At 58.3% G+C, this 115,343-nt stretch carries 98 protein-coding genes, 1 other RNA gene, 1 pseudogene and 1 other annotated feature (3 of these 101 only partly in view); of the genes and pseudogenes, 43 read left to right on the top strand and 57 right to left on the bottom strand.

Features of this window, described 5'->3' with window-relative positions:
- Positions 1-54, bottom strand: the start of a protein-coding gene (locus ES815_RS04725) for a LysR substrate-binding domain-containing protein (protein WP_142486839.1). It extends 876 nt beyond the left edge of the window; the window shows 54 of its 930 coding nt (coding positions 1-54); it begins with the start codon at positions 52-54; the stop codon falls past the left edge of the window.
- Positions 55-373: 319 nt separating this feature from the next.
- On the opposite strand from ES815_RS04725, the gene ES815_RS04720 reads away from it, so the two are divergent.
- From ES815_RS04720 to ES815_RS04695, 6 genes are all read left to right on the top strand, one after another.
- A complete protein-coding gene (locus ES815_RS04720) occupies positions 374-979 on the top strand; it encodes an ankyrin repeat domain-containing protein (RefSeq protein ID WP_142486838.1) in 606 nt (201 codons plus the stop codon).
- Between the two features lie 109 nt (positions 980-1,088).
- Entirely contained in the window at positions 1,089-2,630 is a 1,542-nt protein-coding gene (fdrA, locus tag ES815_RS04715; RefSeq protein WP_142486837.1) for an acyl-CoA synthetase FdrA, read from the top strand.
- On the top strand, positions 2,630-4,045 hold the full coding sequence (locus ES815_RS04710) for a DUF1116 domain-containing protein (protein ID WP_185902384.1): 1,416 nt from the start codon (positions 2,630-2,632) through the stop codon (positions 4,043-4,045). The genes fdrA and ES815_RS04710 overlap by 1 nt, the downstream gene beginning before the upstream one ends.
- Positions 4,046-4,056: 11 nt before the next feature.
- On the top strand, positions 4,057-5,610 hold the full coding sequence (locus tag ES815_RS04705; RefSeq protein ID WP_142486835.1) for a xanthine permease: 1,554 nt from the start codon (positions 4,057-4,059) through the stop codon (positions 5,608-5,610).
- Positions 5,607-6,554, top strand: coding sequence for a carbamate kinase family protein (locus tag ES815_RS04700; RefSeq protein ID WP_142486834.1), 948 nt, complete (start codon positions 5,607-5,609; stop codon positions 6,552-6,554). Before ES815_RS04705 ends, ES815_RS04700 begins: the two co-directional genes overlap by 4 nt.
- Before the next feature lie 47 nt (positions 6,555-6,601).
- On the top strand, positions 6,602-7,990 hold the full coding sequence (locus ES815_RS04695) for an amidohydrolase family protein (protein ID WP_142486833.1): 1,389 nt from the start codon (positions 6,602-6,604) through the stop codon (positions 7,988-7,990).
- Between the two features lie 95 nt (positions 7,991-8,085).
- Here ES815_RS04695 and ES815_RS04690 read toward each other — a convergent pair whose 3' ends face one another.
- A complete protein-coding gene (locus ES815_RS04690; protein WP_142486832.1) occupies positions 8,086-8,688 on the bottom strand; it encodes a short chain dehydrogenase in 603 nt (200 codons plus the stop codon).
- Between the two features lie 97 nt (positions 8,689-8,785).
- Between ES815_RS04690 and ES815_RS04685 the strand changes: the two genes are divergently transcribed.
- Positions 8,786-9,667 carry a LysR family transcriptional regulator gene (locus ES815_RS04685; protein ID WP_142486831.1) on the top strand — a complete coding sequence of 294 codons (882 nt, stop codon included), beginning with the start codon at positions 8,786-8,788 and terminating at the stop codon, positions 9,665-9,667.
- A 104-nt stretch (positions 9,668-9,771) separates the two neighbouring features.
- On the opposite strand, the gene ES815_RS04680 is transcribed toward ES815_RS04685, so the two are convergent.
- The 15 genes from ES815_RS04680 to ES815_RS04610 form a co-directional block, all read right to left on the bottom strand.
- A complete protein-coding gene (locus ES815_RS04680) occupies positions 9,772-10,332 on the bottom strand; it encodes an Ail/Lom family outer membrane beta-barrel protein (RefSeq protein ID WP_142486830.1) in 561 nt (186 codons plus the stop codon).
- 214 nt (positions 10,333-10,546) lie between these two features.
- Positions 10,547-10,882 carry a hypothetical protein gene (locus ES815_RS04675; protein ID WP_142486829.1) on the bottom strand — a complete coding sequence of 112 codons (336 nt, stop codon included), beginning with the start codon at positions 10,880-10,882 and terminating at the stop codon, positions 10,547-10,549.
- A 129-nt stretch (positions 10,883-11,011) separates the two neighbouring features.
- Positions 11,012-11,269: a hypothetical protein gene (locus tag ES815_RS04670; RefSeq protein WP_260609658.1), complete on the bottom strand. Its 258-nt coding sequence runs from the start codon at positions 11,267-11,269 to the stop codon at positions 11,012-11,014.
- A 15-nt stretch (positions 11,270-11,284) separates the two neighbouring features.
- Positions 11,285-11,950, bottom strand: a complete 666-nt coding sequence (locus ES815_RS04665) for an SMI1/KNR4 family protein (RefSeq protein WP_221888531.1) — start codon at positions 11,948-11,950, stop codon at positions 11,285-11,287.
- Positions 11,951-12,324: 374 nt separating this feature from the next.
- On the bottom strand, positions 12,325-12,786 hold the full coding sequence (locus tag ES815_RS04655) for a hypothetical protein (RefSeq protein ID WP_142486828.1): 462 nt from the start codon (positions 12,784-12,786) through the stop codon (positions 12,325-12,327).
- A gap of 98 nt (positions 12,787-12,884) precedes the next feature.
- Complete coding sequence (locus tag ES815_RS24120; protein ID WP_409518830.1) at positions 12,885-12,992, bottom strand: hypothetical protein; 108 nt, start codon at positions 12,990-12,992, stop codon at positions 12,885-12,887.
- 186 nt (positions 12,993-13,178) lie between these two features.
- Positions 13,179-13,598, bottom strand: coding sequence for an SMI1/KNR4 family protein (locus tag ES815_RS04650; protein ID WP_142486827.1), 420 nt, complete (start codon positions 13,596-13,598; stop codon positions 13,179-13,181).
- Positions 13,599-13,824: 226 nt separating this feature from the next.
- On the bottom strand, positions 13,825-14,070 hold the full coding sequence (locus ES815_RS04645; protein ID WP_142486826.1) for a hypothetical protein: 246 nt from the start codon (positions 14,068-14,070) through the stop codon (positions 13,825-13,827).
- Positions 14,071-14,168: 98 nt separating this feature from the next.
- Positions 14,169-14,399 (bottom strand): DUF6966 domain-containing protein, encoded by a 231-nt coding sequence (locus tag ES815_RS04640; RefSeq protein ID WP_142486825.1) that lies wholly within the window; start codon positions 14,397-14,399, stop codon positions 14,169-14,171.
- A gap of 124 nt (positions 14,400-14,523) precedes the next feature.
- On the bottom strand, positions 14,524-15,006 hold the full coding sequence (locus ES815_RS04635; RefSeq protein WP_142486824.1) for a hypothetical protein: 483 nt from the start codon (positions 15,004-15,006) through the stop codon (positions 14,524-14,526).
- A gap of 293 nt (positions 15,007-15,299) precedes the next feature.
- Positions 15,300-15,632, bottom strand: coding sequence for an immunity protein YezG family protein (locus tag ES815_RS04630; RefSeq protein WP_142486823.1), 333 nt, complete (start codon positions 15,630-15,632; stop codon positions 15,300-15,302).
- Positions 15,629-24,226 carry a hemagglutinin repeat-containing protein gene (locus ES815_RS04625; protein ID WP_142486822.1) on the bottom strand — a complete coding sequence of 2,866 codons (8,598 nt, stop codon included), beginning with the start codon at positions 24,224-24,226 and terminating at the stop codon, positions 15,629-15,631. Before ES815_RS04625 ends, ES815_RS04630 begins: the two co-directional genes overlap by 4 nt.
- Entirely contained in the window at positions 24,219-24,767 is a 549-nt protein-coding gene (locus ES815_RS04620) for a toxin-activating lysine-acyltransferase (RefSeq protein ID WP_142486821.1), read from the bottom strand. The genes ES815_RS04625 and ES815_RS04620 overlap by 8 nt, the downstream gene beginning before the upstream one ends.
- Positions 24,767-26,389, bottom strand: a complete 1,623-nt coding sequence (locus ES815_RS04615) for a ShlB/FhaC/HecB family hemolysin secretion/activation protein (protein ID WP_185902411.1) — start codon at positions 26,387-26,389, stop codon at positions 24,767-24,769. Before ES815_RS04615 ends, ES815_RS04620 begins: the two co-directional genes overlap by 1 nt.
- A gap of 278 nt (positions 26,390-26,667) precedes the next feature.
- Entirely contained in the window at positions 26,668-27,060 is a 393-nt protein-coding gene (locus ES815_RS04610) for a YdeI family stress tolerance OB fold protein (RefSeq protein ID WP_142486819.1), read from the bottom strand.
- 142 nt (positions 27,061-27,202) lie between these two features.
- Here ES815_RS04610 and ES815_RS04605 point away from each other — a divergent pair, with 142 nt between their 5' ends.
- Genes ES815_RS04605 through ES815_RS04590 form a run of 4 tightly spaced genes read left to right on the top strand, consistent with a single transcriptional unit; the run spans position 27,203 to position 29,694 of the window.
- Complete coding sequence (locus tag ES815_RS04605) at positions 27,203-27,715, top strand: hypothetical protein (protein ID WP_142486818.1); 513 nt, start codon at positions 27,203-27,205, stop codon at positions 27,713-27,715.
- A gap of 9 nt (positions 27,716-27,724) precedes the next feature.
- Entirely contained in the window at positions 27,725-28,177 is a 453-nt protein-coding gene (locus ES815_RS04600; RefSeq protein WP_142486817.1) for a DUF421 domain-containing protein, read from the top strand.
- Complete coding sequence (locus tag ES815_RS04595; protein WP_142486816.1) at positions 28,174-28,698, top strand: 2-oxo-tetronate isomerase; 525 nt, start codon at positions 28,174-28,176, stop codon at positions 28,696-28,698. The genes ES815_RS04600 and ES815_RS04595 overlap by 4 nt, the downstream gene beginning before the upstream one ends.
- A 9-nt stretch (positions 28,699-28,707) precedes the next feature.
- Positions 28,708-29,694 carry an SDR family oxidoreductase gene (locus ES815_RS04590; protein WP_142486815.1) on the top strand — a complete coding sequence of 329 codons (987 nt, stop codon included), beginning with the start codon at positions 28,708-28,710 and terminating at the stop codon, positions 29,692-29,694.
- A gap of 1,196 nt (positions 29,695-30,890) precedes the next feature.
- Here the strand turns inward: ES815_RS04590 and cydB are convergent.
- The 6 genes from cydB to ES815_RS04560 form a co-directional block, all read right to left on the bottom strand.
- Positions 30,891-31,901: a cytochrome d ubiquinol oxidase subunit II gene (gene cydB, locus ES815_RS04585; RefSeq protein WP_142486814.1), complete on the bottom strand. Its 1,011-nt coding sequence runs from the start codon at positions 31,899-31,901 to the stop codon at positions 30,891-30,893.
- Positions 31,901-33,304: a cytochrome ubiquinol oxidase subunit I gene (locus ES815_RS04580; RefSeq protein ID WP_142486813.1), complete on the bottom strand. Its 1,404-nt coding sequence runs from the start codon at positions 33,302-33,304 to the stop codon at positions 31,901-31,903. The genes cydB and ES815_RS04580 overlap by 1 nt, the downstream gene beginning before the upstream one ends.
- Before the next feature lie 75 nt (positions 33,305-33,379).
- Positions 33,380-34,252, bottom strand: coding sequence for a manganese catalase family protein (locus ES815_RS04575; RefSeq protein WP_142486812.1), 873 nt, complete (start codon positions 34,250-34,252; stop codon positions 33,380-33,382).
- Positions 34,253-34,267: 15 nt separating this feature from the next.
- Positions 34,268-34,774 carry a ferritin-like domain-containing protein gene (locus ES815_RS04570; protein ID WP_142486811.1) on the bottom strand — a complete coding sequence of 169 codons (507 nt, stop codon included), beginning with the start codon at positions 34,772-34,774 and terminating at the stop codon, positions 34,268-34,270.
- A gap of 31 nt (positions 34,775-34,805) precedes the next feature.
- Positions 34,806-35,300 (bottom strand): ferritin-like domain-containing protein, encoded by a 495-nt coding sequence (locus ES815_RS04565; protein WP_106994953.1) that lies wholly within the window; start codon positions 35,298-35,300, stop codon positions 34,806-34,808.
- 92 nt (positions 35,301-35,392) lie between these two features.
- Positions 35,393-35,578, bottom strand: a complete 186-nt coding sequence (locus ES815_RS04560; RefSeq protein WP_103180815.1) for a general stress protein — start codon at positions 35,576-35,578, stop codon at positions 35,393-35,395.
- Positions 35,579-36,163: 585 nt separating this feature from the next.
- Here ES815_RS04560 and ES815_RS04555 point away from each other — a divergent pair.
- Positions 36,164-36,682, top strand: a complete 519-nt coding sequence (locus ES815_RS04555) for a hypothetical protein (protein ID WP_142486810.1) — start codon at positions 36,164-36,166, stop codon at positions 36,680-36,682.
- A gap of 64 nt (positions 36,683-36,746) precedes the next feature.
- Here the strand turns inward: ES815_RS04555 and ES815_RS23735 are convergent, their stop codons facing one another.
- The 3 genes and pseudogenes from ES815_RS23735 to ES815_RS04545 all read right to left on the bottom strand — a co-directional run bounded on the left by ES815_RS23735 (position 36,747) and on the right by ES815_RS04545 (position 38,062).
- Positions 36,747-36,920, bottom strand: a complete 174-nt coding sequence (locus ES815_RS23735) for a hypothetical protein (RefSeq protein ID WP_166183533.1) — start codon at positions 36,918-36,920, stop codon at positions 36,747-36,749.
- Positions 36,921-37,000: 80 nt separating this feature from the next.
- Positions 37,001-37,564: a hypothetical protein gene (locus ES815_RS04550; RefSeq protein ID WP_142486809.1), complete on the bottom strand. Its 564-nt coding sequence runs from the start codon at positions 37,562-37,564 to the stop codon at positions 37,001-37,003.
- Positions 37,565-37,625: 61 nt separating this feature from the next.
- Positions 37,626-38,062: pseudogene (locus tag ES815_RS04545) on the bottom strand (hypothetical protein).
- A 448-nt stretch (positions 38,063-38,510) separates the two neighbouring features.
- Between ES815_RS04545 and ES815_RS04540 the strand changes: the two are divergent.
- Together ES815_RS04540 and ES815_RS04535 are read left to right on the top strand one after the other, a co-directional pair.
- Positions 38,511-38,789 (top strand): type II toxin-antitoxin system HicA family toxin, encoded by a 279-nt coding sequence (locus ES815_RS04540; RefSeq protein WP_142486808.1) that lies wholly within the window; start codon positions 38,511-38,513, stop codon positions 38,787-38,789.
- Complete coding sequence (locus tag ES815_RS04535) at positions 38,782-39,132, top strand: type II toxin-antitoxin system HicB family antitoxin (RefSeq protein ID WP_142486807.1); 351 nt, start codon at positions 38,782-38,784, stop codon at positions 39,130-39,132. The genes ES815_RS04540 and ES815_RS04535 overlap by 8 nt, the downstream gene beginning before the upstream one ends.
- Before the next feature lie 75 nt (positions 39,133-39,207).
- Here ES815_RS04535 and ES815_RS04530 read toward each other — a convergent pair whose 3' ends face one another.
- The 3 genes from ES815_RS04530 to ES815_RS04520 all read right to left on the bottom strand — a co-directional run bounded on the left by ES815_RS04530 (position 39,208) and on the right by ES815_RS04520 (position 41,025).
- Positions 39,208-39,552 carry a HigA family addiction module antitoxin gene (locus ES815_RS04530; protein ID WP_142486806.1) on the bottom strand — a complete coding sequence of 115 codons (345 nt, stop codon included), beginning with the start codon at positions 39,550-39,552 and terminating at the stop codon, positions 39,208-39,210.
- A 43-nt stretch (positions 39,553-39,595) separates the two neighbouring features.
- Positions 39,596-39,919: a type II toxin-antitoxin system RelE/ParE family toxin gene (locus ES815_RS04525; RefSeq protein ID WP_142486805.1), complete on the bottom strand. Its 324-nt coding sequence runs from the start codon at positions 39,917-39,919 to the stop codon at positions 39,596-39,598.
- A 212-nt stretch (positions 39,920-40,131) separates the two neighbouring features.
- Positions 40,132-41,025: a PhzF family phenazine biosynthesis protein gene (locus ES815_RS04520; protein ID WP_142486804.1), complete on the bottom strand. Its 894-nt coding sequence runs from the start codon at positions 41,023-41,025 to the stop codon at positions 40,132-40,134.
- A 147-nt stretch (positions 41,026-41,172) separates the two neighbouring features.
- On the opposite strand from ES815_RS04520, the gene ES815_RS04515 reads away from it, so the two are divergent.
- Entirely contained in the window at positions 41,173-41,556 is a 384-nt protein-coding gene (locus ES815_RS04515) for a VOC family protein (RefSeq protein ID WP_142486803.1), read from the top strand.
- A 22-nt stretch (positions 41,557-41,578) separates the two neighbouring features.
- On the opposite strand, the gene ES815_RS04510 is transcribed toward ES815_RS04515, so the two are convergent.
- The 3 genes from ES815_RS04510 to ES815_RS04500 form a co-directional block, all read right to left on the bottom strand.
- Positions 41,579-42,265, bottom strand: coding sequence for an RluA family pseudouridine synthase (locus ES815_RS04510; RefSeq protein WP_142486802.1), 687 nt, complete (start codon positions 42,263-42,265; stop codon positions 41,579-41,581).
- A gap of 143 nt (positions 42,266-42,408) precedes the next feature.
- Positions 42,409-42,885 (bottom strand): DMT family transporter, encoded by a 477-nt coding sequence (locus ES815_RS04505; RefSeq protein ID WP_142486801.1) that lies wholly within the window; start codon positions 42,883-42,885, stop codon positions 42,409-42,411.
- Positions 42,886-42,889: 4 nt separating this feature from the next.
- On the bottom strand, positions 42,890-43,324 hold the full coding sequence (locus ES815_RS04500; protein ID WP_142486800.1) for a DMT family transporter: 435 nt from the start codon (positions 43,322-43,324) through the stop codon (positions 42,890-42,892).
- Positions 43,325-43,424: 100 nt separating this feature from the next.
- Here ES815_RS04500 and ES815_RS04495 point away from each other — a divergent pair, with 100 nt between their 5' ends.
- The 7 genes from ES815_RS04495 to ES815_RS04465 all read left to right on the top strand — a co-directional run bounded on the left by ES815_RS04495 (position 43,425) and on the right by ES815_RS04465 (position 49,572).
- On the top strand, positions 43,425-44,372 hold the full coding sequence (locus tag ES815_RS04495; protein ID WP_142486799.1) for a LysR family transcriptional regulator: 948 nt from the start codon (positions 43,425-43,427) through the stop codon (positions 44,370-44,372).
- A gap of 12 nt (positions 44,373-44,384) precedes the next feature.
- The gene (locus tag ES815_RS04490) at positions 44,385-45,173 is read left to right on the top strand and encodes a phosphotransferase (RefSeq protein WP_142486798.1); all 789 of its coding nucleotides are present in this window, start codon (positions 44,385-44,387) and stop codon (positions 45,171-45,173) included.
- Positions 45,174-45,194: 21 nt separating this feature from the next.
- Complete coding sequence (locus ES815_RS04485) at positions 45,195-45,779, top strand: hypothetical protein (RefSeq protein ID WP_185902383.1); 585 nt, start codon at positions 45,195-45,197, stop codon at positions 45,777-45,779.
- Positions 45,780-45,910: 131 nt separating this feature from the next.
- Positions 45,911-46,120 carry a hypothetical protein gene (locus ES815_RS04480; protein ID WP_142486797.1) on the top strand — a complete coding sequence of 70 codons (210 nt, stop codon included), beginning with the start codon at positions 45,911-45,913 and terminating at the stop codon, positions 46,118-46,120.
- A 184-nt stretch (positions 46,121-46,304) separates the two neighbouring features.
- Positions 46,305-46,670, top strand: coding sequence for a hypothetical protein (locus ES815_RS04475; RefSeq protein ID WP_142486796.1), 366 nt, complete (start codon positions 46,305-46,307; stop codon positions 46,668-46,670).
- A gap of 10 nt (positions 46,671-46,680) precedes the next feature.
- Positions 46,681-48,777 carry a pyrroloquinoline quinone-dependent dehydrogenase gene (locus ES815_RS04470; RefSeq protein WP_142486795.1) on the top strand — a complete coding sequence of 699 codons (2,097 nt, stop codon included), beginning with the start codon at positions 46,681-46,683 and terminating at the stop codon, positions 48,775-48,777.
- 522 nt (positions 48,778-49,299) lie between these two features.
- On the top strand, positions 49,300-49,572 hold the full coding sequence (locus ES815_RS04465; protein ID WP_142486794.1) for a hypothetical protein: 273 nt from the start codon (positions 49,300-49,302) through the stop codon (positions 49,570-49,572).
- Between the two features lie 301 nt (positions 49,573-49,873).
- Here the strand turns inward: ES815_RS04465 and ES815_RS04460 are convergent, their stop codons facing one another.
- The 7 genes from ES815_RS04460 to ES815_RS04430 all read right to left on the bottom strand — a co-directional run bounded on the left by ES815_RS04460 (position 49,874) and on the right by ES815_RS04430 (position 75,932).
- Complete coding sequence (locus ES815_RS04460) at positions 49,874-51,043, bottom strand: HlyD family efflux transporter periplasmic adaptor subunit (protein ID WP_142490014.1); 1,170 nt, start codon at positions 51,041-51,043, stop codon at positions 49,874-49,876.
- A gap of 10 nt (positions 51,044-51,053) precedes the next feature.
- Complete coding sequence (locus ES815_RS04455; protein WP_142486793.1) at positions 51,054-53,246, bottom strand: type I secretion system permease/ATPase; 2,193 nt, start codon at positions 53,244-53,246, stop codon at positions 51,054-51,056.
- Positions 53,243-54,643, bottom strand: coding sequence for a TolC family outer membrane protein (locus ES815_RS04450; protein WP_142486792.1), 1,401 nt, complete (start codon positions 54,641-54,643; stop codon positions 53,243-53,245). Before ES815_RS04450 ends, ES815_RS04455 begins: the two co-directional genes overlap by 4 nt.
- Positions 54,644-54,719: 76 nt before the next feature.
- Positions 54,720-69,293, bottom strand: a complete 14,574-nt coding sequence (locus ES815_RS04445) for a BapA/Bap/LapF family large adhesin (RefSeq protein WP_185902382.1) — start codon at positions 69,291-69,293, stop codon at positions 54,720-54,722.
- Between the two features lie 13 nt (positions 69,294-69,306).
- Complete coding sequence (locus ES815_RS04440; protein WP_142486790.1) at positions 69,307-71,142, bottom strand: Ig-like domain-containing protein; 1,836 nt, start codon at positions 71,140-71,142, stop codon at positions 69,307-69,309.
- An 820-nt stretch (positions 71,143-71,962) separates the two neighbouring features.
- Complete coding sequence (locus tag ES815_RS04435) at positions 71,963-74,758, bottom strand: Ig-like domain-containing protein (RefSeq protein ID WP_142486789.1); 2,796 nt, start codon at positions 74,756-74,758, stop codon at positions 71,963-71,965.
- A gap of 613 nt (positions 74,759-75,371) precedes the next feature.
- Positions 75,372-75,932, bottom strand: coding sequence for a YceI family protein (locus tag ES815_RS04430; protein WP_142486788.1), 561 nt, complete (start codon positions 75,930-75,932; stop codon positions 75,372-75,374).
- Between the two features lie 146 nt (positions 75,933-76,078).
- On the opposite strand from ES815_RS04430, the gene ES815_RS04425 reads away from it, so the two are divergent.
- Positions 76,079-76,489: an ASCH domain-containing protein gene (locus ES815_RS04425; RefSeq protein ID WP_142486787.1), complete on the top strand. Its 411-nt coding sequence runs from the start codon at positions 76,079-76,081 to the stop codon at positions 76,487-76,489.
- 120 nt (positions 76,490-76,609) lie between these two features.
- Here the strand turns inward: ES815_RS04425 and ES815_RS04420 are convergent, their stop codons facing one another.
- The 3 genes from ES815_RS04420 to ES815_RS04410 are packed head-to-tail and all read right to left on the bottom strand — an operon-like array spanning position 76,610 to position 85,183.
- On the bottom strand, positions 76,610-77,944 hold the full coding sequence (locus tag ES815_RS04420; protein WP_142486786.1) for an HlyD family type I secretion periplasmic adaptor subunit: 1,335 nt from the start codon (positions 77,942-77,944) through the stop codon (positions 76,610-76,612).
- The gene (locus tag ES815_RS04415; RefSeq protein ID WP_142486785.1) at positions 77,941-79,707 is read right to left on the bottom strand and encodes a type I secretion system permease/ATPase; all 1,767 of its coding nucleotides are present in this window, start codon (positions 79,705-79,707) and stop codon (positions 77,941-77,943) included. Before ES815_RS04415 ends, ES815_RS04420 begins: the two co-directional genes overlap by 4 nt.
- Before the next feature lie 55 nt (positions 79,708-79,762).
- The gene (locus ES815_RS04410; protein ID WP_142486784.1) at positions 79,763-85,183 is read right to left on the bottom strand and encodes a peroxidase family protein; all 5,421 of its coding nucleotides are present in this window, start codon (positions 85,181-85,183) and stop codon (positions 79,763-79,765) included.
- A gap of 765 nt (positions 85,184-85,948) precedes the next feature.
- On the opposite strand from ES815_RS04410, the gene nanR reads away from it, so the two are divergent.
- From nanR to nanQ, 6 genes are all read left to right on the top strand, one after another.
- Complete coding sequence (nanR, locus tag ES815_RS04405; protein ID WP_142486783.1) at positions 85,949-86,734, top strand: transcriptional regulator NanR; 786 nt, start codon at positions 85,949-85,951, stop codon at positions 86,732-86,734.
- A gap of 127 nt (positions 86,735-86,861) precedes the next feature.
- Positions 86,862-87,761 (top strand): N-acetylneuraminate lyase, encoded by a 900-nt coding sequence (gene nanA, locus ES815_RS04400; protein ID WP_142486782.1) that lies wholly within the window; start codon positions 86,862-86,864, stop codon positions 87,759-87,761.
- Positions 87,762-87,849: 88 nt separating this feature from the next.
- Positions 87,850-89,340, top strand: a complete 1,491-nt coding sequence (locus tag ES815_RS04395; RefSeq protein WP_142486781.1) for an MFS transporter — start codon at positions 87,850-87,852, stop codon at positions 89,338-89,340.
- A 25-nt stretch (positions 89,341-89,365) separates the two neighbouring features.
- A complete protein-coding gene (locus ES815_RS04390; RefSeq protein ID WP_142486780.1) occupies positions 89,366-90,055 on the top strand; it encodes an N-acetylmannosamine-6-phosphate 2-epimerase in 690 nt (229 codons plus the stop codon).
- On the top strand, positions 90,052-90,927 hold the full coding sequence (nanK, locus tag ES815_RS04385; RefSeq protein ID WP_142486779.1) for an N-acetylmannosamine kinase: 876 nt from the start codon (positions 90,052-90,054) through the stop codon (positions 90,925-90,927). The genes ES815_RS04390 and nanK overlap by 4 nt, the downstream gene beginning before the upstream one ends.
- The gene (nanQ, locus tag ES815_RS04380; protein ID WP_142486778.1) at positions 90,924-91,388 is read left to right on the top strand and encodes an N-acetylneuraminate anomerase; all 465 of its coding nucleotides are present in this window, start codon (positions 90,924-90,926) and stop codon (positions 91,386-91,388) included. Before nanK ends, nanQ begins: the two co-directional genes overlap by 4 nt.
- A 49-nt stretch (positions 91,389-91,437) precedes the next feature.
- Here the strand turns inward: nanQ and ES815_RS04375 are convergent, their stop codons facing one another.
- Together ES815_RS04375 and ES815_RS04370 are read right to left on the bottom strand one after the other, a co-directional pair.
- Positions 91,438-92,292, bottom strand: a complete 855-nt coding sequence (locus ES815_RS04375; RefSeq protein ID WP_142486777.1) for a PA4780 family RIO1-like protein kinase — start codon at positions 92,290-92,292, stop codon at positions 91,438-91,440.
- Positions 92,293-92,361: 69 nt separating this feature from the next.
- On the bottom strand, positions 92,362-93,264 hold the full coding sequence (locus ES815_RS04370) for a LysR family transcriptional regulator (RefSeq protein WP_142486776.1): 903 nt from the start codon (positions 93,262-93,264) through the stop codon (positions 92,362-92,364).
- Positions 93,265-93,372: 108 nt separating this feature from the next.
- On the opposite strand from ES815_RS04370, the gene ES815_RS04365 reads away from it, so the two are divergent.
- A complete protein-coding gene (locus tag ES815_RS04365; protein ID WP_142486775.1) occupies positions 93,373-94,374 on the top strand; it encodes a zinc-binding alcohol dehydrogenase family protein in 1,002 nt (333 codons plus the stop codon).
- A gap of 114 nt (positions 94,375-94,488) precedes the next feature.
- Here ES815_RS04365 and ssrA read toward each other — a convergent pair.
- Positions 94,489-94,852, bottom strand: a transfer-messenger RNA (tmRNA) gene (gene ssrA, locus ES815_RS04360).
- A 90-nt stretch (positions 94,853-94,942) separates the two neighbouring features.
- Entirely contained in the window at positions 94,943-95,425 is a 483-nt protein-coding gene (gene smpB, locus ES815_RS04355; protein ID WP_142486774.1) for an SsrA-binding protein SmpB, read from the bottom strand.
- Positions 95,426-95,581: 156 nt separating this feature from the next.
- On the opposite strand from smpB, the gene ES815_RS04350 reads away from it, so the two are divergent.
- The gene (locus ES815_RS04350) at positions 95,582-96,019 is read left to right on the top strand and encodes a type II toxin-antitoxin system RatA family toxin (protein WP_197090537.1); all 438 of its coding nucleotides are present in this window, start codon (positions 95,582-95,584) and stop codon (positions 96,017-96,019) included.
- Positions 96,009-96,296: an RnfH family protein gene (locus ES815_RS04345; protein ID WP_142486772.1), complete on the top strand. Its 288-nt coding sequence runs from the start codon at positions 96,009-96,011 to the stop codon at positions 96,294-96,296. Before ES815_RS04350 ends, ES815_RS04345 begins: the two co-directional genes overlap by 11 nt.
- A gap of 60 nt (positions 96,297-96,356) precedes the next feature.
- On the opposite strand, the gene bamE is transcribed toward ES815_RS04345, so the two are convergent.
- The 3 genes from bamE to nadK all read right to left on the bottom strand — a co-directional run bounded on the left by bamE (position 96,357) and on the right by nadK (position 99,475).
- Complete coding sequence (bamE, locus tag ES815_RS04340) at positions 96,357-96,698, bottom strand: outer membrane protein assembly factor BamE (RefSeq protein WP_039030087.1); 342 nt, start codon at positions 96,696-96,698, stop codon at positions 96,357-96,359.
- Between the two features lie 151 nt (positions 96,699-96,849).
- Positions 96,850-98,511, bottom strand: a complete 1,662-nt coding sequence (gene recN / locus ES815_RS04335; RefSeq protein ID WP_142486771.1) for a DNA repair protein RecN — start codon at positions 98,509-98,511, stop codon at positions 96,850-96,852.
- 85 nt (positions 98,512-98,596) lie between these two features.
- A complete protein-coding gene (nadK, locus tag ES815_RS04330) occupies positions 98,597-99,475 on the bottom strand; it encodes an NAD(+) kinase (RefSeq protein WP_077227861.1) in 879 nt (292 codons plus the stop codon).
- A gap of 121 nt (positions 99,476-99,596) precedes the next feature.
- On the opposite strand from nadK, the gene grpE reads away from it, so the two are divergent.
- Positions 99,597-100,190 (top strand): nucleotide exchange factor GrpE, encoded by a 594-nt coding sequence (gene grpE, locus ES815_RS04325; protein ID WP_142486770.1) that lies wholly within the window; start codon positions 99,597-99,599, stop codon positions 100,188-100,190.
- A gap of 53 nt (positions 100,191-100,243) precedes the next feature.
- Here grpE and ES815_RS04320 read toward each other — a convergent pair whose 3' ends face one another.
- A complete protein-coding gene (locus ES815_RS04320; protein WP_142486769.1) occupies positions 100,244-101,530 on the bottom strand; it encodes an HlyC/CorC family transporter in 1,287 nt (428 codons plus the stop codon).
- Between the two features lie 18 nt (positions 101,531-101,548).
- Positions 101,549-102,340 (bottom strand): inner membrane protein YpjD, encoded by a 792-nt coding sequence (locus ES815_RS04315; RefSeq protein ID WP_142486768.1) that lies wholly within the window; start codon positions 102,338-102,340, stop codon positions 101,549-101,551.
- Positions 102,341-102,506: 166 nt separating this feature from the next.
- Between ES815_RS04315 and ffh the strand changes: the two genes are divergently transcribed.
- The 7 genes from ffh to ES815_RS04280 all read left to right on the top strand — a co-directional run bounded on the left by ffh (position 102,507) and on the right by ES815_RS04280 (position 107,938).
- Complete coding sequence (gene ffh, locus ES815_RS04310; RefSeq protein ID WP_106994995.1) at positions 102,507-103,868, top strand: signal recognition particle protein; 1,362 nt, start codon at positions 102,507-102,509, stop codon at positions 103,866-103,868.
- Between the two features lie 134 nt (positions 103,869-104,002).
- Entirely contained in the window at positions 104,003-104,251 is a 249-nt protein-coding gene (gene rpsP / locus ES815_RS04305) for a 30S ribosomal protein S16 (protein WP_003863133.1), read from the top strand.
- Between the two features lie 15 nt (positions 104,252-104,266).
- Entirely contained in the window at positions 104,267-104,803 is a 537-nt protein-coding gene (gene rimM / locus ES815_RS04300) for a ribosome maturation factor RimM (RefSeq protein WP_370462877.1), read from the top strand.
- Positions 104,804-104,833: 30 nt separating this feature from the next.
- The gene (gene trmD, locus ES815_RS04295; protein WP_142486767.1) at positions 104,834-105,601 is read left to right on the top strand and encodes a tRNA (guanosine(37)-N1)-methyltransferase TrmD; all 768 of its coding nucleotides are present in this window, start codon (positions 104,834-104,836) and stop codon (positions 105,599-105,601) included.
- A gap of 41 nt (positions 105,602-105,642) precedes the next feature.
- On the top strand, positions 105,643-105,990 hold the full coding sequence (gene rplS / locus ES815_RS04290) for a 50S ribosomal protein L19 (RefSeq protein WP_002914145.1): 348 nt from the start codon (positions 105,643-105,645) through the stop codon (positions 105,988-105,990).
- A 105-nt stretch (positions 105,991-106,095) separates the two neighbouring features.
- Positions 106,096-106,509: a DUF2946 domain-containing protein gene (locus ES815_RS04285; RefSeq protein ID WP_142486766.1), complete on the top strand. Its 414-nt coding sequence runs from the start codon at positions 106,096-106,098 to the stop codon at positions 106,507-106,509.
- A 61-nt stretch (positions 106,510-106,570) separates the two neighbouring features.
- Entirely contained in the window at positions 106,571-107,938 is a 1,368-nt protein-coding gene (locus ES815_RS04280; protein WP_142486765.1) for a PepSY domain-containing protein, read from the top strand.
- Between the two features lie 4 nt (positions 107,939-107,942).
- Here the strand turns inward: ES815_RS04280 and ES815_RS04275 are convergent, their stop codons facing one another.
- The 4 genes from ES815_RS04275 to ES815_RS04260 form a co-directional block, all read right to left on the bottom strand.
- Positions 107,943-108,425, bottom strand: coding sequence for an OmpA family protein (locus ES815_RS04275; protein ID WP_142486764.1), 483 nt, complete (start codon positions 108,423-108,425; stop codon positions 107,943-107,945).
- Positions 108,419-109,660: a diguanylate cyclase DgcN gene (gene dgcN, locus ES815_RS04270; protein WP_142486763.1), complete on the bottom strand. Its 1,242-nt coding sequence runs from the start codon at positions 109,658-109,660 to the stop codon at positions 108,419-108,421. Before dgcN ends, ES815_RS04275 begins: the two co-directional genes overlap by 7 nt.
- Positions 109,653-110,138 carry a YfiR family protein gene (locus ES815_RS04265; RefSeq protein ID WP_185902409.1) on the bottom strand — a complete coding sequence of 162 codons (486 nt, stop codon included), beginning with the start codon at positions 110,136-110,138 and terminating at the stop codon, positions 109,653-109,655. The genes dgcN and ES815_RS04265 overlap by 8 nt, the downstream gene beginning before the upstream one ends.
- Before the next feature lie 199 nt (positions 110,139-110,337).
- A complete protein-coding gene (locus ES815_RS04260) occupies positions 110,338-110,712 on the bottom strand; it encodes a DUF2799 domain-containing protein (RefSeq protein WP_142486761.1) in 375 nt (124 codons plus the stop codon).
- A gap of 214 nt (positions 110,713-110,926) precedes the next feature.
- On the opposite strand from ES815_RS04260, the gene aroF reads away from it, so the two are divergent.
- Genes aroF through ES815_RS04245 form a run of 3 tightly spaced genes read left to right on the top strand, consistent with a single transcriptional unit; the run spans position 110,927 to position 114,062 of the window.
- Positions 110,927-111,997, top strand: coding sequence for a 3-deoxy-7-phosphoheptulonate synthase AroF (aroF, locus tag ES815_RS04255; protein WP_142486760.1), 1,071 nt, complete (start codon positions 110,927-110,929; stop codon positions 111,995-111,997).
- A gap of 10 nt (positions 111,998-112,007) precedes the next feature.
- A complete protein-coding gene (tyrA, locus tag ES815_RS04250) occupies positions 112,008-113,129 on the top strand; it encodes a bifunctional chorismate mutase/prephenate dehydrogenase (RefSeq protein ID WP_142486759.1) in 1,122 nt (373 codons plus the stop codon).
- 60 nt (positions 113,130-113,189) lie between these two features.
- Complete coding sequence (locus ES815_RS04245) at positions 113,190-114,062, top strand: SMP-30/gluconolactonase/LRE family protein (RefSeq protein ID WP_142486758.1); 873 nt, start codon at positions 113,190-113,192, stop codon at positions 114,060-114,062.
- On the opposite strand, the gene pheA is transcribed toward ES815_RS04245, so the two are convergent.
- Both pheA and ES815_RS23835 read right to left on the bottom strand, forming a co-directional pair.
- Positions 114,059-115,219 carry a bifunctional chorismate mutase/prephenate dehydratase gene (gene pheA / locus ES815_RS04240; RefSeq protein WP_142486757.1) on the bottom strand — a complete coding sequence of 387 codons (1,161 nt, stop codon included), beginning with the start codon at positions 115,217-115,219 and terminating at the stop codon, positions 114,059-114,061. The genes ES815_RS04245 and pheA overlap by 4 nt on opposite strands.
- 30 nt (positions 115,220-115,249) lie before the next feature.
- Positions 115,250-115,343: a sequence feature (Phe leader region), on the bottom strand (it continues 32 nt past the right edge of the window).
- Positions 115,327-115,343: the 3' end of a hypothetical protein gene (locus tag ES815_RS23835; protein WP_193767862.1), read on the bottom strand. It continues 31 nt past the right edge of the window; 17 of the gene's 48 nt are visible here — the last part of the coding sequence; its start codon lies beyond the right edge, outside the window; it ends in the stop codon at positions 115,327-115,329. (Overlaps the previous feature by 48 nt.)

The following is a 115,343-nucleotide window of genomic DNA, read 5'->3' as shown; positions in this document are numbered from 1 at the left end:
ACGCGCCGCGGTGGTGAAGGCCAGCAGGTTCTCTTCGGTAAAGATGGAATTCATATTATGGCTCCCGGCACCCATCAGTTTTGAACATATTTTAACAAAGTGGTTACAACGCATTTGACGCCGGTCACAGTTCTGCAAATTTGCTGCGAGCCGCACGGCACAAGGGCTGCGTAAACATAAGCAGAATGCAGCTTAGGGGCTTAAAAAGCGGCAAAACATAAGGAAAAGGTTGCACAGACGCACATTTTGACTCCACTGTTAAATTTAACTCAACAATGAACTCGCTGTCGATGAATCATTTTTAAGCGGATTCTTTTCTGACCAGGCCGTTGCTATGCTCAGTCCATCAGAAAGGAAAACCAGGAGTGTGGATATGTCCAGCAATGAGCTTGTTACTGAATTTCTGCTAGCCGCCGAACAGGGAAATGCCGACGCATTAAAAGCCTGTCTGGAAAAAGGGGTGGATATTAACGCCACCAACCGGCAGAAAAGAACCGCCATTATTATTGCCAGCCTGAATAAACATTATCCCTGCGTGGAATTACTGATTGCCGCCGGGGCCAATATCGACCAGCAGGATCAGACCTGTTTCAACCCGTTCCTCATCAGCTGCCTGACCAACGATCTCACCCTGCTGCGCCTGGTGCTGCCGGCCAACCCGGATCTCGACAGGCTGACCCGCTTTGGCGGCGTGGGCATCACCCCGGCCAGCGAGAAGGGGCATCTGGAAGTGGTGCAGGAGCTGCTGACCCACACCGACATCAACGTTAACCACACCAACTTCGTAGGCTGGACGCCGCTGCTCGAAGCCATCGTTCTCAATGATGGCGGTGCCCGCCAGCAGGCGATTGTGAAGCTGCTGCTCGACCACGGCGCCAACCCGCACATGACCGACAAGTACGGCAAATCCCCCCTCGAACTGGCGCGGGAAAAAGGCTTCAACGAGATCGCCGACCTGCTGATCGCCGCCGGCGCGTAATACCCCCGGCCAGCCGTTTCGGGCTGGCCTGAAATTAAAACCGGACCGTTTTTCCATCATGCCTTCGGGCGTGATGTGGCCCCCTTTTGCCCTCATCCAGGAGGACGTAATGCCCACCAAAATCGTAATAAAAAAGAATACTTATTTTGATTCCGTATCGCTGATGTCGGTTTCCACCAAAGCCAATAAATTGCCCGGCGTGGAACAGGCCTTTGTCGCCATGGCCACTGAAATGAATAAAGGCGTATTAAAAAATCTCGGCCTGCTGACGCCGGAATTAGAAGACGCCAAAAACGGCGACCTGATGATCGTCATTAAAGGCGAGGCCGCCAACGACGACACCCTGGCCGCCATCGAAGCCCTGTTCACCCGCAAAGAGAGCGCCGGCAGTCATGAAGCGCGCTACGCCACCCTCGCCAGCGCCAAAACCCATCGCCCGGAGAGCAATCTGGCGGTGATCTCCGTCAACGGCACCTTTGCCGCCCGCGAGGCGCGCCAGGCGCTGGAGAACGGCCTCAACGTGATGCTGTTCTCCGATAACGTCTCGCTCGACGACGAGCTGGCGCTCAAGCAGCTGGCCCACGAGAAAGGGCTGCTGATGATGGGGCCGGACTGCGGCACCGCCATCATTAACGGGGCAGGGCTGTGCTTTGCCAACGCGGTGCGTCGCGGCTCGATCGGTATTGTCGGTGCCTCCGGTACCGGCAGCCAGGAGCTGAGCGCGCGCATCCACGAGTTCGGCGGCGGGATCTCCCAGCTGATCGGCACCGGCGGCCGCGATCTGAGCGAAAAAATCGGCGGGCTGATGATGCTCGACGCCATCGGCATGCTGGAAGCCGACGACGACACCCAGGTCATCGCGCTGATCTCCAAACCGCCCGCGCCTGCGGTGGCCGAGAAAGTGCTGGCCCGCGCCCGCGCCTGCCGTAAACCTGTGGTGGTCTGCTTCCTCGGTCGCAATGAACCGCCGGCCGATGAAGACGGATTACAGTTTGCCCGCGGCACCAAAGAGGCGGCGCTGAAAGCGGTCCTGCTCACCGGGATTAAAAAAGAGTCACTGGATCTGCACCCGCTCAACTGGCCGCTGATCGAAGAGGTGCGCGCCCGTCTGACCCCGCAGCAGAAGTACATTCGCGGCCTGTTCTGCGGCGGCACCCTGTGCGACGAAGCCATGTTCGCCGCGCTGGAAAAATACGACGATGTCTACAGCAACATTCAGCCGGATCCGACCAAACGTCTGGCAGATATCAACGTCAGCCAGGCCCACACCTTCCTCGACTTTGGTGACGACGACTTCACCAACGGCAAACCGCACCCGATGATCGACCCGACCAACCGCATCAGCCGCCTGCTGCAGGAGGCTCGCGATCCGGAAGTGGGGGTGATCGTCATGGACTTCGTTCTCGGGTTTGGATCGCACGAAGATCCGGTGGGGGTGATGATCGAGGCGATCAAGGAGGCGCAGGCGATCGCCAGAGCCGACAACCGTCCGCTGGAGATCCTCGGCTATGTGCTCGGCACCGACCAGGATACCCCGTCTCTCAGCCAGCAGTGCCAGCTGCTGACCGATGCGGGCGTCATCTGGGCCAGCAGCAGTACCAATACCGGATTACTGGCACGTGAATTTGTCTGCAAAGGGGAGAAAGCCTGATGACCACCTTATTTAACCAGCCGCTTAACGTCATTAACGTCGGCATCGCCCTGTTCAGCGACGACCTGAAGAAGCAGCACGTCCCGGTTACCCACCTCGACTGGACCCCGCCGGGGCAGGGCAATATGCAGGTGGTGGAAGCGCTGGATCAGCTGGCGGATAAACCGCTGGCGGAGAAAATTGCCGCTGCCAACAAAATCGCGCTGGAGCGCATTATCCAGTCTCACCCGGTGCTGGTGGGCTACGACCAGGCCATTAACGTGGTGCCGGGGATGACCCGCACCACCATTCTGCACGCCGGTCCGCCGGTGGCCTGGGAAAACATGTGCGGAGCGATGAAAGGGGCCGTTACCGGGGCGCTGGTGTTTGAAGGGCTGGCAACAGATCTCGAGGACGCGGCACGGCTGGCGGCCTCCGGAGAGATCACCTTCTCGCCGTGTCACGAGCACGACTGCGTGGGCTCGATGGCGGGCGTTACCTCCGCGTCGATGTTTATGCACATCGTCGAGAACAAAACCTGGGGCAACCGCGCCTTCACCAACCTCAGCGAGCAGATGGCGAAGATCCTGCGCATGGGTGCCAACGACCAGAGCGTAATCGACCGTCTGAACTGGATGCGCGACGTGCTCGGCCCGATGCTTCGCGATGCCATGAAAATCATCGGCGAAATCGACCTGCGCTTAATGCTGGCTCAGGCCCTGCACATGGGCGACGAGTGCCACAACCGCAACAATGCCGGTACCACGCTGCTGATTCAGGCCCTGACCCCGGGGCTGATCCAGGCGGGCTATCCGGTGGAGCAGCAGCGCCAGGTGTTTGAGTTTGTCGCCAGCAGCGACTACTTCTCCGGCCCGACGTGGATGGCGATGTGCAAAGCCGCGCTGGATGCCGCCCACGGCATCGAGTACAGCACCGTGGTCACCACCATGGCGCGCAACGGCTACGAGTTTGGCCTGCGCGTTTCCGGCCTGCCGGGGCAGTGGTTCACCGGCCCGGCGCAGCAGGTGATTGGCCCGATGTTCGCGGGCTACAAGCCGGAAGACTCCGGGCTGGATATCGGCGACAGCGCCATCACCGAAACCTACGGCATCGGCGGCTTTGCGATGGCGACGGCCCCGGCGATTGTCGCCCTGGTAGGCGGCACGGTGGAGGAAGCTATCGACTTCTCCCGCCAGATGCGCGAGATCACCCTCGGTGAAAACCCGAACGTTACCATTCCGCTGCTGTCGTTCATGGGCATCCCTACCGCCATCGACATTACCCGCGTGGCGGGCAGCGGCATCCTGCCGGTAATCAACACGGCGATTGCCCACAAAGACGCCGGGATCGGCATGATTGGGGCGGGCATCGTTCACCCGCCGTTTAGCTGTTTTGAAAAGGCGCTGTTGACCTTCCGCGATCGCTACTTCTTATAAGGTAAGCATCCATGAAAAGCATGAAACTGGAGTGGAAAAGAGGTGACTGGGCGGCGTACTTCGGGTTGATGACCAACAACCTGACGAACCTGCTGACCATGATGGGGCTGCTCATTTTTGTCGTCGGCATCCCGAAAGAGATTGTTTATGGACGTATTGCGCCGGCCTTCGGGCTGGCGGTACTGGTGGCGAGCGTCTGCTACGCGTGGTTCGGTTTACAGATGGCGCGCCAGACCGGGCGTAACGACGTCACCGCACTGCCGTCGGGGCCGAGCGCCCCGTCGATCTTCACCGTGACCTTCCTGGTGCTGATGCCGGTCTATCAGCAGACCGGCGATGCGGATTTCGCCATCCAGATTGGTCTGGTGTGGTGCTTCGTGGAGGCGATGATCCTCGCGGGCGGTTCCTTCCTCGGCGAAACCATCCGCAAGATGATCCCGCGTACCGTGCTGCTGTCGTGCCTGTCCGGTCTGGGTCTGCTGCTGCTGGCAATGAACCCGATGCTCCAGGCCTTCGAAGCGCCGACGGTCTCCTTCATCGTGCTGCTGCTGATCTTCATCAACTGGTTTGGTAAAAAGCCGATCTTCGCCCGCATCCCGACCGGTCTGCTGCTGCTGATCGCCGGTACCGCGCTGGCGTGGATCTCCGGCCTGCAAAGCCCGGAAGCGATCAAAGCCTCGATGTCCTCCTTCGGTTTCAACCCGCCGGAAGTGCATATCGACAGCTTTATGCAGGGTCTGCCGCACGCGCTGCCGTATCTGGCGTCTGCGGTTCCGCTGGGGCTGGCGAACTACATCTTTGACCTTGAGAACATCGAAAGCGCCCACGCGGCGGGGGATGAGTACCCGACCCGCAAGGTGATGCTGGCTAACGGTCTGGCCTCGATGCTCGGCTGCCTGATGGGCAACCCGTTCCCGGTGACGGTCTACGTCGGCCACGCGGGCTGGAAAGCGATGGGGGCGAGCATCGGCTATACGCTGGCCTCCGGCGTGACCATGTTCATCGTGCCGCTGTTCGGGCTGGGGGCCTTTATGCTCGCCATCATTCCAATGACCGCCATCGTGCCGATTCTGGTCTTTATCGGCGTGGTCACCGCCAACCAGGTGGTGAGGGAAACGCCCAAAGTGGAGGTGCCCGTCATCTTTATCTGCCTGTTCCCGTGGATCGCCAACTGGGCGCTGACCATGATGAACAGCGTGATGGGGGCGGCGGGAACCAACGCGGCGAAAATCGGTACCGACGTGCTGCACAGCAAAGGGATTTACTACGAAGGGCTGATGCACCTCGGCAACGGCGCACCGCTCGCCAGCATGCTGTGGGGCTGTATCGCCATCTTCGCCATCATCAATAAACCGCTGCGCGGTGCGGTCGCTGCCGCCGTCGGGGCGCTGCTGGCCCTGTTCGGGGTGATCCACGCCCCGGTGGTCGGCTTCGCCGAGGGCAGCTCGCTGACCTTCGTGCTGGCCTACCTGATGATGAGCGGCATGTTTGTGGTGAAGCATTTTCTCGATAGCCGCGAAGCCGCGAGCGTTGAACCAGCCCCTGTTGCGAAGGAAAACGTATGAAAGAACTCATGGTCGTCGCCATCGGTGGCAACAGCATTATCAAAGATAACGCCAGCCAGTCGATTGAGCACCAGGCGCAGGCGGTGAAAGCGGTCGCGGACTCGGTGCTGGAGATGCTGGCCTCCGACTATGACATCGTCCTCACCCACGGCAACGGCCCCCAGGTGGGGCTGGATCTGCGCCGGGCGGAGATCGCTCACGAGCGGGAAGGGCTGCCCCTGACCCCGCTGGCGAACTGCGTGGCCGACACTCAGGGCGGGATCGGCTACCTGATCCAGCAGGCGCTGAACAACCGTCTCGCCGCCCGCGGCGAGCAGAAGGCGGTGACGGTGGTGACTCAGGTTGAAGTGGACCAGAACGACCCGGGCTTTACCCATCCCACTAAACCGATTGGCGCTTTCTTCAGCGAGGCCCAGCGTGATGAGCTACAGCGCGCCCATCCCGACTGGCATTTCGTTGAGGATTCTGGCCGCGGATACCGCCGCGTGGTGGCCTCGCCGCAGCCGGTGCGCATCGTCGAAGCCGACGCTATCAAGGCGCTGACGCAAAAAGGCTTCGTGGTGATTGGCGCGGGCGGCGGCGGCATTCCGGTGGTGCGTACCGCACAGGGCGACTACCAGAGCGTGGATGCGGTGATCGACAAAGATCTCTCCACCGCGCTGCTGGCCCGCGAGATCCACGCCAACGTGCTGGTGATCACCACCGGCGTGGAGAAAGTGTGCATCCACTTCGGCAAGCCCAACCAGCAGGCGCTGGAGACGGTGAGCGTGGCGCAGATGACGCGCTACATGGAAGAGGGCCACTTCCCGGCGGGAAGCATGCTGCCAAAAATCGTTGCCAGCCTGGAATTCCTGCACCACGGCGGCACGCGGGTGATCATCACCTCGCCGGACTGCCTGCCTGCGGCGCTGCGTGGCGAGACGGGTACCCATATTGTGGCCTAACCCCGGCGGGCTTCCAGCCCGCCGCGAGACAATACAAGGACAAGACAATGAGTGAGAATAAAAGCCGCCGGGAGTTTCTCAGCCAGAGCGGCAAAATCGCCACCGCTGCCACCGCCTGTGCGCTGTTTGGCGCTACCGGCTCCGTCGCGTATGCTGCTGACACAGCGAAACCGACCTGCGAGACGGGCAAACCGATGAACATCACCGCCACCCACTACTATCTGGATAACGTGCTGCTGGAGGCCGGGTTTAACTTTGACGGCGACGTGGCCGTCAGCACCCGCACCGAGCTGAAAACCCTGGAGATCAAGGACGGCAAAATCGCCGCCCTGCTGGATAACAACCGCCACGCCGACGCCACGCTGCCGCACTACGATGGCGGCGGCAAGCTGCTGCTCCCGGCGATGCGCGACATGCACATCCATCTGGATAAGACCTTTTACGGCGGTCCGTGGCGCTCCCTGAATCGCCCGGCGGGGACCACCATTCAGGACATGATCCGCCTCGAGCAAAAGCTGCTTCCGGAGCTGCAACCTTACACTCAGGAGCGGGCGGAAAAGCTGATCGACCTGATCCAGTCGAAGGGCTCCACCATCGCCCGCAGCCACTGCAACATCGAGCCCACCTCCGGGCTGAAAAACCTTGAGAATTTACAGGCGGTGCTGGCGCGGCGCAAACCTGGATTCGACTGCGAGATTGTCGCTTTCCCGCAGCACGGCCTGTTGCTGTCGAACTCGGAAAAGCTGATGCGTGAGGCGATGCAGGCCGGGGCGCACTATGTCGGCGGCCTGGATCCCACCAGCGTCGACGGCGCGATGGAGAAATCCCTCGACCTGATGTTCCAGATTGCGCTGGATTACGACAAAGGGGTGGATATCCACCTGCACGAAACCAGCCCGGCGGGCGTGGCTGCGGTGAACTACATGGTGCAAACCGTGGAGAAAACGCCGGAGCTGAAGGGCAAACTGACCATCAGCCACGCCTTTGCCCTGGCGACGCTCAGCGAGCAGGAAGTGGATGCCCTGGCCCCGCGCATGGCGGCGCAGCAGATCACCATCGCCTCTACCGTGCCGATCGGCACCCTGCATATGCCGCTCAAGCAGCTGCGCGATAAAGGGGTGTTTGTGATTACCGGCACCGACAGCGTGATCGACCACTGGTCGCCGTATGGCCTGGGGGACATGCTGGAAAAAGCCAATCTGTATGCCCAGCTCTATATCCGCCCGAACGAGCAGACGCTGTCCCGCGCGTTAGGTATTGCTACCGGCGACGTGCTGCCGCTGAACGACAAAGGCGAGCGCGTGTGGCCGAAAGCGCAGGATGCCGCCAGCTTTGTGCTTGTGGACGCCTCCTGCTCCGCCGAAGCGGTGGCGCGCATTTCCCCGCGCACCGCGACCTTCCATAACGGCAACCTGGTGTGGGGGACGGTGGGCTGATGTTGTGCCGGGTGGCGGCTACGCCTTATCCGGCCTGGGGTTCGCGATTTTTGTAGGCCGGGTAAGCGAAGCGCCACCCGGCAATTGCAAACGACTCAATACCCCACCTTATAGACCCGCCCGCTCTGCACCCCTTCCACGCTGCGGCGATAGGCCTGGGCAACGGTGGCGGCGGGCACGCTTTCGAAGCCCGGGAAGAAACCGTCGTAGGCTTCGGCCGATTCGGTAAGCACCGTCGGGCTAATCAGGTTGATCCGAATTCCACGCGGCAATTCGCACGCTGCGGCGCGGACAAAGCCCTCCAGCGCGGCATTGACCGTGGTGGCATTCACCCCCTGGGCAATCGGCTCGTGGGCCACAATGCCGCTGATCAGGGTTATCGACCCGCCTTCATTCAGATAGTGCTGCCCGGTCAGCGCCAGCCGCACCTGGCCCAGCAATTTATCCTGTAGCCCCTGGTTGAACTGGCTGTCGGTCATGGTCGACAGCGGGCCAAAGTGCAGCCCGCCGCTGGCGGAGACAATGGCATCAACCGGGCCGATCTTCTCGAACAGCGCCTGCACGCTGGCCTGCGAGGTGATATCCACCTGATGATCGCCTTTTGTGCGACCCACGCGAATGACTTCATGACGACGACTCAACTCTTCTGTGACTGCCTGACCGACCGTACCGCTGGCACCAATAATGACGATTTTCATAGCCGACTCCTCTGTGTGTGAGCCTTGATTGTTTAACAAACCGAAGAGCGGATAAACTGGGCTAAAGTTAGATCATTATTAACCAGAGGTTTGTAATATGGATAAGCTTCGCGGCATGGAAACCTTTATCGCGGTGGTGGAGAGCGGCAGCTTTACCGGTGCCGCCGCCCGGCTGGAGATGTCGGCGGTGATGGTCGGGAAGTATATCGCCTGGCTGGAGGCGCAGCTCGGCACCCGGCTGCTGGAGCGCAATACCCGCCGCCAGAGCCTGACCGACGCCGGGCGGGTCTGGTTTGAGGAGGCAAAGCGGGTTATCGAGCAGGTCGCCATCGCCGAACGTTCGGTGGAGCGTCTGCGTACCGCACCCGCGGGCACGCTGCGGGTGACCGCGCCCACCTCATTCGGCGGGTGCGTGATTGCCCCGCTGACCGCCACCTTTTTGCAGCGTTTCCCGGAGGTGCGCGTCGAGCTGGATCTTACTAACCGGATGGTCGATCTGGTGGAGGAGGGGGTGGATCTGGCTATCCGCATTGGCGATATCCACACCGGGGATCTGGTGGCGAAATACCTCTGTCCTTACCGGATGGTGATCTGCGCCGCGCCGGACTATTTAGCCCGTCACGGCACGCCGCAAACGCCGGACGATCTGGTGGAGCATCTTTGTCTCTCCCACACCGTCTGGACCGCGCGCAACGAGTGGCGGCTGCCGGGTGTGGAGGGGGAGGTGCGCTGGAAGCGCGATGCGATCTTGCGCTGTAACGACGGGTATGGGCTGCGGATGGCGGCGATTGCCGGGGCGGGATTGCTGTTACAACCGGAGGTGCTGGTGGCGGACGAGCTGGCGAATGGTCGGCTGATACGTGTTTTGGAAAGTTACACGCCACAACCCCGACCGGTGCATCTTTTATGGCGTCAGGATCTGCGGCCGCTGCCGAAGTTAACCCAGTTTATCGCCCATATTATGCAGGCCGGGGAATAGTGCGGTCTGTAATGCCCGGCGGCGCTGCGCTTGCCGGGCCTACAAAACCCTCGGACCGTAGGCCGGGTAAGGCGTAGCCGCCACCCGGCATCAGGGCGCACCAATCAGAAGCTGTAACCCACACCCAGGTTCCAGCCGTTGATCCCGTAGTCATCGCCCAGGTCGGCAGTGGTACCTTCGTAACCGACGTGGATCGCCAGATCAGGCGTTGCGTTGAACTGTACGCCCGCGCCGTAGGCGAAAGAGGTCGATTTCTCATCGATGCCGTTGCGCTCGGTATAGTTGTCGCCGCCGTTCACCCAGGTGGTGTGGCCGTCTGCTTTCACGCGAGCAACGCCGCCCAGCGCATACAGGGAAACGAATTCATTAAGGCGATACGCCGGGCCTGCCATCAGGGAGTAATATTTCACTTCGATGTGATTTTTAATGGAGTCGGAAGCGAGATAATAATGCTCGTCCTGATCGCCGCTCATATAGGTAAATGAACCCACCAGGCTTACCGGGGAATCCCACTCGTAGCGATACTGAACGTTCACGCCGCGGATATTTTTAAAGTCTTCAACGTTACTCTGCGCATAACCCACCGAAACGGTGTGATTATCCGCCAGAGCAGCGCCGCTTGCCAGACTCGCCGCAACGCATACTGCCAGGGTAATTTTTTTCATTTTCCGTAATCCTTGTTGTCATTTTTTATGTGTAATGCCATATATCCCCAGCCATCAGGCTGGAGATATTCCACTGCAAATTAAGGCGATAAAATTGTTGGTTGTTTTGGCAGGCGATGAAATAGGGAATAATCTTAAAGGCCAGAATAGTCCTGGAATTTGCCTCCCCTATATTGGTAGGGTGTTGCGCTTAGTCGTCACATTTTATTGTCTACTAATCGCCGTATTTAAAATCAATCGTGATTCTGAGCGTTTCAACATCGACCGTTATTTCACAGGCGTGCCAGAACGCGGGCTGTTGTGATGAGATGTTATCAACAAAAAATTTCCTCAACTCAACCAGAAGGCCCAGCAAATCAGCATTGGCCTGTGCGCCTGCAGTAAACCAGTTTGTCTCACCTGAGGTGCTGTCCACATAATCAAACTCACATTTGCAGTGGTCATCTTCGGGCGACAGCTCAGCGCGCGCGATGATTTTTGCGGCGTTATCGGGCGCTGCGGCTATTAAGACCGAGCCAATATCATTATAAATAGCCTGGGATTCGCGCATATTTTCTCGCCCTTACTTCGTCATAGTTGAACACTTAATTACATTTTCCAGTGGGGGCTTTGAGCGGCCCGCACTCATCGAAGCCCAGCACCATATATCCTTTATCCTGCATGCAGGCTTCCACTTTTTCTACCCGGGCAAATATTGCTTTGTGGTCTTCCCCGGATAGCTACTGCCTCTGCCCCATGCTGGACTGTCTACATCGATATTTTTATCGACGCCGCAGGCATAAAGATCGGCTTTACGCTGTACCCGATCGGTATGGCCCATTGTTGCGGGCTTCTGGAACGTCCAGGAGTAGGGAAAGGCGGTGTGGTTGGTAGAGTCCATATCGGCCACCACGCAGCCACTCAGTAAAAAAACGATGCCAGGAATAAGACGTCTCATTTGCAATTCCCGGTATTAATCCCTGTCAATTAACCTTAGCTGGATGTTGCTACCATCGGGAACATCTCTTATTTGCAATGCAATATTGGCTCTTGCTTTCATTGCTACTGCCGATTTTTCTAAGTAAAGGTTATCAGGCTCATACTCGCCACCCGCAACAAACGGAATTTTGGGAACCAGGCGATAACCCGCAGGTATTGAACCATACTTTTTCTGCCATGCGTTTGCCAGTGGGTAGCCCGTTAATATCTCATAGTCTTCAAGTATTTGTTTACACCATTCATTGATATCAGGCGCAAGGTAATCAAAAGAGCCTGTCTCTGGATCGAACGTGTATATGCCATCTTGTTTTATACAAAATTGACCGCCAAAAACATCTTCAGCAAAGAAAATGGCGTTATGAGCAAGATCATCGTAACAATCAATCCATAACCTATGGTCATTCCAGTCAATTACGCCGATCTCTTCCCCATCTGTCTCTAAAGGGAAAACATGCAAGGCTGACTCAAAACCATAAAAGCCGTTTCTGTTGTTTAATAAAGCCGTTAAATCATCAATCAGCGGGTAATTATGAAAGCCTGAGGTTAGTTTATGCCCCTTGCATGATGAAATATCACCACTGCAAACGGATAAGAGTTTTTCCAAATACATAGTCATTTTAGTTCTCATATTTAAAGTCAATGTTAATCCTGAGTGTTTCAACGTTTACCGTTACCTCACAGCCCCGCCAGAAGGGCTTTTCGAGTGATTGAACGTTATCAACAAAAAAATTCCTCAGTTCGACCAAAAGATCTAAAAGTCTTGCACTGGCATCTGCTGTATCAGTGACCCAATGCTGGTGACCCTGTTTATCGACATAGTCATAAGTAAACTCACCGCAGTATCAGGCGCGATCGAGAGCAATCCTGAACCAATGTCATTATAAATATCCTGGGATTGACGCATCATTCCTCCTGAAAGATAAATTAACTCAAATGAGGCAATATTTATGCCCGTAATCTCTATACACCAATCCGGGCTAAAGTTTGATAAAAACCGTTACAAATAATGGTTTTTTAATTTTTAATCAACGTTGCGTGACACAGGTGATTATGCTCCGTGTACTGAAGATGTACTGAGTGGTTGCCGTAATCATACTTTGACCAGCCATTGATCCAGCCAAGGAGCATGTCGACTTTACCTTCGCCAGACAAAGTGGGTTTTCCAGACAATTTTGTAATAAATGCCCTGTCCATCCCTCCTTTAATTCCGGGGATAAAATTGCCTGTAAATGGTGAATATCCATCTTCATTGCCAAAGTAAAAATGAATATGATTTAAGCAGCCTTTCCGAAACCCCATCTCGATACCAGACTGATAAAATTTATAGTGCTTCGTTTTTCCATCGGGATCGTTATATTCGCCAGCATCAGCTGATATAACCGGGGATTCACCGATAGCATGACACAGGTTGATAACTTCAACAGAATTTTCCCTTTTACCAAGAACATCTATAAAATGAGCCCATTCCACTGTCATTTTGTAACTCCTGTCTGGTGTGTACTTCTCAACAATAATATAACCTGGTTGTTAAAGAACAAATTCATAGAAACTACTTACAAAAGCGGGATTTTTATTCAGGAAAGAAGGTTAGACAGGTCGCGTCTGAGCTGAGCGAGTTCATCGTTTTCATCCATCAAAACCTTTCCGTTTCTGTACGATACGAGATCGTTCAGAGATCCCATGCCGCCATAGAAACTTAGAAAAATGTATTTTATTTCATCACAGTCGACGCGTTTTTCAGGTAATGTCCAGGGTATGAGGGCAATACCAGGACCCTGGCGTTTTTGGAGCACCGCTTCTACAGGTGTTCCAAAAATCATCTTTTATGGCTACAGGGTTTTCCAGATAAATATTTACCTTGACTTACCTTAGTTGCCATCGATCCAGACATCTTTCACCCAGGCGGCTAAATCAGGCCATTGCTCTTCACTAGCACCATCGCCAGTCCAATATTGGACACGACCTTGTTGGTCTAAACAATAATAACTACCGTTATCTTCACATATGGGCAGCCACGATTCAGGCACGCCAAGTTCTTTCGCATCATTTATAGCCGTTAACAACTCGCCATAGAATTTTTTGTCTTCTGTGACAGATAATAGTTCGATTGTTCCATAATAGATATTGCCAACTTCCTTAAGAAGTTTCTTGTAGTCAGGTGAAAAAGAAAAGCCTGTTTCTCCTTCATATTTAGAAATAATATCATCATCCGGTAAAGGAATATTACTTCTCTCGTTCCCGGACACTACCTTTAACTCTTCAATAACGTCATTCAGGTTATTAGCCATACCGTCACCTGTTAAAATTGTTTGCTCGCTGCTCCCCGGCCCCCAATTTTTCCATCTTGTTATAGAACCAGTAACCCATCATTATTTCCCTTTACCCAGGGATATTTGCTCCCTTTATGGAACACGGCAGTATAGCAGGATAAAGACTACTACCAATATTTAAGCCCGTAATCGCTTTACATCGATCCGGACTAAAATTTGAAAAAAGATTATAAATCAGGACGTTCTAATTTTTAATCAACGTTTCGTGACACAGATGATTATGCTCTGTGTACTGAAGATGCACTGAGTGGTTGCCGTAATCATACTTTGACCATCCATTGATCCATCCAGGGAGCATGTCGACTTTGCCTTCGCCAGCATCAGCTGATATAACCGGGGTTTCACCGATAGCCTGACACAGGTTGATAACTTCAACAGAATTTTCCATTTTACCAAGAACATCTATAAAATGAGCCCATTTCACTGTCATTTTATGACTCCTGTCAGGCGTGTACTTCTCAACAATAATATAACCTGGTTGTTAAAGAATAAATTCATAGAAACTACTTACGAAAGCGGGATTTTTGCTCAGGAAAGAAGGTTAAACAGGTCGCGTCTGAGCTGAGCGAGTTCATCGTTTTCATCCATCAAAACCTTTCCGTTTCTGTACAGTACGAGATCGTTCAGAGAGCCCATGCCACCATAGAAATTTAGAAAAATGTGTTTGGTATCATCAGGATCAAGCTCATATTTTTTAGCCAGTTTAAAAATACTAGCTGACCATTCGGCATAACCACCTAATTCTAATAAAGTAGCCATACATTGCATTTTATCTACGATTAGAGTCGTTTTCTCGATAGTCACTTTACCGTCTTAATCCCCGTATTTTCAGAGCTTTTAAGTTCATAACATAGATACTGCAGATTTTTCCCCCACAATAAAGTCAATTCTGCGTATCGGAAAGTGTTTTAACAAAGTCATTATAGGCTTCATGAAGATGATAAAAATAAGCATCGGGCTCATTTTTAACAACCTCGAATCGTGCTAACAATTTAGTGAATAGCCCTTCGGGAAGGGGATAAGGTGTGGCTTCGTTTTTATCACAACAAAAATAAAAAAACGACTTTTCAAGTTCCGGGATAGAAAGTCTTTCCGCCTGGCTATAAAGATACTGATACGCGAAATTCCATTCACTAGACAGTAGTAAGAAATCAAGTGCGGCTGATTTTAGTTCATCATTGACCTGGGACTGCTGCAAAAAACTCTGGCAATACTTTAGCGCTGTGGGTTGATCATCCACGAGCAGCATGCCCAGATATTCCAGAGCATCATCATTCGGATCGTTAAATGAATTGGATTCGACATAGCCATTTGATTGGTAACAATCTAATCCTGCCCGTAGTTGGTCAAGTGATTTGTTTGTCATTAAAATTAAAGCCTCCTGTCTTCACTATATATAATCGTTTCGTTCCATCTGGCAATATTTTTTCAGGGAGCGGCAAAACTTTTCATCATCCCGGTTGCGCCATCGGGACAGATGGAAGTCTCGCCAGTGAATTCAAGGGAAATAACCATATCAGCGATAACCCGAATCAGACAATCTATGTAAATATCAGATCCTTTCTTCGACTACTTTTAATGAAAAACAAAGGTTTTTATATAAATTTAGTGGTTTGTGAAATGAATGGACAATTTAATCGCCCATTCATTGAAGGTAAATTAATCATTATAGGAGAAGTTAATATTTATTTTCCCTTCAGGTATGTCAATGATTATCTCACAGTTTGTCCATGCAGGCTTACCATTAGTCATATTATTTTGCAGGTGAAAATCCCGCATTCTCACTAACAGCAATCTCAGATCGTAACTGGCTAACTTGTCAGGAACAAACCAGTCTTCATGATCGTCTTGATCAATATAATCATATTCATACTCGCAGGATTCGCCATCCAGCGCTAATTTAGCGCGAGTGATAATCTTCTTAGCATTAGCTGGCCCTGCATCAGACAGTAACTGGCCAATTTTATTATGCAGATCGTCTAGTTCTTTCATTTTATCCCTCCAGGTGAGTTGCTGATATCTTTGATAACAGGACGACCTCCATCAATAGAGTAAATTACGTTAAAGCTGTCAGGGCGGTTATTCGTTCCTGTGTATACCGGCTCGATTTTAACTTGTACTTTTTTACCATTTCTCAGTTCATTAGCCCATAGATTTTCCATCTTTTTCCATTCACGTTTGTTAAGGCTGCCATCCATAGGAACTAGATTGAGCTTCTCACCTGGGCCATTAAAGATACTGGCAATTAAATGACCACCCTCATCACCTTCGAGGCCACATTTACCAGCCTTACATTGTTGATAAGTATTACGATCGCTTTTAGACAAGGAGAGTGTGCTTTCGACGCTCACTGTCCTACCTTGCGCATCTGTTTTAAAGGTATGAGCATCACCAAACTTGTAAACTTCATTTGGTTTTGGATTATTTAGCTCTTTGCTCCAGTTACCTTTACTGCCCGCAACGTAGGTAATCTCATCACTGGCCTGGTTAATCAGCTTAGACGCCGCTTCCAGATCGCCTGCTTTAAGCGCCTTTTCCGCACCCTTAATGGCTTTGCCCGCAACATCCCCTGCGCCAGGAATGATGCCAATCGTTGCAGCCAGATAATCAAGCGCACTGTGCGCTTCCGCAAAGCTCTTAATGTCACCCACGACCGGGACAAAATCTACGCCAAACAACGCCATATCCTTCAGCGCTTCCCGACGCTCGGTATACATTTTAACCGCGCAGGCTTCGGCGCTCATCCCGGCACAGTTTTCGCGCTTATAGCGTTCATTTTCGGCCTTCACCTGCTCTTCGGCCACCTGCGCGGTGGTTTTACCCTCCTGCAGTGCCGCGACGATGTCGCCAACGGAGTTATTCTCAACCGTCGTTTTACCCGCCTGTGCCCCGGTAACAGTGGAAGCTGAGCTGTCGCCCACCAGCCCACCGGATAAGCCTGCCGCCAGCGTCGCCAGCGCAGAAACCGTCTGCTTCTGCGTTTCATCCAGCTTATCGGCAGATTTGCCGTACATCTCGAGGGCAATCATCCCCACCAGCTCGCCCGTGGCGGCTCCGGCGGCACCCGCCAGCGCGTTTTGCCCCTGGGCGGCGGCCAGCGCGGCGTTGACCACCGCGTGGGCGGCAACTTTGCCCTCGTTGCTCAACCCGCTGCGGTGCCCAATGACATACGCCAGGTACGGTGCAGCACCGCCCGCGAGGGCCGCGCTGAGATCGCTCCCGGCCAGCCCCTGAACCGCCGCCGTCGCCGCCTGAATCGCCCGCTGATACTCCCCGCCGGTGCCAAAGCCGGAGGCATTCATCGCATCGTTCCAGGCCGTCTGGTAGATCTGGCCGTTAATATCTTCCAGCGTCGCGGTTTTGCCCGGGTTGGCTTTCTCCCACGCGGCTTTCGCCTCCTGCAGATCCTGCGCGTTGACGTTTTTAAGCTTCTCTTTCGCCGCGTTGGTGGCGCGGATGCTGCCCTCGGTGCGGGCAATATCCGCCACCTGATTACCAATCTCGCCAATCAGCTGCGCCTGCTGGAGTCGCTCCTGCTCTTTCTCTTTGTCGAAGATAGGGGAGAGCGTCTGGTTGGCGTGCTCCACGTCGCGGCTGAGCTGGTTAATATCCTGCACCTGACGAGTCGGGTCGCGGACGATCAGCGTACCGTCCGATACCGCTGCGTGCGTGGTGCTGCTGTCATGTCCGTCGCGGTTGGCGCCCACCAGCAGGCCGTTGGCCATGTTGCCAGCAAACTGGCTGCCGATGCTGCCCCCGGTGCTTATGCCCACGCTCTGGTGTTCCACTTCGAAATCGGCGCGGTTTTCAATATCGCTGAAGCCGATGGTGCCGGTATCGAGACGGTTTTTATCGGCGGTCGCCGTCGAGCCAATCACCGCTCCGTTGAGCTGGGTATGCTCGCCCACGGTCACGTCATAGCCGCCTTTGCCCGCGAAGATCCCGGTCTGCTCCACCACCGAGTCGTAGTTGCTGTGCATCTTGTCGCGGCTGAGGTTGACGCTGGCCGAGCCGGTCATGGTGCCGATACTGAAGCTCCCGCCCGCGCTGGCGTTCTGCTGTTTTGAGTCGTAGCGATCGCTGTCCTGCTCGGAGGTGAGCGTCAGGTTGCGGCCAATGTCCGCTTTCACGGTTTCGCCGCTCACCTGCGCCCCGGTCAGGGTGGCGTCACGTCCGGTCAGGAGATTCACCTGACGGCCCGCATCCACGGTGGTCTCGCTGTGGGTGGTGCCGTTGCCGCTCTCGTTGCCTTTGCCGCGGTTGACGCTGGCGGAGATGTTGATGCCCGCTCCGCCGGAGCCGTATCCGATGCCAACCCCGACGCTGCCGCCCTTGCTCTCGTTTTTACCGTCCAGCAGCTGGGTGTTTTGCGCCGAGCGCAGGTACAGATCGCGGTTGGCGGCAAGCGTGATATCGTTGCCCGCCTTCAGCTGGCTGCCTTCCACGGTCAGATCCCCATCCGCGCCGCGCGCGCCGCTGCCGGTGGCGATCACGCTGAGATCGCGCCCGGCGTTGAGGGTGCTGCCCTGAGCGGTGTTCTGCTCGCTGTACTGGGTCGATTTCGACGACTGGCTGCCGTAAGAGAGGCTAATGCCCACCGTGTTGGTGTTTGATTCGTCTGCGCCCAGCGCCTGGTCCATCCGTGCGGCCTGGGCGGCCTGCACGCCGGAGAGCGCCGCCTTCACGCCCTGCAATGCCTGCAGGCGGCCGCTGCCGGAGGATTTCGCCTGCTGCGAGGCCTCGACGGCGCTGTTCAACGCGCTGCCAACGGTACCGGAGAGCGCCAGCGTCAGCCCGGAGGTTTTCTGCTCCACCTCGTGGGTCTGCTGGCTGCGGTTGTTCACCGCCGTGATGTCAACGTCTTTACCCGTGAGCGCTATGTCCTGACCGGCCACCAGATCGGAGCCGCTCACCGTCAGGCGATCTCCCGCCCGCAGGGTCAGGTCGCCGTCAACGCTGCCGACGGTGCTGCCCGCCTGGGTGGCGTCCGCGCCGGTGTCGGTGGTTTTGATACTCTGGGTGCCGACGCTAAAGCCGATCCCGCCCGAGCTTAACAGCCCCGATTTTTTCTCCTGCTTCTGGTGCAGCTCGGTATTGCGCTCGGCCTGGGTCTCCACGGTCAGGTTGTTGCCTGCCAGCAGGGTGACGTCATTGCTGCCCGCCACGTTGCTGCCGCGCACGGTGAGATCGTTTCCGGCGGTGAGGTTAACGGTGTTGCCGTTCAGCTCGCTGCTCTGCACCGTCTGACGGTCAATCTGGTCGCGGGTGGTGGTGGTGGTTTTCGACAGCCAGCCGTTACCGCCCACCACTTTATGCCGTTCGTCCAGATCCTGAGTGTTTTCGCCTGCCGTCAGGGTCAGGTTATTCCCGGCGCTGACGTTAAGCGCCTCGCCGGCGGAGAGGGCGGCGGCGCGGGCGTTGAGATCGTTCCCGGCGGCAAGGGTGACGTCGCCTTTGCCCGTCACTTCGCTGCCGACGCTGGTTGTCTGCCCCTGTTTCAGGCTGTTGTCGGCGTCCCACACCAGGTTATCGCGGCTGGCGGTTTCCACCGTGTTCAGGGTCATATCCCGCCCGGCCACCAGCTGCGCTTTGCCGTTCTCGCCGCTGGCGATCACCTGCGCCCCGGTCAGGGTCATATCCCGCCCGGACTGCAGGGCCAACTTACCGTCGTCGCCCTGCACGTAAATGCCGGAGACGCTGTCGATGGTGGTGCGGGCGAAGCTGTTCTCGCCGTTAACGCTGTCGGCGCTGGTGGTGGTGCTGATGAGATTGATGTCGCGTCCGGCGCTGGCCAGCACGCTGCCGTCGCCCACGATGGCACCGCCAAGGTTGTTGATATCGGTGCGGGCGTTCAGGTTGACGTCCGCCCCCTGAAGGGTGCCGGTCTGGTTGGTGATGTTGTCGGCATCCAGCTGCAGGACTTTGCGCCCGGCAATCGTCCCGCGGTTAAACAGGTCGCCGTTAAGCTTGATGGAGACATTGTTGCCGGCAATCAGCGCCCCGGAGCCGTCGATATCCCCCTGTTTTACTTTGGCGTAGACCTGCGGCACCAGCACGTTCTCCATCGAGCCGTCCGGCATCTTCACCCGGGTGTTAACCAGCCAGACGATATCCCCGGTCAGGAGCGCCATCTGCTCCGGCGTCAGCGCCACGCCGATCTTCAGGTCGTACTGCTTGCCGAAGGTAATGCCGCGATCCATCAGCGCCTTGTACTGCTCTTCGTCGTTGTTGTAGCCGTCCAGATAGCGCTGGCCGGTAATGCCAATCACCTGCTCGCGGATCAGGCGCTGCTCGTAATAGCCATCCCCCAGCCGTTTCTGCGTGTTGTCGCCATTGGCGGTAAAGGCGTCCTGCATATAGTCGCTGCCGAGCCACTGGCGCTCGTTGGTAAAGCGCGGGTCGGTCTCCACCAGGTACGGCACGTCCGCCGATGGGTTCACCTTGAACAGGCTGTTGTCCGGCAGGGTGGTATTCGGGCCGATAATGCGGATCGCGCCGTCGGCCGGGGTCACTTCAAACTGCTGTCCGGCCGGCGGGGTCACCGGCTCGCCCGGCGAAACGGTCTGCTGCGGCGCGGGTTTCACCCCCGCGGCCAGTCCAATGGTGACGTCCGTTCCCTGCAACACCAGCGGGGTGATGCTGAGGTTGCTCCCCTCAACGCTGCCGTTGCCGATCAGCTGGCCCGGTTTCAGGGCGATATCCTGAATGGTGGTTGGCGGGGTATATGCCGTGCGATCGCGCCCCTGTTCATCATCGCCTTTGTGGCGAATACGGTAGTAGTGGGTGACGGTGCCCTCATCGGTGGTGTAACGCTTGCCGGGCACGTCCTCGTTCTTCACGCTGCCCATCTGGTCAATCGCCAGCGTGCCGCCTGCGATAACCTGGCTCTTGTCGTTAAACAGTTTGTCGCCCGTCATCAGCAGGTTGCCGCCGGCGAGGATCTTCGCCGGGTCGCTCTCTTTAATGCGCGTTTCGTCAATCGTGCGGGTGTAGTCGTACTGGTTGAAATTGTCGTTATTGGCGCCGGTATCTTCTGGCGTATTCAGGTTACGCAGCCCGTCCGAGGAGTTGCCATCCACCCAGACGCCTTTCTCCGTTGAGCTCCAGCGGTTGGTGGAACCGGAGTGCTGATAGTCGGTAAGATCTTCCTGCGACACCCGCACCACCTCGGTGGAGAAGTGGTCGTTGATGTTGTTGATCTGCCCGGCGGCAATCGCCATATCCCCGGCGGACTCAATGGTCGAGCTGTGGTTGTTAAGGGTTCCTGCGCGACCGGTGACGGCGCCGTTGTCGTCCAGCGCCCCGCCAATGGTCATGCTGCCGGCGCTGTAGATCAGGCCGTGGTCGGCGTTATTCAGGGTCTGCACGCCGAGGTTCACGCGCTCGCGCCCGGCCAGCGTCGCCGCGGTGCCGTTTTCGGCGAGGTTGTTGAAGGTATCCACATTTACCCCCACCGCATCGCCGTAGATCCGCCCGGTGCCGGTGTTGGTCAGGGTGTTGGCGTTGATGCGGGTGGCGATCCCGTCGATCAGGCCGGTATTGTGCACCGTGCCGGTGGCCGTCAGGGTGGTGCTGCCGGCGTTGATTTCGCCGCTGGCAAGGTTGGTCAGGTTGACGGTCTGCACGTCGAGGGCGCTGCCCGCCATCAGCTGGCCGCTGTTGGTCAGATCGCCATCGGTGGTGAAGGTCAGGTTGCCGTTGGCGATCGTAGTGCCGGTGTTGTTCACGCTGCCCGTGCTGTGGAGATCCATATCCCCCAGCGACAGTAGCTGGCCGCTGGCATCCAGGAACGCCGCGTCTACGCTCAGGGTTTTACCCGCTTTCAGGGTGCCGCCCGCGTTGACCAGGTTCAGCTCGTTGCCGCTGAGATCCAGCGTGCCGCCGGAGGCCACCGCCCCGGCGCTGTTGTTCAGCACGCCGCCGTTATCAATATTCAGCGTGTCGTTCGCCAGTATACTGCCGCGCTGGTTATCCAGGGCACCGGTGTTCAGCGCCAGGCTCTGGCCCTCCAGCCCCTGATTTTCACCGAGCGTGTCGCGGTTAATAAAGTTCAGGGCATTGAGGGTCACGTTTTTGCCGCTGCGGATCAGCCCCGAGACGTTATCCAGCACGCCCTGGGCGCTGTCGAGGAGCAGATCGCCCACCGACTGGATCTGCCCGCCGCCGTTTTGCAGGTTAGTGGTATGCAGGGCGGTATCGGCCTCGCCAATCACCCGTCCGCCGCTGCGGTTATCCAGGTTCGTGGCCGCGACATCCGCCGCACCGCTGGCCGCCAGGGTGCCCGCCTGGTTATTAATGCGTCCTGCCGAGAGGTTCAGCGCCCCCAGGCTGTTAAGGGTGCCATCGCGGTTATCGAGCGCGCCGGAGGTGACGTTCACGCCATCGCCCTGCAGCACGCCTTTATTATTGATGAGCTGCGTGGTGGTCAGGGAGAGGCTCTCTGACGCCGCCAGCTGCCCGGCGGTATTGTTCAGCGTGTCGCCGCTGAAGGCGAGGCTATTCCCGGAGAAGGTGGTGCCCTGGCTGTTATCCAGCAGGCCGCCGCTCAGGGTCATGGCCCCGACCGATTTCAGCGCGCCGCCGTTATTGCTGAGCGTGTCGAAACCGGCGGTCAACGTGCGGTTCGCGCCGATCTGGCCGTCGCTGTTGTCGATAGCGCCCGCGTTAAGGTTAAAATCGCCGTCGCTCGCCAGGAAGCCGCTCTGGTTGTTCAGCGCGCCGCTCTCAAAACTAAGGGAGCCCTGAGAGAGCAGGGAGCCGGAACGGTTATCAAACGCGCCGCCGTTCAGGGCCAGGGTAGCGCCGTCGGCGACAATCACCCCCTGCTGGTTGTCGAGGCTTCCGGCGCTGATGCGCTGAGTTTTCGCCGCCTCAATGCGCCCTTTGGCGTTATTCACCGCCTGGTGGCTTTGGATCTCGCCGTCGCCCGCAGCGGCAGAGATCAACCCCTGCTGGTTGTTGAGCGCCCCGGTCTCCAGCCGGGTGTTGCCCGCCACCGCCACGATCTGCCCGGCGGTGTTGTCGATTTTGTCAGCCTTGAGTCGCACGCCGTTGGCCGCGCCAATCTGTCCCTGCTGGTTATCTATATTGCCCGGCAGGTCTACCGCCAGTTCGCCGCTGCCGCTGTGGGCGATTTTGCCTTGCTGGTTACTGAGGTCGTGGGCGCTGAGGTTCATCGTCTCCGCGCTCAGCGTCCCCCCGGCGTTGTTGAGCATCTTACCGCTGCGGACGGTCAGTTCACTGGCGCTGACCTTCGCGCTGGCGGTGCTCACATCCCCCGCGCCGCCGTCCAGCAGAACACGTTTAGCCTGGGTCTGGCTGCCGCTGACGTCCACCCCCTGGCCGCGGGCGCTGAGATTACCGCCCGCCAGGGTTTGCCCGTGGGCGCTCAGCTGGCCGCTGGTGCTGATTTCCAGATCCCCCGCGTCGGCGAGCTTGCCGTCGCTCTTCACCCCGGCGGCCAGCACGCTCTGCTGGCTCCCGGTGAGGCTGGCCGCGTTGACCCGGACGTCCCTGGCGGCGGTGATTACGCCGCTGTTGTGAAGCTCGCTGGCGGTTTGCAGGCGGGCGCTGTCGCCCGCGCGCAGGGTGCCGCTGTTCTCGATACGCCCGTCGGCAGAGAGGGTCACGCTGCCCGCCTGAGCGCCGATGGCCCCGGCGTTACGCACCCCGACGCCGGTCTCGGTGCCGACCATGCGGATTTTGCCTGCGTACATGCCGCCGAGGCTGGCCACGTCCACCGCCAGCTGCGGGCGAGTGGCGGGATCGTCGCTGCCTTTTTCGATCGCCTCGTGGGCGGCATCCACCTTGTTGCGCCCGGTGGTGACCTTCAGATCGTTAGCCCACAGCCCGGCGTTAACCTTCACCGAGCGGGCAATAATATCGGTGTAATCCGCGCCGGAGGTGTCCATTCCCGCGCCCTCGACCACCACTTCGCCGCGCTCGACGTTAAAGCCGGTCAGCGCGCCGTCTTTCATCTGCGGCTGGCCGGTGGTGAGGGTGGCGCGGTTGGCGTTAATAAAGCCGCAGCCGCTACAGGTAATGCCCGACGGGTTGGCGATCACCACCTGGGCTTTTTTCCCCGCCACTTCGATCATGCCGTTCAGCTTGCTCGGGTCGCGGGAGCTCACCTCGTTGAGGATCACTTTGGCTTCGCCTTTCGCCAGCCACGGGTTGCCCGCCACCATGCCGCCGATATTGGTCTGCACGTTTTTGTGGGAGTTGTTGAGGATCGCCCCTTTGTTGTCCACGTCAAACTGGGTGTAGTTGTTACGTGACACCCCGGCTGCGGACGGGGTCTGGATATTGACCTGCGGCGTGCCGTTGGCGCTGTTGATGACCGTGGGCTGCTGGTTTTTTGGCGCACCGGCGTCCGCCACGATAGTGGCCTGCGCCGTCTGCACGGCCCCCATCGCCAGCCACAGGCTCAGGCTGATGGCGCTCACCTTGCCGATAAGCTGGCCGTGGGTATGGCCGATGCCGGAAGAACGGGACGAACCGGCGCGGCCGGAGCGGGCGATATCCGCCACCACCATCAGCATGCCGCGCGCTTTGTTAAAGACAATTCGGTACAGGTTCTTATTCATGGTTCGTTCCTTTAAACGCTTCCGGCAGGCTTACGGTGAGCGGGTGATTCTGTTGCCACTCTCTGGCGTGTTGACGGCTGACGTGGCTGCCGTGGAACAGCATCACGCGCTTGCCACGCTGCGCGCCGCGGTGATAAAGCGCGCGGCAGACGTGGTCGGGGAAGATATCGCGGCGCATCAGGTTGTACATCGCGGGGGTATGGCCGAAGGGGGCGATCCAGTCGCAGAACCAGATCCGATCCCCGCTGTCCCAGTCCTCTTCTCTCATCTCGATGGCCGGGCGGGTGAGGTAGCGGGCTTCCGCCTCCTCGTTCAGCCAGGCCCAGCTGAGGAAAAAGATCGGCCGGTCGTTTTCGCTCACCAGCACGTACTGCTGGCGCTTAATGATGGGCAGCAGCAGGGTGGGGAGGGCGTGCAGCGGGGCATCCCGGTGCATCGGGGAGTGCATCCACAGCCAGACGGTGGCCCCCAGCACTTCGGCCTCGCTCTCCTGCCCGCCGAGGATCAGCGGCGCTTTGATATCCAGATGTCCGACGCGCATCACCAGCTCCAGTTCAGGTTAAAGCCGAGCGTGAGATCACTGGTTTCAAAGCCGTCCGGCTTCGAGAACGGCGTTCCGGCGAACAGGTCGTAGCCGGTGTTAAAGGCGTTGCCGCGCAGGCCCGCCACGCCGCCCGCCAGGTGTTTACCCACCTGCAGATCCGAGCTGTAGCCGCCCACTTCGCCGTAGTCGGCACCCAGATAGAACTCCTGATTTGGCAGCGGCGTGCGCCAGGCCAGATCGTTACGCACGTACCAGCCGTGGCTGGCGCTCAGGGTGCGCTCGCCGTCAAAGCCGCGCACCGTCCAGCGGTTGCCGATGGCGAACTGATCCTGCGGCGTCAGCGGCGTGTTGCTGATCTGGCGCAGGTACTGCACGTTGTAGCGGAAGTTCTGCGTGCCGATGGCAAACGGCAGGTCGAGCTGGGCGCTGAGCTGGGTAATTTTGCTCAGGGCAGTAGCATCGCCCCAGTACTCTTCCGGCGCAGGCTGGGCACCAAACCAGCGCGTGCCGCGCTGATAGCTGATGCCTGCATCCAGCGTCGCCTGGCCGATGTAGTGGCGGTGATCCAGCCCGATGCGCCAGCCCGCGGTCTGACGGCGCTGGACGCCCACTTCCGTATCGTCGATAAAGTTGCGGGTCTCCCGCGCCAGCACGTCGTAGCTGAAGGTGGTTTTTTGCGAGCCGCTGCGGTGCAGCACGCGGCTTAGCTGAATGTCGAGGTTTTTGCTTTTACCGCTGTAGCGATAATCCTCGTTCAGGCCGGCGACGGTCTGGTGGTAGTCGTAGTCGCTGCCGGTGATGCCCAGCATCCAGTAGCCAAAGGGCACCGAGTAGTGGGCGGTGTAGTTTTTGCTGCCTTTGCCGCCCTTGTCGTTCAGATCGTGGCTGGCAGAGACATACAGCAGGTCGCTCAGGGAGAAGGGGTTATCCAGCGACAGGGTCACGCCGCCCTGGTAGCGCCCGGTGGTTTCGGTCCCGGCATCGTCCAGCGACAGGCCGATACGCCACATTTTGCTCTGTTTGCGGGCGATCACCACATCGCTCTCGCCCGGGTTTTCCCCCGGCAACAGCTCCATGCTGGCCTCCACCGTCGGCAGACGTTGCAGGTTTTCCAGCCCCTGTTCAATATCGCGCAGATCCAGCAGGTTCCCCTCGTGGGCCGGGAAAGCGCTGTAGAGCTGGATATAGTCGTCGCTCTCTTCGGTCAGCTTCACGTGGCGGATGGTGCCCGGTACGATGGCGAGTTTCAGCGTCCCGCTCTTCAGATCCTGAGACGGGGCCAGCACGCGGGTGGTGATCCAGCCGTGGTCGACGATGCGGTTCTGCATTGTACTCATCAGCAGATTGATCCCTTTGCCGCCCAGACAGCGCCCCTGGGCCTGGTCCGCAATACGCTGGAGCGGTAGCCAGTGGGGCAGGGCCTCCTCGCCGCTCAGCTCGACGCGGTTAATCGGGAAGCAGGGGGATTCCGTCGGAAAAGCAATTTTGCCAAAGCCGGATGAGGGCTCAGAAAGACGCACATCGGGAACGGGCGGGGTTAATTGCTGCTCCAGTGCTCTCTGGCGCTGCTGCTGAATAATAAATTGATTATCCGGCTCTGCCGCCTGGGCAGGGAACATTAAGGACAGGCCAGCGGCTGACGTTATTATCAGGGCGATATTGTGTGGGGCTTTCATCGGCAGATCCGTGCTGTGTAAGCAAAATGAATACAATGTGAATTTGTGTAAAATTGTTTAAGTATTGCGAGGGAAAGGAAAGAGGGATTAATCCTAAAGCCCGGAATTATCCGAGTTTTGGGCTCCTTAATTCTGGTAGGTTAGTATCGGGAAAGAATATATCGGGGCGTTTCACGTGGATGTCGGGAAATATCCACGTGAAACTTAAGTGAAATTACACGCTATTTCTGAATGCGGTCGACGCGAACGACTGGCGGGTTCATCTTTTTATCCAGACTGCCGTTAATGCTGATCATATTGTCAGGCTTGACTTCACGCCCATCAAATACAGCCTGAGGAATAATGGTATCGATTGTGCCGGTTTTATCGCGGAATTTAAATTTATCGCCGCCGGAGCCATCAATTAAATTCCCGCGCAGGGAGATGGTCGCGCCATCGTGCATCTCTTTGGCCTGCTCCACGGTCATGGTTCGGGCATCCTCGGTGCCGCGGTAACCCTCATCCAGCGAATGCGGCGGTGGCGGGGCAGCATCTTTCTTCAGTCCACCATTATCATCGGCATATGCCGCTGAGATTAAAAGACAACACAATAAGGGTGCGACGGTTAATTTCATACTGCCTCCTTGGTTTAACCTGCTTGACAGATTAAGCCTGGTTGCTATTTTTTATTTTGCAAACAGGAACAGTCTTAATCAAATTTATCTTTAAAAATCATCTGGCTGTATAATCTTAATAAACGAAGCGGTGAGGTGATATATGGCGAAAGTAAAAGAAAATTCCCCTCCTTTACCCGGCGTGAAACAAAGCCATGCCGCACTGCAGTTTGAATACGACGCCCACCGCTTCGGTTTCGTTCTGTTATTGCTGATTATTGCCGCTGCGCTGTTGGGGCTTTTTTCGGGCGGTTATTTTAGCGAAGCGACAAAAACCAACGCCGCCAAAAGCGTGCAGGTGGAATACCAGCGTTTTGGTCGTCTGCAATCTCCCCTGGAGCTGAAAATTACCCTGCCGGGGCAAAGTAATGCCCCTGTGACAGTGCGTATTGGCGGGGAATATATGGCGCGAACGCAAACCGATAATATCTGGCCGCAGCCTGACGAAATGCACAGCGAGGGCGGGGAGCTGGTGCTGGTTTATCAGGAGGCGAAACCACGTCAGGATTTTACCGTCTGGCTCTATAGCACGCCGGATCAACCCGGTAAAACCGTCACCACTGTCACGTTAAATAATCAGCCGGGTCTCTCTTTCTGGCAATTTATCTATCCGTAGGGGACCAGTATGGAAATGATACTCAGGGCGGCGGCGATTTATCTGATTTTGCTGGTGGTCTTTAAAATCGCCGGAAGGCGGGCGCTGCTGCAAATGACCAGCTTTGATTTGATCCTGTTATTGATTATTAGTGAGGCCACCCAGCAGGCGCTGCTGGGGGAAGATTTTTCGGTAACCGGGGCCATGCTCACCATTATTACGCTGGTGGTGATTGATATGCTTTTCGGCGTGGCAAAAAAATATATCTCCGGCGCGGAATCGATGCTTGATGGCTCTCCGGTTATTCTGGTAGTTCACGGTGAATTACAGAACGAAAAATTAAAAAAGGTGGATGTCTCCTGCGACGACATTCTGGTGTCGGCTCGACAAAACCACGGAATATATCAGCTGGAAAAAATTAAATACGCAATCCTTGAACGCAATGGGCATATTTCGATTATTCCCGAAGAGAGTGAATCATGAAAGAAAATATCTGGAACCAGGCCAAAACCACCAAGGAACTTACCAGTCAAGTGTCGACGGTGTTAATCGATTTAGGCTGGCTGCTCACCACGGCCGAGTCCTGTACCGGCGGCAATGTGGCCTCTGCGCTCTGTGCAGAAAAGGATACCGCCTCGTTCTTTGGCACCGGCGTGGTGACCTTCAACAATGAAGCCAAGCACAAGGTGCTGGGGGTCAGTAATGCCACCCTGGAAAAGTACACCGCCGTCAGTAGCCAGACGGTGGGCGAGATGGCCGAGGGGGCGTTGAAGCTGGCCGATGCGGATGTCAGCATCGCCATCAGCGGATATGCGGGGCCAGACGGCGGCGAGGATGGCACCCCGGCGGGCACCGTCTGGTTTGGCTGGTGCTTCCGCGGCGAGGTGACCACCGCCGTGCAGCACTTCACCGGCGAGTGTGAAGACGTGATTGAGAAAGCGGTTCGCTACGCGCTTTCTGAACTGTTGCGGCAGATCCCGCACTGGAAAAAGCAGCTGCATTAAGGAGAGGCTATGAGTGTGGTGGTAATTACCGGTGCAACGGCTGGGGTAGGCAAGGCCACGGCGCTGCGTTTTGCAGCGGCAGGCTACGACGTGGGCCTGATCGCCCGCGATGACCACAGCCTGGAAGCCACGCGGGCGGAGGTGGCGAACTATGGCGTCAACTGCCATGCGGTGAGCCTGGATGTGGCCGATGCCGCGGCATTAAGCGGGGCAGCGCAGACGCTGGCCGACCGGCTGGGCGCTATCGACGTGTGGATAAACAACGCCATGTGTACCACCCTGGCACCGTTTTACAGCATCACCGATGATGAATTTCGCCGGGTGACGGAGGTGACCTATCTGGGCTGCGTCAACGGCACCCGGGCCGCGCTGGAGCAGATGATACCCCGCGACAGCGGGGTGATTATCCAGGTCGGTTCCGCGCTGGCCTACCGCTCCATTCCACTGCAATCGGCCTACTGCGGCGCCAAGGCGGCGATCCGCGGCTTTACCGACGCGCTGCGAACCGAGCTGATGCATGAGCGCAGCGGCGTGCATCTGGCGATGGTGCAGATGCCGGGACTCAACACCCCGCAGTTTGACTGGGCGCGGAATAAGTTCGCTTACAGCATGCGCCCGGTGGCGCCGGTATTTCAGCCGGAGGTCGCCGCCGAGGCCATCTTTGGCGTGGTGCAGAGACCGGTGCGCGAGCTGTGGGTGGGGCGCAGCACCATCGGAGCGATTGTTGGCCAGTTCCTGTTCCCCGGTTTTCTCGACCGGATGATGGTGAAAAAAGCCTGGGAAGGGCAGATGGACGAGGCGCTCAACCCACCTGACCGGCGGAACAACCTGACCGAACCGGTCGGCGGCGAACACCGGATACACGGGCGTTTTTCCCCGGAGGCTAAACCCCGCGCTGCGGCGATGACCTCCGGCGTGCCGGGCAAAACCCTGCTCGGCACCGTCGCGCTGGCGGGGCTGCTGCTGATTGGAAAATGCCTCGGACGCCGGAAGTAGTTCGTAGGCCGGGTAAGGCGTAGCCGCCACCCAGCTTTTTATTGCGCACCGGGCCTTATGCGGCAACGCCCGGCGGCGCTGTGCTTGCCGGGCCTACGGCTCGTGCGTGCTGCGGGTGTTGTAGGCCGGGTAAGGCGTAGCCGCCACCCGGCTTTTTTATTGCGCACCGGGCCTTATGCGGTAACGCCCGGCGGCGCTGTGCTTGCCGGGCCTACGGCTCGTGCATGCTGCGGGTGTTGTAGGCCGGGTAAGGCGTAGCCGCCACCCGGCTTTTTATTGCGCACCGGGCCTTATGCGACAACGCCCGGCGGCGCTGTGCTTGCCGGGCCTACGGCTCGTGCATGCGGCGTAGCCGCCACCCGGCTTTTTTATCGCGCAACGGGCCTTATGCGGCAACGCCCGGCGGCGCTGTGCTTGCCGGGCCTACGGATGGTGCATGCTGCGGGTGTGGTAGGCCGGGTAAAGCGTAGCCGCCACCCGGCTTTTTATTGCGCACCGGGCCTTATGCGACAACGCCCGGCGGCGCTGTGCTTGCCGGGTCTACGGCTCGTGCGTGCTGCGGGTGTGGTAGGCCGGGTAGGGCGTAGCCGCCACCCGGCTTTTTATTGCGCACCGGGCCTTATGCGGCAACGCCTGGCGGCGCTGTGTTTGCCGGGCCTACGGATGGTGCATGCTGCGGGTGTGGTAGGCCGGGTAAGGCGTAGCCGCCACCCGGCTTTTTTACTGCGCACCGGGCCTTATGCGGCAACGCCCGGCGGCGCTGTGCTTGCCGGGCCTACGGATTGTGCATGGTGCGGGTGTGTTAGGCCGGGTAAGGCGTAGCCGCCACCCGGCTTTTTATTGCGCACCGTGCCTTATGCGGCAACGCCCGGCGGCGCTGTGCTTGCCGGGCCTACGGCTCGTGCATGCTGCGGGTGTGGCAGGCCGGGTAAGGCGTAGCCGCCACCCGGCTTTTTATCGCGCACCGGGCCTTATGCGACTACGCCCGGCGGCGCTGTGCTTGCCGGGCCTATGGATTGTGCATGCTGCGGGGGTTGAAGGCCGGGTAAGGCGTAGCCGCCACCCGGCTTTTTATCGCGCACCGGGCCTTATGCGACAACGCCCGGCGGCGCTGTGCTTGCCGGGCCTACGGATGGTGCATGCTGCGGGTGTGGTAGGCCGGGTAAGGCGTAGCCGCCACCCGGCGATGTTGCAGCTTAGTGGTAACCCTCGGTATCCGTCACCTTGCCGCGGAACACGTAATAGCTCCAGGCGGTGTAAACCAGAATCAGCGGGATGATCAGCAGCGTGCCCACCAGCATAAACAGCTGGCTGGAAGGCGGGGCGGCCGCGTCCCAGATGGTGATGCGTGGCGGGATAATGTTGGGCCACAGGCTGATACCCAGCCCGCTAAAACCAAGGAAAATCAGCCCGAGGGTGAAAAGGAAAGGCCGGGCGTGGCTGTGCGGGTTGCGGGTGAGCCGCCAGATCCAGATCCCAAATACCGCCACCAGCAGCGGCACCGGCATGAAGTAAAAGAAGTTAGGCAACGAGAACCAGCGTTCGGAAACATACTGCCAGCCGAGGGGCGTCCAGATGCTGACCACCGCCACGACCCCCAGCAGCGCCAGCAGCACATGGCGGGTCAGTTCCCGCATATGACGCTGTAACGCCCCTTCACTTTTCATGATAAGCCAGGTAGTGCCCAGCAGGGTATAAGCCACCATCAGCCCCAGACCGCAGAAGAGGTTGAAGGGCGTCAGCCAGTCCAGCGCGGAACCGGCAAAGCGACGGCCCTCCACGTCAAAACCGTTAATCATCGCCCCCACCACAATGCCCTGGCTGAAGGTCGCCAGCAGCGAACCGCCGGCGAAGGAGTAGTCCCAGAAGGCGCGGTGGGACGGCGTGGCTTTGAAGCGAAATTCAAAGGCCACGCCGCGGAAGATCAGGCCGATCAGCATGGCGGTCAGCGGGATCGTCAGGGCGTCGATAATGACCGCATAGGCCAGCGGGAAGGCGCCGAACAGCCCCGCGCCTCCCAGCACCAGCCAGGTTTCGTTCCCGTCCCACACCGGGGCGACGCTGTTGACCATCACGTCCCGCGCCTGCGGGTCACGCTCAAAGTAGAAGAGCATCCCGATACCTAAATCGAACCCATCCATAATGATGTACATCAGGGTGGCGAAGACGATGATGGCAAACCAGATCACTGAGATATCGACGCCCATTATGGTTTCTCCTCTTCCGGTACCGGTTCAGCCGCTGAGAGCGGACGCGCGGGCCTGCCGTCGGTATTCAACGAGAGATTGTCGGTCGGCTGCGGTCCCTTCTTAATCAACCGCACCAGATAGACATACCCCACGCCAAACACCGAGCAGTAGACAACGATAAACGCCAGCAGGCTGATGCTCATCTGCAGGGTGCTGTGCAGCGACACCGCGTCAATGGTGCGCAGATAGCCATATACCACCCACGGCTGGCGGCCCACCTCGGTAGTGATCCAGCCCGCGAGGATCGCCACCAGACCGGCGGGGCCCATGCTCAGGGCGAACCAGTGGAACGGACGGGAGTGGTACAGGCGGTGTCGGTGGCGCAGCCACAGGCTGATAACGCCCATCAGGATCATCAGCAGCCCGAGGCCCACCATCACGCGGAACGACCAGAAGACGATCAGCGAGTTGGGTCGCTCATCTTTCGGAAAATCTTTCAGCGCCGGAACCTGCTTATCCAGGCTGTGGGTAAGGATCAGGCTACCGAGCGCCGGGATCTCCAGCCCGTATTTGGTGCGTTCCTCTTCCATATCCGGTACGCCAAACAGCAGCAGCGGCGTGGCTTCACCGGGTGGATTTTCCCAGTGGCCTTCAATGGCGGCAATTTTCGCCGGCTGATGTTCCAGGGTGTTCAGGCCGTGCATATCCCCGACAAAGGCCTGAATCGGTGCGACCAGCAGCGCCATCCACAGCGCCATCGAGAACATTTTGCGCACCGCCGGACTGTCGTTGCCGCGCAGCAGATGCCAGGCTCCCGATGCGCCCACAAACAGGGCGCTACTCAGGAAGGCGGCGATGGACATATGGATCAGGCGGTAGGGGAAGGAGGGGTTAAAGATAATGGCGAACCAGTCCTCGGGGATCACCTGGCCGTTCTCGATGCTGAAGCCCTGCGGGGTGTGCATCCAGCTGTTGGAAGCGAGGATCCAGAAGGTGGACATCAGGGTGCCGAGCGCCACCATGCAGGTGGCAAAAAAGTGCAGGCCGGGCCCGACCTTGTTCCAGCCAAACAGCATCACGCCGAGGAAACCCGCTTCGAGGAAGAAGGCGGTTAACACTTCATAGGTGAGCAGCGGGCCGGTGATGCTCCCGGCAAACTGGGAAAAGCCGCTCCAGTTGGTGCCGAACTGGTAGGCCATCACCAGACCGGAGACCACGCCCATGCCGAAGTTAACGGCGAAGATTTTTAACCAGAAGTGATACAGCGAGCGCCAGACGTCATTCTTCGTCTTCAGCCACATGCCCTCGAGCACCACCAGATAGCTGGCGAGGCCGATGGTTAAGGCCGGGAAGATAATGTGAAACGACACTGTGAAGGCGAACTGAAGCCTGGCGAGATGGAATGCATCGAGTTCGAACATCGTACTCTACCCCTGTCAGCGAAATGCCCCGTAAGAAACGGGGCATCGTGGTACAGCATTTACTTCGGCGCGGGGTTACGGTTTTTTCTTACCGGCCCCCAGCTCCGCGCCAGTCAACGGATTGGCCTTCGGATCCGACTCGGTGCGCGATGCCATCGCTTTCAACAGAGCGGCCTGCTCTTTCGAAAGCGAGACCTGAGCGCTCCCGTCGCCACCGTCAACGGCAGGTTGCGGATCGGCAACGTACTCGAAGTTTTCGTCGCTGTTCCAGCTGCCGCGAAGATCGTCACCCTCAGACATATTGTAGTAGGTGGTTGAATATTGTTCGATAGGCGGCAGTTTCCCCGGTGGGAAATTATTGCGAATCGACTGCAGCGCCTTCTCAAACGAGAGCTGGTGCGCGGCTTCACGGGTCATCAGGAACGCGAGGGCATCTTTTACCCCGACATCGTCAGTGACGTTAATCAGGCGTTCATAGATGATCTTGGCGCGCGCTTCCGCTGCGATATTCGAGCGCAGGTCAGCGGTAGGTTCGCCAATGGTGTCGATATAGGCCGCGGTCCAGGGTACGCCGCCGGAGTTGGTCAGCGGTGGCCCACCCCCGTACAGCAGGGAGGTGATATGGCTATCGTTACCATTGGCCGTCAGGGAGCGATAGAGCTCCGCTTCCTGTTCGGTGCCTTCTGCCAGCTCGCCTTTGGCACCTTTATTCAGCATACCGACCAGCGTCCCGATGATTTCAAGGTGGCTCAGCTCTTCGGTAGCGATATCCATCAGCATCTCTCTGCGACCTGCATCGTCATCCCCCAGACCTTGGGTGAAGTAACGGCAGGCGGCAGCCAGCTCGCCCTGAGGGCCGCCGAACTGCTCAAGCAGCAGGTTCGCGAGGCCGGGATTTGGCTCAGCGACGCGAACGGTGTATTGCAACTGTTTTACGTGTCGAAACATAGGCTCACTCCTGGGTTATTTTTTCGCTTCAACGCCTTCGGCGTCAGAGCGCAGGAGGAATTGTTCCGTGGTATCCGGGATATGCTGGATAAGCCAGTCGGCCATGCGCTGCTCTTCCGCGAGGATAGATTCGATGGCAGGGATCGAAGCCACGTCTCCGGCTTTTTTCGCCGCAGCCAGCAGGGAGGTATAGCAGGCGATTTCGAACTGCTCGAAAACGTAGCCGCTAATCGAACCTTTCACGATCTCATCCGATGCGGCCATGCCACCCATCGATTGGCCGAACGCCATCATTTTGCTCATGGAGTCTTTTAAAACCGAGCGGGAAATATCGTTACGATCGAGGATCTCTTCCAGCAGGGTAATCTGGTGCTTGGTTTCAGAAATATGCTGTTCAATTCGGGCGCGTACATCAGGGTAATTATCGATGCGGCTGGCCATTGATTCGAGCATTGATTCGGCTTGCTTTTCCATGGCGTGAGCATCGCGTAGCCAGTCATGGTAGTGTTCTACGTGATTCATATTTTCTTCCTCGGGTTCGGTTAATTCAGGCTTACTTTTCCGCTTTCTGATTAATATTACCGACGGCCAAATCGGTGAGTTTAAGATCGGTGGATTTCTCTTCTTCCAGCGTCTCGGCTAATAATTTTACCGCCTGGGTATAGCCTAATTGCTCGGCCAGGGTGGCGAGCGTGCCATAGCTGGCAATTTCGTAGTGCTCGACTTTTTGCGCCGCCGCGATCAAGGCTGCATCGCGTACTTCATTTTTTTCTGTGCTTTCAAGGACTTCATTGGCTTCTTCAATTAAGCCTTCCATTGCCACGCACTTCATTCTTTTCAGTTTAATATTGGGCGTTTTCTCCACGATCTGATCGATACGCTCAATCTGGCCGTGGGTCTCTTCCAGGTGCGCTTTAAACGCAGCGCTCAGATCCGGGCTGGAGGCTTCGCGGGACAACTTTGCCAGCGCACGGGTTAGCTGTTTTTCTGCACTGTAGGTGTCAGATAGCAAGTGAATAAACACATCTTCTATGCTTTTCATATTCATACGCTTTTCTCCAGTGACATAAAAATTCTGCGAGCCCGCGGACCCGCAGAGTACCGATTAAAGTGAATAACAGGCTTTAATAATGAGATGAATTAAGAGTTGTCAGATTTACGTCCACCACCATGGCTATGCTGACCCCCCTTTTTGCCTGCTTCAGAAGCGCGCTGCGGATCATTTTTGAAATTACCGCCGCTTTGCTGTCCACCTTTTTTCCCTGCTTCAGAAGCCTTTTCACGATCCTGTGCGAAATTACCTGAACCACCACGTTGCTCTGCCATATTATGTTTCCTCATATACATCGTTTATGTCAGTAAGATACGTTTTCATTCGTATCCGTTGTCGTTCAGAATTAAATTTAGCCGCTATTTTTGAAGAGTCAAACGAGAATTTTGGAATAATTTCCAGTCCATCTGATGAGTTGGAGGAAATATCGGTTCGCTTGTTTTTAGAATATTTTCCTTCAAGGTGATGTTATCAAACGACCTTCCGGGATAACGGCTTAACGCGTTTTTCTCTGTCTCGTTGAAACGCGCGATGCCAGGCGTGGCGGGGCTCTTTACTGAAGTTTACAATTAGGGTAAGCGATGCATAGCGCATAAAAAATAAAAATACGTGGGATTAGTCTTAATTGATTTCCTATATTATTCGCAGCGCGGAAGAGTGACTAAAAAATAATCTATCGAAGCGGTTGAGTATATTATGCATGGATTACAGTGATTCATGGAAAATGCTACTTCATAAAGAGTAAACGAAGGGCAGGATTAAATACCCTGATAAAGTATGATGGTGAATCGGGTACGTTGGTCAATACTGAGCCGGAGCGGTGACGCGGTGTCATCCTGCTAGCTGCAACGGTGAGCCATATGATTGATTTCGTTTCGGGTGTCCTGATCCACACTCCCTTCTGGGTCTATCTCATCCTGCTGTTTCTGATAAGCCGGGGCATCAAGGCGCGCAGGCCCGCGACCGTGGCGCTGGAGAAGCTGGCCATCATCCCGGCTATTTTTCTGCTCTGGGATATCTACGATCTGCTGGTTTTCCGCAAGCTGACGCTGGCGACCGGCTCCCTGTGGCTGGTGGGATTACTCAGCGGCGCGGCGATGGGCTACATCCTGATCAAACGCACGGCGGTGGCCCGCGCCGTCGCGCCGCGCAGCATCTATCGTGAGGCGGACTATTCGGCCCTGCCTTTTATGATGCTCGCCTTTGCGGTGAAGTATGTGCTGGGGGTGATGAGCGCCATCGCGCCTGATGTGCTGCTGCGCCCCGGAGTGAGTGCGTTCGCCATCATCACCGGCGGGCTGTTCGCCGGGATATTTGTCGGCAAGTTTGTGCGCTATGTGCGGGTGTATCTGGCGGCGGAGATGCGGGAAGTGGGGTGAGAGGGATCCCCTCTCCCTGGAGGAAGAGGGCTGGGATGAACGTGCCGCGTAGTGGGATACTCCGTTAGCCGACGTTAACGAGTTCAGCTTTCTTTGTTGGCCCAACGAGGTCCATCTCTTTTTCCCGCTGGCCCACTTGTGCAAGTTTGTTGCCGTCAATAGTTGCCCAGAAGTCTGCGGCGCGTTTGGCAGCAGCAGTCGCTTTAACAGAATCGATTTTTTTGTTTTGCTTGATCATAACGTCTCCCGGTTGGTTTTTAACCATTTCATCAGAGTTTACAGCGGTCGCGTTTGCCTGACAAACAGTCGATTTTTATCTCAGTGGATACCCATCACTTTGCGTCGAATCGTTGTCTGAATATCAGCGACTGCAGAGGACATTTTGTTGGGGGCGTAAAACACTTGTGAGAATCCATACGATCGATAGCGTGGTTTCATCTCCTCCAGGGGGTCATGTATCACCACATCATCAAGTTCCATCATGCTGCAAAATGTTGTCGAATAGATCAGAGCAATAATAAAGACGTTACCTGTAAGCGCACTCTTTTTGTGAGCTCTCAGATTTTCCAGCATGCAAATGGCGAACTCCTTCCTGCGAGCATCATATTTGCAAATTATTGCTGCATGCAGGACAGCATAATCATATCCCTTCTTACTTTTTAGGCTGATATCTAAGATACCGTTATCGTTGGCATTTCCACGATAATGCTCTATTGCCCAGCGCCAGTTAAGAACCGCGTTATCGTTCTCATTCCAAAGGTAAGTTTTGTCTTCCTCGCTTAACGAACCTACGATGATGCTATCCCAACCGAAGCTCTGAATGATTTTTTGAGTAGTATGAAGGCAGTGTTCATGTATTTCCTGGAGCGATAAATTGCTCATGTCATCAGCCATCCTTAGCTGTCATCTTCCCCTCACGCTATCGTAAGGGGAAAGATTCACATTAGTTAATCCACTCCACTCCCGCATCGGTTGTCAGCCAGCGTGGCGCCTTCAGGCGATCGGCAAAATAGCCGGTTAACTCTGCCAGCAGATCGCTCATGGTGCGGGCGGTATCCGGTGCCAGCGTATTGCTGATCAACAGCCGGGCGATCGCTTCACAATAACCGCACAGCGCATCGGATTCCGGGGCAAACTCCGGCTGATGCAGGGGCAGGGAATCAACGGTGAGATACGCCTCAAGATCCCGGGGAATGGGCTCATGCAGCGTCGGTTTCAGCAGCGCCAGGCAGGCGGCGAGGCGGCCGCACAGGGCGATTTTCATTGTCGGATCCTCTTCGTACAGCATCGCTTCGCAGAAGCGTTCGCAGTATCGGCCAGTTCGGTGAAGTCGGTATTGTGGTCGAAGGGGGCGGTAATGAGCGGGTTGATAGTAGCCATATTTATGTTCCATTAAGTGGTTTATTTACCGCCACCCGGAAATGCCAATTTCACGGGTGGCAGAACTGAACGGAGTTGGCATTACCGGCCTTAATGGATACCGGCGCGTCTAACGACGCCCCCGTCCAGCCCACCATAGAAGTGTTGCCAGACGCGCGGTGCGTTACAGCCCCGCTCACCATTAAGTTTAACCGGGATGCCAATCCCGACGCCAGATGTTGCTGACGTACCGACACCCTACGCCGCAAATAGCCACTGTTAAAGCAGGGAGATAAGGCAGATTTCATTCCTGCGAGGCGTCTTCAGGAAAAGATGTGAATGCGATGAATTGTTGCAGGATGCGCTTAAGAACGTACGCATTTACCGACCATCATATGACGTCAAAAATTGACGTCATTTTTTATTTTTGCCAGAATGACGTTACGACATGACGTCAAGAGGATTAGGGATGATAAAGGTCAAGGACCTCAACTCCCGGCACCGTAAAACATTGGACGATATTATGACGGTGCCGCCAAAATCAGGGATTAAATGGGATGATGTTATCAGTCTCGTTAAATATCTGGGCGGTAAGATCAAAAATGGTCAAGGATCTCGTCGCCGCTTTGTTTTATTGGGGTCGTTATACTTAACCCATCAACCGCATCCCGGAAATGTAATGGATAAAGGGGCTGTAAATGGGTTACGCGAGTGGTTAGAGAATTCTGTAGGAGTGGAATATGAATAAGGCCAGTAACATCATGATGATTCAGGGGCAACCGGCCATCATCACCTTTGAAGCTGAAATCGGTGCGTTTCGCGGTAAGTTCCTGAATGTCTCTGGTTACTGTGATTTTGTCGCGGACAGTATCGCCGGTCTGCATAAAGAGGGAGAAATCTCTTTGGCAGAATATTTACAGGATTGTCGTGAAGAAGGTATTCAGCCGTTTCGTGAAGAACAACAGGAACGGCTGACTGTTCGGGTATCTGGACGCCTGGGTGCCCGCCTGACGGCAGTTGCTAAACAGCATTCAATCTCTAAAAACCAGTTAATCGTTGAAGTGTTAGAGCGGGAACTGGCGTTGGTCTAACCGCGGCCGAAAAAACGAGTATTCCATTGCGGGCCAATACAGGGCCCGCATTCATAAGTTTATGCTCTCTTAGAATTACGCTACAGACTGCTGCGCTTTCTTCCTCTCAACCATCTCCGCCGCAGTAATGATCTGCTGATGTTCTGCCTGCATGCGCTCGTCGTGCTGAATTTCCCAGATATCCACGTTCAGCTGCAAGTTCAGCCAAAACTCAATGGTGGTATCAAAAGCCCGGGCTAGCCGTACGGCCATGTCCGTGGTCAGTTTTCGGTTGTTATTGACCAGCGCGCTGACGCTGTTTCTGTGCACGTTAAGCATCTCGGCCAGATCGGCAATTTTTAAATGCAGCGGCTCAAGAAACTCGTGAAGCAGAATATCGCCGGGTGTGGTCGGTTTACGGGTGCTGTTTGTGAATGCCATTTTATGACCTGCCTTGTTTAGCGGATGTCCCCATACGCATCGCTCATCGGTGAGCATTGTAGGTATGAGGATCAAGATAAATCCCTTTCGCCTTACCGCCTGACCAGATGAAAATCAGTCGGTATTGCCTGTTCACGCGTATCAAATAACAACCCAGAAGCGGCGAGCTCAACGCTTCAAGCTTGTTGCCGGGTGGGCTACGCAGATCCCGATACGAGGTCGCTGCGTTGATGATGTCGAGTTTTCGCATCAGAGCTGACGCTATCTCTGCCGGGATTTTTCCATGTGGACGTCCATATAGAAAAAAGTCCTCAAGCCAGGTATCGCGAAAGTCAGAGATGCTCCTTAACGTAAGTGGTGTGGTCATTCTCCATCCTGGTGAACGTAGGTCAGTTTAATGCACTTATGCACTGTGCGCAAGTGCGTTTATTTACATATTCTGTAATGGCAAATTAACCTGGAGTTTTAGCGTGGGGAAGCGTAGCGCTGGGGAGAATGTAAGGTTTGCGAGGCGTCTTCAGAAAAGGGGAAGTGCGTAGGCCGGGTAAGGCGTAGCCGCCACCCGGCGATGTTGCAGCGTTAAAGCGTAAACGCCCCTTCCATGGTAATGACACAGCTGCCGCCCACCCGAACCACGGATTTCCCTGACGAGGCGTCATACCCTGAATAAAGTACACTGGCCCGCCCCATATCAACGCCCTGGCTCACCTGCAGGGACAGCGTGGTTTTATCCCGATGCAGCGCCAGCAGGGCGGTTACCGCGGCGGTGGCGCTACCGGTGGCCGGATCTTCCGTCATGCGCGGGGTCAACATCCGCGCCTGCAGATCGCCCACCTCACCGGCATCTTTATCCTGGGTATAAGCATAAACAGAGACCGCGCCATCCAGCGGCAGCACCGCGCGGAACCCCTGTAAATTCGGCACGCAGCGGCGCAGCGCATCCCGGGAGGCGAGTTCCACCACCAGAAACGGCAGGCCAACCGAGGCGACGACAGGGTTATGCACCTCGGTGCGGATATCCTCTGCGGTCAGGGACAGACAGGCGGCGACCTGTTCCGGGCTGACTTCGGAGCGACAGGATAAGGCTTCCGGCGTGACCAGTTCGGCACCGGTCACCGTGCCGTTGTCCTTTAACAGCCTGACGGGAACCAGGCCTGCAATTTCCTCGAAAAGCAGCGTCTCGGGCAGAGACGTCTCGTTCATTGCGGCATAGCTTGCCAGCACAAAAGCCGTGCCGACGTTGGGATGGCCCGCGAACGGAATTTCACGCGAGGGGGTAAAAATCCGCACCCGCGCCGTATGGGCAGCATCGTCCGGCGGAAGCACAAAGGTCGTTTCACTGTAGCCAAACTCAACGGCAATCCGCTGCATCTGCTCGGTGCTCAGATCCTCTGCATCTAAAACCACGGCGACGGGATTGCCCTGAAAGGGGGTATCAGTAAAAACATCAGCCACAACATAACGTCTTTTCATTTACTGTCCTGAATGAAGTGATTAAAAGCAATCCATGGATGGTACTTCCTTAGCGTGCAAATTAACAAAGACACTCACGGGAAAATGAAAAACGTCAGGGCAGATAGACTAAGGCGCATTGACGAACCTTCCACAAGAGAGCGCCGGATGTTCACCCATATGCGAATTGCCAGACCCGTTACCGACCCCGAACGATCGTTTCAGATGTACAGCCAGGGACTGGGCCTGCAAAAGATTGCTGACTTCAAGGATCATCAGGGATTCAGCGGGATTATGGCAGGCAAGGAAGCGTTGCCCTGGCACCTCGAGTTTACGGTGTGTCCCCATCATCCCGTCCAGCCCTCCCATACCGAAGAGGACCTGTTCGTTCTCTATTATCCCGATAAAGCGGAGTGGGAGCAGGCCTGCGGCCGGATGAACGACGCAGGTTTTACTGGCGTGGATTCCTTTAACCCCTACTGGGACGTTAACGGACGGACGTTCGTGGATCACGATGGCTACCGGGTCGTTTTGCAGAACCGGGCATGGTGATTTGACGCAGGGCTTATCACCTTCAGAACGGGCTGGCATGGCGGGCGACGATCGGCTCCCCGCTGACGGGATGGGCAAAATGCAGCTCGCTGGCGTGCAGCATCAGCCGCGGCGTCCGCTCGGTTCCGGGCGGCAGGAGCCCGCCATACAGATCGCAGCCCAGGATCGGGTGGCCCAGCTGCTGGCAGTGAATGCGCAGCTGGTGGGTGCGCCCGGTCTCCGGGGTGAGTTCAACCCGCGTTACCGGCACGTCCCCTTCGTGATAAAAACGCTCCACCACACGATAGCGGGAGCGGGCAGGTTTGCCGTTGATAGCGCAAATCGACATCAGCGGAAACAGCGCCGGATCTTTGGCAATGGGCGCATCTATCACCCCTTCGTCATCGGCCAGATGGCCGCAGAGCAGGGCGGTGTAGATCTTGGTCACGCTGCGCTGGCTGAACTGCTGGCAGAGGGCGGCATTGATCGCCTTGTTACGGGCAATCACCATCAGCCCGGAGGTACCAAAATCCAGGCGATGCACCAGGGTGCAGCCGGGAAAAGTCTGCACCAGCCGGTAGTGCACGGAATCGAGATTTTGCGGATTCTTCCCCGACAGGCTGAGCAGCCCGCTGGGTTTATTGATCAGCACCAGATGATCGTCCTGCCACAGCGTCTCTATCGGGTCGTGGCACGGCGGGGCAATAAAGGTATCGATAATGGCAGACATCAGGCTGACCGGCGGATAAAAGAGGCGAGGATGATAACCAATTTGCCGCGGGCTGGCGAATCGGCTCTATTTGCCGGGTGGCGCTACGCTTACCCGGCCTACAACACCCTCGTAGGCCCGTGCAAGCGCAGCGCCGCCGGGCATTATGTTGCCTGCGCAGGTTCTTCTTTCGTTTCCGGCGTTCTGCTGCTGGAGTAGATAAAGAACAACGCGATCCCCAGACAGACGATGGCCCCCAGACGGCTCATCGAAAAGGGAATAGCCGCATTACCCAGCCAGCCGAAATTGTCGATCAGCATGCTCATGGTCAGCTGACCAAAAATCACCGCCACGGTAGCGACCGCCGTACCGATACGCTGCACGGCCAGCACCATGATCACGATGTACGGCACGCCAAACATTGCGCCCAGCAGCTGCCATTTCGGCACGTCCAGCAGGGTCACGGCCTGTTTCGGTTCAAAGAAGAAGATCAGCAGGGCGGTGATCAGCGCGCCGACGGAAAAGGTCAGGAACGCACTTTTGAAGACGCCCACTTTGCTGCCCAGTTGGCCGTTGATGGCAGCCTGAATGCTCAGCGTCGCACCCCCGATAACTGCCAGAATAATCATGATAAATGTCATACTGTTACCCCTGTGCAACCAGAACCAGCGCGGCGATGATGAACCCCAGCGCGATGATGCGTTTACTGTCAATTTTGCGATGCGGCGTGCCCAGCAGGCCGTAGTGGTCGATGATCAGGCTTTTAAAGACCTGGCCCGCCAGGATGCCAATCATGGTCATGGCGATGCCGATTGCCGGCGTGGCGATGGTCAGAATGATGACGTACACCGGGCCGAGCACCCCGCCCAGCAGCTGCCATGAGGGCTGGGCGAAAAACGACGGACTGTTGCGCGGGCTGAAAAACAGCATCAGCAAAAACGTCAGGGCGGCACCGACGCCAAACACGCTGAACGTTGCCCACAGATCGCCTACCTCACCGCCGAGCGGCCCCAGCAGTCCTGCCTCGACGGACAGCCCCATGCCGCCCGCGATCGTGAATAAAATCAATATCAGTTGCATACCACGCCGTCTCTCCGTTGTTGAGGCCGGGAAGCGTACGCCTGTTTATCCGTGAGAAAAATGCCATAATGCAATAAACACCTGTGCAGGAAATGCATCAATGTACGACGTCGCAAACATCAATATTCGCTGGCTGCAGATCTTCGTTGCGGTCTATGAAACCCAGAATTTTTCGGTGGTGGCGCGTCGGGAGGGGATTTCGGCGTCGCAGGTTTCCCGCGTTATTCATCAGCTGGAAGACGCGCTCGGCCAGCAGCTGTTCTACCGCAATACGCGGGCGATTATCCCGACCGAGAGCGGCCATCTGTTTATTCGTTTTGCCCGCCAGATGCTCGGCAATCTTGACGAGGCGCGCCGGGAGCTGGACGAACGCAAGCGGGAGCCTTCTGGCATTATCCGCATCAACACCCCGGTCTTTTTCGGCCAGCGGCACATCGCCCCCGGCCTTCCCGGCCTGACGGAACGCTATCCCCGGCTCAGCATCGAGCTGACGTTGACCGATGATTATATCGATCCTCACCGGGATGCCGCCGACGTGATCTTTCGCATCGGCGCGCTGACCGACTCCTCTTTTCACGCCCGGGTGCTGGGCCAGCAGTTTTATCACCTCGCCGCCGCTCCGGCGTACCTGCGCAAATACGGCACGCCGAAAACGCCGGACGACATTATGGGGCATAAATGCCTGGTCTACCGCGGCTCGTCCGGCCCCAACCGCTGGCTGCTGCGTCGGCCCGGCGAGGCGTGGATCCACTATCCCGTTACGCCGCTGATGTCCTCCAATAACGCCGAAACCCTGCTTATTGCGGCGCTGGGCGGGATGGGGGTTGTGCTGTTTCCGGACTGGCTGATTGGCGACCGGTTCCACAGCGGTGAGCTGGTGAAGCTGCTGCCGGACCACGAGACCTCCATTAATACCGAGCCCCTCAACATTGCGGCGATCTACCCCCATACGCGCCACCCGCCGCTGAATGTGCGGGCGGTCATTGATTACTACGTGGAAGCGTTTGGGTCGCCGCTTTACTGGCAGTCTGCGGCGAAGGGGGCATAACAGGAATCAAGCATGTCTGAACAGAATTTATCCAGAATGGGTGCGGCGAACGTCACGCTGATCGGCGAGGAAGAGGGCCACCAGGTCATCGAGAAATATCCCGTCAGTGAGGTGGAGTTTGCGTTTTATCACTCCGCTGCGCCGCGGCTCCGCCATGCGGGTATCGCTTCTCCCGCGCTGCTGTTCGCTGATGCCTCCCGGCGTAAAATAAGGCTGGAATATATTCCCCACCCGGTGGATCAGGACGCTGTAGCAGGCGATGAGGTGCTGTCGATGTTGGCCCGCCTGCATGGTCATCCGCCAGATCCTTCATGGACTTATCATCCCCACGGCTGGTCAGCCGCCGCGCTTGAGGCCTCCCTCGCGCTGTTGGTTTTACCAGAAAGGGCTGCACAGCAGATGCGCCGTTTTCATCAGCACAGCGAGGCGCTGTTTCGGCATCCGGGTTTAATTTCCGGCGACAGTAATGCGGGTAACTGGGGCCGAAGAGATAACGGCGAGTGGGTGCTTTTTGACTGGGAACGGTTTGGCACGGGAAGTCCGGCTATCGACCTCGCCCCCCTGATTAAGGGGATGGGCACCCTTCAGGCATTCAATACGCTGGCCGATCGTTATAGTCTTATTGCCTGTTATTCCGACGCGCGTGACTTAGCCAAAGAGATCGCCATAGCGAAAGCCTGGATTGTGACGGAGGTGGTTTTACTGCTGCATGCGCGGCAGAAAAGCGATTTTCAGGCCTACCTCAGCTGGTACAGAGAGCATCTTCCTGGCTGGTTAGCGCGCACCGTCAACATACTCTGAATACCTGCATGGGGAATAGTAATGCGTCAACTGTCTGTCCTGCTCTGTCTGCTGTTACTCACCGGCTGCGTCGTCAGTTCGCCGCAGAAAGCGCAATTTAATGCGGAGTATCCGAACCGCCAGGATATTCGCAGCCACACGGTGTACCGCTTTATGACGAAACCGCTTCAGCCGGGCGGGGGAAAATACTACGGCGCAAACGATCTGGCCGAGACTCTGTATGTCAGAGCCGACAACGCGGCGATGGTGGAGTTACGCTTCAACTATCCTGGCAGATCGCTGCAGGTGAAATCGCTGGATGCGCAAAACAGAACGCTGCGGGAGGAGACCTACGCGCTGCTGGATGAGTCGGCGGCAAAACCGTCCGATGCCGAAAGCCGGTACTTCTTCCTGAGCAAAGAGGGCGTGCTGTTAACGAAGTTTAAAAATTGCACCCCGGATATGAGCGTCGGTTGCCGCTGGCAGGATCGGACGCTGTTTATTACCCGCAGCGGCGATATGGCGGTGCAGTTAGCCAGCGGAACGGCGGGCATGGCGTTTCTGGTGATCCCGTTTTATGGCTCGGAGAAATATCTGGAGATTTTCCCGAAGGTTTCGGGTACGTAGCGCTTGTGCGACAACGCCGGGTGGCGACTACGCCTTGCCCGGCCTACAAAACTCATCAATTGTTATTATTGTTTTTACTCATGGAGCTAATAAGACTGTAACTACGTTCATTATCTTCCAGGGTTACGCACATGTTTGTGTCATGGTGGTTAATTGTTCCTGTCGTTACAGGGGTCGCGATACTCTTCATTATGGTTTCCCGTCTCTCTAATGAAGTGGATAAACTTGAAACGGCGTTAGAAGAGAGCCGGGGACAGCTGAAGTCCCTCGGCCATAACGCTGAGGCGTTCAAACAGGCGAATCGACGCGTGTCTGAAAATTTGCTGCGGGCAAAAAGTTAAACACGGCAGACGGTTCAGCCCCCTTAAATAAATCATCTTCTATACTCTGATACGTTTAGTGGAATATGCCGCTGTTCTTCATACTGCGCTGTTTTTTTAGCGTGTACGAGAATGAAAATAGCTGCAACTGCCCATGAAAACGCCGTTTGAGTGACTTGTTTATTTTATAAGGGGACTTCCTGGTATGTTGCACTCTCAACCCTCCCGCGTCGGCAGCATATTGCTGTTGCTGGCCGCGGTCATTGGCTTCGCGGTGGCGTTATATGCCTGGCTGACACCGCTTACAGGCGTCACCGGCACTATTGGTGCGCTGGGCGTGGCCATCGCCTGCGTATTTCTGGCAATATTGAGCTTTATTTTGCGTGCCGCAACCCGTCGCGGCGGGCGCATTTTCCTGATTATTGTCACCCTCGTGTTCTTGTTTGGGATTGGTTTTGCAGCCGCGCTGCTGCACCAGTACATCATTACGGCAGCTATGGTGGTCGGCCTGATTGGTCTGATTATGCTGAGCAGCAATTCCGTTCGTCACAATCCCCGCGTCAGAGCCTGAGGAGCCACCCGTGCATAACGATAAACACTATTCCGTCTTTAAGGTCAGCATGACAGCGCTGGCACTGCTGGTTACTCCACTCTCGCTGCAGGCGCAGGATAAAGCCGCTGAAGCCTCTCAGGGGACTCAGGAAGAGCTTAATGTGGACGCGGCCGATCAGCAGGCGCCGGGCACCACAAAAACCACTGACGAGGCATCAACCGGTCAGGAAGGCGGAGAGAAAGCCGCGTCGGTCAAGCAACCTGCGTCCCCGCTGGTGCCCTCCGCGGCCACCTGGGACAGTTTCCATGGGCAGCTTAACGCGCAGAAATACAGTCCGCTGACGCAGATTACGGCGGATAACGTCGGTAAATTAACAAAAGTCTGGGAGTTCCATACCGGCGACGTCTCGGATGGCAAAGGCGACACCCCGGCTACCGTCTGGTCCGCCACGCCCATCTTCGCGAATGAGACGCTCTACATCGGCACCCCTTTCGATCGCCTGATTGCGCTGGAACCGGGCACGGGTAAAGAGAAGTGGCACTATGACACCAAATCGTCACGCAAGGCGCTGACCCAGCCGGTGCTGAAAAACCGAGGCGTCTCTTACTGGCAGGCAAAAAATCCGGTCGCCGGAGAGGCGTGTCAGAAGATCGTTTATATGGGCACCGTTGACGGCAAGCTTTTCGCGCTGGATGCCGATTCCGGCAAGCCGTGCAGCAGCTTTGCGGACAATGGCGTGCTGGACATCAATCAGTGGAACACGGTTAATGCCAAGTACCCGCTATCTATCCTGCAGCCGCCGACCGTCGTGGGCGACCATCTGATTGTGGGCTGGGCCGGTAAAGACTGGGCCTATGCCGAAGCGCCTCCGGGCAGCGTATTTTCCATCAATGCCCGCACCGGCGAGCGCGAATGGACCTTTGATGCGATCCCGGCTGAGATCCGCCAACGTACCGGGACGGCCAACGTCTGGACGCACATGTCCGCCGATGAGGCCAACGGCCTGGTCTATCTCCCGGTTTCATCTCCGTCCCCCAACTACTGGGGTGGCAACCGCGTCGATCCTATTCCACTCGGCACCTCTACCACCGCGCTGGACATCAACACCGGTAAAGTCGTCTGGTCTCGTCAGTGGGTGCACCACGACGTGTGGGATTACGATATCAACTCTGCGCCGACGCTGATGGATATCACCGTAAACGGTAAGCAGATCCCGGCGCTGATTCAGGCCACCAAGCAGGGCTTTTTGTTTGTGGTTAACCGTTTGACGGGCGAAGACGTCTGGCCTATCGAAGAGCGTCCGGTACCGCAGGGCGATGGTTCGGTGCAGGGCGAAGTTCTCTCGCCAACGCAACCTTTCCCGACGAAACCTGCGCCGCTGCTCGATCAGTCGAAAAAACCAGAGATCTGGAAGCTGGCGGATGTCGTCGGTGCCGGGCAGTGTACTCGCCTGTGGGACAATCTCACCTATGACGGCATGTACACGCCGCCTGTCACCAAAGGCGAAGGCACGCTCACCTATCCGGACAGCGCCGGCGGCGTGCAGTGGGGCGGGGTGGCGTTCGATCCGCACAAGCAGATTGCTATCGTTAACACTTCCCATATCGTGCAGTACGTGAAGCTCTACAGCCGTGAAGATTACGATAAAGCGGATAAAAGCGCCGGGAATGAGAGCGGTTTTGCGCCTCAGGAAGGGGCACCTTATGGTCTGCGCCTGATGGTGGCGAATAACTGGCTGGGTATGCCGTGCTGGAAGCCGCCGTTTGGTGAAATCGTGGCGCTGGATATGCATACCGGTGATGTGAAGTGGCGTCGTCCTGTTGGCGCATCGCAGCAGTATGGCTTCTTTATGCCGGAAAGCTGGGGTTCACCGACCATTGGCGGCCCGGCGGTGACGGCGGGGGGCGTGATCTTTATCGGTGCCTCGATGGATGCCAAAGTGCGCGCCTACTCGGTGGAGAGCGGTGAAGAGCTGTGGGCCGATCAGGTTGAAGCCCCTGCGGTAGCGAACCCGTCGGTCTATGAGTACAAAGGCCGTCAGTATGTGGCGTTCGTCGCAGGCGGGAATACTATCCTGAAGGATCAGGTGGGCGATCAGGTGGTGGTGTACGCATTGCCTGAATAATGCCGTTCACATACCCCAAGGGCTGAATTATCCCCGGTAATTTTATTGCCTTTAAAGCAATGGAATAACTCACTGATAATAAATGGCCTACAGCGTCGCCCTGGTTCGGCTGAACCTCGCCAAAGCGTTTTCGGAAGGCCGGGGCGAAGCGCAGGGACGCGCCGGGAGGGCATAGCCTGCAGGGATGCAGGCTGGTGAACAGCTTACCGGGGATCCTACGCCCCGGTGGGCGAGGGCATCGACCGTGCAACCCCGAAACTCATCAAAGGTTAACGACCCGATTTGCCGCGTCGCTTTGGCTCTGAACGCTTCACCGCAGAATATCAGCGCTTCGGTACCATATTTGGCAGGTGAACAACGATAGATACTATGAAAGGATAAATATGAAGGTTAGCCTTTATATCCTGGACGCTCAGGGACGCTACTTCACCGGATGGCGTCCTTTTTTTGATTCATAGAATATGCATGAACCTGATAGCGGATTAAGCAAGACTCAATGCTTTCCTCGACATGGAGGCGCGGATGAAAATCTACTGGACGTTAAAAAGCATTCCTGAACTTTCACATCTTACGTTTCAGGAGCGCGGCAAGCGCTGGCGAAGCGCGTATAAACTCATTTTTCGTCACTGGCAAACATGGTGTGGACTGCTGATCTGTGGTTTGTGCGTGGGGGCAGGCACTTCTTATTATGGTACGCCGGGCCTGATAATATCAGGCGGGTTGGGCGGCTTCATATACGGGAATATCGCGGTTTATGTTGCTCGCCGCTATTATCGGGATAAGTTTATCCGCTAATAAGTATGACCCGGCATTCTATCTCCTGCGGCAAACCCATTAATTCTTTCCTCTCTACTTACCTGAAGCTATCCAGCGCAAATGCACCCAGGATTCGCTGCCGTTCGACCCTCGATTTGGCGCAGGACAGGATGTTTTCAAAGCGCTTACGCGACTGATTGAGCACGCAGATCCATCCTGGCGCACATAGCTGATACCGTGAAGCGTTGGACGGTGTTGTTTCAGGCCGGGTGAGGCGCAGCCGCCACCCGGCAATACTTCCCGTTCACACCAGCCCTCTCCCAAAAGGAGAGGGTAAATACTATCTTTCCCTCAGCGCCTCTTTCGCCCGGTTGAACGGCTTAATCATATAATCCATCACCGATTTCTCGCCGGTCTTGATATCCACCGTGGCAATCATCCCCGGCACGATGGAGAAGTGCCTGCCCGCTTTGTTGACCAGGTAATCCTGGCTGGTGCGGATAAACACCCGGTAGTAGAACACTTCCGGTTTGGCCTCATCCTGGATGGTGTCCGGCGAAATGGTCTCCACCACGCCGTCCAGCCCGCCGTAAATGGCGTAGTCGTAGGCGGTGATCTTCACCAGCGCCTTCTGGCCGGGGTGGATAAAGGCGATATCGCGCGGCGACAGGCGAGTCTCAATCAGCAGGTGGTCGTCCACCGGCACAATCTCCATCATCTCGCCGTTCGGCGGGATCACGCCGCCGATGGTGGTCACCTTGATGTTCTTCACGATGCCGCGCACCGGGGAGGTTACCGTCAGGCGGGTGACCGAGTCCTCACGCCCCTTCAGCACCGCAGATACCATATCCACTTCGGCATTGGATTTGGACAGCGCCTCCCGGGCCTGGACGTAATACTGCGAGCGCAGGTCGGTGAGTTTCAGCTCCAGGTCGCTCTTCTGACGCTGCAGGCGCAGGGCTTCGACGTGGCTGGCGGCGCCGGTTTTCACCAGTCGCTGGGTGATGGCGAGTTCCGCGTTAACCAGCTCCAGCGCCTGGCGCAGCTCGCGGCGCGAGTCTTCCAGCTGCTGGCGGCGGGAGTTGTAGAGCCGGGTTTCGGCGGCGATCAGGTCGGTCCATTTCGCCAGCTCGGGTGGGAAAGTGAGCGGCAGATCGTTCACCTCCGCATGCAGACGGGCGCTGGAGGCCAGCGACGCCCGGTAGCGGGCGGCGCTTTCACCGACGTTGGATTCGGAGCGGGTCGGGTCGAGGCGCGCCAGCACCTGGCCGGCCTGCACCTGATCCCCCTCGTGGACCTTCAGCTCGGCGAGGATCCCGCCGTCGAGGGACTGTAACACCTGCTCGCGGGAGCTGGGGATCACCTTCCCGGTGCCGGTGGAGACCTCATCGAGAATGCTGTACCACGCCCACACTCCGGCGACGACAAACAGCAGCAGGCTGAAGATCACAATGCTTCTGGCCCCGGTATAGCCGCTCTCGGAGCCGAGGGCGTTATCCAGGTCGTCCATCGCGGCGGCATCATGCTGATTGATTTTCATTTTTCCACTCCCGGCCATTCGCCTGCTGTTGCTGCTGCATCCGGCTGTTGCTCAGCGCCTGGGCTTTCGGCGCATCCATCACCAGCATTCCCTCTTTCAGCACCACCACGCGCTCCACCAGCTCCAGCATCGGCACCCGGTGGGTGGCGACGATCAGGGTCCGGTTGCCCAGCCACTGGCTCAGGCGCTGGATAAACTCGCGTTCGGTATGCTCATCCAGCGAGGCGGTAGGTTCGTCCAGCAGGACGACGTTGGGATCGCGCAGGAACATACGTGCCAGCAAAATCGACTGGCGCTGGCCGCCGGAGAGCCCGACGCCGTTCTCCATGATCGGATGGTCCAGTCCCTTCGCCAGCTTCTGCACAAAGGTGGCCGCCCCGCACATCTCCAGCACGGCAAAAATCTCTTCGTCGGTGGCGCGCGGCATCCCGAGGGTGATGTTTTCGCGCAGGGTGCCGTAAAACAGCCGCGCGTTCTGGCTCATCAGGCCGACGTTGCGGCGCACGTCCGCCATGTCGAGATGGGGCAGGCTGAGGTTGTCGAGCCGCAGCTCGCCGCCGACCAGATCCATACCGCCCACCATCGCCTGCAGCAGGGTCGATTTGCCCGCGCCGTTACGGCCCAGGATCGCCACGTGCTCGCCGGGTTTGATCTCCAGCCGGTTGATGCGCAGGGCCGGGTTTTGCGCGTCGCCCGCGTAGGCGAACTGCGCCTGATCGAACAGGTAGTGGCCGCGCAGCACGTCCTGGCGGATCGGCGTCTCTTCACGCTGGTTCTCGGTCGGCAGCTGCATGATGTTGTCCAGCCCCTCTTTGGCGGCCTTCACCTGCTGCCAGCGGGCCAGCACACCGCACAGGGTTGCCATCGGGGCGATCATCCGCGAGGCCAGCATCGAGGCAGCCACCACCGCACCGGTGGTCATCTCGCCTTCGATCACCATCGGGGCGCCCACCACAATCACCGCGGTGTAGACCAGGCTCTGAATGGTCATCCCCCAGCTGATCAGGCCCTGGGTCAGCTCGCGGGTCTTCAGGCCCGACTCGGCGGTGATCTGAACGTAGCTGTTCCACTGTTGCAGGAAGCGGTTCTCCGCCTGCATCAGCTTGATGTCCTCCAGCCCCTGCACGCTCTCCACCAGCACGGCGTTGCGCAGGGTCGATTCATGAGCCGCCTGCTTTGCCAGCGCCGCCAGCTTTTTCTGCAGCAGCAGGCCCGGGAGCACCATCAGCACCGCCGCCACCGGGGCGATCCACGCCAGCGACGGGGCGATGATCGCCAGCACCCCCACAAAAAGGAAGAAGAAGGGCAGGTCGACAATGGTTGAGATGGTCGAGGAGGTCACCATCTCGCGGATCTGCTCCAGCTCGCGCAGCTGGGAGATAAAGCTGCCGGTGGAGCGGGGCACCGCGCTGTTGCGCAGGCGCAGGGCATGGCCGAACACCCGGTCCGATACGCGCAGGTCAGCGCGTTTTCCCAGCAGGTCCATAATGTGGCTGCGGGCGAGACGCAGGATAAAGCCGAACAGGGTGGCGATCAGCACCCCGATGGTCAGCACGTACAGGGTAGGGTAGGACTGGGCGGGGATTACCCGGTCATAGACCTGCATCGAGAACAAAATTCCGGCCAGCGACAGCAGGTTGATGAACAGCGCCGCCAGCATCACGTAGGTGTAGGGGCGCAGGTCGCGCATCACCAGGCGGTAGAGCCAGTCCGGGCGGTACTTTGAGATATAGGCATCCACGCGGCTGTCTTTCAACGCCGCCAGCGGGCGCAGGGCCACCACCTGATGAATGGCCGGCAGCAGCTTCGCCAGCGAGATGCGGTTGGTCTGCGCCTTGCCGTCAAAGAAGCAGACGTCGAGCATGTCTTCGCCGTCGAAATGTTCAATCACCCCGATCTTGCCGTCGTTCAGCTCCACCACCACCGGCAGACGCCAGCTGTTGATGGACTCTTCGCCGTTGCTCAGCAGCCGAAAGGAGAGCCCTGCCTCGCGGGCCAGCCCGGTGAGGGCCGGGGTTTTGCTTTTCCCCTGCAGCCAGGGGGCACCGGCCACCAGCGCGCCCGGGGAGCAGGCCACCCGGTAGCGGGTGGCGACATAGCCAAACGCCTGCGCCCAGTGCTCCAGCGCCTCCTGCGTCAGTGGCTCCTCGTGAAGGATATCGTCTCGCGTCATGGCTGGATCTCCACTGACTGAATGGTGTGGTTTTCAAGGTCGAAGGCGTTGCGCATCCGCCCGGTGTTATACAGGCAGTTGATCTGCAGCTGATGCAGCTGTCCGGCGGTTTGCCACTGGGTAAAGCGAGTCTGGAAGACCTCCTGCTCGGCGTTCAGCACGTCCAGCAGCGGGCGGGAGCCGAGATCCAGATACTGCTGCTGATAGAGTTCGCGGGTGCGCTGGCTGAGGGTCTCCTGGCGGGACTGAATTTGCAGGGTGCTCATCAGGCTCATCACCTGGCTTTTGGACTCCAGCAGTTTCTGCCGCACATCCAGCCGGGTGCGCTGCACGTTGGACTGGGCCGCCTCCACCGCGTGGCTGGCGGCGTTGCGCCGGGCGCTCAGGCCGCCGCCCTGGTAGATGGGCATCTCGACGTTGACCGACACGTTGTACTGGGTTTTATCCAGGGTGTCGTGACCGGGGTAGCGATTGTTTATGTAGTGGCGAACCTCCGGCTCCAGCGAGACGGTGGGGGTCATCTGGGCGTTGGCGTAGTCGAGATTCGCCTGGGCCACGTTGGCCTGTGCCCAGGAAGAAAGCACCGCCGGCACCAGCCGGTCATCCGGCTCCTTGATGTCGCAGCTTTGGGCCAGTTTAGCCGGGAAGGCGTTGCTGACCGCGTTGAGGTTGCTCCAGCCGAGGTTGCTCATCAGCGTGGCGCGGGCGCTGTCGAGATTCGCCTGATACTGCATCAGCTGCGAGCGCGCCCCTTCGATACGGGCGTCGGTCTGCACCACGTCGGAGAGCGAGGTGGCCCCTTCGTCATTGCGCTGGCGCGTCAGCGTGCCGATGCTGCTCAGCGCCTCAAGCTGCTCTTCGGCGGTCTCCACCATCTGCTGCCACATCTGCACCTGCACCAGCGCGGTGGCGGTATCCCGGGCGATGGTATCAATGCTCAGCAGCACGTTGGCCTGCTGCTGGACCACGCCCGCGTCTTCGGCCCGCACCTGGCTGGCGACCTTGCCGAAGTCATAGAGCATCTGGGAGAGGGAGAGCACCACGGAGGGGGTAAAACCGGTGTCGCTGGAGTTATTGCTGTAGCCGTTGTTGATGCCGGCGCTGATCTGCGGGTAGTACTTCGATTTGGCGACGTCGACCTGCTGGATCTGTTCGTAGAGTTTGCCCACCGCTTCGCGAATGGTGGGGTGCCAGTTAACGGCGCGTGTCACCGCATCGCCCAGGGTTAAGGTGCCGGGCGCGGCCTGGCTTGTCGGCAGGGCGACCCGTCCATTCAGAGAGGGCAGCTCCTGGTTTTCGCTTAATTGCCCAAAATTAATGACCGCAGGCGAGTCGGCCGCCAGGGCGTGCCCGGACAACAGGCAGCACCCCAGCCACCAGCAAGGTACTTTGTTCATGGCATTATCCCTAAAAAACTGAACAACTTTATAATGTTAAGCCCGGGCGACGTGCGCCCGGGTCTTGTTTTTAGCGCTAACCGGTAATGATATGATTCTGGTTAACCAGCTCCTCATAGGTTGTCTGGACGTTATCCAATGTTACAAGTGTAGTATTGGTGTAAATATTTGCCGCTCCGTCTCGGTCGACGGAGATCACGGTATTGCCATTGCTGTTAGTGACATGCAGATAGTTACCCAGCGTTGCGCTGCTGCCGTTCCAGCCCACCAGCAGATCGCTGATGTCGATCTTGTCTCCCTGCGCCAGGGAGAAGTTGGTCCAGTGGTCGTTGCTGCCGTTGCCCGCCGTACCGTTGCCCGCCGTGTTGTTCAGCACCTCGTAAATCAGCGTGTCGCCATAGGCGCTACCGGTGAAGGTATCGCTATGCTCGGAGCTGACAAACTTCGGTGCCATGTCGATGGTCAGGGTCGCGGTATCGGTGGTGCCGTTATCGCCGGTCAGTTTGTAGGTAAAGGTCTCCTTCGTGGTCATCGAGGCCAGCGAGACGCCGCTGTTCAGGGTGTAGGTGTAATGCCCATCCACCCCGATGTTCAGCACGCCGTAATGCCCCTGAATGTTGGCGGTAGCCGTGGCGGTGGTGTACGGATCCAGCGTGGTGACGGTGCCGGTATAGCTGGTGATGCTCAGACGGCTGTCCACCGAATGGAGCTGATCCAGCACGCCGCCCGAATCCGAGCCGTCAAAGATATTGCCGGTGACGGTGTGACCCGCGGTAGTCAGCTCACTGTTCAGGAACACGGTGGTACCCGTGACGTAAGGGGTGATGGAGATCGCGCCTAACCCCAGCGGGCCCATAGACCCGGTAAAGTTCAGGGTGTAGGTCCCGGCATTCAGATCCAGATCCGGCAGGTTAATGGTGGCTGTGCCCCCCAGCAGCAGGCCACCGTTGAAGGAACCGGTTCTGGTCACTCCTGGCCCGGTAATGGTCCAGTTTACGCTCAGGCCGCCCAGCGACAGCAGGGAGGCGACGTTAAAGTGGAGCACGACGTCGTGCAGGGCGGTGTTGGCCCCCACCACAAATGTCCCGCTGCCCGAACCCGAGGTAGAGGCCAGCAGGGCCGCGTTCCAGTTCGCGCTACCCACCGTATCATCACGATAGGCTGCGACCTGCGAGGTGGTTTCGAAGACCAGCGCATCGCTGACGTCACTGACCGCATCCAGCGCCACCGGCGTTGGGGTGATGTTCAGCGAGGCGGTGTCCTTATCGCCATTCGGTGCCGTCACGGTATAGACGAAGGTGTCCGGCGTGCTGATCAGGTCGGCGCCCACCCCGTTGCGCAGGGTATAGGTGTATTTCCCCTGTGCGTCGATCTCCAGGTCGCCGTACTGCCCTTCGATACGCGTGGTGCCGGTGGCGTTCACGTTAATACCGTTCACCTGGGTGACGAGCGTGCCGGCCGGCACCACGTCACTCTGCAACACGTCGCCGGTCGTGGCGGCGGCGATGCTGGAAACGGCATAAACATGATCTTCCAGGATGTTGATACTGTAGCCGGTCAGCACCGTGATCCCCGCCGCGGTGTTCATCAGGAAGAGATATTCACCGGCCGGCAGGGTCAGCGTCAGCGGTGCCGAGGTGCCGCCCAGCAGCGGCGCCCGCAGCCAGCCTGCCTCGGTGCGCATCCGCTCATAGCTCTGGGTCGCCGGGTTGAACTTGTAGATATACAGGTCAAACACCGAGGCCAGCGCTACCCCACCAACGCTTCCCTGGATGGTCATGGTGCGGGTGGTGCCTTCCTCCACGCTGTACTTCATGGTCTCGCTGCGATCGTCCAGCAGGTTGAGGTTCAGCACGTTACCCAGGTTGACGCCCACCACGGTAAAGCCGCTCTGGCTCGATGGACCGTAGTCGATGGCCTGTACCTGCGTGTTGAAGGTCAGCGAGGCGGTGTCGTCCACCGCCGTGACGCTGTTTCGCACCGTGTTTTCACCGAGGGTGATGATCAGTCGGGCGTCGTCCGTGGCCCCTTTCCCGGCGATGTTGTAGGTGAAGGTATCGGTCCGGCCCAGCACCGTGGCGCGGGTGTCGGTCAGGGTGTAGGTGTAGCTCCCGTCAGCGTGCAGGGTCAGGGTGCCGTACAGCCCGTTGATGGTGGTGCCCGCCGCGCCCGCCGCCACGTTGGTGGTGACGCCGTTAGCGTTGGTGACGCTGGTGACTACCGTGCCGTTCGGGGCGCTGTCGCTGCCGCTTACCGGATCGGTATCGGTGATGACGTTGCCGTTTTGCACCAGGGTACCGGTCAGGGTGCCCGCGGTGGTTTGCGTGACGTCCACATCAAGGCTGGTGTACGACCCGGTCGCCAGCAGGTTGGTGTTGTAGCTCAGGACGCGATACTGCCCGCCCGGCAGGCCGGTCAGGTTCAGGGTCACGCCGCTGGCGCCGAGGGTCAGCAGGTTAGCGAACTGCGGCAGGCCGGTATCCACCTCGGTGGTCCAGGTGGTGCCGTTCCAGCGTTGAACAACGATCTCCAGGGTGTTGAGCAGGGAGAGCACAATACCGGTGGCGCTGGCGTTGATCTCCATATCCGCGCTGCCGCCGGTAGGTACGGTGAAGGTCACCTGGGCGGAGTTATCCCCCAGCAGCGACAGCACGTTGCCGACGCCGCCTACCAGCTGGACGCCATAGTCGCTGTACTGGGCGGTGCTGACGGTGGCGTTGGTGGTCAGGTCCAGCCCCACCACGTTGTCGCTGGCCGACAGCGGCAGGTTTGGCGCAATCACCGCCCCGGTGGCGGAGGTGTTACCCGCCGCATCGGTGGCAGAGAGGGTGATCCGCTCCCCTTCGGACTGCTTGTCGAGGAAGGTGTAGCTCCAGTTGCCCTGGGCGTTGGCGGTGGTGGTCACCACGCTATTATCGCTCAGGAGCAGGGTGATGGTGCTGCCCGCTTCGGCGGTCCCGCTCAGCACGCTGCCGTCGGCGTTAAAGGTCCCCTGCGGCGTGCCCGGGGCGACGGTATCCACCACAATCGAGCTCAGCGGCGTGGCCGGGCTGGTGCCGACCGCGTTGCCCGCGGTGGCGGTAAAGGCGTGATTGCCATTACCCAGCGGCACGGTTGGGGTATACGTCCAGATCCCCGCGCTGTTGGTGGTCACCGTGGCTAACAGCACGTTGTTGTCATACAGGGTGATGGTGGAGAGCGGCTGCGCGGTCCCGGTCAGGGTTGGGGTGGTGTCGTCCGTGACTTGCCCGTTCAGCAGGTTGCCGATGATGCTGCCCGCGTTGTCGTTGACGCTGGTGATGACCGGTGGGTTCGGCACCAGCGAGTACGGCATTCTCAGATCCACCGCCAGACCTGCGTTTCCGGCCCGGTCGGTGGCAAAGACGTGCAGCAGCTCAGCGTTAACCTGCGGCGTGGAGAGCGCAATGCTGAACCTCCCGCTGGCGTCGGCGATGCCGGTACCCAGCACCGTCACGTTGTCGGTGCCGAGAATGGTCACGGTGCTGCCCGCCTCGGCGGTGCCGTTGACCCGGCCGCCGCTCTCGAGCACGGTGAAGGCGCCAGGCGCCCCCGGGGCGACGGTATCCACGGTGACCGACGCGACCGGTGAGGCCGCGCTGAGGTTGCCCGCCGCATCGGTGGCGGTAGCGGTGAAGTTATGCACCCCGTCGGTAAGAACGGTGGTGGTCTGCGGCAGGGTCCACTGACCCTGGGCGTTGGCCGTCACCTGGCCCACGAGGGTGGTACCGTCGTAGATGCGCACCACGGCGTTGGCTTCGGCGGTGCCGTTGAGGGTCAGACGGTTGTCGTTGGTCGGATTGCCGCCGATCACCGGGCCCTGGATCGTGCCGACGTCATCCACCACCGAGGTGATGACCGGCGCGCCCGGAGCGGTGGCATCGAGGTTAAGGTTAAAGGCCGCAGTCGACAGACTGACGTTGCCCACCGCGTCGGTGGCGGTCACCGTCAGGGCGTGCTGACCGTCGGCCAACGGCGTGGTTGGGGTAAAGCTCCAGGCGCTGTTGGCGTCGGCTACCACGCTGCCCAGCAGCAGATTGCCGTCATAGATGTTCACCGTCGAGCCTGCTTCCGCCGTGCCGTTGAGGGTCGGTCTGGCGTCGTTGGTCAGCTGGCCGCTGGTGAGCGACACCACCGTGCCGACATCATCCACCACCGAGACCAGCACCGGTACCGCTGGCGGCAGGGTATCCACCGTCAGGGTGAAGGTGGCGGACGGATCGCTGATGTTGCCTGCCGCATCCGTCGCCACCGCGGTGAAGTTGTGGGTGGCGTTGGTGAGCGGCGTGGTCAGCGGAATCGACCAGTTGCCGCTGCTGTCGGCGGTGGCGGTGCCCAGCAGCGTCTCGCCTTCAAAGATCTGCACCCGGGCATTCGGTTCGCTGGTGCCGGTGAGCACCGGCAGGGTGTCATCGGTGCGCTGACCGCTGGTCAGGGCGCCGGTGAGGGTGCCAGCGTCGTCCTGGGCCAGGGTGATGACCGGGGCGAGCGGTTTGAGGCTATCGACAATCACCGTGAAGCCCGCCGAGACCTCGCTGAGGTTGCCTGCCGCATCGCTGGCGCTGGCGGTGAAGATGTGGCTGCCGTTGCTCAGCGCGTTTTCCGGCGTGAAGCTCCACTCGCCTGTGGCGCTGGCCTGCACGCTGCCGAGGAAGACGCCATTGTCATAGACGGTGACCGTGGCGTTGGCGGCAGCGCTGCCCGACAGCCCTGGCGTGGTGTCGTCGGTGACCTGGCCGGAGACGGTGAGCGGGGTCTGGATCGGGCCCACGTTGTCGGCGGCCGCGAGGATGGTCGGTACGGCTGGTGCCTGGGTATCCACCGTCAGGGTAAAGGCCCCGCTGACAGGGCCGGTATTTCCGGCGAGATCGGTGGCGGTCAGGGTCACGCTGCGCAGCCCGTCCTCAAGGGCGGTTTCCGGCGTGAAGGTCCAGCTGCCCGTGGCGTTGACCACGGCGGTGCCGATCTCCTGTCCGTCAACGAGGATGCGAACCGTGGAGCCTGCTTCGCCGGTGCCGTTAAAGGTTGGACGGTTGTCGTCGGTGACGCCACCGTTGTTCACCGCACCGGTGAGGGTCCCGACATCATCCACCACGCCTGTCAGTACCGGAGCCAGCGGGGCGACGGTATCAACGTTCAGCGAGAAGGCCGGGGAGGTGCCCGAGACGTTACCTGCGGCATCGGTGGCGCTGACGCGCAGTTCGTGCGGCCCCTGGGCCAGATCGCCGGTCGGGGTAAAGCGCCAGTTACCGCTGTCGTCCACCCGCGCGGTGCCGATCTCCTGGCCGTTATCCAGGATATGCACGGTGCTGCCCGCCACGCCGGTGCCGGTCAGTGCCGGACGGGCATCGTTGGTGAGCTGGCCGCTGGTCAGCGGGCCGGTATTGCCCGCCACGTCGTCATTAACGCTGACCAGCACCGGAGTGGCCGGTGGCGTCATGTCGACGGTCAGGGTGTACGCCCCGGAGGCCTGGCTGAGGTTGCCTGCGGTGTCGGTGGCGATGGCGGTAAAGCTGTGTTCGCCCTCTGCCAGTACCACCGTTGGGGTGAAGCTCCAGATCCCGCTGGCGTTGGCCAGCACGGTGCCGAGCAGTCTGCTGCCTTCATAGATGGCGACGCTGCTGCCTGCTTCCGCGCTGCCCGTCAGGGTCGGGGTGTTGTCGTTGGTGACGCCGCCGCTGACCACGTTGCCGGTGACCGGGCCGACGTCATCGTTGGCCCCGGTGATAACCGGCGCAGCGGCCACGGTATCCACCACCAGCGAGAACGGATCCGAGCGCAGGCTTTCGTTGCCGGCCGGATCGGTGGCGCTGAGGGTCAGGGTGTAAGTGCCGTCATCCAGCGCCTGAGGCAGGGTAAAGCTCCAGGCCCCGGTGGCGCTTACCGTGACGCTCCCCAGCAGGGTATCGCCGGAATACACATTAATCACATCCCCCGGCGTTGCCGTGCCGTTCAGCACCGGCTGGCTGTCATTGGTTGGTCTGCCGCTGACCACGGCCCCGGTGACGGTACCCACGTCATCCACCAGGGTGCCAAATACAGGCGCAGCCGGTGGCGTGAGATCGATATTTACCGTCGCCTCTGGCGACTGGCCGCTGGTCTGGCCGTCGACGGTGGCGGTCACGCTGAAGCTGTGGCTGCCTTCCCCGAGGGCGGAGACCGGGAACGACCAGGCGCCGGTGGTGGCATCGGCGGTGACGCTGCCCAGCGCCGTGGTGCTGCCGTCCAGATAAATCGTGACCTGGCTGCCCGGGATCGCCGTACCGGTCAGGGTTGGGGTGGCATCGTTGGAGCTGCCGCCTTTGACGTTAACGCTGCCGCCGGTGCCGTTGTCATCCAGGATGGCGACGATAACCGGCACGTCCGGCAGCGCAGGCGTCGCCGGAACCTCAAAGGTGCTCGGGAGGCTGGTGTTGCCCGCCACGTCGCTGGCGGTCAGGCTGAGGGTCACCTCGCTGCTTTGCGGCGGGGTCAGGGCCACGGAGAACTGCCCCTGGGCGTTGGTGACGCCGGTACCCAGCACCACGTTGTCCGGGCCACGTACTGTGATGAGGGAGCCCGCTTCTGCGGTGCCAATCAGCGGCGTACCGCCGGAGACGATGTCGGTCACCGCTGGCGTACCCGGCGCCTGGGTATCAACGATCAGGTTCACCGGCGCGCTTTGGCTGGTATTGCCCGCGGCATCGTTCGCCACCAGGGTGACGGTGTACGGGCTATCGGACAGCGGCGTACCGCCGGGGATCGGCAGCGTCCACTGTCCCTGGGCGTTGGTCTGTACCTGACCCAGAGACTGGCCGTCGACCAGGACGGTGATGGTGCTCAGCGGCTCGCCGGAGCCGCTCAGGGTCGGGGTGCTGCTGTTGGCGTAGAGCTGGCCTCCGGCCAGGGTGCTGTTAGAGATATCCAGCAGCTGCGGGATCGCTGGCGGCACGGTATCGATGGTGAAGGCAAAGTTACTGCCCGCCTCGCTGACGTTCCCGGCGGCATCCATCGCCGCCACGGTCAGGGTGGTCGCGCCATCCCTCAGTACCGGCGTGGTGATGGTCCAGCTGCCGTTACTGACGAGGCCGCGGCCCACTTCGATGCCATTGCTGTAGAGGATCACGGTGGTGCCGTTCTCCCCGGTGCCGGTGACGGTCGGGGTGGTATCGTTGGTGCTGCCGCCCGCCGCGATGTTGCCGGTGACCGGCCCGACGTTGTCATTCACGCTACTGATAACCGGGATCGCCGGCACGAGGCTGTCGACGGTCACGGTCATGGCGTCCGACACTTCCGAGACGTTGCCCGCGCCGTCGCTGCTGGTCACGATCAGGACGAGGTTATAGGTCCCATTCGGCAGATCCGCTGGCGGCGTCCAGGTCCAGGTCCCGCCAGGCTGAACGGTGGTTTCGCCGATTTGGGTGGTGCCGTCGTAGATGGTAACGATATCCCCTTCATTCCCGGTGCCGCTCAGGGTAGGGGTGGTATCGCGGGTGCTGTCCCCGCCGGTGAGGGCTGTCTCTTCGTCGCCGTCAGGGTTGACGGTGATGTCCGGGATACCCGGTGTGGCAGGAGGAACGTTATCCACCACCAGGTTAAAGGTGCCGGAGGTAGCGGTGTTGCCTGCCGCATCGCTGACCGTCGCGGTCAGGGCGTGCGTGCCGTTACCCAGCGGAGTCGTCAGCTGCACGCTCCATGCCCCCGTCGGGCTGGTGGTGGCGGTGCCGAGCAGGGTGGTGCCTTCATAGAGGCTAATCTGCGCGTTGGCCGGGCCTGTTCCCTGGATCAGCGGCAGGGTTTCGTCTGTCGGCTGGTTGCTGACCACGTCGCCTGTGACGGTGCCGGTGTTGTCCACGGCCAGGGTGATGACCGGGGCGGCCGGCGGTACGGTATTAATGGTGACGTTAAAGGCCGCAGACGGCAGGCCGGTATTACCGGCGGCATCCGTCGCCACCACGGTGATGGCGCGTAGCCCTTCGGCGAGGGCGGTCTCTGGCGTGAAGGTCCACGCGCCACCCGCGCCCACCACGGCGGTGCCCACTTCCACGCCATCCACCCGAATGCTGAGAGTGGCGCCCGCTTCCCCGGTGCCGTTCAGGGTCGGACGGCTGTCGTTGGTGGCGGTGTTGTTAGCGATGGCTACCGGGCTGCCGGAGAGATCGTTGATCGCGTTGACGATCGTCGGGGCGTCCGGGGCGGTGGCATCGACCACGATGCTCCAGCTGTTGGACGCGGCGCTGTTATTGCCTGCGGTGTCCACGGATTGTGCCGTCAGGACGTGGCCGCCGTCAGGCAGGGCGGTGGTGAGCTGGATCTCCCAGGTGCCTTCCGCGCTGACCTGCGTGGTGCCGACCAGATCCGAGCCGCTGTAAAGCTGGATAGTGGCATTGGCAGGGCCGGTGCCGCGGATCAGCGGGGTCGCATCGTTGGTGGTCTGTCCGTCGGTGATGGTGCCGGTGACGGCAGTCACGTTATCCACCACGTCGGTAATGACCGGAACGGCCGGAGGCGTGGTGTCAGGCGCCACGAACTGGCCTTCTGCGCCACTATTCCCGGCGCTGTCGGTAGCGGTGGCCGTCAGCAGTTCGCCGTTCGCTTTCGGCGTGGTGAGGGTAATGGAGAAGCTACCGGTGTCATTGACGACCCCGGTGCCGATCACCGTGTTGCCATCGCGCACGGTGATGGTGCTGCCCGCTTCCCCGCGGCCGGTGAGGGTGTTGCCGTTATTGAGGATAGTGAAGCTGTCCGGGGCTCCCGGGGCGATAGTGTCGACGGTAATCGAGGTCACCGGCGACGCCGCGCTGAGGTTGCCCGCCGCATCGGTGGCGGTAGCGGTGAAGTTATGCTCCCCGTCTTCGAGGGCGATGCTGGTTTGATCCAGCGTCCACTGGCCCTCGGCGTTAGCGGTTGTCTCGCCCACCAGGGTCTCGCCGTCGTAGATGCGAACAGTTGCGCCTGCTTCGGCGGTGCCGTTGAGGGTTGGACGGGTGTCGTTGGTCGGGTTGCCGTTGAGCACTGGCCCCTGCACCGAACCGGTGTCATCCACCACCGAGGTGATGGCTGGCGCGACCGGGGCGGTGGCATCGACGTTGATCACGAAACCGCTGGTTGCCGGGCTGACGTTGCCCGCCGCGTCGGTAGTGGTCACCGTCAGGGTATGTTCCCCGTCGGCCAGCGGGCTCTGCGGGGTAAAGGTCCAGGCGTTGTTCGCCCCGACGGTGGCGCTGCCCAGCAGGGTAGTGCCGTCGTACACGTTCACCGTGGTGCCCGCTTCCGCCGTGCCGCTGAGGGTCGGCCTGGCGTCGTTGGTCAGCTGGCCGCTGGTGAGGGCCACTTCGGTGCCGACATCGTCAAGAACCGAGACCAGCACCGGGGCGACAGGTACCAGCGTATCCACCGTCAGGGTGAAGGTGGCGGACGGATCGCTGGCGTTGCCTGCGGCATCGATCGCCACGGCCGTGAAGCTGTGTAGGGCATCGCTGAGCTGCGTGTCCAGCTCGATCGACCAGTTACCGTTGCTGTCTGCCTGGCCTTCGCCAAGCAGGGTCTCACCTTCAAAAATCCGCACAAGGGCGTTCGGTTCGCTGGTGCCGGTGAGCACCGGCTGCGGGTCGTTGGTGGTGCGGCCGCTGGTGAGCGGGCCGGTCACCGGGCCGACGTCGTCAATCGCCAGGGCGATCGTTGGCGGGGTTGGTTTCAGGGTATCGACGATCAGGGTGAAGCCCGGCGAGGTTTCGCTGAGGTTGCCCGCCGCATCACGGGCGGTGGTGGTGAAGGTGTGGCTGCCGCCGGTCAGGGCGTTGTCCGGCGTCCAGCTCCAGCTGCCGGTTTCGGTGGCCTGTACGGTGCCGACGAGGGCTCCGTTGTCGTAAATCGCCACCCTGGCGTTGGCTTCGGCCTGGCCGGTCAGCGTTGGCGTAGCGTCATCGGTAGCCTGGCCGGAGGTGGTGATCGGATCCTGAAGGGGGCCCACGTTATCACTGATGGCGGTCAGCGTTGGTGCCGCCGGGGCCAGGGTATCCACCGTCAGGATAAACGGATCGCTGGCAGGCCCGGTGTTCCCGGCGGTGTCGGTGGCGGTAAAGCGGATGCTGCGTGTGCCTTCATCCAGCGCCGTTTCCGGGGTGAAGGTCCAGCTGCCCGAGGCGTTAACCACCGCGGTGCCGATCTCCAGCTCGTCGACAATGATGTGGATGGTGGCCCCAACTTCGCCGCTGCCGGTCAGGGTTGGCTGCGCGTCGTTGGTGGTATCGCCGCTGTTCAGGGTGGTAGTCGCGGTGCCGACATCATCCACCGCAGTAAGCAGGATCGGTGCCTGCGGGGCGGTGGTGTCGATATTCAGCGAGAACGCTGGCGAGGTGCCGGAGACGTTGCCCGCGGCATCGGTGGCGCTGACGCGCAGATCGTGCGGCCCCTGAGCCAGATCGCTGGTCGGGATAAAGCTCCAGCTGCCGCTGGCGCTGACCAGCGCGGTGCCGATCTCGATACCGTTATCCAGGATGTGGACAGTGCTACCCGCCACCCCGGTACCGGTCAGTTCCGGACGCACATCGTTAGTCACTTGCCCGTTAGTCAGCGGGCCGGTATTGCCCGCCACGTCGTCGTTGATGCTGCTGATCACCGGGATGGCCGGTGGGGTCATGTCGACGGTCAGGATATACGCCCCGGAGATCGGGCTGACGTTGCCCGCGCTATCGGTAGCGACGGCGGTAAAGACGTGCTGACCTTCCGCCAGTACGGTGGTCGGGGTGAAGCTCCAGGCACCCGTGTCGCTGGCGGTGACGGTGCCAATCAGCTTAATGCCGTCGTAGATAGCGACGCTGCTGTTGGCTTCTGCAGTGCCCGACAGGGTCGGGGTGTTGTCGTTGGTGCTGCCGCCGTTGGCGACGTTGCCGGTGACCGGGCCCGCATCATCGTTGGCCCCGGTGATGACCGCTTCGCCCGCGGTGGTATCCACCACCAGAGAGAACGGCGCCGAACGCGGACTTTCGTTCCCGGCCGGATCGGTGGCGCTGAGGGTCAGGGCGTAGGTGCCATCATCCAGCGGTTCGGTCAGGGTAATGCTCCAGGCCCCGGTGTTGCCCACCGTGGCGGTGCCGATCAGGGTATCGTCCGCGTAAAGGCGGATCACATCTCCCGGCGTGGCCGTGCCGCTGAAGGTTGGCTGGTCATCGTTGGTCGGGCTGCCGCTGACCACCGTACCGGTCAGCGGGCCCACGTCGTCCACCACGGCACCAAAGGCCGGAGCCTGCGGCGGGGTGAGATCGATATTGACCGTCGCCGCCGGTGACTGGCCGCTGGTCTGGTCCTGGAAGGTGGCGGTCACGCTGAAGCTGTGGCTGCCTTCAGCCAGGGCGGCAACCGGGTACGACCAGGCACCGGTCGTGGCGTCGGCGGTGACGCTGCCCAGCGCCGTGGTGCTGCCGTCCAGGTAAATCGTGACCAGACTGCCCGGGATTGCCGTACCGGTGAGGGTCGGGGTGGTGTCGTTAGAGCTGCCGCCTTTGACGTTGACGGTGCCGTCGGTGCCGTTGTCATCAAGGATGGCGTCGATTGTCGGCACGGCTGGCAGCGCAGGCGTCTGCGGAACCTCGTACGTCGTCGCCGGGTCGCTGGCGTTGCCCGCCGGATCGCTGGCGGTCAGTGTGAGGGTGACCGCATCGCTTTGCGGCGGGGTCAGGGCGATGGAGAACTGCCCCTGGGCGTTGGTCACGCCGGTCCCCAGCACCACGTCACCCGGGCCACGGACCGTAATGGTGGAGCCCGGTTCGGCGGTGCCGTTCAGCGGCGTGCCGCCGGAGACGATCCCGGTGACCAGTGGCGCATCCGGTGCGTCAGTGTCGATCACCACGCTAACCGGGCTGCTTTCGCTGGTGTTACCCGCTGCGTCGCTCGCCACCAGGGTGATGGTGTGGGTGTTATCCGACAGTTCAGTGCCGGCCGGCAGCGGGAAGGTCCACTGCCCCTGCTCGTCGACCTGCACCTGGCCGAGCGAATTGCCGTCAACGGAGACGGTGATGGTGCTCAGCGGCTCGCCGGTGCCGCTCAGGGTCGGGGTGCTGCTGTTGGCGTACAGCGTGCCGTTGGTGAGGGTGCTGTCAGAGATATCCAGCAGCTGCGGGTTGCCCGGCGGCACGGTATCGATGGTGAGGGCAAAGTCGCTGCCGGTGCCGCTGACGTTCCCGGCGGCATCCAGCGCCGCCACTGTCAGGGTGGTCGGGCCGTCATTCAGCGCTGGCGTGGTGATGGACCAGCTGCCGTTGGTGACCAGCCCGCGGCCCACTTCAACCCCATTGCTGTAGAGGATCACCGTGGTGCCGTTTTCGCCGGTCCCCGTGACGGTTGGGGTGGTGTCGTTGGTGCTGCTGCCTGCGGTAAGGGTGTCATTCACGCTGGCGATCGTCGGGATCTCCGGCACCTGGCTATCAACGGTCACGGTGATGGTGTCTGAGACCACCGAGGCGTTGCCCGCCGGGTCGGTGGCGACAACGGTAAAGCCGTGCGTCCCCTGGGCCAGCGGCTCATCGGCGCGCCAGGTCCAGTTGCCGTTGATGTCGACCACCACTTCGCCCACCAGCACGTTGCCGGTCTCGGTCTGGTCGTAGATGCTGATGGTGTCATCCGGCGTGCCGGTGCCGCTCAATACCGGACGGGTGTCGTTGGTGGCGCCGTTGTTGCCCACCGGGCCGGTGATTTCGCTCACGTTATCGGTGACCACCGGCACGTCAGGCTGGTCCGGCGCTTCGGTATCAATGGTGATGGAGACCGGCTGCGACGGGGCGCTTTCGTTGCCCGCGCCGTCTTTGTTGGTCACGGTCAGGCTGAGATCGTAAGTGCCATTTGGCAGACCTGCTGGCGGGGTCCAGGTCCAGTTGCCGCCCGGCGGAATAGTGGTTTCCCCGATTTTGGTGGTGCCGTCGTAGATGGTGACGATATCGCCTTCCGTACCGGTACCGCTCAGGGTTGGGGTGGTGTCGCGGGTGCTGCCCCCGGAGGTGAGGGTCTCTTCCGTGCCGCCCTCAGGATTAACGGTGATGGCCGGAATGCCCGGCGTGCCCGGGGCCAGGGTATCGACCACCAGGTTAAAGCTGCCGGAGGTGGCGGTGTTGCCCACCGCATCGCTGACGGAGGCGGTCAGGACATGGGTGCCGTTACCGAGCGGGGTGTCGAGCTGAAGGCTCCAGACGCCATCCCCATTGCTGATGGCGGTGCCGAGCAGGGTGGTACCTTCGTAGATGCTGATCTGCGAGTTGGCCGGGCCCGTCCCCTCGATCACCGGACGGGTTTCGTCGGTCGGCACGTTGCTGCTGATATCGCCCTGCACGCTGCCGGTGTTGTCCACGACCCGGGTAATCACCGGGGCATCCGGTGCCACGGTATCAATGGTCAGGGTAAAGGTTCCGGAGGCGGGGCTGCTGTTACCGGCTGCATCCTTCGCCACCGTGGTGATCTCATGCAAACCCTCCTCGAGGGCGGCGTCAGGCGTGAAGATCCACTCCCCGCCGTTGCCGACCTGCGCGGTGCCGACCTCCACGCCATCCACCAGAATGCTGATGGTCGAACCTGCTTCACCCGTGCCGTACAGGGTCGGGCGGTTGTCATTGGTGGTGCTGTTGTCAGCGATGACTACCGCGGTCTCAGGCAGATCGTTGATCGCCTGGACGATCGCCGGGGTGGCCGGTGGGGTGGCATCGAGAATGAAGCTCCAGCTGTTGGAAGATTCGCTGAGGTTGCCTTTGCCGTCCACGGCTTGTGCCGTCAGGACATAGCCGCCGTCGCCGCTCAGCGCCAGCTCGGTGGACCAGTTGCCGTCGGCACCCACTTCGGCGGAACCCACCAGGATCTCGCCGTTGTAGATATTAATGGTCGCACCCGGCTCGCCGGTACCGGTGATTAGCGGCCGGGTGTCATTGGTAACCTGCCCGTCAAGGATCGCGCCGGTGCCAGCCTCCACGTCATCCACCATGCTGGTGATGACCGGGGCCTGCGGCGGAGTCACGTCCGGGGCGGTAACGCTGGCTTCCGGCCCGGTATTGCCCGCTAGGTCGGTGGCGGTAACCGCCAGGTCCTCCCCGTACCGGCGCGGGGTGGTGAGGATAATTTCGAAGCTGCCGTCAGGTCCGGCGACGCCTCCGCCGATCACGTCGTCGCCATCGCGAACGGTAACGGTGCTGCCCGCTTCCGCCTTCCCGGTGACGGTGGCGCCGTCCGCAGAGATCTGAAGATCGGTTGGCGCATCAGGCGGGGTGATATCACTCACCACGGCGGTTGCTGGCTGGCTCGGGTTCCCGGCAGCATCAGAGGCGACCACGGTGAAGGTATCCCCCACGGCTTGCGCTTCCTTGAGGTCAACGCTGAACTGGCCGCGAGCGTCGGCCGTGCCGCTGCCAATCACCGTGCCGAGCGAGTTGAAGATGGTGATGGTGCTGCCTGGCTCGGCGGTGCCGATGACCTGGTTGCCGTTAGGGATTTGAGTGATGGTCGGCTGGTCCGGCGGCGTGCGGTCAATGGTAAAGTCAAATGAGGCGGAAGGCGCGCTGGTGTTGCCCGCCAGATCGGTCTCCGTCAGGGTGATGGCGTGTGCGCCATCGGCAAGCGGCGTCTCTGGCGTAAAGGACCATTTGCCGTCGGTGCCGACGGTTGCCTGGCCCACGGGCTGGCCGTTGTCATAAATCATCGCGAACGGTAACGGTGCTGCCCGCTTCCGCCTTCCCGGTGACGGTGGCGCCGTCCGCAGAGATCTGAAGATCGGTTGGCGCATCAGGCGGGGTGATATCACTCACCACGGCGGTTGCTGGCTGGCTCGGGTTCCCGGCAGCATCAGAGGCGACCACGGTGAAGGTATCCCCCACGGCTTGCGCTTCCTTGAGGTCAACGCTGAACTGGCCGCGAGCGTCGGCCGTGCCGCTGCCAATCACCGTGCCGAGCGAGTTGAAGATGGTGATGGTGCTGCCTGGCTCGGCGGTGCCGATGACCTGGTTGCCGTTAGGGATTTGAGTGATGGTCGGCTGGTCCGGCGGCGTGCGGTCAATGGTAAAGTCAAATGAGGCGGAAGGCGCGCTGGTGTTGCCCGCCAGATCGGTCTCCGTCAGGGTGATGGCGTGTGCGCCATCGGCAAGCGGCGTCTCTGGCGTAAAGGACCATTTGCCGTCGGTGCCGACGGTTGCCTGGCCCACGGGCTGGCCGTTGTCATAAATCGTGATGGTGCTGCCCACTTCGCCCGTGCCGCTGAGGGCAGGGCGGTTGTCATCGGTGCTTTGCCCGGCGGTCACCACGCCCTGTTGCGTGCCGGTGGTGTCACTGACCGTCACGCCGGAAGGGGCGTTTGGAGCAATGGTATCGACGGTGATGCTGAATACCGGGGATGCCGGTCCGGTGTTGCCCGCGCCGTCGGTGGCCCGGGTGGTGATTTGGTGCGCCCCTTCGCCCAGCGCGGTGGCCGGGATGAAGCTCCAGCTGCCGTCGCCGTTGACCTGCGCGGTGCCGATGGCGGTGCCGTTGTCGTAAATCGTGATGGTGCTGCCTGCCTCGCCGCTGCCGCTAAAGGTCGGGCGGGCGTCATCGGTCGTCTGGCCGCTGGTGAGCGACCCGGTTACGCTGCCCACATCGTCGGCAACGGTGTTGATGACCGGGGCCTCCGGCGGGGTGGTATCGGCGGCGGTCACCGGGGTGCCTGGACCGACGTTGCCGGCACCGTCGGTGGGTGTCGCGGTCAGGGTTTCACCGTTAGTGTACGGCTTGTCCAAATCGATGGTGAACTCACCGTTGCTGTTGGTCTGGCCTCTGCCGACCACGTTGCCGTTGGCATCGGTGATGGTGATGCTGCTGTTGGCTTCGGCGCTCCCGCTAAGTTGCGTGCCGTCTGCTGAGAATTTGAGGTTGCCGGGCGCGCCCGGAGGAGTGGTGTCGTTCGGGTCGGTGCCCGGCAGCGGCGGGTTAGTACCATTGCCGCCGTCACTGCCGCCGTCACTGCCGCCGTCACTGCCGCCGTCACTGCCGCCGTCACTGCCGCCGTCACTGCCGCCGTCACCACCACCGCCATTGCTGCTGTCCCCGTCGCTCCCGCCGCCGCCACCGCCACCGCCGCCACCTGCGGCCAGCGCAATGCCGCCTGCCACCGCCACGCCACCCAGGGCCCAGGGCCAGATCGCCGCCTCACCTGCCGACGCGGTAGTGGTGCCTGCCAGCAGGACATCAAGAGAGGCGATTGACTGGTAGCTCTCTGCCGCGATGGGATCGGCAATCCACCACAAGGCGCCGTTATCCTCCTGCAGCACCAGCTGGCTGATACCCTGCTCACCGCTGACGAAGAAATTTTTGAGGGTCAGGGTTTCGCCGTCGGCCAGCTTAACGATCAGGTCGTTACCGCTGCGTTCATAGTCGAGAATGTCGGCGCGTTCGGCGTTGATCTTAACGATGGAGGAGTCATTCAGCGTAACCTGAGACCCGTCTGTTACCGTTTCCTTGTGCGTCAGTTTGGAGATGACAGTGATTTTACTCATGTGTATTACTCCCGGCAGAGTGCAATGAAATGGCGAGCGATCCAGGCCATTTCTATTGAGCGGATTGAGCGCCACCCGTAGGGAAACTGTTTATTTACAACAATGACCCAGGGTAATTATTTAAAAGTTATTAATAGCTGCCGATAAAACGATGGTGGCAGCGACATTTTGCCCTTGGTATTCAGGGGGGGAAGGCGATAGGGAATATATTTCTCGGCGGTAAATCCTTGTCTTTAATATTGGTAACAATTTCGGATTGACTAAATTTGATATAGCCAGAAAGTACTAAAAGTGCAAATTAAGCACCGGTTAATAAAGGGTTAGCGTTGTTGAAGAGGTTATTTCTGCGCGGGTGTTGTTCGTTGGTCCAGGCGGGGTGCGGGCTGGAAGGGGTGGCTAAGCGCGGGGCACAGGCGTTTATTTTAGCGTTAATTTAATGGGTTAGGAATAATCTGGATGTGCAAAACGGGCGGATTTATATTTTAGCGGCGCTGTGTAAATAATTAAGTCACAGTAAAAGAGATATTGAATATGATATATTCCTTGCTGCTTTTTAATATTAATATACTGGTTTGCATTATTAAAATGATCTGCTATTTAGAGCATCGTTTAAGTTAAGGCAATAATGGTATTTGGTAGAAAAAATATTATGGCGGGAAGGTCACAATATTAATGGCATTAAGTTTGGGGTTATTTCAGGTATTTTGACGTTGTAGGCCGGGTAAGGCGTAGCCGCCACCCGGCGATGTTGCAGGCGTGCGGTCTGATTGCCCGGCGGCGCTACGCTTGCCGGGCCTACAAGGTCAAAGGCCGTGCCTGGCTAACCGGTAATGATGTGGTTCTGGTTTACCAGCTCCTCCCAAGTGGTCTGAACGTCATCCAGCGTCACCAGGGTCGCTGGCGTATAACCGGTGCCGACCCCGTCCCGGTCGATGCCGATCACCGTGTTGCCATCACTGTTGCTGACCTGGATATAATCCCCCAGCGTGGCGCGATCGCCGTTCCAGCCCACCAGCAGTTCGCTGATGTCGATTTTATCTCCCGCCGTCAGCGAGAAGTTGCTGACATGGTCTCCGCCGGTTTCACTGAGCACGTTATAGATCAAGGTTTCGCCCGTGGTACTGGCGCTCAGGGTGCTGACTACCGGCTCCTCGCTCTGGGCGAATGCCGCGGTTGCCACCGTTGCGGGCGGCGGGTTCGGGGCAGCCGGGTCGACGTTAATTGACCAGATATCGGACATTTCACCGTGAATGGTACGACGTTCAACGGCGTCTGCGGTCAGGGAGTGAAGCCCGTCCGTCAGACTTGCCGGAACCTGGAACGACCAGTGTCCCGTAGAATCGACCTCCGTCATCCCGATCTGTATCCTCTCGCTGTAGATAAAGATGGTCGTGCCGAGCTCACCGGTGCCGGAGATCAGCGGGGTGCGGTCGTCGGTAAGCGACCCGCTGACGATAGTGCCGAGAGTGGAGGGGACGTCATCCCACACGTCGGTAATGATCGGTTTGGCTGGCGGGATAATATCCCTGGCTTCAATCGAACTGACATCGCTGGTGTTGCCCGCATGATCGGTGGCGGTAAGGCTCATGAGCTCACCGTTCAGCCTGGCGGTGGCCATCGTGAAGGAGAAGCGGCCTGATTCGCCAACCACCACTTGATCGAGTTTGGTGGTGCCTTCCATAAGGACCACGGTGCTGCCCACTTCCGCGGCGCCGGTGAGCGTCACGTCATCGGCCGCGATCGCCAGTTCCGCCGGGGCGTCCGGAGGCGTGGAGTCCGTGGCAGTGGCCTGGCCTGGATCGCTTCGGTTCTGGTCTGCGTCGGTGGCATACACCGTCAGCACTTCACCGTTGAGCTGGTTGGGGGTGATGCTGACGGAAAACTTACCGTCGAGACCCACGGTCCCGGTGCCGAGAGTCGCACCCGTAGCGTCTAAAACGGTGATTTGCGCCCCGGCTTCAGCTGTACCGCTCACGCTGTCGCCCGTTGTGGCCACCACAAGGTCGGCCGGTGCCGCCGGTGCGGTGACGTCCCGGGCAATCACTTCGGCCGCAGGGCCTTCGTTACCCGCTCTGTCGGTGGCCGCCGCGCTCAGCGTCTCACCGTTAAGCTGAGCCGCGTTCAGGGTAACGGAAAACGCCCCACTGGCATCCGCGACTGCCGTGCCTAAGGTGACGCCCAGATCGTTGCTGACCGTGACGGTCGAGTTGGCTTCCGCCGTACCGGTGAGGAGGGTCCCTTCGGTATTGAGCACCAGACCGGTGGGGGCAGGCGGTGGCGTACGGTCGATGGTAAATTCAAACGGCGCGGAGACGGCGCTCAGGTTACCCGCCAGATCGGTCTCCGTCAGGGTGATGCTGTGCAGCCCATCCGTCAGGGCCACTGGCGGGGTGTAGCTCCAGGTGCCTTTGTCGTCGACGACCACTTCCGTCACCAGCAGGCCGTTGTCATAGATCGCGATGGTGCTGCCCGGATCGCCCGAGCCGCCAAGCTCAGGTTGGTTATCATCGGTAAAGCCACCGTTAGTGAGCAGACCCTGAAGGGTGCCCTCGTCGTCCGTCACTTCCAATACCGGCGCATTCGGGGCGAGGGTGTCAATAGTGAGGTTAAACTCCTCCGAGTCCGGGCTGACGTTGCCCGCGGCGTCGGTGGAGGTGGCGGTGAACTGGTGGAAGCCGTCAGCGAGATTGGCGCTGGGGGTGAAGGTCCAGCTGCCGTCGCTGTTCACCACCGTGGTGCCGATGGACTTACCGTTGTCGTAAAGAGTGACGGTGGTCCCGGCCTCGCCGCTGCCGCTGAAGACCGGGCGGGGATCGTCGGTGGTCTGGTCGCTGTTGAGCGCGCCGGTCAGGCTGCCGGCAGCATCGTCCGCGAGAATAATCATCGGCGTATCCGGCGCGGTGGTATCCGCGGCGGTAATGCTATTCGACGGGCTGACGTTGCCGGAGCTGTCGTTGGCGACAGCCGTCAGGGTCTCGCCGTTGGTATAGGGAATGCCCAGCTCAACGGTAAAGTCGCCATTGCCGTTGGTTTTCGCCTTGCCCACCACGTTACCGCTGGCATCGGTGATGGTAACCGTGCTGTTGGCCTCGGCATTACCGAGCAGCTGAGTACTGTCTGAGGAGAAGCGCAGATTGGTTGGGGCGGCTGGTGGCGTGGTATCGAGCGGTACCGGGCCGGGATCGATACGATCGCTACCCCCGCCACCGCCGCCTCCGCCAGCCGCCAGGGCAATGCCGCCTGCCGCCGCCACGCCACCCAGCACCCACGGCCAGATTGGGGTATCCCCGGAGGAGTTACTGACGTTGCCCGCAATCAGGGCATCGGTTGAGGGGATCGACTGATAACGCTCAACCGCGAGCGGATCGTCAATCCACCACAGCGCGCCGTTTTCATCCAGCACCAGCTGGTGGTTGTTGGCGAAGTAGTTTTTCAGCGTCACGGTTTCGCCGTTGGTCATCCTGACCAGCAGATCGCTGTTGCTGCGGGAATAGCTGGCGATATCACCCCGGCCGGCCTGAAGCTTCACGACGGAATCTTCGCCCAGTATGATCTGGTTTCCTTCGGCTACCGTTTCCTTATGCGTCAGTCTGGAGATGACAGTGAATTTACTCATGTGTATTACTCCCAACAGAGTGAAAGAAATGCTGTGTGTTTAAATTCATTTGTTATCAGCAGATTTCAAGCGCCCCGAAAGAGGCACTATTTGTCAGAAATAGTGACCTGCTGAAATGTTTTTAAAGCGGCTCATGCCAGGCGTGATGTTTGCCATCCCTGTTATTAATATTACGATCGTCTCATTAATGCTTAAAAATGATATAGCCAGAAAGCACTATAAGCGCAAATGACGAAGCGGTGAAATGAATTATAAGCGAGAAATAACGGGCTTGTAGTCTGATTAAAAGTGCCTGGCAGGAGGTGGTTTGAGTCAGGGCCTTATGGTATGCGGGATGGCGACCTGCTGGGCCTGTTTATTATGGCTGGGTAAAGGTTATGGAAATTGAGGTCTGTCACAATTTATCGCGATAAACGTGCTGCCGGGTGATGTTTATTAACTGCGTATTATGAAATATGAATATTTATTATTTTCGGGATTGTATTTTTTGTTGTGGGGTTTATTAGTTCAGATAGTGTGAATGAGAATAATACAAAAGCATGATTTTTTAGCTTTATAAATGGCCGATCCGTAAATAGCGCTACGACACAGGTACTATTTTCTGCAGGACATATTATCCTGTGGGGGAGGGCTTCGCCTGGATCTCAATGGCAATGGCGATCCGATCGTCCACCACCAGCGCAAAGCGATCCATTTTATAGGCCGACCGGGAGATGGCGGTGGTGGCATGCAGGGCGATCGTTTCTCCCGTCAGACGATCGAGCCGGGCATCGAGGATCACCGGACGGCTGAGACCCCGGACGGTGAGCGTACCGAAAGCGCGGTAGCGATCCGGGCCGAGCTTCACCACCCGGGTGCTGGAAAAGGTGATGGTCGGGTAGCGGGCGGCGTCAAAAAACATATCGCTTTTCAGCTGCCAGGTGAGCAGGTTATTGGAGGCCTGTAGCGTCGCCACCGGAACGGTGACGTTGATGCGGTCATCAAATTCATTGTCCGGGTTCAGCGTGACCGTTCCCGTTACCCCCTTCAGATGCGCCCACGACGGTATACCGCCAAAGGCGCGCCACGACAGCTTGATCGCGGTTTTGTTCGTGTCGATGGTATGGGCGACCGGCACGGCAAAAAGCGGCGGGCAAACGAGCGTGACCACCAGCAGGAGAAGAAGGCGCAGCATAAGGTCTCCCTTTCACAGAGCGCAGGTTTATTCGATGTATGGCCCTGCCGTGAGATAAGCGTAGAAAGACGAAAGCGCGTCGGCAAGGAGGCCGATCAAATCGTGCTACAGTGAGCGATTAAAATAGGATCTGAAAGGATTTTGCGATGGATTTTGTTGATAGCTTAAAACTGAAATATCCGGGCGCCCGGGCATGGGCTTTCGGGGACAGTCCTGAGATGGCCAACGAACTTGCGGCTCTGGTCGTCAAAGGGATGAAGACCGCCTCCTGCTGCTCGCTGGCCTCTTTTAATGCCGATGACTCCGCCTCCTTGCCCGGGAGTTACCATATTATTCTTAACGGCCAGGACGCGCCGGTCTGCGTCATCAGAATGGTTTCTCTGCGCCTGATGCGCTTCTCTGAGGTCACGGAAGCCTTTGCCCGCCGGGAAGGGGAAGGGGATTTGAGTCTGGACTACTGGCGCGAGGAGCATAAGGCGTTTTTCACCCGGGAAGGGGTTTATGCGGATGATATGGAGCTGGTGGCTGAGGAGTTTGTGGTGGTTGAAGTGCTGTGAGGGATTGCAACGCCGGGTGGCGGCTACGCCTTACCCGGCCTACGAACAGTAGGCCCGGCAAGCGAAGCGCCGCCGGGCAGAAAGGCCGCACCGCGGTGACAACACCGGCATGTGACCTTATCAAATCTCTTTAAACGCCAGCTCAAGACGGGCCATCAGCGGTTTGAACAGGTAGCTCAGGAAGGTGCGCTCCCCGGTTTTGATGGTTACGCTGGCGGGCATCCCGGCTTTAATCTTGTGATCGCGCAGCAAACGCACCCCCTCGGGGGAGACCTGCACTTCGGCCAGGTAATAGGGCTGCTGGGTCACTTTGTCGGTCAGACGATCTGCCGAGACGGTGAGCACCCGGGCAGGGACCGACGGTAGCAGGGCGTGGTTCAGGGCCGGGAACATCACGTCCACGGTCAGCCCCGGGGCCATTTTATCGATGGCCTGCACCGGAATTTTGGCGTCGATTTGCAGCGGCTGTCCGGCGGCCACGATATCCATCAGGTGTTCCCCGGGCTGGATCACCCCGCCCACGGTGCTGACTTTGACATCCAGCACAATGCCGTCGATGGGCGAGCGGATCACGGTGTTATCCAGCTCGTGGCGGGTCGACTGTAACTCATCCTCCAGCATCGCCACCTCTTTTTGCTTATCCGTCAACTCGGACTCCACCTCCCGCTGGTACTGGTGCTGCACCTGGTACGCTTTGATCCGCAGTTCGTTCTGCTGCGACTTGAGTTTGGCGATGTTGAGAATATCCTCCGAGACGGTGCTGGAGATCTCCGCCGCCTCACGCTCCAGCACCATCAGCTGGGCTTTGGGATAGTAGTTCTTCTCGCTCAGCGCCCGGATGGCCCCCAGCTCTCTGTTGATCAGCGTGAACTGATGCTCGCGGTAGCCTTTAATTTTATTGAGGTTCTCCGTCTGCCCGACCAGCCCGTCGAGGGACTCGTCGATCATCGACAGCTCATCCTGAATATTTTTCCGCCGGGTCTCAAAGAGTTTGGCCTGGAGCTGCTGGCTCTCCGCCAGGCGTTTATTGTTGGCGAAGTTTTTGAGCAGGGTTTCGCTGAAGGTGATGGTCTCTGCGCCGTTTCGCTCTGCCAGCAGCCGGTCTTCGCTGGTTTTGGCGGAGATATACTGGGCACTTAACGCGCTGTAGCGCATATCCAGCTGCAGGGTGTCGAGGTGCATTAACACCTGGTTCTTTTTCACCGCTTCCCCTTCCTTCATAAAGATATCGGTCACCCGGCCGCCGCTTAAGTGCTGGATGGTTTTGCGGTTGCTGGAGACCGTCACCGTGCCGTCGGCCACCACCCCGGCATCCAGCGGCGCTTTCACTGCCCAGAGTAAAAACCCGCCGACGGCAATGAGGATCACCGCCAGGCCGCGAATCAACGGTGGCCAGATATTGATATCGACGAGGTCGGCGTCTGGCATCTCAGGGCCTTTATTCTTGTTGTTCATGATAATGCCTCACGTGGGGATGGTTGGGTTTCAACAGGTGCCGGGCTAACGGCTGCGGGTGCGACGGGGACCGATTTCAGCATGTTGGCCTGGCGCAGGTTGGCAAACACCTGCTCCCGCGGGCCGAAGGCCTGAACGGCACCTTCATTAATCAGCAGCACTTTATTCACTACCCCCAGCAGGGTCGGACGATGGGAGATCAGCACCACCGTCTGCCCCTGAGCGCGCAGGGCATTGATGGCCTTGATCAGGGCCATCTCTCCGGCGTCGTCGAGGTTGGCGTTGGGCTCATCGAGGACGATAAAAGCGGGGTTGTTGTACACCGCCCGCGCCAGGCCGATGCGCTGACGCTGCCCGCCGGAGAGCTGATGGCCGCTTGCGCCAAGCGGGGTGTCGTAGCCCTGCGGCAGCCGCAATATCATCTCGTGAACCCCTGCCAGCTGCGCCGCGGCCACGATAAGCTCGCTGTTGGCCTCGCCAAAGCGGGAGATGTTCTGGGCGATACTGCCGTCAAACAGCTCCACGTCCTGCGGCAGATAGCCCATCGACGGGCCGAGCAGGGTTTTATCCCACTGGCAGATGTCGGCGCCATCCAGCCGCACTTTACCGGCCATGGGCTGCCACACCCCCACCAGCAGCTTCGCCAGAGAGCTCTTGCCGGAGGCGGAAGGGCCGATGATCCCCAGCACTTCGCCCTGTTCGAGCTGGAACGAGACGTTGCGCAGGGTGGCGACTTTCTGTCCCGGAGGGGCGGCAAACACCGCTTCGACGCTGATGACGCCTTTCGGGGTCGGCAGGGTGAGGATCGCTTTCGGTGCCGGGTACTCTTCCAGCAGGCGGGTGAGCTGCTTCCAGCTGCTGCGGAACTGCACGAACTGCTTCCAGCTGCCGATGATCTGCTCCACCGGGCTCAGCACGCGTCCGAGGATGATCGAGGCGGCAATCATCAGCCCGGGGGTGATTTCACCGGCGATCACCAGCAGGGCACCGGCTCCCAGCGACACGGACTGTAGCAGCACGCGGACAAACCGGCTCAGGCTGCTGTAGACCGCCGATTTATCGGCAATGTGGGTCTGGATCACCATCACTTTGGTGTGGCCTTCCAGCCAGTGCTTTTTCAGGGTGGCGAGCATCCCCATCGCTTCGATGGTGTCGGAGTTCTGCAGCTGCTTGTTAAGGATGATGGAATTGCTGACGCTCAGCATCTGCGCCTGTTGAATCGGCGTTTTGGTGGAGAGCTCCGTGAGCAGCGTCAGGCAGAGTAAAATCAGGATCCCGCCGAGGGACAAATAACCCAGCAGGGGATGGACCAGGAACGCCACTAATAAATAGAAGGGCGTCCAGGGAATATCGAGCAGGGCAAACAGACTGTTGCCGGAGAGGATCTGGCGGATCTGCGCCAGCTCGTTCAGCGCCTGCGCCGGGTTATTATCGCCCGTCGCAATTTTGCGCTTAAAGGCGGCATTAAAGACCAGCTGATTTAACTTCACGTCGAGACGGTTGCCCAGCCGGGTCATCACGCTGGAACGGGCGAACTCAATCATTCCGATGACGGTATATAACCCGATAATCAGTAACGTGAGCATCAGCAGGGTGGTGGTGTTCTGGCTGGCCAGAACCCGGTCGTACACCTGTAGCATATAAATAGCCGGCGCCAGCATAAGCATATTTATCACGCTGCCAAAAAACAGCAGGGTAATAAATGCAGGCCTGGTCCCCTTGAGGGCTTTTTTCAGTTCTGTTGACTTATACTGGCGCGGCATAGGGTGCTCCTTATTAAATCAATGAGGTCTGTCTGCTATTTATTGACGTCGTGAGTTAACTGAACTGGAAATCAGTTCCTGTTATTGAGCTCACCGCCGTATTCAGTAAGGTGATTCGTTCACCACTCGCGAAGCTCAGAACCGTCGACGTCCCATTGGCCGTTACCGAGATGCTGTTAAGGTAATTGCCCGCAGTAAGACCCCTGCCTGCCAGGTTAATGACGTCCTGGCCCCCGGCCGCGTTACTGTCGAAATCGGTAATGATGTCCTGCCCGAAAGAGGCGCCGAAGATAAAGACATCGTTGCCGCCTGCGCCGGTGAGGGTGTCATTTCCGCCCGCGCCGTTCAGCCGATCCACGCCCGTACCGCCGGTGATAGTGTTCGCCAGGGCGTTACCGGTCCCGGTGAAGCCACCGTTGCCGGTAAAGGTCAACACTTCGACATCCTGGCTCAGGGTAAAGGTGTTGAGACTGACCCGGACGGTATCGGTCCCGCCGTTGACCCCTTCCACCACCGTATCGCCCGCGTTATCCACGGTATAGAGATCGTTTCCGAGTCCGCCGGTCATGGCGTCGGCGCCCTGGCCGCCGTCAAGTCTGTCGTTACCGTTCCCACCGATCAGGGTGTCGTTCCCGGCCAGACCGAACAGGGTATCGTCGCCATCCATCCCGTTCAGGGTATCGTTCCCTCTGCCGCCGGTCATGGTGTTGGCCAGCGCGTTGCCGGTACCGTTGAAGTTGCCTGTTCCGGTATAGGTCAGGTTTTCAAGGTTATCGGCCATCACGTAGCTGGCGGCGGTGACCTCGACCAGATCGGTCCCGGCGTTGGCCCCCTCCGTGATAACGTCGCCTGCGTTATCCACGTGATAGGTGTCGTTGCCGACGCCGCCCGCCATCTGGTCAGCACCCTCGCCGCCGTCCAGATCGTCATTGCCCGTCCCGCCGATCAGCACGTCGTCCCCCGCCAGGCCGAGCAGGGTATCGTTACCCGCGCCGCCGTCGATGTAGTCACTGCCGGATGTGCCGAACAGGGTGTTGGCCCCGTTGTTACCGGTCAGCAGATTACCGACCAGCTGGGTCGGGGCTGAGGTCAGGGTCACCGACGGGTTGCCTTCATCGTCGGTCACGGTGACGATCACCCGCAGCTGCCGCTCTACCGTCGCCAGGGTCGGAATAAAGGTGGCCGCCGTGGCCCCGGCAATGTTGACGAAGCCCAGACCGGCACTCATCTGCCACTGGTAGCGGAAGTTGTTGCCGTTGGTCAGGCCATCGCCATCGGTAATGCCCGAGACGTCAGCCGTCAGGGCCAGGGTGCGGGTCGGCGTCAGGTCGCTGACCACCGGCACGCCGCGAGTCGGTTGATCCCGTGGTCCTACCGTGCCAGTGATCGCCGACACCAGGGATTCGGCATCGCCCATCCGGTCGGTGAAGCTGGCGGTCACCCGCAGCTGCGACCCAAAGAGGTTATTGCCCACCCGGAACTCGGTGCCGGTGGCCTGGTCGAGCCACTGGCCGCCAATCAGCGCCTGCCAGGTGTAGGTGATCGGCAGGTTGTCCGCCAGGCCGTTGCCATCCGCCAGGTTAGCGGTGCTGACCCGCAGCAGATCGCCCACCCCAGGCGCCTTATTGCTGATATTGACGTCGCCGGTAGCCTTTTGCGATGTCACCCACAGCTGGGTGTTGTCGCCAAACTCCAGTTTTTCGATATTCAGCAGGCGGTCGGTGCCGTCACCTAAAGGCAGGTTGGCGGAGACGGTGGCGTGGTTGACCGTCAGGCTGCCGTCGGCGTTGCGGGTAAAGTTGTAGTTACCGTTAACGTCGCGGTAGAGCGCAACGTCGGTTTCGCCATTGTTACCGTCATTGAGGATCTCACGCACGATGTGCAGCTGCCCCGGGTTGATCACGCGGTTCAGCATGTCGGCATTGAGTTCTTTCATGCTGTCGACGCTCTTGATGACCCCGCCCTGTGCGTCACGCACTTCGATCCGCACGTTCAGCCAGGCGTCGCCATCAATGATGTCATTCCCCGCTTTACCCATGATGCGGTCGCTGCCGCCGCCGCCGAGAATAATGTCCGCGCCGTTGTCCGGGTTCAGCACCACGCCATCCACGGCGCCGTTGATCAGGTTGCTGCCGACCACCTTATCGAGGCCATTGATCCGCGCCACCCCTTCCAGGGTGAGGTTGTTGGAGAGCGGCGTTCCCTGAACCGGGGCGGTACCAAGCGGCTGATCGGTCCCGGTGAGCACGTCGTCAAATTTCCAGCCCGACAGCCCCTCCACCAGGTCGAAGCGATCCCGCAGGATAAACTCCTGCTGGTTAACGAAGATCGGAATGCCGAGGTCAGAGTTGGCGCCGACAACGTCGCCCTTATGGATTGCCCAGTCGAAGCCCGCCATCCCGTTGTTACGCTGGATGCCCGCCCCCTGGACCATGATGTCATCGCCCGCTTCGCCGTCGTAGTCAGTGTCGTTCCCCTGACCGTTCAGCACGTCGTGACCGACAATGGTACTGTTGAAGAACAGCTCGGAGTTTTCACCCGTCAGGGAGTCAAAGCCGTCGCCGCCTTCAAGCCAGTCATCACCTTCGTTCCCCAGCAGCGCGTCGGCACCGGAGCCACCCATGATGAAGTCATTGCCCAGACCGCCAAACACCTCCTGCGCATCCTCGCCCACCACAATAAAGTCCTGGCCGCTGCCGCCGAAGCTCAGGTCGTTACCGTTGCCGGAGAAGATGACGTCGTTTCCGGCATCGCCGTGCAGGAAGTCCGCTCCGCCAACCGGCGTACCGGTGTCGGTGATGATGTCGTCCCCGTCGCCGCCGTGCACGGTATCGGCTTCATCGCCGCCGTCGAGACGGTCGTTGCCGCCGTCGCCCCACAGGCTGTCGATCCCTTTACCGCCGATTAAGGTGTCGTTACCGGCAGAGCCCCCCAGTACTACGTGCCCGTCGCCGATGTATTTCAGGTAAGCGCCATCCGCCTTGCCATCGCCGTCAACGTCCGCCCCGGCCGCTTTGCGTACCACCAGCGGGGTGAGCAGGTCTTTCAGCGCATTACCCCATTTAGGATCGGCGCCAATCTGTACCCCGGTGTTCACTTCCAGAATATGATCCGGGGTCATGAACAGTTTCGCATGCACGTGAGAGGAGCCTTCATTGCCGAGGTCGCTGTTACGCATCACCAGGGCGGCAAAGGAGTTGGCCTCCAGCTGGGTCAGCATGTTAAGGCCCTGGGTACGGCTCAGGTAGTAGAAACGGTCCCCGTCCTGCAGCATCTCCATCTGCGTCTCAAAGACGAAGTTGAAGGTGGATCCGAGCATGCCGCCGAACTCATTTTTCCGCTCTGCCAGGCCGCCAATCCAGAAGTCGACCATGTTCAGGCCCGTTTCTTTGTTAGCCCATGCGCCCGTGCTGTTGAAGAAGTCAAACGCATCGGCGCGCCGTGGATCGTTGGCATCACCAAACAGCAGGAAATCTACCGCTGCGCGTTTACCTTCGATGGTCTGTGCATCCAGGATCAACTGATGCTGTCCGTAGGCGGCCATAAAGTTGAGGATCGAGGCGGTATTTTTCAGGTAAACAGCAAAGTCAGCCCAGCTCTCGTAGGGTTTCAATTCGCTGTTGCCCGTCAGTTCGAAGAACTGCGCACGGGCCTGATTGAGGGTGGGCATAAAGGTGTCGCGGCCGCGGGCGATGTTAAGTGCGCCGAGATCCAGCGGCAGACCGACCAGGTTATTGCGCAGGGCACCGGTCAGGAACTCATCGATTTCGTTGCCCACCTGACGGGTCATCCCGCGCACAATCGCGCCGATAGCGGCATGACTTTCCATCGAGCCGTCGTTATCGAAGGCCAGTGGGTTAAGGAAGGCCTGAATAAGCCCCAGGTCGTCACTTGCCATATCCATGCCGATACGATCGACGCTCTCGGTGAGCATCGAGTGGCCGAAGCGGTAGACCACGTGGGCGAACTCGGCGAAGATCGCCGGGTTGATGTCGGCGGTGTTCGAGAAGACAAAGGGGTCGACCGCCGGCTGGACGGCGCGGGCAAACTCTTCAAATACCAGGTGCTGGTATTCCATCTCGGTCGTGAAGCGACCGGCCTGGAACAGGTATTCGCCGTTCCACACCAGGGTGCTGGTATCCGCCGGGATCTCGGTGATCTGGTGGTTCGGCATCAGCCACTGGTTGATCACGCTGATATCGCCGGAGCCCAGAATGGTGGCTTTGTACTGCTCCACCAGACGGTTATGTTCGTCGTGGAACACCGAGTGCACCGCGGTTAAGCCGATGTTCTCGTTGCCGCGACCGTCACCGGTAATGAAGTGGCGATCGAGCAGTTCGTTGTCGTAGGTGCCGGCTTCTGGCGCGCCGCCAATCACATCGTTGGCATCGGCCAGCAGGACGCCGTTGGCGTCAACTTTCGGCACGGCGGTGTGGGCGATGTCATCGAGGAAGGCATGGCCGGTACGCAGGGTGTCAGAAGGCAGCAAGCCGCCGTTGGCCTCAACCAGCCCGTGGAGGGTGACAATCTGCACCTTGCCGTTGGCGCTTAACATCAGGTTGCCGTAGCGGTCGGTCGCCAGCAGCGGCACGTTGAAAATATCCGCATCGGTCAGCTGAATGCCGAGGAACTGCAGGGCATGAGCTTTGACCTCCCCCCAGGTGGCGATCCCGTGCGCGCCATCCAGCAGATTACCGGTGGGCTCAGGCTTGCCATCAATGATGGTGAATTCGCGCAGGAAGATCTGGTGCGACGGATGGGAGGTGTAGGTCTGGTTCTGATCGATCCACGGGGTGGTGGTGTTCACCGTATTATGGGTGGCATCCACTTTAGCCCGGGTGAGGATCATGAAGTTCGTCGGGGAGCCCTCTTTGTACAGCGGATCGTCAGGCATCAGCGGAATAAACACGATCCCGTTGCCCTCTTTGGGGATCAGATCCAGACCGTGGTCAAAGAACTGGCCGAAGAAGGTCATCCAGCCGTTGAAGGCGGGCGATAACCCGACATCCGGGGAGAGGTTAGGGATGGACAGACTGCCGTTCTCGCTGGTGCCGCCCCCGGGGGCGTCTTTGAGTCCTTCCGCCGCATCCACTGCCGCCGGGTTATTGGCGGTCTGGTCGGAAATAATATTACTGATGGTGCGCGGGTCGGAATCGGTCACCACGCCGTTAGGGCCGGAGGTACTCAGATATTTAGCCAGCTCTGGATTGTTCTGAATGGCTTCCAGATCCAGCGGCACCAGCCTTGGCATGGTCTGGTCGGCAGAGCCGTACATCTCCTGACCCGGTAACAGGTTGTTCCAGGAGCCGTCCACGGTACGTATGCCGTACGGGAGCAGCGGGTCACCTACCGCGTCACGCAGCGCGTCGCCGTTGACGGTGCCATCGGCATTCGTGGCGGATTCGGAGATCTTGATCTGCTTGAGAATAAATTCGAGGTCATGCAGCGTGACAGTAAAATCATATTGTTCGGCCATAATTAATTACCTCAATCTTGAATCGATATCATCATTGCTTTTCGCTGTTTAAAAATTATGCGAAAAGAACGTGCCGGGTCGTGCGGGATTAATCCAGGGTCGGTGATTGCATTAATGCGCTCCGTGTTAAGTCGTTAATGACAGTGCCCTTTCTCCGTTATTACCGGGGTTGCAGGGGTAAATTTTGGGTAAGTTTATTTATCCCTCCTGTGGAGAGATAAATAAAATCACTGACGGACTCGACGCTTCGAATGTGCAAACACATTCAAAAGGTTAGGGCCACAGACATGACAAGGTTTTAGCGGGGCTTAACGAATGTTTAAAAGTGTTATCACATGTTACTGTCTCGCTATTGAGATAACTATGAAGGGTCTTTATCTTCCCACAATAATACTTTTTTATGAGCACTCAGAGGCGCGGTTATTATTTTTTCTACGCCATTTTTGCAGAGTTGTACAAATTGAATGACGCTGTCTATATTTTCGAAATTATTTTCCCGGCTATTTCTGTGAAATGTTAAAGTTATTTAGCAGGCGAATTTATTTTTTTAAATTCCTGGGGCGGTAACAACAATATTACCCTGCGAAGGAATATTTGAACGGTTGGTCAAATTTAATAATAGCCAGTGAATATCAGTGAATATTTAATCGTTTCTGTAATTGATAATTATTCAGGGTGTATTGCTTCCGTTCGCATATCACCTGGCAGGAAGGCCTGTGTTATGATAAAGAACTCTTTAACTCAACTTCTTACGATGTAACGTCTATGACTTTGTCCCGCGAAAAACAGGCAGAAACCTCCCAGGAAACCATTGGGCGTGCATTACGCCGTCGTCCACTGGCGCGCAAGAAATTGTCCGAGATGGTGGAAGAAGAGCTGGAGCAGATGATCCGTCGCCGGGAGTTCGCCGAAGGGGAGCAGCTTCCTTCCGAGCGCGAGCTGATGGCCTTTTTTAACGTGGGTCGGCCCTCGGTCCGCGAAGCGCTGGCAGCGTTAAAACGCAAAGGGCTGGTGCAGATCCAGAACGGCGAGCGCGCCCGCATTTCGCGGCCGTCTGCGGATACCATCATCAGCGAGCTTTCCGGCATGGCGAAGGATTTTCTGGCCCATCCGGGCGGAATTGCCCACTTCGAGCAGCTGCGCCTGTTCTTTGAATCCAGCCTGGTGCGCCATGCCGCCCAGCATGCCAGCGAGGCGCAGATCGCCCTGCTGGAAAAAGCGCTGGAGCTGAACAGCCAGTCGCTGGATGACAACGCGCTCTTTATCCGCTCTGACGTCGAGTTTCACCGCGTGCTGGCGGAGATCCCCAATAACCCTATCTTTATGGCCATCCACGTGGCCCTGATCGACTGGCTGATCGCCGCCCGTCCTGCGGTGCCTGAGCAGGCGCTGCGCGAGCATAATAACACCAGCTATCAGCAACATATCGCCATTTTTAAGGCGATCCGCAGCCAGGATCCCGATGCGGCTGAACAGGCCCTGCAGGCGCACCTCACCAGCGTTTTCGCCACCTGGCACGCCTTCGATCAGACCAAGAAGCGTCGCAAGTAGTCCCCACGATCGTTTAGTGAACTGGATCGCGTTCTGCGCATTTCGATGATCTTTGTTTCGGTCTTACTGGTATAACAGGTATAAAGGTCTACAGTCATAACATCATCACCACACACTCGAGGTTTGTATGTCAGTTACGCTGAAAGGGGTTATGCCCGCGCTTCTTACACCGTTTAATGACCAGCTGCAGCTGGATACCCAAAGCCTGCGCCAGCTGGTGCGGTTCAATATTGCCCAGGGGATGGACGGTCTCTACGTCGGGGGTTCCACCGGCGAAGCCTTTGTGCAGAGCATCGCGGAACGTCAGGAGGTGCTTGAAATCGTGGCCGAAGAGGCGAAAGGGAAAATTACCCTGATTGCTCACGTCGGCACCGTCAGCACCCATGAAAGCCAGCAGCTCGCCCAGGCCGCCAGCCGTTTTGGCTATGACGCCGTCTCTGCCGTGACGCCGTTCTACTATCCGTTCAGCTTTGAAGAGCACTGCGCTCACTACCGCGGGATCGTTGATTCTGCGGAAGGGCTGCCGATGGTGGTGTACAACATTCCGGCCCTCAGCGGGGTGAAGCTCTCTCTGGATCAGATCAACACCCTGGTCACTCTGCCGGGCGTGGGCGCCCTGAAGCAGACCTCCGGCGATCTCTTCCAGATGGAGCAGATCCGCCGGGCACACCCGGATCTGGTGCTCTACAACGGTTACGATGAGATCTTCGCATCCGGCCTGCTGGCGGGGGCAGACGGCGGGATCGGCAGCACCTATAACGTCATGGGCTGGCGTTATCAGGGGATCGTGAAAGCCCTGAAAGAGGGGGATATCGCCACCGCCCAGGCGCTGCAGACAAAATGTAATGAGGTTATCGACCTGCTGATCAAGGTCGGCGTGTTCCGCGGCCTGAAAACCGTTCTGCACTACATGGGCGTGATTGAGGTTCCGCTGTGCCGCAAGCCGTTTGCGCCGGTTGATGAAAAATATCTGCCCGCGCTGCGGACATTAGCGCAACAACTTCAACAAGAAAAAGAACAAGGTTAAGACAACGTCTGATGCCGGGCCTGTCCGGCATCACTGAAGCTGTACCCTACAAAAACAGCGTATGGGTTTACCCATTGCGGAGACTGACATGAATACAATGACACAAAATGTCCCGTGGTATCGTTGCCTCAACCGTCAACAGTGGCGTGCCTTTTCTGCCGCCTGGGTTGGCTATGTTCTGGATGGTTTTGATTTTGTTCTGATCGCCCTCGTCCTCACCGATATAAAAACCGAATTCGGCCTGACCACCCTGCACGCCGCGAGCCTGATCTCCGCCGCCTTTATCTCCCGCTGGTTCGGCGGTCTGGTGCTGGGCGCGATGGGGGATCGCTACGGTCGCCGCCTGGCGATGGTGAGCAGTATCGTCCTCTTCTCCGTGGGCACTCTGGCGTGCGGCCTGGCCCAGGGGTACACCACCATGTTCATTGCCCGTCTGGTGATCGGCATGGGGATGGCGGGGGAGTACGGCTCCAGCGCGACCTACGTGATCGAAAGCTGGCCAAAGCACCTGCGCAATAAAGCCAGCGGTTTTTTGATTTCTGGCTTCTCCGTCGGGGCGGTAGTGGCGGCCCAGGTTTACAGCCTCGTGGTGCCGGAGTGGGGCTGGCGGGCGCTGTTCTTCATCGGCATTCTGCCGATTATCTTTGCCCTGTGGCTGCGTAAAAACATCCCGGAAGCGGAAGACTGGAAGGAGAAACAGCAGAGCAAAACCCCGGTCAAAACCATGGTGGATATTCTTTATCGCGGCGAACATCGGGTCATTAATATCGCCATGACGCTGGTGGCGGCTGTCTCGCTGTGGTTCTGCTTCGCCGGCCAACTGGACAGCGCCGCCATTGTCGCCGTGCTCGGCCTGCTGTGCGCGGGGATCTTTATCAGCTTTATGGTGCAGAGCAACGGCAAACGCTGGCCGACCGGCGTCACCCTGATGGTGGTGGTGCTGTTTGCTTTCTTATACTCCTGGCCTATCCAGGCGCTGTTACCCACGTATCTGAAAACCGATCTGGCTTACGATCCCGCCACCGTCGCCCAGGTGCTGTTCTTCAGCGGCTTTGGATCTGCGGCAGGCTGCTGTGCCGGCGGCTTCCTCGGGGACTGGTTAGGCACGCGGAAAGCCTATGTCTGGAGCCTGCTGGCCTCGCAGCTGCTGATCATTCCGGTATTCACCATCGGCGGCAGCAGCGTCTGGGTGCTGGGCCTGCTGCTCTTCTTCCAGCAGATGTTCGGTCAGGGGATCTCCGGGATCCTGCCTAAACTGATCGGAGGCTATTTTGATACCGAGCAGCGCGCGGCCGGGCTCGGCTTTACCTACAACGTGGGCGCATTAGGTGGCGCGTTAGCCCCGGTGCTGGGGGCGTTTATTGCCCAGCGTCTGGATCTGGGCACCGCGCTCTGTTCGCTCTCGTTTGGCCTGACCTTTGTCGTCATCCTGCTGATTGGCTTTGATATGCCGTCCCGCGTGCAGCGCTGGCTCCATCCGGAGGCCCTGCGTACCCATGATGCTATCGACGGTAAACCTTTTAGCGGCGCTCTGATTGCTGGCGAAAGGGCCAGCCAGTTTGTCAAAAACAAAGGCTGAAGCTGAATTTCTTAATGGAGGTGTTATGTCATTCCTTGACGAGTTGGAAGCAAAAGTGAAAGCCCAGGGCGGTCTGATTGTCTCCTGCCAGCCGGTGCCGGATAGCCCGCTGGATAAACCGGAGATTATCGCGGCGATGGCGCTGGCGGCCGAACAGGCGGGTGCTGTGGCGCTGCGCATCGAAGGGGTTGAGAACCTGCGTGCCGTACGCGCCGTGGTGACAATCCCGATTATCGGCATTGTGAAACGCGATCTGCCCGACTCCCCGGTGCGTATCACCCCCTGGCTGGAGGACGTGGATGCTTTAGCCGAAGCGGGGGCCAGCATCATCGCCTTTGACGGTACCCGGCGCCCGCGCCCGGTACCCGTTGAGGCGCTGCTGGCGCGCATTCAGCACCATCAGCTGATCGCCATGGCCGACTGCTCCTCGCAGGAAGAGGGGCTGTATTGTCACCAGTTGGGGACGCAGCTGATTGGCACCACGCTGTCGGGTTACACCTCACCGGAGACGCCTGACGAGCCGGATCTGGCTCTGGTGGCCTCGCTGAGTCAGGCCGGTTGTCGGGTGGTGGCCGAGGGGCGCTATAACTCGCCGGCCCTGGCGGCACAGGCCATCGAACAGGGGGCGTGGGCCGTCACGGTCGGCTCGGCGATCACCCGGCTGGAGCATATCTGCCAGTGGTATCGGGATGCCTTACTGGGAGCGACAAAATGATCGTCCTGGCGATAGATATCGGCGGGACCAAGCTCGCCGCGGCGCTGGTGGACAGCGCCCTGCAAATTATCGCCCGCCGGGAGATCCCCACTCCCGCCAGCCAGACGCCGGATGCGCTGGAGGCCGCGCTGCGCGACCTGGTGACGCCGCTCTTTTCACGGGCGCAGCGCTTTGCCATCGCCTCGACCGGGATTATTCAAAACGGGGTATTAACCTCGATCAATCCGTCCAACCTCGGGGGGCTTTCGCACTTTCCTCTGGTGGACTATTTATCTGCCCTGACCGGGCTCCCCGGCGTGGCCTTAAACGATGCCCAGGCCGCGGCGCTGGCCGAGTATCAGCAGGTGCCGCGCGCCATCCGCGACATGGTGTTTATCACCGTCTCGACCGGGGTAGGGGGAGGCGTGATCCTTAACGGCAGGCTGGTGACCGGATCCGGTGGGCTGACCGGCCACTGCGGCCACACCCTGGCCGACCCGAACGGGCCGTGCTGCGGCTGCGGGCGAATCGGCTGCGTGGAGGCGATCGCCTCGGGGCGGGGGATCGCCGCGGCGGCGGAAGGAGAGCTGGCCGGGCTGGATGCAAAAGCCATATTCGCTCACGCCGCCCAGGGCCATGAACAGGCGGTAGCGCTTGTTGCGCGTTCCGCCAGAACGCTGGCGCGGTTAATTGCGGATCTGAAAGCCCTGACCGACTGCCAGCGGGTGGTGATTGGCGGCAGCATCGGCCTGGCCGACGGCTATCTCCCGCAGGTGCAACACTACCTGGCGCAGGAACCCTCTGCGTACCAGACCGAACTCTGTTCAGCCAGCCATAAGAGTAATGCCGGGCTGCTGGGCGCGGCATTATGGGCACAAGGAACTTTGTCATGATTGTGGGTGATATCAGGCAACTTCAGGCCGCAGGCCTGCCGGCGGCGTTTTGTCAGGCGATCGACCAGGCGCTGAGCGCCGGGATTGCGAATCTGGCACCGGGAAGCTATCCGCTGCAGGGGGATAAGGTGTTCGTCAACGTGATGGCGTTTGCGACGCAACGCGCGGAGGAGAAACGCGCCGAACTGCACCGCGGCTACATTGACATCCAGATCCTGCTGGAAGGGGAAGAGCATATTTATTACGGCCTGGCGGGGAGCGCCCGGGAGTGTGATGCGTGGCACGAGGAGGAGGATTATCAGCTCTGCCAGCACATAGAGAATGAACAATCCGTGACGTTAAAGCCGGGGATGTTTGCCGTCTTTATGCCGGGAGAGCCGCATAAACCCGGCTGCTATCGCACCCAATCGGGCATGGTCAAAAAAGCGGTGATTAAGGTGCATCGCAGCGTGGTGCTTTAAGCGCTGGAACACAAAGCCCGCCGGGAATACCGTGCGGGCTTGCTGGACGTTAATCCTCTTCGCGCTCTCTGATGGCGCGCTGGCGTTCGTAATACTCATCTTCTGCCGAAACGATCTCATCCATCAGGGAATCCATATCCACATCATGAACGTCTTCGACAAACAGCCCGGTGAGCGGGGTTTCCGGGGTTAATTTCCCGTCTTCATAGAGCATCCAGATCTCTTTTCCGTAGCGCGTTTTCAACAGCTGCGGGGCGAACTGACCGTAATACACGGTGATGTTATTCACATCGCGTTCAAACATGGACTGGGCATGGTTGTTCGCGGCGGCATCCACCGCCTGCGGCAGGTCGATAATGACCGGCCCCTGGGCATCAAGCAGCACGTTAAACTCTGACAGGTCACCGTGGACAATACCGGCACACAGCATGCGCACGATGTTGCGGATCATGGTGTCGAAATCTTTTACGGCTTCTGCTTCAGTTAAAGACACATCGCTCAGGCGTGGCGCAACGGCGCCATCACCGTCCGTGACCAGCTCCATCAGCAGTACGCCGTCCAGACACATATAGGGCTGCGGCACGCGTACCCCGGCGTTCGCCAGACGGAATAACGCATCAACCTCTGCCGTGTGCCAGACCTCTTCTTGCTGTTTACGGCCAAATTTAGAGCCTTTTTGCATGGCGCGGGCATCACGCGTATTCCGCACCTTGCGGCCTTCCTGATACTGTACGGCCTGCTTAAAGCTGCGCTGTGACGCTTCCTTGTACACTTTGGCACACTGGATTTGGTCCCCGCATAGCACGGTGTAAACGTCAGCCTCTTTGCCGCTTTTCAGGCGTTGAAGCACGTTGTCTATCAGGCCGTCATCGACCAGGGGCTGGAGTCTGTTTGGGATTTTCATGCGGCTTTTATAGCGCATTTTTGCCGCTTTTCGTATCAAAAAAGCAGGCAAATATCGTCTTCCAGAGGATTAACGTGTTGCCTGCCCCTCACAGCAGGCTTTGACCGCCTCATACAGTAACCTGACGCCCGTGGAGAGCTGTTGGCGATGCGGGCAGATCATGTTCAGCGGCACGCTTTCGCCCTCATAGTCTTTCATTAAAACCCGCAGCCGACCGGCGTGGACATCCTCTGCGACATCCAGCCAGGATTTGTACGCTACCCCCGCTCCGGCGACCGCCAGGCGGCGGATCACCTCGGCATCATCACTCATCATGCTGCCGCTGACGTTCACGCTGTGCGTCTCGCCGTCGCGGAAAAACGTCCAGCGATCGTGCAGGCGTCCGCGCAGGACAAAGGTGAGGGCGTTGACCCGGCTTAACGCCTCGGGATGCGGCAGATCGCCGTGGCGGGCGACCCACCCGGGCGACGCCACCAGCACGCGGCGGTTGTCGGGAGCGACGGGGAGGGCGATATAGGAGGCATCTTCCGGTGTGCCGTAGCGAAAGGCGATATCGACCGGATCCTTAAAAACATCCGCCACCTGGTCGGAGAAAAAAATGCGCAGCCGTAATGCGGGATAGCGTTCGTCGAACGCCTGAAACACCGGCAGCAGCAAATTGCGGCCTAAATCCGACGGGACGGCGATCTGCAGGGTGCCGGAGATCTCCTGTTCCGGGGCCTGGATTTTTTGCATCCCGGCGTACATGGCATCCAGCATCTGTCGCGCGTAGGGAAGCCAGGCCTCGCCCTCCGGCGTTAAGCGCAGGCTGCGGGTGGAGCGCGCAAACAGCCGGATAGCCAGCGACGACTCCAGCCGTTTGATAGCGGCGCTGACCTGCGCCGGCTGGACGCCCGCCTCTCGTGCCGCATCGCTGAAGCTGCTCAGGGCAGCGACGCGTACGAACAGTATCAGATCCTCAAGCCGCACCATTTTCATCTCCCGAGTATAAGTCTTGTCTCTGCGAGGCTATTTTTCCCGTCACTGCTTCGCTTTACCATCAAATTATTGCGACACAGTGGATAAAACGCCGGAGAGATTATGAAAGCCATTGCTATTACCCGTTCTGCACCAGACAACATCGATTTTTTGCACGAGATTGAGCTGCCGCAGCCGACGGCAACAGGGCACGACCTGCTGATTGAAGTGAAAGCTATCTCCGTCAACCCGGTGGATACCAAGGTCCGTGCCGGGTTTACCGGGGATACGCCGCGGGTTCTCGGCTGGGATGCGGTAGGAACTGTTACCGCCGTCGGTGAGGCGGTGACCCTTTTCTCGCCGGGTGACGAGGTCTGGTATGCCGGGGCGCTGGGCCGGGCGGGCAGCAACAGCGAGTATCAGCTGGTGGATGAGCGCATTGTGGCCCTGAAGCCAAAGGCCCTGAATAACGCCGCGGCCGCCGCGATGCCGTTAACGGCGATCACCGCCTGGGAAATGCTGTTCGATCGGCTGGGCGTTCAGGAGCAGGGCAACGAAGGGGATACGCTGCTGATCGTCGGCGCCGCAGGCGGGGTGGGGTCGATCCTCGTTCAGCTGGCACGCAAGCTGACAAAAATGACCGTGATCGGCACGGCGTCGCGCCCGGAAAGCCAGCAGTGGGTACGGGAGGCGGGGGCGCATTATGTTATCGACCACAGCAAGCCGCTGTCGGAAGAGCTTGCCGCGCAGGGGATCAACGAGGTGACTCACGTCGCCAGCCTGAACCACACTGCCGCGCACTATGCGGAAATTATTAAGGCCCTGGCGCCGCAGGGCAAACTGGCGCTGATTGACGATCCCGAAACGCTGGATGCCCGCCCGCTGAAGGCGAAGAGCATCTCCCTGCACTGGGAGTTTATGTTCACCCGCTCGATGTTTGAAACCCGGGATATGATCGCTCAGCACCAGCTTTTGACCCGCGTCGCAACGCTGATTGATGAGCAGGTGATCGCTACCACGCTGGGTGAACACTACGGGACGATCACGGCGGCGAATGTGCAGAAAGCTCATGCGCAGTTAGAGACCGGACGTGCGGTTGGGAAGATTGTGCTGGAAGGGTTCTGACGGGGCTAATGGCTTTCGCTGGATAAATTGAGGATACAAAAAAGCCCGCAGGCTTGCGCCGTGCGGGCTTTCAGGACTTCGTATCAGGCTCTGGTGACCATCTACAAAGAATTTTGGTGGAGCTGGCGGGAGTTGAACCCGCGTCCGAAATTTCTACATCCTCGGTACTACATGCTTAGTCAGTCTTTACATTCGCACGCCAGCTGCGGACAGACACGCCACTAACGAACTAGCCTGATTAGTTTTAACACTTCAGCCCCAGGCAGGACATCCATGCGATCTCTTTTGGGTTTGACCTCTCTTTGATCCCCGTCTTAAGAGCGGAAGCTAGGGAGAGAGGGCTCTTAGCAGGTTATTAAGCTGCTAAAGCGTAGTTTTCGTCGTTTGCGACTATTTTTTTGCGGCTTTTTACGAGGCAAACCGCCCCTCGGCATGCACCTTGGGTTTCGCAAATCCCGTCGAATCCAGAATCAGCCCCAATAGTGTTACAGCAAGTATACCAGAATTATCAGCCCGGATACCAGTCCGGAACGCTGACTTATTGAATCGCTCAATAAGTATCCGGAAATTAACGGCCTGCGTGCTTCATGATGCGCGCTTTATCGACCTGCCACTCGCGATCCTTGGCATCGTTACGTTTGTCGTGCTGCTTCTTACCTTTCGCCACGCCGATTTTCACTTTGCACCAGGCGTTCTTCCAGTACAGCGACAGGGCGAGCACGGTATAACCTTCGCGATTGATTCGTCCGAAGAGGGAATCCAGCTCGCGCTTGTTCAGCAGTAGCTTACGGGTGCGGGTAGGATCGCAAACGTAGTGAGAAGAGGCGACCGTCAGCGGCTGAAAGTTTGCGCCAAACAAAAAGGCTTCGCCGTCTTTGAAGATCACGTAGCTATCACCGATGTTGGCTTTTCCCGCACGCAGCGATTTAACTTCCCAGCCCTGCAGCGCAAGGCCAGCTTCTAATTCTTCTTCAATGAAATACTCGTGGCGGGCACGCTTGTTGAGCGCAATGGTTGCCGAGCCAGGTTTATGTGCTTTTTTCTTCGTCATAAGTGTCGTGAAGCCGTAGGTAATCTGATGTCAAAAAGTCACCTCATTGCGTCCTGTGAGGTCTAACGCGCTATATTAGCACGAGATGAGGCTCAGCGTTTTTTTAACAGGTGATAAATGTTATTATTTGTTGGTTGTTTGATCAGGAAAAATGTTATGCCTCAGATTAGTCGTACTGCGCTTGTCCCCTACAGTGTGGAACAGATGTACCAGTTAGTGAATGACGTTCAGTCATATCCGCAGTTTATCCCGGGATGTACCGGGAGCCGCGTGCTGGACTCAGGCCCGACGCAAATGACGGCAGCGGTGGATGTCTCCAAAGCCGGGATCAGCAAAACCTTTACCACCCGCAATACGCTGACCGATAACCAGAGTATTCTGATGCATCTGGTGGATGGGCCCTTCAAGAAACTGATGGGCGGATGGAAGTTTGTCCCGCTCAGTGCCGATGCCTGCCGGATCGAGTTTCATCTCGACTTTGAGTTTACCAACGCCCTGATTGAGCTGGCGTTTGGACGCGTATTTAAAGAGCTGGCGGCGAATATGGTTCAGGCCTTCACGGTGCGCGCTAAAGAGGTCTACAGTGCCGGCTAACATCGTGGTGGAAGTAGCCTACGCGCTGCCGGAAAAGCAGTATCTGCAGCGCGTAACCCTGGAAGAGGGCGCCACCGTTGAAGAGGCGATCCGTGCCTCTGGCCTGCTGACGCTGCGCAGCGATATCGATCTGGCGAAAAACAAAGTCGGGATTTACAGTCGTCCGGTCAAACTGGGAGACAGCGTCAAGGACGGCGATCGGATTGAGATCTATCGCCCGCTGATTGCCGACCCGAAAGAGCTGCGTCGCCAGCGTGCGGAGAAGTCCGCAAAATAAACTGGTTACTGATAAAACAAAAAAGGTGCTCAATGAGCACCTTTTTGCGTTTCTGAAACCTTACTCTTTGGTGAGCGCCGGTTTGTTGTCGATGTTGGTCAGCACGCCGCTGCTGTTGAAGGTCAGCGTAAGAGTCTGCTGGGACACGTCTTCATGGCCAGGCTTCTGGCGGAACACGTAGAACCAGGTGTTAGTGCCGAACGGATCGGACATCATCGGCGTGCCCAGGGCATAGGCAACCTGCTGCTGCGTCATACCGACACGGATTTTAGACACATCGTTAGGAGCGAGATAGTTCCCCTGGTTGATGTCAGGGCGGTAAACCACTTTTTCCAGAGTGGAGCAGCCTGCGGTCATCATCAGAAGAACCGCTGCGGCAGCGGTCAGCGTTTTACAGCGCATAGTGATTTGATTCCTTTTCGGGCCCGGGCAATACGCGACGGCTCATATGTAATATGCCGATGATAATAGACCTTTCACCACATTAAAACCTCTGGCGTCCGGTCTGTCGGCGTTTTTATTGTTCTGTATGACCCTGAGATACCGAAAAAGTTTAGGCAGCAAGCAGTTCTTTCGCATTCGCCAGCGTGTTGCGGGTGACTTCGCTGCCACCCAGCAGACGGGCCAGCTCCTGCAGACGGGCGCGTTTGTCCAGCGGCTGCATGTGCGTTTCGGTCATCTCACCGTCGGTTTCTTTGCTGACAAAGAAGTGATGGTGGCCACATCCGGCAACCTGCGGCAGGTGGGTCACACACATGACCTGGGTGGACTCGCCAAGCTGACGCAGCAGTTTACCCACTACCGCCGCGGTCGGGCCGCTGATACCGACATCCACTTCATCGAAGATCAGCGCCGGGGTTTCCATTTTCTTCGCGGTGATCACCTGAATCGCCAGGGCGATACGCGACAACTCACCGCCGGACGCAACGCGGGAGATAGCCTGCAGCGGCTGGCCCGGGTTGGTGGTCACGCGGAATTCAATGCGGTCTGCGCCCTCTGCCGTCAGATGGTTGGCCTCAAACTTCACGTCAATGGTGAAAACACCGTGCGGCATCGACAGCAGATGCATGCTCTCCGTGATGTGCTGGCTGAGTTCCTGAGCGTAACGCTGACGAACATTGTGCAGCTGCGTGGCGGTTTGCATCGCCTGCTGATGATGCACGCTAACGGCCAGAGAGAGGGTCTCCAGCGAGTCGGCCTGATCGTCGAGTTGATGCTGCTCATCAAGCAGGGACTGGTGGAAGGCAGGCAGTTCTTCCGGCGAAACGTGGTGCTTACGCGCCAGGGAAATTTGACGCGAAATGCGCTGTTCCAGCTCAAACAGGCGGTTTGGATCGAGATCCAGCCGTTCGCAGTAGTGGCGCAGCTCGTCGCTGGCTTCGGAGATCTGAATCGCCGCCTCCTCCAGCATATCCAGCATGCCGGACACTTTGCTGTCCATACCCGCCAGTTCGGTCACGAGCTGGCGCACGGTGTAGAGCTGGCTTTGCAGATTCACATCCTCGCCGTCTGCCATTAAGTTCAGCGCCTGCTGGCTGGTGGAGAGCAGCTGACCGCTGTTGGCGAGGCGTTTGTACTCTTCGTCGATCTGCTCAAACTCGCCCGGCTGCGGGCTAAATTCGTTCAGCTCTTTCAACTGATAAGCCAGCAGTTCGGCGCGAGCCGCCCGCTCCTGGCTCTGCTGTTGATGCAGCGCCAGCTCACGGCAACTTTGATGCCACTGACGATAGTGCGCTGCCATCAGCTGCATAAGGTCAGACTCACCGGCATAGCCGTCGAGTAATGACTTCTGCTGCTCAGGCTTGATCAGCTGCTGATGAGCGTGCTGCCCGTGGATCTGAATTAACAGCTGACCCAGCTCGCGCAGCTGGGAGAGCGGTACCGCGGTGCCGTTGATAAAGCCGCGGGAGCGGCCGTCGCTGCTAAGAACCCGGCGAAGTAAGCACTCACGTCCATCTTCGAGCTGGTTCTGTTCAAGCCAGCGCAGGGCGGCAGGCGTATCTTTCAGGGAGAAACGGGCGCAGAGATCGGCGCGGCTGGCGCCAGCGCGAACCATGTTGCCATCAGCACGACCGCCAAGGCACAGCCCGAGCGCATCAATCGCAATAGATTTACCGGCCCCGGTTTCCCCGGTGATAGCCGTCATGCCGCTGTTGAAATCAATTTCGAGCTCACGAACGATGGCGAAGTTGCTGATGGTCAGTTGTGCCAGCATAAATGTTTTCCTGTATGAAAAACCATAACTGTGTTTGTGTACAGTATAAACTGGTTTTTTATCCAGTAAAGTGCTGGATGCTATTTCAGAACAATTTTTTCGACCAGCCGAGCTTGGAGCTTAATGTGTTGAAATAGCTGTAGTCTTTCGGGTGAATTAAATTGAGGTGATAATCGCAGCGGCGGATCAGCACGTCTTCCCCTTCCTGGATCGGCAGCGCGATTTGGCTGTCGCAGCTGATCTCCAGGTCGTTACGGCGGTGAGAGAAGCGCAGACGAATGGTGCTGCTGCTGTTGATCACCAGCGGGCGAGCCGAGAGGGTATGCGGGAACATTGGCACCAACGTGATGGCATCCAGCGACGGAGTCAGAATCGGGCCGCCCGCCGAGAGCGAGTAGGCCGTGGAGCCGGTAGGTGTCGAGATAATCAAGCCATCGGAGCGCTGCGAGAAGGCGAAGATTTCGTCGATATAGACCTCGAACTCAATCATATGCGCCACTTTTCCCGGGTGCAGTACCACTTCGTTAATGGCGGTGCTGATCCGTTTCTGGCAATCCTGCTGGCACACCTGGGCTTCCAGCAAAAAGCGTTTTTCACTGATGTAGTGGCCTTCCAGCACGTCTGCGAGCTGCTGCTGGGCGTTATCCGGGTCAAGGTCGGTCAAAAAGCCCAGGTTGCCACGGTTGATGCCGATGACTTTAATGTCGTAACGGGCGAGGGTTCGCGCGGCACCAAGCATATTCCCGTCGCCCCCGACCACTACTGCCAGGTCAGCCTGCTGACCGATTTCCGCCAGCGTGCCGGTTTTTACGTTTGTTAGCTGCAGTTCCTGAGCAATCTGTTGTTCAACAATCACATCGTAATTTTTCGCACATAGCCAGCGATAGAGCATTTCATGTGTCGTCAACGCTGTAGGGTGACGTGGATGACCGACAATCCCAATACACTTGAAATGGTTGCTCATTTTCTGAAGGTCCTTGTGCGATTGAATGATGACAATGTGGCTTGTTCCCTTGAATCCCGGAAACTGATCCCCATAATAAGCGAAGTTAGGGAGTTGAATGCAGAAAAACGCGGAGAAATTCATGAGTAGTAAAGAACAGAAAACGCCTGAGGGGCAAGCCCCGGAAGAAATTATCACGGAGCAGCACGAAGAAGTTGAGGCTACAGAGCCTGAGGCTGGTGCTGAGCAGGTGGATCCGCGCGATGAAAAAATTGCGAATCTGGAAGCTCAGGTCACTGAAGCCCAGAATCGCGAGCGCGATGGCATCCTGCGTATCAAAGCGGAAATGGAAAACCTGCGTCGCCGTACCGAGCTGGACGTTGAAAAGGCGCATAAATTTGCGCTGGAGAAATTCGTCAACGAACTGCTGCCGGTGATCGACAGCCTGGATCGCGCGCTGGAAGTAGCGGATAAAGCGAACCCGGACATGGCTCCAATGGTTGAAGGAATCGAACTGACGCTGAAATCCATGCTCGACGTGGTGAAGAAGTTTGGCGTCGAAGTGGTTGCTGATACCAACGTGCCGATGGATCCGAACGTGCACCAGGCGATTGCGATGGTAGAGTCTGAGGACGTTGCTGCCGGTAACGTGCTGATGGTAATGCAAAAAGGCTATACCCTGAACGGTCGTACTATTCGCGCGGCGATGGTCTCCGTAGCGAAAGCAAAGGCGTAATTTGCCTCCCGTAGTGCCGGGCGGCGGCTTCGCCTGTCCCGGCCTACAACAGCTTACTCCGCGACGCTCTCCCTGAGCGGTTTCACCGGCAATACTTTTACCTGCTTAATCATATTGTCCTGCACGTCCAGGATATCAATATCGTACTGGCCAATACGCACCCGCGTACCTGCTGCCGGGATCTCCTCCAGCGCTTCCAGAATCATGCCGTTAATGGTACGAGCCTCGTCTTCCGGCATCTGCCAGTTAAAGGCTTTGTTGAGTTCACGGACGTTCGCGCTGCCGTCAATCAGCACCGAGCCGTCATTTTGCGGCGTGACCTCTTCAGCGAGGGAAGGGGACATGGAGGTGGTGAAGTCGCCCACAATCTCTTCCAGAATATCCTCGACCGTCACCAGCCCCTGGATATCGCCATACTCATCGACCACCAGCCCCACTTTCTTTTTATTGCGCTGAAACTTGATCAACTGGGTGCTGAGCGGGGTGCCTTCCGGGATGTAGTAAATCTCATCCGCTGCGCGCAGCATCACCTCTTTGGTGAACTCTTTCTTCTCGGTCATCAGCCGATAGGCTTCGCGCACGCGCAGCATGCTGATGGTGTCATCCAGGGAATCACGGTACAGAACGATGCGGCCATGCGGGGAGTGGGTCAGCTGGCGAACAATGGCTTTCCAGTCATCATTGATGTCAATACCGACGATCTCATTGCGCGGCACCATGATGTCGTCGACGCTGACCTTTTCCAGGTCCAGCACCGACAGCAGCATATCCTGATTGCGGCGGGAGATTTGCGAGCGCGACTCATGCACGATGGTGCGCAGTTCATCTTTGCTCAGCGCGCTGCTGATCACCACATCCGCTTTAATGCCCATCATACGCATCAGCACTCGCGTCACGCCGTTTAACAGCCAGACCAGAGGCATCATCAGAATGAGTAACGGCGCCAGCAGGAAGCTGCTGGGATAGGCGACCTTCTCGGGGTAAAGCGCGGCAACGGTCTTCGGCAACACTTCGGCAAAGACCAGCACTACAAAGGTCAGCACCCCGGTGGCGATAGCCACCCCGGCGTTGCCGTACAGGCGCATGCCGACAATGGTTCCCAGCGCGGAAGCGAGAATGTTGACCAGGTTATTGCCGATAAGCACCAGGCTTATCAGGCGATCCGGTTTACGCAGCAGTTTTTCCACGCGACGTGCGGCCCGGTTACCCTGTTTGGCGCGATGACGTAACCGGTAGCGGTTCAGCGTCATCATGCCGGTTTCCGAGCCGGAGAAATAGGCAGAGATAACCACCATGACGATCAGGGTGACGATCAGCGTGGTGGTAGAGATGTGTTCCAGGGGGAACTCCTTGGTTACTTAGCCGGCGAGTTGCTGGATGACGCGGCTACCAAAATAAGCCATTGTCAGGAGGCCTGCTCCCGCAACGTTGAACCAGACCACGCGGCGACCGCGCCAGCCTTCATGATAATGGCCCCATAACAGGACAATATAGACAAACCACGCGATGATGGAGAGTACGGCCTTATCGATATTCTCCATGCTGAAGAGATTGTGCATGTAAAACAGGCCGGTACTCAGCGTCAGCGTCAGCAGCACAACCCCGACCTGGGTGATGTGAAACATCTTGCGTTCGATGGTCATCAGCGGCGGCATCTCGTTACTGAAGACCAGCTTTTTGTTTTTGAGCTGGTAGTCAATCCAGGCCAGCTGGAGCGCGTACAGTGCGGCAATGATCAGCGTCGCATACGAGAACAGCGACAGGCCAATATGCACCATCATACCCGGCGTGGTTTCCAGATGGGTGATGAACTCATTCGGTACGAAGGTGGCAAAAGCGAGGTTGATCAGCGCAAAAGCGTAGACAATCGGCAACAGCAGCCAGCCGCGGTTTTTCGAGGCCACGATGGTCATTACCGTACAGATCATCAGGCTGACCAGCGACCCGACGTTGAGCAGGCTCAGGTTTTGTCCGCTGCCGTCGCCCGGCAGAATGCGCGCTTCGAGCGCAAAGGCGTGACTTATCAACGCGATGACAGCCGACAAAATAGCCATTCGCCGCCAGCCGCTGTTTTTTTGTAGCAGGCCAGGGATAATCAGCGCGAGGCTGACAGAGTACGCCACAAGAGCGATCAGTGCGAAAACAGGCATATAGGTGTCGACAGTTGTCCTGATGAGAAAGAGAGGCAGTATAACGTTACGTGAGGCGTGCTCCAACCGTTGCATAACAACAAAGGCGCCTTCATGTTATACTGCGGCAAAATTCTGTGTACGTGTCGCGCCAGCGACCTAACGTTTCTACCCCAGGCGAGAGACAATGTTTGATAATTTAACCGATCGTTTGTCGCGCACGCTGCGCAACATCAGCGGCCGTGGACGCCTTACTGAAGACAATATTAAAGAGACGCTGCGTGAAGTGCGCATGGCGCTGCTTGAAGCAGACGTTGCGTTGCCGGTCGTGCGTGACTTCATCAACCGCGTTAAAGAAAAAGCGGTTGGTCATGAAGTCAACAAGAGCCTGACCCCGGGTCAGGAGTTCGTCAAAATCGTTCGGAACGAACTGGTTTCGGCGATGGGCGAAGAGAACCAGAGCCTGAACCTGGCGGCGCAACCGCCAGCGGTAGTGCTGATGGCCGGTCTGCAGGGTGCGGGTAAAACCACCAGCGTCGCTAAGCTGGGTAAATTCCTGCGCGAAAAGCACAAGAAGAAAGTGCTGGTCGTCTCTGCCGACGTCTATCGCCCGGCGGCGATCAGACAGCTGGAGACCCTGGCTGAACAGGTTAGCGTCGACTTCTTCCCGTCTGACGTGTCGCAGAAGCCGATCGATATCGTTAACGCGGCGCTGAAAGAAGCGAAGCTGAAGTTCTTCGACGTGCTGCTGGTGGATACCGCCGGTCGTCTGCACGTTGACGAAGCGATGATGGACGAAATCAAACAGGTTCATGCCGCGATCAATCCGGTAGAAACCCTGTTCGTCGTCGATGCCATGACCGGTCAGGATGCGGCAAACACCGCGAAAGCGTTTAATGAAGCGCTGCCGTTAACCGGTGTGGTACTGACCAAAGTGGACGGTGACGCCCGCGGCGGTGCGGCACTCTCTATTCGTCATATCACCGGCAAGCCAATCAAGTTCCTCGGCGTCGGCGAGAAGACCGAAGCGCTGGAGCCGTTCCACCCGGATCGTATCGCCTCCCGTATTCTCGGCATGGGCGACGTGCTGTCGCTGATCGAAGATATCGAGAGCAAGGTTGACCGCGCGCAGGCCGAGAAGCTCGCCACCAAACTGAAAAAAGGCGACGGTTTCGATCTGACCGACTTCCTGGAGCAGCTGCGCCAGATGAAGAACATGGGCGGTATGGCGAGCCTGATGGGCAAGCTGCCGGGCATGGGTCAAATCCCGGACAACGTCAAATCGCAAATGGATGACAAAGTGCTGGTGCGTATGGAAGCGATCATCAACTCGATGACGCTGAAAGAGCGTGCCAAGCCGGAAATCATTAAAGGCTCCCGTAAGCGCCGTATCGCGGCGGGCTGCGGGATGCAGGTTCAGGACGTTAACCGCCTTCTGAAGCAGTTCGACGACATGCAGCGCATGATGAAGAAGATGAAGAAGGGCGGGATGGCCAAAATGATGCGTGGGATGAAAGGCATGATGCCACCGGGATTCCCTGGCAGATAAATCGTGTTTAATGCTCAGCATCAAGATGCTGATTGCATTTTCCCCAGAAATCAGTAAAATTTTCGGGCTTTTAATATGACACCGGGCTCCTTCCCTCGATGGGGCCCGGTGTTTTATTCACACAAGAGGATGTTATGGTAACTATTCGTTTAGCACGTCACGGCGCGAAAAAGCGTCCGTTCTACCAGGTTGTTGTTACTGACAGCCGTAATGCACGCAACGGTCGCTTCATCGAGCGCGTTGGTTTCTTCAACCCACTGGCCGCTGGCGCAGAAGAAGAAACCCGTCTGGATCTGGATCGTATCGCTCACTGGGTTGGCCAGGGCGCTACCGTTTCCGATCGCGTTGCTACGCTGATCAAAGCAGCAAACAAAGCAGCTTAATCTGTCACGGTGGTCATGATGAGCAAAAAAGCACCTGTTGAACCGATTGTATTGGGCAAAATGGGTTCTTGCTACGGTATCCGTGGTTGGCTCAGAGTGTTTTCCTCCACCGAAGACGCCGAAAGCATTTTTGACTATCAGCCCTGGTTTATCCAGAAGGCGGGTCAGTGGCAAGAGGTCGAGCTGGAAAGCTGGCGTCACCACAATCAGGACATCGTTATCAAGCTGAAAGGCATTGACGATCGCGATGCCGCGAATGCGCTGACTAATTGTGAAATTGTCGTGGATTCGTCGCAGTTGCCTGAACTGGAAGAGGGCTACTACTGGAAAGACCTTATTGGTTGCCAGGTAGTGACTACTGAAGGTTACGGTCTGGGGAAAGTCATCGATATGATGGAAACCGGATCCAATGACGTTCTCGTCATTAAGGCAAACCTGAAAGATGCGTTTGGCATCAAGGAGCGGCTGGTTCCGTTCCTCGATGGGCAGGTTATCAAGAAAGTCGATCTCGCTACTCGTACTATCGAAGTAGATTGGGATCCTGGTTTTTAAATTCTCCTGAAAACGGTAAAAGACGGCGCTATGTGGATTGGCATTATTAGCCTGTTTCCTGAAATGTTCCGCGCGATTACTGATTACGGGGTAACTGGCCGGGCAGTAAAAAATGGCCTGCTGAGCATCGAGAGCTGGAGTCCACGTGACTTCACTCATGACCGGCACCGTACCGTGGACGAACGTCCTTACGGCGGCGGACCGGGGATGCTTATGATGGTACAACCCTTACGGGATGCCATCGCAGCAGCAAAAGCCGCGGCAGGTGAAGGCGCAAAGGTGATTTATCTGTCACCTCAGGGACGCAAGCTTGATCAAGTGGGCGTCAGCGAACTGGCAACGAATCAGAAATTGATTCTGGTGTGCGGTCGCTACGAAGGGATAGATGAGCGCGTAATTCAAACCGAGATTGACGAAGAATGGTCTATCGGCGATTACGTTCTCAGCGGTGGTGAGTTACCGGCAATGACGCTGATTGACTCCGTTTCCCGGTTCATTCCGGGGGTACTGGGCCATGAAGCATCAGCAACAGAAGACTCTTTTGCTGATGGATTGCTGGACTGCCCACACTATACCCGTCCTGAAGTGTTAGAAGGGATGGAGGTTCCGCCAGTATTACTGTCGGGAAACCATGCCGAGATTCGTCGCTGGCGCCTGAAGCAGTCGCTGGGCCGTACCTGGCTTAGAAGACCTGAACTTCTGGAAAACCTGGCTCTGACTGAAGAGCAAGCAAAGTTGCTGGCCGAGTTCAAAAAAGAACACGCGCACCAGCAGCAGAAACATGATGGGATGGCCTGAGGCCCCCAAATATCAGTTTACCCAGGATAAGAGATTAAATTATGAGCAACATTATTAAGCAACTTGAACAAGAGCAGATGAAGCAGGACGTACCTTCCTTCCGTCCGGGTGATACCGTGGAAGTGAAAGTATGGGTTGTTGAAGGTTCCAAAAAACGTCTGCAGGCATTCGAGGGCGTGGTTATCGCTATTCGTAACCGCGGTCTGCACTCTGCATTCACTGTTCGTAAAATTTCCAACGGCGAAGGCGTTGAGCGTGTCTTCCAGACTCACTCTCCGGTAGTTGACAGCATTGCTGTTAAACGTCGTGGTGCTGTACGTAAAGCTAAACTGTACTACCTGCGTGAGCGTACTGGTAAGTCTGCTCGTATTAAAGAGCGTCTGAACTAAGATTCGCTTAAGCGACATCCTGTAAAAAGGGCTGGCCGAAAGGCTGGCCCTTTTTTTATCTCTGTGTGCTCTGCACGTTAACGTATCCGTCATAAATCGTTTACAATGCCCCGCTCTGACGGAGGGGAAGTGACGACTAAACAGCATCAGGCACAGTGGCAACGTATCGCGGCAGGTCTCGCGTTATTTGCGATCCTGATGATCGTCTTCGCGCCGCTGGTCTCTGTCTCGTTGCAAAAAGATCCCATGAGCGCGATGCCCGGCATGCATCATGACATGAGCATGATGGCGGAGCACCACCACGCACCGTCTGAAAGTGTGCCTGTCGACCATGCCGAAGCCTGCGGTTACTGCGTCCTGCTGGCCCACGTTCCGGGCGTCATCCTGGCGCTGGTGCTGCTGTTATGCGCAGTCTTACTCAGACAGCGCCTTACGCCGCCGCGACCCGTCGTACACCACTGGCATTTCTTCCCCTGGCTCTGTCCCGATACCCGCGCGCCGCCGCACCTGTCTGCTTAATCCATGTAAAAAAACGTGCACCCCGGTGTACCGATAACTTTTTGCCTTAAAAAGGGAAAGCATGACTACCTGCACTCCGCGCGCAGCATGGGGCCACCTGCTGCGTCGTCTTCACTTCTATATTGGTCTGTTTGTCGGGCCGTTTATCTTTATCGCCGCGCTCTCCGGAACGTTGTACGTCGCCACGCCGCAGCTGGAAAACGCGCTTTATCATCATGCGCTGTTCAGCGAGACCGGGGGCGCGATACGTCCTCTTGCTGAGCAAATTGCGGTAGCGGAAAAGGTCACCGGCGGGGAGCTACGGCTACAGGCGGTACGTCCGGGCCTGACATCAGGAGAAACCACCCGGGTGATGTACATTGACCCGGCGCTGAAAGCCTCGGAGAACCGGGCCATCTTTATCGATCCGGTCAGTCTGGAGGTGCGCGGGGATATGACCGTCTACGGCACCAGCGGTATCCTGCCGTTACGCCAGAAAATCGATTATCTGCACCAGTCTTTGCTGCTGGGGGATGTGGGGCGAATTTACAGCGAGCTGGCCGCGTCCTGGATGTGGATCGCTGCGCTGGGAGGGATTGCCCTGTGGTTCTATACCCGGCCAAAACGGCGCATCAATAACCGCTTCCAGAACCGCCGTCGTCTGCACGTTTCCCTCGGCTGGAGCCTGTTGCTGGGTATGCTGCTCTTCTCTGCGACCGGCCTGACCTGGTCCCAGTGGGCGGGCAGTAATGTGGATAAACTGCGGGCAGAGATGAACTGGCTCACGCCGCAGGTGAATACGCAGCTGCATGGCTCGGCGGAAGCCGCCGATCCGCATGCTGAGCACCACGGTCATCACATGACCATGCCGATGCCGGAGATGAAACCTGACCTGGCCCTGTATGATGGCGTGCTGCGGGCGGCAAATGCGGCGGGGATTGATGCCACGAAGCTGGAGATACGTCCGGCGAAGAGTGCCTCAACGGCGTGGACGGTGACGGAGATCGATCGCAGCTGGCCTACTCAGGTCGATGCGGTTGCCGTTGATCCCACTACCCTGAAGGTTATTGATCGCACCCGGTTTGGGGATTACCCGCTGATGGCTAAACTAACCCGCTGGGGCGTGGATTTCCATATGGGCGTGCTGTTTGGCCTGCCAAATCAGCTGGTGCTGATCGCCTTTGGTATCGCGCTGTGCGTCATGATTGTGTGGGGCTACCGGATGTGGTGGATGCGTCGGCCCCGGCAGACGGCAACGGATCCTGCGCAGACTCTGTGTCAGAGCTGGCTGGCGTTGCCGCTGGGGGGACGCGTGGTCTCTTTAACCATCAGCGTAGTACTGGGGCTCATAATGCCGGTAATGGGCTGTAGCCTGGCGCTGTTTGTGGTTATTGACTGGCTGCGCTGGCGCGCGGCAGTGCGTGTGTCTCTGACCGAATCGCGGGAATAACGCTTCAGGGCGTGCTGATCACCACCGCCACGCGGCGGTTTTCGGCACGTCCCTGGCCGGTTTTATTATCCGCGACAGGATATTGCTGACCCAGGCCCTGGGTCGTCAGATTACTGCGTGGAATAGTGGCACCCTGCGCCCAGGCATCGGCAACCACATTGGCCCGCTTCAGGGATAACGCTTTGTTGTAGCTCTCTTCACCGTAGTTATCGGTATGGCCGTCCATCCGGGCGTGTTTCAGGCCGGTCGCCGCAAGGCGCGCTGCCATGCTTTTAATCTGCTGCTCGCTTTCAGGCTGCAGCTTATACTCGTTTTTACCAAACAGGATCTTTGCCGAAAGGCCAAGCGACCAGTCCCCGTTTATCTCATTAAAGCCGTAAGACTTCATGGTGGCGACCTGCTCAGCGGTAAATTTGCCCTGTGGCGTCTGGCATCCAGCCAGCAGCATTGATGCCATAAAGAGCGGTGCGACGTATCGCCTTAACATAATGTGTTCCTTTCTACGGTGTGATTTTTTGAACGTTGATGCTTCACCAGATACATATTCCGGTCGGCTTGCTCCAGTAAGGCTTCAACGGAGTGATGCTGCCAGCTCAGCGCGAAGCCAATACTGAGGGACATTCGGGAGGAGAACCCGTTGTGCAGGTCATAGGACGGGCTAAATTGTTGCGTCAGCGCGGCGCAGAGACGCAGCACTTCGTGTTCTGAATGGACGCCATACAGAATGATGGCAAACTCATCCCCACCCAGACGGTAAGATTGATGTTGTTCGCCGCCAAACTCGACCATTCTGCGGGCTACTTCAATCAGTACACAATCGCCTGCGGCATGGCCCCAGGTATCGTTAATACGCTTAAAGTCATCTCCGTCCAGGAAGAGCAGGGCGGAGTTGGTCCGCGCGGAGGAATCACTCATCAGCGCGGCGATGCGGGTGCGAAAAGCGGCCCGGTTAGCCAGTCCGGTGAGCGGATCGTGCATGGCGGTGCGCATCAGCTGGGCGTTTTTAGCCTGCAACTTTAACTGCCACTCTTCCATTTCATCCAGCAGGCTGTTGAAGTCCTGACCGAAGCGATGAAATTCATCAATGCGCTCCTCGGATACCCGGCGGGAGAAGTTCCGGTTTGTACGTACGTCATGCACCACATCGGTAATGTTTTGCAGGGCGGTCACCACGCCATTGTGCAGTGCACGGGTGATGGTTATTGCCACCAGGGAGGCAAACAGAAGACAGCCGGTTAATACCGCCAGCGAGGTCCAGAGAAAGTGGCCGATCAGGCTATCCCGTGCGGTGAGATGTAACTCGCCGATCGGTAAATTGTTGTGCCAGATGCGCTGTCTGATGGGATGGGGGAATAACCACTGGCTGGCCAACTGGCTGAGCGGATCCGCTTTGTCGTTCGGCCCCATCGACCAGCTGGCAAAGCGATGATCGTAGCGATCCAGCAGTTCCGCTGCTGAGAACTGCCCTTGCTTACCAAGAGAGGCCAGCGCTTCGTTAGCAGCGGTAGCATCATTGAAGACCAGCGCTGCCTCCAGACTGCGGCTCATGGTGGCGCTGGTTAATTCAAGGTTGCGTTGCGCATACTGTTTCAGCGTCACCACAGAAGCGATGCACAATAATAACCAGATGAGCGTCATAGTAATTAGGACGCTAATTATACTGATGCGCCGCAGAGTCCTTTTGAATGTTGGACGCGGCGCTGAAGTAATTTCCTTATTCATGCTTAGTATTCCGTGCGAGCATTAACACATCAGGATTAACTCTGACTCCGCTGCGCGACAGCATATCCAGATTGACGGAAAATCTTACTCTGGCGCTGTCTATTATCAGGCAGAAAGCACTACCTATAAGGCACTGCGGGTTTTGCTCCGCAATTAATAGTAACGGTCTGGCATGAAACGCCTGACTTAATTCAAGCTGGTGGGTCGGGGATTCGCTGCCGAAATAGAGCGCGTGACATTCTGCACTCAATGCTTCCTGGTCGTCATGAATAATGACCGGGGTGTAGGGCAGCGCGTCCGGACCCTCGGCACTGAGCGCCTCAACATAATGGGAGGAGGCGAAAATACACAGGTTCGGCTTGCCGGAAAGCGCAGGCCAACGGGTGTAACTGACGATCCCGGAGACAATAGAACGTACCGATTTATCCGTTTCGGATAAGGTTCCGCCAATAGCGAGCCCACAGGGCATTGATAACATCAGTACTAATGCCGCACGGTGCCAGGAGATAAGAAAAAAGTTACACACCAGAATCCGCCATACCACTCTGGAAATAGTAGTCCTTGAGTTTCGCTGGCAGATTACCATTTTTTTCCCGTACAGTCATTATGCCAAAAGCATATTCAGGTACTTAAGTAAAATCTCACGCTCTTAATTAACAGAAATGGCGTTGACAGAATTAATTTAAACGGTTGGCTTTTGTTCCTTCATTCATTCCCTGTTGCCAGGCGGTACGAAGGGTGGTCGCGTTTTCCGCGGTGTCACAGCTGGCGGGGAATATTCGGCCAGCTAATCCCCAGGCGTAAACAAAATTTTCCTGACATATTTTCTGTTGGCCGTCTTTATATCCGCTGAGATAGTCAGGGCGATCCACTTTAGGGTCGTTAAAATTAGCGGCAAGGGTTTCATTGGATTTTACCCCCACGCCATTCATGGCGTCTTCTTTACCGGCATCATACCAGTCGGTTCCCGTCCAGTGGGGCTGATGGGTATAAGGATCGATCTGACAGGCGGTTAAAAACAGGCACAGTAGCGGGGTAACAATCAGGCGCATAAGACATTCTCCCTTTTCCATTGAGCATAGCCTGGCGGCAAGAATGCAGACTGTAATTTTTACGTTACATGATAATCGAATGTATTTTGCTTTAAAATGGGTGATGTAAAGTATTATTTACGTATTTTGGATTGAAATCTTTACTCGGTGTGGTATCGTTGGGCTTCCTCATCGAGGAAACAACTATCGCAAACGAGCTTCCAGGATCGCAATCATGCAAAAAGACGCGCTGAATAACGTACATATTAGTGATGAACATGTTCTGATCACCCCGGATCAACTGAAAGCGGAATTCCCGCTGAGCGTTGAGCAAGAGGCGCAAATCGCGCACTCCCGCCAGACCATCTCCGACATTATTGCCGGGCGCGATCCGCGTCTGCTGGTGGTATGTGGTCCGTGCTCCATCCATGATCCAGAAACTGCCATCGAATATGCGCACCGTTTTAAAGCCCTGGCCGAGGAGGTCAGCGATAGCCTCTACCTGGTCATGCGCGTCTATTTTGAAAAACCCCGTACCACCGTCGGCTGGAAAGGGTTAATTAACGATCCGCACATGGATGGCTCGTTTGATGTGGAAGCTGGCCTGAAGATTGCGCGTAATCTTCTGGTGGAGCTGGTTAACATGGGGCTGCCGCTGGCAACTGAAGCGCTGGATCCGAACAGCCCGCAATATCTGGGCGATCTGTTCAGCTGGTCCGCCATTGGCGCGCGTACCACTGAATCGCAGACGCACCGTGAGATGGCCTCAGGCCTCTCCATGCCGGTCGGCTTCAAAAACGGTACCGACGGTAGCCTGGCAACAGCTATCAACGCCATGCGTGCCGCAGCGATGCCGCACCGTTTTGTCGGCATCAACCAGGCCGGCCAGGTCTGTCTGCTGCAGACCCAGGGCAACCCGGATGGCCACGTCATTCTGCGCGGCGGCAAGGCGCCAAACTACAGCCCGGCAGATGTGGCCCAGTGTGAAAAAGAGATGGAACAGGCAGGACTGCGCCCGGCACTGATGGTAGATTGCAGTCATGGTAATTCGAATAAAGATTACCGTCGTCAGCCGGCGGTGGCGGAATCCGTCGTTGCGCAGATTAAAGATGGCAACCGTTCGATTATTGGCCTGATGATTGAAAGCAATATCCATGAAGGCAATCAGTCATCCGAACAGCCGCGCAGCGCCATGAAGCATGGAGTTTCCGTCACCGATGCCTGCATTAGCTGGGAAACCACCGACGCGCTGCTGCGTGAGATCCACAAAGATTTGAACGGCCAGCTGGCGACGCGTCTGGCTTAAGAGGTTTGTTATGGTTGCTGAATTGACCGCTTTGCGCGATCAAATTGACGAGGTGGATAAGGCGCTGCTGGATTTGCTGGCGCGCCGCATGGCACTGGTTGCTGAAGTTGGCGAAGTGAAAAGTAAATACGGTTTACCGATTTACGTACCGGAGCGTGAAGCCTCTATGCTGGCATCCCGGCGCAAAGAGGCCCAGGCGCTGGGCGTCTCGCCGGATCTGATTGAGGATGTGCTGCGCCGCGTGATGCGAGAGTCCTACTCAAGCGAAAACGACAAAGGCTTTAAAACCCTTTGTCCGACGCTGCGCCCGGTGGTGATTGTTGGGGGCGGTGGGCAGATGGGGCGTCTGTTTGAGAAGATGCTGACGCTCTCTGGCTACCAGGTGCGCATCCTCGAAAAAGAGGACTGGGCGCGGGCGCAGACGATGGTTGCCGATGCGGGTATGGTCATTGTCAGCGTGCCGATCCACGTCACCGAAGAGATTATTGCCAAACTGCCACCGCTGCCGGAAGACTGCATTCTGGTCGATCTGGCCTCGGTGAAGAATGGCCCATTGCAGGCGATGCTGGCCGCGCATAATGGCCCGGTGCTGGGGCTGCACCCGATGTTCGGCCCGGACAGCGGCAGCCTGGCGAAGCAGGTGGTCGTCTACTGCGATGGCCGTCAGCCAGAAGCCTATCAGTGGTTCCTGGAGCAGATACAGGTGTGGGGCGCGCGGTTGCACCGGATCAGCGCCGTCGAACATGACCAGAACATGGCCTTTATCCAGGCGCTGCGCCACTTCGCGACCTTCGCGTATGGCCTGCATCTGGCGGAAGAGAATGTTCAGCTTGAGCAGTTGCTGTCGCTGTCTTCACCTATCTATCGCCTCGAACTGGCGATGGTCGGTCGACTGTTTGCCCAGGATCCGCAGCTGTATGCAGATATTATTATGTCTTCGGGCAATAACCTGGCGCTGATCAAGCGTTACTACCAGCGTTTTGGTGAGGCGATCACTCTGCTGGAGCACGGGGATAAACAGGCGTTTATCGACAGCTTCCGTAAGGTTGAACACTGGTTTGGCGATTATGCCCAACGCTTCCAGAGCGAGAGTCGCATTCTGCTGCGGCAGGCGAATGACAGTCGCCAGTAATCTGATGATGTATATACTGAAAGCCAGCACTGCTGGCTTTTTTTATTTTGGGGATCTGTCATGGCTGAACCACGCGTTTTGTTTGACTATACGGGGCACTTACCGGAGTGCCCGACCTGGAGCGAAGCGGAAAGCGCCCTTTACTGGGCGGATATTCTGGAAGGTGAGATCCATCGCTATCACCTCTCCACGGGTGAACATACGGTTTTATCCTTCCACGAAGAGGTAGGTTGCTTCGCATTGCGCGAGGGCGGGGGATTTATTGTCGCCATGCGCACGGGCATCTGGCTGGCGGACAAGCATGGCCTGCTGCAACGGAAAGTCTGTGATAATCCGTCGAACCCGCAGCTGGCGCGTTTTAATGACGGGGGAACCGATCATTTTGGCCGCTTCTATGCGGGCACCTTCTGGGCACCGGGCGACTACAACGGCGCCCTGCTGATGCGGATCGACAATGACCTGACGCCGGAGGTCATCCAGTGTGATATCCACGGGCATAACGGTCTGGCCTTCAGTGACGACAAGCGCTGGATGTATACCTCCGATACCCCTAATGCGGTGATCTACCGCACGCCGCTGGATGAGCAGGGTGAGCCGGGTAAACGGGAAGTTTTTCGCCGGTTCCAGCCGGGGGAGGGGATCCCGGATGGTGCGGCAGTGGATGTGGAAGGCTGTTACTGGAGCGCACTGTTTGACGGCTGGCGTATCGCACGCTTTTCACCGCAGGGTGAACAGCTGGAAGAGTATCGGTTGCCGGTGCGCTGTCCAACGATGGTCTGTTTCGGTGGTGATGATATGCAGACGCTGTTTATCACCACCACCCGTGAGAACATGGAGCCGCAGGAAGTGGCGGCATATCCTCTGTCGGGCGCCATTTTCACCCTGCCCGTCAGCGTGGCAGGGGTGAAGAAAGGGCCATTTATTGCGCGTTAAACCGGATCAACCGGGACCACGTTTTCGCTCGGATAGCAGCCCAGCACCTTCATCGAACGGGTGATCTCACCCAATTCACGCAGGGCTTTCTGCAGGGATGCAGATTCCAGGTTGGCCTGGATATCGAGATAAAACATCTCTTCCCACGGGTTGCCGTGAATCGGGCGCGATTCCAGTTTGGTCATGATCAGATTGTGATTGCGCAGCACCAGCAGGGCTTCTACCAGCGCACCGGCCTGCTGACCGGTGGCCATCAGCAGAGTGGTTTTGGCCGGAACCTGATCGGAGACGTTTATCGCCTTACGCGCCAGCACGATGAAGCGGGTAATGTTTTGCGTCTGGTTTGCCAGGTTACGCTCCAGCACCTGTAAACCATACAGCGCGCCGCCCGCTTCGCTGCCCAGCGCGGCCACTGTAGGGGAGTTGGCCTGCGCGACCTTTTCCATGGCCGCCGAGGTGCTCTCGGTATACTCAATTTTCCAGCCCGGATAACGGTTCAGGAACTGACTGCACTGCTGGAAAGGTTGCGGGTGGCTGTAGACGGTCTCGATTTTGTCGAGGTCGGTGGTGCCGGAAACCAGCACGCAGTGGTCGATAGGGATCGTCATCTCGCCAACCAGAGACAGGGTCGTGTGCTGGAGCAAATCGTAAACGTCGTTGATGGCACCGGAACTGGTGTTCTCAATCGGCACGACGGCGTAATCCGCTTGTCCGGTCTCCACCTGGTTGAAGATATCCGCGAACTTCGCGCAGCCGCTCTCAATAAACTCTTCGAAGTGACGGGCCGCATACTGACGTGCGGCAAGATGAGAGTAGGACCCTTTCGGTCCCAGGAAGGCAATTCGCGCCGAGTGCGGGTTGGTCTTGTTTAAATGCTGTTGCAGCAATGCCTGCTGCGTCAGGACGGAATCTTCAATGATCAGCTGGAACAGGCGGGTGATGTAATGCGCATCCAGATGGTGCGTTTTGCCAAGGTTAATCAGGCGTTCCAGCAGATCGCGTTCCCGATCGATATCGCGTACCGGACGATGCGACGCCAGCTTTGCCTTTCCTACCTCAACGGCCAGCGCACGGCGTTCGGCCAGCAATGATAGTAACTTTTCATCCAGAGCGCTGATCTTGTCTCGCAGATCCAGTAATGGGTTTTCCGGTGTCATAGCGTTGCCTTAATCATATTATCGTTATCAATAAAAAAGGCCCCCCGGTGTGGGAGGCCTTGTTGTTCGTCTTCGCATTCTTTATCACACGACGAAACGCCTCCCAATCAGGGGAAGGTAAAAA

It is taken from the genome of Leclercia adecarboxylata, from assembly GCF_006874705.1.
Lineage (GTDB): Bacteria > Pseudomonadota > Gammaproteobacteria > Enterobacterales > Enterobacteriaceae > Enterobacter > Enterobacter adecarboxylatus_C.
This window is presented reverse-complemented; position numbering and strand designations above follow the sequence as displayed.

What these genes read in the sequence shown, in the direction of transcription:
- ES815_RS04700 (WP_142486834.1), top strand. Translation starts at nt 5,607, where the DNA reads ATGAAAGAACTCATGGTCGTCGCCATCGGTGGCAACAGCATTATCAAA.
- ES815_RS04490 (WP_142486798.1), top strand. Translation starts at nt 44,385, where the DNA reads ATGTCTGAACAGAATTTATCCAGAATGGGTGCGGCGAACGTCACGCTG.
- ES815_RS04410 (WP_142486784.1), bottom strand. Translation starts at nt 85,183, where the DNA reads ATGGCCGAACAATATGATTTTACTGTCACGCTGCATGACCTCGAATTT.
- ES815_RS04245 (WP_142486758.1), top strand. Translation starts at nt 113,190, where the DNA reads ATGGCTGAACCACGCGTTTTGTTTGACTATACGGGGCACTTACCGGAG.
- ES815_RS04575 (WP_142486812.1), bottom strand. Translation starts at nt 34,252, where the DNA reads ATGTTTCGACACGTAAAACAGTTGCAATACACCGTTCGCGTCGCTGAG.
- rplS (WP_002914145.1), top strand. Translation starts at nt 105,643, where the DNA reads ATGAGCAACATTATTAAGCAACTTGAACAAGAGCAGATGAAGCAGGAC.
- ES815_RS04530 (WP_142486806.1), bottom strand. Translation starts at nt 39,552, where the DNA reads ATGGCATTCACAAACAGCACCCGTAAACCGACCACACCCGGCGATATT.
- ES815_RS04285 (WP_142486766.1), top strand. Translation starts at nt 106,096, where the DNA reads ATGCCCCGCTCTGACGGAGGGGAAGTGACGACTAAACAGCATCAGGCA.
- ES815_RS04480 (WP_142486797.1), top strand. Translation starts at nt 45,911, where the DNA reads ATGTTTGTGTCATGGTGGTTAATTGTTCCTGTCGTTACAGGGGTCGCG.
- ES815_RS04460 (WP_142490014.1), bottom strand. Translation starts at nt 51,043, where the DNA reads ATGGACGACCTGGATAACGCCCTCGGCTCCGAGAGCGGCTATACCGGG.
- ES815_RS04615 (WP_185902411.1), bottom strand. Translation starts at nt 26,389, where the DNA reads ATGTTCCCTGCCCAGGCGGCAGAGCCGGATAATCAATTTATTATTCAG.
- ES815_RS04620 (WP_142486821.1), bottom strand. Translation starts at nt 24,767, where the DNA reads ATGCGCGTCGGACATCTGGATATCAAAGCGCCGCTGATCCTCGGCGGG.
- ES815_RS04540 (WP_142486808.1), top strand. Translation starts at nt 38,511, where the DNA reads ATGATAAAGGTCAAGGACCTCAACTCCCGGCACCGTAAAACATTGGAC.
- ES815_RS04495 (WP_142486799.1), top strand. Translation starts at nt 43,425, where the DNA reads ATGTACGACGTCGCAAACATCAATATTCGCTGGCTGCAGATCTTCGTT.
- ES815_RS04450 (WP_142486792.1), bottom strand. Translation starts at nt 54,643, where the DNA reads ATGAACAAAGTACCTTGCTGGTGGCTGGGGTGCTGCCTGTTGTCCGGG.
- ES815_RS04690 (WP_142486832.1), bottom strand. Translation starts at nt 8,688, where the DNA reads ATGAAAATCGTCATTATTGGTGCCAGCGGTACGGTCGGTCAGGCAGTC.
- ES815_RS04645 (WP_142486826.1), bottom strand. Translation starts at nt 14,070, where the DNA reads ATGACAGTGAAATGGGCTCATTTTATAGATGTTCTTGGTAAAATGGAA.
- ES815_RS04430 (WP_142486788.1), bottom strand. Translation starts at nt 75,932, where the DNA reads ATGCTGCGCCTTCTTCTCCTGCTGGTGGTCACGCTCGTTTGCCCGCCG.
- ES815_RS04635 (WP_142486824.1), bottom strand. Translation starts at nt 15,006, where the DNA reads ATGACAAACAAATCACTTGACCAACTACGGGCAGGATTAGATTGTTAC.
- ES815_RS04535 (WP_142486807.1), top strand. Translation starts at nt 38,782, where the DNA reads ATGAATAAGGCCAGTAACATCATGATGATTCAGGGGCAACCGGCCATC.
- ES815_RS04705 (WP_142486835.1), top strand. Translation starts at nt 4,057, where the DNA reads ATGAAAAGCATGAAACTGGAGTGGAAAAGAGGTGACTGGGCGGCGTAC.
- nanA (WP_142486782.1), top strand. Translation starts at nt 86,862, where the DNA reads ATGTCAGTTACGCTGAAAGGGGTTATGCCCGCGCTTCTTACACCGTTT.
- ES815_RS04675 (WP_142486829.1), bottom strand. Translation starts at nt 10,882, where the DNA reads ATGCGCGAATCCCAGGCTATTTATAATGATATTGGCTCGGTCTTAATA.
- ES815_RS04485 (WP_185902383.1), top strand. Translation starts at nt 45,195, where the DNA reads ATGCGTCAACTGTCTGTCCTGCTCTGTCTGCTGTTACTCACCGGCTGC.
- ES815_RS04640 (WP_142486825.1), bottom strand. Translation starts at nt 14,399, where the DNA reads ATGGCTACTTTATTAGAATTAGGTGGTTATGCCGAATGGTCAGCTAGT.
- ES815_RS04425 (WP_142486787.1), top strand. Translation starts at nt 76,079, where the DNA reads ATGGATTTTGTTGATAGCTTAAAACTGAAATATCCGGGCGCCCGGGCA.
- ES815_RS04370 (WP_142486776.1), bottom strand. Translation starts at nt 93,264, where the DNA reads ATGGTGCGGCTTGAGGATCTGATACTGTTCGTACGCGTCGCTGCCCTG.
- ES815_RS04655 (WP_142486828.1), bottom strand. Translation starts at nt 12,786, where the DNA reads ATGACAGTGGAATGGGCTCATTTTATAGATGTTCTTGGTAAAAGGGAA.
- ES815_RS04475 (WP_142486796.1), top strand. Translation starts at nt 46,305, where the DNA reads ATGTTGCACTCTCAACCCTCCCGCGTCGGCAGCATATTGCTGTTGCTG.
- rimM (WP_370462877.1), top strand. Translation starts at nt 104,267, where the DNA reads ATGATGAGCAAAAAAGCACCTGTTGAACCGATTGTATTGGGCAAAATG.
- bamE (WP_039030087.1), bottom strand. Translation starts at nt 96,698, where the DNA reads ATGCGCTGTAAAACGCTGACCGCTGCCGCAGCGGTTCTTCTGATGATG.
- ES815_RS04565 (WP_106994953.1), bottom strand. Translation starts at nt 35,300, where the DNA reads ATGAATATGAAAAGCATAGAAGATGTGTTTATTCACTTGCTATCTGAC.
- ES815_RS04680 (WP_142486830.1), bottom strand. Translation starts at nt 10,332, where the DNA reads ATGAAAAAAATTACCCTGGCAGTATGCGTTGCGGCGAGTCTGGCAAGC.
- ES815_RS04440 (WP_142486790.1), bottom strand. Translation starts at nt 71,142, where the DNA reads ATGAGTAAAATCACTGTCATCTCCAAACTGACGCACAAGGAAACGGTA.
- ES815_RS04595 (WP_142486816.1), top strand. Translation starts at nt 28,174, where the DNA reads ATGAAAGAAAATATCTGGAACCAGGCCAAAACCACCAAGGAACTTACC.
- ES815_RS04560 (WP_103180815.1), bottom strand. Translation starts at nt 35,578, where the DNA reads ATGGCAGAGCAACGTGGTGGTTCAGGTAATTTCGCACAGGATCGTGAA.
- pheA (WP_142486757.1), bottom strand. Translation starts at nt 115,219, where the DNA reads ATGACACCGGAAAACCCATTACTGGATCTGCGAGACAAGATCAGCGCT.
- ES815_RS04720 (WP_142486838.1), top strand. Translation starts at nt 374, where the DNA reads ATGTCCAGCAATGAGCTTGTTACTGAATTTCTGCTAGCCGCCGAACAG.
- ES815_RS04525 (WP_142486805.1), bottom strand. Translation starts at nt 39,919, where the DNA reads ATGACCACACCACTTACGTTAAGGAGCATCTCTGACTTTCGCGATACC.
- ES815_RS04415 (WP_142486785.1), bottom strand. Translation starts at nt 79,707, where the DNA reads ATGCCGCGCCAGTATAAGTCAACAGAACTGAAAAAAGCCCTCAAGGGG.
- ES815_RS04390 (WP_142486780.1), top strand. Translation starts at nt 89,366, where the DNA reads ATGTCATTCCTTGACGAGTTGGAAGCAAAAGTGAAAGCCCAGGGCGGT.
- smpB (WP_142486774.1), bottom strand. Translation starts at nt 95,425, where the DNA reads ATGACGAAGAAAAAAGCACATAAACCTGGCTCGGCAACCATTGCGCTC.
- ES815_RS04455 (WP_142486793.1), bottom strand. Translation starts at nt 53,246, where the DNA reads ATGACGCGAGACGATATCCTTCACGAGGAGCCACTGACGCAGGAGGCG.
- cydB (WP_142486814.1), bottom strand. Translation starts at nt 31,901, where the DNA reads ATGGGCGTCGATATCTCAGTGATCTGGTTTGCCATCATCGTCTTCGCC.
- grpE (WP_142486770.1), top strand. Translation starts at nt 99,597, where the DNA reads ATGAGTAGTAAAGAACAGAAAACGCCTGAGGGGCAAGCCCCGGAAGAA.
- ES815_RS04695 (WP_142486833.1), top strand. Translation starts at nt 6,602, where the DNA reads ATGAGTGAGAATAAAAGCCGCCGGGAGTTTCTCAGCCAGAGCGGCAAA.
- ES815_RS04630 (WP_142486823.1), bottom strand. Translation starts at nt 15,632, where the DNA reads ATGAAAGAACTAGACGATCTGCATAATAAAATTGGCCAGTTACTGTCT.
- ES815_RS04420 (WP_142486786.1), bottom strand. Translation starts at nt 77,944, where the DNA reads ATGAACAACAAGAATAAAGGCCCTGAGATGCCAGACGCCGACCTCGTC.
- ES815_RS04315 (WP_142486768.1), bottom strand. Translation starts at nt 102,340, where the DNA reads ATGCCTGTTTTCGCACTGATCGCTCTTGTGGCGTACTCTGTCAGCCTC.
- ES815_RS04580 (WP_142486813.1), bottom strand. Translation starts at nt 33,304, where the DNA reads ATGTTCGAACTCGATGCATTCCATCTCGCCAGGCTTCAGTTCGCCTTC.
- ES815_RS04590 (WP_142486815.1), top strand. Translation starts at nt 28,708, where the DNA reads ATGAGTGTGGTGGTAATTACCGGTGCAACGGCTGGGGTAGGCAAGGCC.
- ES815_RS04375 (WP_142486777.1), bottom strand. Translation starts at nt 92,292, where the DNA reads ATGAAAATCCCAAACAGACTCCAGCCCCTGGTCGATGACGGCCTGATA.
- rpsP (WP_003863133.1), top strand. Translation starts at nt 104,003, where the DNA reads ATGGTAACTATTCGTTTAGCACGTCACGGCGCGAAAAAGCGTCCGTTC.
- ES815_RS04625 (WP_142486822.1), bottom strand. Translation starts at nt 24,226, where the DNA reads ATGAATAAGAACCTGTACCGAATTGTCTTTAACAAAGCGCGCGGCATG.
- ES815_RS04260 (WP_142486761.1), bottom strand. Translation starts at nt 110,712, where the DNA reads ATGCGCCTGATTGTTACCCCGCTACTGTGCCTGTTTTTAACCGCCTGT.
- nadK (WP_077227861.1), bottom strand. Translation starts at nt 99,475, where the DNA reads ATGAGCAACCATTTCAAGTGTATTGGGATTGTCGGTCATCCACGTCAC.
- ES815_RS04520 (WP_142486804.1), bottom strand. Translation starts at nt 41,025, where the DNA reads ATGAAAAGACGTTATGTTGTGGCTGATGTTTTTACTGATACCCCCTTT.
- ES815_RS04685 (WP_142486831.1), top strand. Translation starts at nt 8,786, where the DNA reads ATGGATAAGCTTCGCGGCATGGAAACCTTTATCGCGGTGGTGGAGAGC.
- ES815_RS04605 (WP_142486818.1), top strand. Translation starts at nt 27,203, where the DNA reads ATGGCGAAAGTAAAAGAAAATTCCCCTCCTTTACCCGGCGTGAAACAA.
- aroF (WP_142486760.1), top strand. Translation starts at nt 110,927, where the DNA reads ATGCAAAAAGACGCGCTGAATAACGTACATATTAGTGATGAACATGTT.
- ES815_RS04265 (WP_185902409.1), bottom strand. Translation starts at nt 110,138, where the DNA reads ATGTTATCAATGCCCTGTGGGCTCGCTATTGGCGGAACCTTATCCGAA.
- ES815_RS04275 (WP_142486764.1), bottom strand. Translation starts at nt 108,425, where the DNA reads ATGTTAAGGCGATACGTCGCACCGCTCTTTATGGCATCAATGCTGCTG.
- ES815_RS04570 (WP_142486811.1), bottom strand. Translation starts at nt 34,774, where the DNA reads ATGAATCACGTAGAACACTACCATGACTGGCTACGCGATGCTCACGCC.
- ffh (WP_106994995.1), top strand. Translation starts at nt 102,507, where the DNA reads ATGTTTGATAATTTAACCGATCGTTTGTCGCGCACGCTGCGCAACATC.
- ES815_RS04280 (WP_142486765.1), top strand. Translation starts at nt 106,571, where the DNA reads ATGACTACCTGCACTCCGCGCGCAGCATGGGGCCACCTGCTGCGTCGT.
- ES815_RS04500 (WP_142486800.1), bottom strand. Translation starts at nt 43,324, where the DNA reads ATGCAACTGATATTGATTTTATTCACGATCGCGGGCGGCATGGGGCTG.
- nanQ (WP_142486778.1), top strand. Translation starts at nt 90,924, where the DNA reads ATGATTGTGGGTGATATCAGGCAACTTCAGGCCGCAGGCCTGCCGGCG.
- ES815_RS24120 (WP_409518830.1), bottom strand. Translation starts at nt 12,992, where the DNA reads ATGGGATCTCTGAACGATCTCGTATCGTACAGAAACGGAAAGGTTTTG.
- dgcN (WP_142486763.1), bottom strand. Translation starts at nt 109,660, where the DNA reads ATGAATAAGGAAATTACTTCAGCGCCGCGTCCAACATTCAAAAGGACT.
- ES815_RS04435 (WP_142486789.1), bottom strand. Translation starts at nt 74,758, where the DNA reads ATGAGTAAATTCACTGTCATCTCCAGACTGACGCATAAGGAAACGGTA.
- trmD (WP_142486767.1), top strand. Translation starts at nt 104,834, where the DNA reads ATGTGGATTGGCATTATTAGCCTGTTTCCTGAAATGTTCCGCGCGATT.
- ES815_RS04710 (WP_185902384.1), top strand. Translation starts at nt 2,630, where the DNA reads ATGACCACCTTATTTAACCAGCCGCTTAACGTCATTAACGTCGGCATC.
- ES815_RS04555 (WP_142486810.1), top strand. Translation starts at nt 36,164, where the DNA reads ATGATTGATTTCGTTTCGGGTGTCCTGATCCACACTCCCTTCTGGGTC.
- ES815_RS04600 (WP_142486817.1), top strand. Translation starts at nt 27,725, where the DNA reads ATGGAAATGATACTCAGGGCGGCGGCGATTTATCTGATTTTGCTGGTG.
- nanK (WP_142486779.1), top strand. Translation starts at nt 90,052, where the DNA reads ATGATCGTCCTGGCGATAGATATCGGCGGGACCAAGCTCGCCGCGGCG.
- ES815_RS04465 (WP_142486794.1), top strand. Translation starts at nt 49,300, where the DNA reads ATGAAAATCTACTGGACGTTAAAAAGCATTCCTGAACTTTCACATCTT.
- ES815_RS04650 (WP_142486827.1), bottom strand. Translation starts at nt 13,598, where the DNA reads ATGGCTAATAACCTGAATGACGTTATTGAAGAGTTAAAGGTAGTGTCC.
- ES815_RS04610 (WP_142486819.1), bottom strand. Translation starts at nt 27,060, where the DNA reads ATGAAATTAACCGTCGCACCCTTATTGTGTTGTCTTTTAATCTCAGCG.
- tyrA (WP_142486759.1), top strand. Translation starts at nt 112,008, where the DNA reads ATGGTTGCTGAATTGACCGCTTTGCGCGATCAAATTGACGAGGTGGAT.
- recN (WP_142486771.1), bottom strand. Translation starts at nt 98,511, where the DNA reads ATGCTGGCACAACTGACCATCAGCAACTTCGCCATCGTTCGTGAGCTC.
- ES815_RS04350 (WP_197090537.1), top strand. Translation starts at nt 95,582, where the DNA reads ATGCCTCAGATTAGTCGTACTGCGCTTGTCCCCTACAGTGTGGAACAG.
- ES815_RS04670 (WP_260609658.1), bottom strand. Translation starts at nt 11,269, where the DNA reads ATGAGACGTCTTATTCCTGGCATCGTTTTTTTACTGAGTGGCTGCGTG.
- ES815_RS04515 (WP_142486803.1), top strand. Translation starts at nt 41,173, where the DNA reads ATGTTCACCCATATGCGAATTGCCAGACCCGTTACCGACCCCGAACGA.
- ES815_RS04510 (WP_142486802.1), bottom strand. Translation starts at nt 42,265, where the DNA reads ATGTCTGCCATTATCGATACCTTTATTGCCCCGCCGTGCCACGACCCG.
- ES815_RS04505 (WP_142486801.1), bottom strand. Translation starts at nt 42,885, where the DNA reads ATGACATTTATCATGATTATTCTGGCAGTTATCGGGGGTGCGACGCTG.
- ES815_RS23735 (WP_166183533.1), bottom strand. Translation starts at nt 36,920, where the DNA reads ATGATCAAGCAAAACAAAAAAATCGATTCTGTTAAAGCGACTGCTGCT.
- ES815_RS04365 (WP_142486775.1), top strand. Translation starts at nt 93,373, where the DNA reads ATGAAAGCCATTGCTATTACCCGTTCTGCACCAGACAACATCGATTTT.
- ES815_RS04550 (WP_142486809.1), bottom strand. Translation starts at nt 37,564, where the DNA reads ATGAGCAATTTATCGCTCCAGGAAATACATGAACACTGCCTTCATACT.
- fdrA (WP_142486837.1), top strand. Translation starts at nt 1,089, where the DNA reads ATGCCCACCAAAATCGTAATAAAAAAGAATACTTATTTTGATTCCGTA.
- ES815_RS04395 (WP_142486781.1), top strand. Translation starts at nt 87,850, where the DNA reads ATGAATACAATGACACAAAATGTCCCGTGGTATCGTTGCCTCAACCGT.
- nanR (WP_142486783.1), top strand. Translation starts at nt 85,949, where the DNA reads ATGACTTTGTCCCGCGAAAAACAGGCAGAAACCTCCCAGGAAACCATT.